Raw genomic sequence first — 115343 nt, 5'->3', positions numbered from 1 at the left:
GATGCCGTCAGAAATTTCAATGCTATTTTCTATGAGTTCCGGTACTTTATGGATAAAATAAAGATTGTCCTGTTCTACCGGACCACCATTGTATACCTGAAAAGGTAGATCTATTTCGGTAACCAGATCATTTATACTGTAGTCCAAAGGCTTGTTTAAAATAAAACCAACGGACCCCTCTTGGTTGTGTTCCGCTAACAGGACTATAGATCTGTTAAAGGAAACATCACCTGAAAGTGTAGGCTCAGCAATAAGGAGTTTGCCTTTTTTTGGCTTTTCAGCAACCATATTGTTTGTTCTAGTATCTCTAAAATATAACAATTCCGTTAATCTGAAAAGTCTTTTGTACAAAAAAAGCACTTCCTTTTAAAGAAGTGCTTTCAATGTATAATAATATTATGATTAGTTTACTGCACCGCTCAAATCAGCACCTGCCTTAAACTTCACTACATTTTTAGCTGCAATTTGGATAGTCTTTCCAGTTGATGGATTTCTACCTTCTCTTGCATTTCTTTTAGATACAGACCAAGATCCGAAACCTACTAGAGATACTCTACCACCTTTTTTTAGAGAACCTTCAACGTTTCCAAGGAAAGATTCCAATGCCTTTTTAGCTGCTGCTTTAGTAATGCCAGCATCAGCTGCCATTGCATCGATTAATTCTGTTTTGTTCATAATTTCGATAAATTAAGTGTTATTAATTATAATTAAATACTTCAACAAATTTATACGGATTTGCCATTAACACAAGTAAAACAGGGGGAAATCCGCATTTTTGTTAATAACTTGAAACGTTTGTTGATAAAGTAGGAGGTTTTTTACGTTTTGTCGTACCCCCAATGAACATGGGGGTTTACCGAACATAGACGTTTTCTGTTAATTTTAGTCCGTTCAACACCTCTTTGGTGCTCATTTTTCGTTTCCCGGGTAATTGAATTTCCAATAAATGGATAAAACCTCCCACTACGGCCACCTTTAGTTCACTTTTGGTAGCTACAACGCTTCCTACCTTTAAATGGTGCTCTTCCAAATCCATTTTGGCGGAGTATACCTTTAGGAAAAGTTTATCCTGCCCATTGTGCAGGGTAGTCCATGCAGTGGGATAGGGGCTTAATCCCCTAATAAAATTATAGATGCTTGCAATATCATGGTTCCAATTGATCTCACAGGTTTCTTTATGAAGTTTGTGGGCCTCTTTTAATGGTTTTTCTTCCTGTTGTTCACTAGGCTCAATTTCCCCCTTCTCCAATTTATTTATGGTTTCCAAGACCAGATCCGCCCCAAGATGCATTAACTTATCGTGTAAGGTACCGGCAGTATCCTCTTCCGTAATGCTCGTTTTCTTTTGAAGCAATATGGCGCCGGTATCAATTTTATCATCAATAAAGAAAGTGGTTGCCCCGGTTTCCTTTTCTCCGTTTATTATGGCCCAATTAATTGGAGCCGCTCCCCGGTATTGGGGCAGGAGGGAAGCATGAAGGTTAAAAGTGCCCAACTTGGGCATATCCCATACAGACTTGGGCAACATTCTAAAAGCCACTACTACCTGAAGCTCGGGTTGTAATCTTTTCAAATCCTCTATAAAATTGGGATCCTTTAAATTGGTGGGCTGCATAATCTGTAAGCCATGTTCCACGGCATACACCTTCACGGCAGATTCGTGTAATTTCCTTCCTCGGCCGGCAGGCTTGTCCGGTGCAGTAATGACCCCAACAATATTACAGTCATTTTTTACTAGCTTATCCAAAATGGCCACGGCGAAATCCGGGGTACCCATAAACACTATTCGTGGTTTGCTCATTTTTTGATTATTTCGTACTGGTTAATAGAATTTACCCTTATTCTTTGCTCTTCCAATAATCTCTGTAAAGCCAAAATAATGGAACTTTCCTTATAGCTCAATAATTTCATCAGGCTTCTGGAGCTTTCTTTTTTTACCATTAAAACTTGTAAGATATCCTGCTCTATTATTTTTAATACTTCATTGCCAATTGGATTTTTTTGAAGACACACATCACATTTTCCACAGTTGGCGTTGGCAGCTTCACCAAAGTAGTTTAGAATATACCTACTTCTGCAAAGATTGACATCCTTAATATAAGACAACATACTTTCTACATTGTCTTTTTTTACCTGCTGTATCTGTTTAATTTTTTTAGCAAAGATATTGATCGTGCGTTCATCCTCCCTAGGTACCAAAAATGTAATTTCAAGGTCGCTGTGTTGTGCATGGTATTCAATTATTTCATCTTTTTCCAGTTTTTCCAGAACGGTTATTACCTCCTTTTCACTCTTGTTGGCTTTTCGCGAAATCAATAGGGAATTTATTTTGGTGTCGAAATCGAAAACACCTCCGTAGGTTCTCAGAATGGTTTGTATGATAGGTGCCGATGCCTGGTTTTTATCCAAGTAATCGAAAATTTGATGCTTGGAAGCTAACATGCGGATCGTGGTTTTTTGAGAAAAAGCTTCCGTTAGGGATATTACAGAGTTCTGATCCAATAACCTTAAACCATTATATGTTAAGGTAGTATTCAGTTTATAGGTTTCGCAAAAGGCATTAAAGGGCAATTGATAGGTTTCACCACTACCTTCCCCAAAGGGGATTTGAAAATAGTTGGCCAATTTTCTATACAATAATTTAAGAAAGTCAACATTGGGCAAGACCCCTAAAAATTGCTTGCGCACCTGGGCCTCATCCGTGGGGTTGGTAATTAAAACCGCTCTTGCCGGCTTTCCGTCCCGTCCGGCCCTTCCCGCTTCCTGAAAGTAGTTTTCCATACTGTCCGGAATTTGGTAATGTACAACGAGTCCAACATCCGGCTTGTCTATACCCATCCCAAAAGCATTGGTGGCCACCATGATCTTTACTTTGTTTTCCAACCACTGGTTTAAGCGGGAGTCCTTGTCCTTTTTGGAAATACCCCCATGAAAAAATGTAGCCGTATGTCCTTGTCGTGTTAGGTAGTAAGACAATTCCATGGTCATTTTTCTGCTACGTACATATACTATGGTGCTCGTATTGGTCTGGGCACATAATTCCTTAAGGCGGTATTTTTTGTCCTCTTCCAAGCAAACACTGAAGGTAATATTGTTCCTTGAAAAGGAATCCTTGACTACCAAGGGTTGTTCCAAATGTAAATTTTCGCAGATATCCTTTACCACCGTTTCAGTTGCCGTAGCGGTCAATGCTATCATAGGAGCATTAGGTGCCAGTTCCTTCAAAATATGGCATTCCAGGTAGGCAGGTCTAAAATCGTTGCCCCATTGCGAAATGCAATGGGCTTCATCAATGGCAATAAGGTTTACGTTCATTTGCCTGATGCGCTCCTTTACCAATTCCTGTTGTAGTCTTTCCGGGGATAGGTATAGGAACTTATAGTTGCCATACAGGCAATTGTCCAATAGGTTGTTTACTTCTTCAAAGGAAATTCCCCCGGTAAGGGCAATTGCTTTTAGGCCTAATTTTTTAAGGGTGTCCACCTGGTTCCTTATCAGGGCTATCAGGGGCGATACCACAATACAAATTCCTTCACGGGCCAATGCAGGTACCTGATAGCACAAGGACTTACCACCTCCCGTAGGAAGCAGCGCCATAACATCCTGCCCTTCCAATACTGCGCCTATGATGTCTTCCTGGGAATTTTTAAAATCCGGAAATCCCCAAACTTTTTTCAATATATCCTTAGGGTGCTGATGCACTATAGCCTTTTTAATTTATTGAGTATAAAGGTAACCCTTCCTTCTACAGTTTCCTTGGGAACAGGTATAATTTTGTAGCCGTAGTTGGTGTAGGCTTTTTCCAAAAAGGTATGGATTCGTTCCGCTTCTTCGAAGTTTTCATAACGTTCATTGTCAGACTCGTGGATTTCTTTCCAAGGTGGCAATAAAAATATGTGGTCGTATTTATATTTTTTACAGCTTTCTATAAAATCATCACCATAGGGCTGCCCAAAACAATCCATATAGGCCACCACGTCCGGAATTCCACGATCAAAAAAAACCATGGGTCTGCCCATTTGGTTGGCTGCTTGGAATTGCCGGATCCTCCCTTCAATAATTCTTTCACTAAAAAGCAGGGGATCTGAAACGAATAATTGGGGAATGCCCTGCTCCCTAGCTTCCAATGTAATCTCACGGGATATTTCACTAAAACAAAAGAAGCCTTCCCTTTCAATTTTTTCTATGACCGATGTTTTTCCGGTACTGGGTCCACCTGTAATGACAATTCTTTCTAAATTCAAATAGCGGTGTTTAAATATGGTATTTATATATACAAATTATTGATGCAAAGTAATGAAATAGCCTTAAGATTAAAAAATTGACAGCGATACTTTATATATTTGCAAAAACATCGGCATGGATCAGGATAAATCAGAGGAATTTTATAGTAGATTAAAGGAACAATTGGCGGAAAGTAGTAAATGGCCTTCCAATTACCTATATAAGTTTATAGTCCCGACCGACACTGAAAAAATTAAACAGATTCAGGAAATTTTTGACAATACCGGTGCTGTGATCGAATCCAAGCAATCCAAAAATGCCAAATATACCAGTCTGAGTATTACGGTAAACCTAAAAAACCCTGATGAAGTAATACGTAAATACAAGGAAGTAGGGGAAGTAAAAGGGGTAATATCACTCTAAAATAGTATTTGTGGCATAATTTTGTTAATTTGCAGACGTTATAAGAGTACTTCCTTATCATAAATAAATAGCAATAAATATTTCAATTTGAATTTAGTAGAAAACTTAGAATACAATACTGAGCGACCAAAGCTCATTATACCCGAGTATGGACGCCATTTCCAAAAAATGGTGGACCATGCCATGTCTATAGAAGACGATGCGGAACGTAACCGTGTGGCCCAGGCCATTATAAGTGTTATGGGCAATATTCAACCACATTTGAGGGACGTTCCCGATTTTCAACATAAACTTTGGGATCAATTGTTTATCATGTCCGATTTTAAATTGAACGTGGAATCACCATTTCCCATAACCTCCAAAGAGACCCTACAAAAGCGTCCGGAGCCATTGGAATACCCACAGAATTTTCCAAAATATAGGTTTTATGGAAACAACATAAAGCGTATGATCGATGTAGCCGTAAAATGGGAAAAGGGTGATATGCGCGACGGATTGGAATATGCCATTGCCAACCACATGAAAAAGTGTTACTTAAATTGGAATAAGGATACTGTGGACGACAAGGCTATTTTTAAGCATCTTTACGAGTTGAGCGATGGACAGATAGACCTTGCCAAGGAAGGGGAAAACTTGACGGAAAGTGGACAATTCCTTAAGAATCGTGTGGCAAAAACACCAAGGACCAATTCTGGTAAAAAAACGCAAAGAAACCAAAACCGCGGCAAAAAGCGGTATTAATCTTCTCAAACCTTAATGGGAACATTTAAAATAGAAGGCGGTCATCAATTACATGGTGAGATTACACCGCAAGGGGCAAAGAATGAAGCATTACAAATACTCTGTGCCGTACTACTTACTTCAGAAAAAGTGTCGATTACCAATATCCCTGATATTGTAGACGTAAACAAACTAATATCCCTATTGGAGGATTTGGGGGTCAAGATCCAAAAGAAAGGTCAAGGGTCATATACTTTTATGGCAGATGACATTAATTTGGACTATCTGCAATCGGCCCAATTTAAAGAGGACGGTAGAGGACTTAGGGGATCCATTATGCTCGTAGGTCCATTATTGGCGCGTTTTGGCAAGGGATATATTCCCAAACCAGGGGGCGATAAAATAGGGCGAAGGCGTTTGGATACCCACTTTGAAGGTTTTATAAAATTGGGGGCCAAATTCCGATATAACAAGGAGGAGCACTTTTATGGTGTGGAAGCCAAAAAATTGAAGGGCACCTATATGCTGTTGGATGAGGCGTCGGTTACCGGAACGGCAAACATTGTTATGGCAGCTGTTTTGGCCGATGGCAAAACCACCATATACAATGCTGCCTGTGAACCTTATTTACAGCAATTGTGTAAAATGCTGAATAGGATGGGGGCCAAAATTACGGGAATCGGTTCCAATTTATTGGAAATAGAAGGAGTGGACAGCCTAGGTGGAACAGATCACAGAATGCTCCCGGACATGATAGAGATCGGTAGTTGGATCGGCTTGGCGGCTATGACCAGAAGCCATTTAACGATCAAGGATGTTAGTTGGGACGATCTAGGTCAAATTCCAACCGTTTTTAGAAAGTTGGGCATACAATTGGAGCGGAAAGGAGACGATATTGTTATTCCCGAACACAAAGAAGGGTATGAGATTCAAAACTATATAGACGGTTCTATTTTAACAGTGGCCGATGCACCATGGCCTGGACTTACGCCAGATTTGTTGAGCATAATCCTAGTGATGGCTACACAGGCCAAAGGCGAGGTTCTGATCCACCAAAAAATGTTTGAAAGCCGTTTGTTCTTTGTAGATAAATTAATTGATATGGGTGCCAAGATTATTCTTTGCGATCCACATAGGGCTACGGTTATAGGACATAACTTTCAATCCAGTCTAAAAGCCACTACCATGGTATCCCCGGATATTAGGGCCGGTGTTTCCTTGCTGATAGCCGCTTTGTCTGCCAAGGGCACATCAACCATACACAATATAGAACAGATAGACAGGGGTTACGAAAATATTGATACCCGATTACGGGCTATTGGTGCCAAGATTACAAGAGTTTAACAAAGGTTAAAACGTAATATTATAAAAAAAAGGACTATCCATTGAGCAGTCCTTTTTTAGTCTATATAGCCCATTGTTTCTATTGGTTGAAACGAATAGTTTATTAAAAATGAATTTTTCACCTGCCAATAACCCCACTTATTCTCTCTCCTATACTTAATAAGTCGCCCACTTCTTCCTTCGTAAAATCATAGGGAACGGGTTTGGCTATTCCCAAGGTTCCGTATAATTTTCCATTGAGCAACATTGGAACCGCAATGGAGCCTTCTACTTTTGTTTCCTTGGCTGCAGGACGTGCCACTCCCGAATCATCGGTTTGTAGATTGCACATTTCAACAGGTTCACGCCGCTCGGCCGCTATACCGGCCATACCTTTACCAATAGGAATCTCAGAAAGCTTGGGGATTAAAAACGGAGGAATACCTTGATGTGCCCGGACCTTTAACAATCCCGACTTTTCATCCAAAAAATGTATCGTACCAGTGGTACAATCGAAAGCCGAAATTACAGAGGAAAGGACTTCCTGCCAATTAGGGCTTTCATTTTTAAGGAGGCTATCTATTACGTTACTCCGTTGCAAATTGTCCTTATTCATATTCTTCAATGGATTTTTTCATTAATACCCAAATTTACTAATTCTAGTTAAACTATTGTTTAGATATATTCAATGATGTTTGGCATTATTTACTTCTATCCAATATCCTTCGGGGTCTCTGAGGTAAATTTGACGCACTCCATCCGAACGCAATGTAACGGCCCCTTTTATTCCCGGCCAATCCTCATAGACCACCTTATTGCTTTCCAAATGTTTAATAAAGGAATCCAAATGGGGGGTCGACAGACAGAGATGCATGGATTTATGCTTTTTCATCACAACGGTATCCTTGTAGATCAAATGTAGTTGTGAGTTACCTTGCACTAAAAACCAACGAAAACCCGGGGCCTTGTCCGGGTGTGGTATCTCTTTTAACTTCAAAATATTGGCATAGAAATCTGCCGTGGTATCCAGATCGTTAACAATCAAGGAAGAATGGTCTATCTGAAAATCAAAGTCCTGCGCATTCCCGTATAGTATAAAAAGGCAGAGAAAGGGAAGTAATGGCTTATACATGTGTATTTGATATTAAAATTAGTTGGAAAGAAAGGTAAATAAAAATGAATTATTTCATTGGGACTAATCGACTTTTGTGGTAATTTTTAGGAAATTGTTATTTATTCCATATTCAATTCAGTCTTTACTAAGCAAGAGACCTCTAACAATTAAATATTGAGCTGTGGCGTACGTGCCCATTACCAGAATATGTGATCCCGGTACTGTGATAAGAAACTTATTGATGGCCAGGATGCTATCGGACAAGATAAATAATACTGCTCCAATAAATACCAATTTGAAACTTGTTGGACCTACCAGGTCCTTTCTACTATAGGCCGTAATGGCCATTGCTAGAATACCCAGGATATAAATAATTACAGGGATTTTTAACGTGCCTAAGTTATCTTGTAGAATTATGAAAAGGGTAGTGCCGTATACCAGCAGCAATAAAGCGACCAAAGGCATTTTCCTCTTTAATATGCTTTTGCCCTGGATAAGAAATACCAAGGCATAAGTTATATGGGCAAGGAGAAAAGCTATTAGTCCAAGCATAAAATACATAGGTGAGAGATGATCATAGAGCAAGAATATGTCTCCCAATAATGAAAAGAAAAGAGCCAATAAGATATAGCGATAGGTCTTTTTGGCTAGTTGCCTTCCGTATATCCAAAAAAACAATATCAGCGAAAGCAATATAAGCGGCTTGGTCAATTGCCTCAAGCCTTGAAAGTGCAAGTATCCTGTTACCAGATCCAACAGCACCAAAAGAATAAATACGCCCATAAAGGCATTCTGCCTTGTTTTCATGCTAAAAAATTAATGTTCCAATGGCTAGGTTTCTTAAGTATATAGTTTTCTTTTTCGGACTACAATAAAGCAATGAGCCAATTGCAGGACTACGGCGATGGCGTTGGTAAGCCAAAGGGCCAAAGTATTAAAACGAATTCCGTAAAAACACCAAAACAGATATATAAATACCCATCCAAAAACAAAGCCGTTGGAGAGGCTACTGGGGCCTTTAAACCGGTATTCCTTATAAACCTGTAAGGCAATAACCAGGCAAGCACAAAGACCTGCTACAATTCCAGTACTCTCAAATATATTTTCAGGGATATTGTGAATGATATTCATGCAAGTAAGGCTTATTTTTAATGTATTGATTGTAAATGGGTATGTAACAATTCACTTCTGTACTTTAAGACTAACTTAAAGCAAATTAATACATGAATCCCCAAGGACTACAATTTTATTCCCCGTGTGGTAAAAGAGATTCCCTGTTGGCCGGTGGTGGAGATCATTACGGCCTCAAATATAGGCTCGTGATTATTGGATTGTACGGCCCAATCAAAAACAAAATTTGCACCTGTACCACCATATTCATCATCTTGGTCAATAACAATTTCTATGGTTTCCAAGGGTTTTAGGAATATAGGCTTGTTAAAATAGGTGCGGATAAGATCTCCTTGGGTATTGTAATAATCAGCTTTTAGAATATAAATGGAATCCGTATTGCTTACATTTCTCATACTGGCCGTAGCCGTTAAATGATGCAATGTTTTCTCCGTGCCATCGTATATGGATGAGTAAATAGACAGATAGGAACTCCCTTTAATAAGACTGTCGTTGGAAGGAAGTGCTGTGTATTTCTTTTCCCAGTTTATAGGGTCCAAGTGACTTATCTTTTTTTCCTCGGAACAACTTAGGATTATAACCAGCACCCACAAAGAAATACATATTTTACTTGCTATAATATGAAAACTGCGGTGAAATATATTAATCATTCTTGTTGGCTTCTTTTTTGCTTATTCCTTCATTAACATAGGGATCTAATCCTTTTTCATAATTGTATAGTCCCGCATAAAGATACTCTATATAGACGAATCGTGTATTGCAATATTGTCAATTCATATAACTTTTCAACGTTTTCCGTCCGGGTAAAATGACAAGGCACCTGACGGACATTTTAGGATTTGCGATTTCAATGCTTCCGTCGAAGCCTTTTCAGGGGTTATCCATGGTTTGGCTTTTGGGTTATAGACTTGGGGCAATGTTTTTACACAAATACCTGCATGAATACATTTTGATGGTTTCCAGACCACTGTAATTTCACCATTGTTGTATTCCTTAAAATTTACTTTTTGTTCCATATTTATGCAATATTAATTCCTTTTAAGACCAATTTTTTCCATTCGGGATGCCTTTTAATATAGGCAGCAACAAATGGACACATGGGCACTAGGGTCAATCCCTTTTTTTCCACATCTGCCAAAACTTCTTTAACCAATGAGGAGGCCACTCCTTTACCTTCCAATTCCTTGGGAACCTCGGTGTGGGTAAGGTAAATTTTATTCTTTGCCTTTATATATTCAATTTTCGCAATAACGCCATCAATATGATATTCATATTGCTTGGCCTCTGCATTATCTATCAAATTGTAGTCCATAGGTATCTTGATTAATCGTTTACTACTAGTTATATAATCTTACTTCCAATTTACACTTTATTCTTCCAAATAGCCAAATCTCCCCAAATTATAATCTTTAATGGCCTGAGCTATTTGTTCAGGTGTATTCATTACAAATGGTCCTTGGGCAGCTATGGGTTCGTTTAACGGTTCTCCACTTAGAATCAGTACAGTTGATTTTTTTGAGGCCTCAATACTAAATTCCTCCCCTTCATTTTCGAAGAGCACAAAATGATTTTCTGCTATGGTCTCTGAGCCATTCACATTAATCTCCCCAACTACCACCAACAATGCAGTATTGAAGTTAGCTGGAAAAGTAAATCCTGCTTTGGCACCTGCTTCAAGCCTTGCATTGAACACGTTTACTGGTGAAAAAGTAGACGCCGCACCTTTAATACCCTTATAACTCCCGGCAACCACCTCAATAATTCCTTTATTATCTGTCAATTGATATTTGTTAATCTGTGAATTGGTAATTCCCTGATATTTTGGGGTGGACATTTTGTACTTGGCGGGAAGGTTGACCCACAGTTGCGCCATTTGAAAATACCCCCCTTCCTTGCTAAATTTCTCTTCGTGATATTCTCTGTGAAGTATTCCCGAAGCAGCGGTCATCCACTGGACGTCGCCAACACCTATTACGCCGCTATTGCCCGAACTATCATGATGGGCCACTTTCCCCTGATAGGCTATGGTAACCGTTTCAAAACCCCTGTGAGGATGTACACTTACTCCTCTAGGCTTATCGGTAGGAGGGAAGTAGAAAGGGGAATTGTAATCAAGAAGGATAAAGGGATCCATTCTTTCCATATCCAATCTATATCCGCTCGGTATAAAATTATGCACTCTAAATCCATCACCAACATAGTGGGGTTCTCTTGGTGCAACCACTATTTCTATATTTTTTGTCTTCATTTATTACCCATCTTAAATTGTATTACAATATTATGGGAACTTTTACTCCTGTGCATTGATGTATGGTAAGATAGGATTAGTTTGGTCTAAAGTTTTTATGGGCCAATTCTTTGCGTACCCTACTTAGACTTTCAGGGGTAATGCCCAAATAGGAAGCTATCATCCATTGCGGGACCCTGAGGGTTAAATCGGGGTATAATTGTATAAAATTTAAATATCGCGCTTCGGCACTTGCACTCAACAAAAGATTAATTCGTTTTTGTTGGTGTCGAATGTGGTTCTGAAGGGCTATTTGATTATAGTTCCTAAAGGAAGAGCTTATTGCACTAGCTTCATTTATAAAGTCCGAATTTATTAAAACTACCTTGGTATCCTCTATGGCATCGATAAACAGGTCTGAAGGTTCATTAAAAAAAGCAGAACTCCGATCGGAGACGATCCAATTTTCGGAACCAAACTGAATAATATGCTCCTTGCCGCCGTCGTCAACCGTATAGGAGCGTAAGAGGCCGTTTTCAACAAAGAAGAAATGTCTACAAACTTCACCCGGACGCAAGAGCACCTCGCCTTTTTCAATATTTCTGAATTCTACTTTTTTGATAAGAAGCTGAAATTCAGGTTCCGCTATGTTCGCCTTGGTCTTTAAATACTTAGTGAAATTTTGCATGTAAATATTTATTGGGAATGTTTGTGTTTATAATAAAGGTAGGATGATTCTATCATTTTGGATAGTACATCCATATTAATATCTGATAATCGTTTTATATAAAGACAGGCTTTGCCCGTTTTGTGGGGACCCAATTGATCCAAAAGCTTCTGATTATTGGAAAATCCTGACATGATATAGATTGAAAAATTAGATTTTCTAGGGGAAAATCCTGTGATGCACATATCTCCTTCCCGACCAGAATCGTATTTATAATGGTAACTGCCAAAACCGATTATACTTTCACCCCACATTACTGCCGGTTCTAGGGTAATGCTTTTAAACAATTCCAATAATGCATGGGCATCCTTACGTTTTTCTATACCCACAACGGAGTTTAAAAAAGCCATAACAGATTTATTGTTCGGTTTAGTTTTGTTCTCCGTCATCCCTTGCAAATTGGTGTACTATAAATTTACTAAAAAAGGAGTAAAGCAGCATAGGGTATATTTCATTATCGCTTTGGAAGATATTATAATTAGTTGGGTATAATACGACTGACCCACTTCCAGATTAGGCTTTTAATATGTAATTTAGCATAAACATTCTAAACACTTATTAACATGAAAAAAATAACACTTTTAGTACTAATGATTGCTGTATCCTTTGGAGTACAGGCACAGATCAACACACCGCAACCGAGTCCGTCCTCGACACTTGTTCAGAAGGTTGGATTGACCGATGTAACGGTGGAATATTCAAGGCCATCCATGCGTGGAAGAACCATTTTTGGGGATTTGGTACCTTATGATAAATTATGGAGAACAGGGGCCAACGCGAGGACAAAGATAACCTTCAGTGAAAACGTAATGATAGGAAATCAAGAACTTAAAGCTGGTTCTTATGCCATTTATACTAAACCGGGAGCTGCAGCCTGGGAGGTAATCTTTTATACCGAAGCCGATGGCGGAGGAACACCGGCAACCTGGGACGAAAGCAAAGTTGCTGCTAAAACAACCGCTCAAGTACAAAATCTGCCATTTCAGGTTGAAACTTTTACGATTTCTATCGACGGGCTTTCTGATAACGCTGCCACTTTAGGCTTGCTTTGGTCTGATGTCTATGTTGGGGTTAAATTTGACGTTCCTACGGATAAGGCGGTTACGAGTGCCATAGATAAAGTGATGAAAGGTCCGGATGCCAATGATTATTATGCCGCTGCCGTATACTATATGAATTCCGGAAAGGATATCAACAAAGCCAAGGAATGGATGGATAAAGCTATGAGCTTAACGGAAAAACCTGCTTTTTGGCAGTTGAGACAACAATCTTTGATCTACGCCAAGGCCGGCGATAAAAAACAGGCTATTGAAACTGCAAAAAAATCGCTGGCTGCTGCCGAAGCTGCTGGTAATGCGGACTATGTTAAAATGAATAAAGACTCCTTGAAAGAGTGGGGGGCTAAGTAATATCTTTGTACCGAATATAAAAAGCTCACTTTTCAGTGAGCTTTTTTTTTGGAAGATTTGTATCTAAAAATCCCTTGACAAATGGTTCGTAATTCCAAGGATTATAGTACTGACCGTTAAACTATTATCTCTGTGGCAGGTGCAATCAATATTTGCTGGCCGCTTCCATTATCTTCAGCGACGGATGACTCAAAACGTTTTTGTTTCTTAATTCCTGCAGTGAGGCAGTATCATTATGGTACAATGCCAAAACCAACTTGCCCATTAAGCTGGAATCGATATTTGAAATTCTATTTATGGAAGATTCCAATTCCGAGTTCTTCGCCAATTTTTTAAGGGACAAAAGTTCAAACAGGTCATTGGGGGTTACCACTTTCTGTTTGTTCTTATTTTGAAAAGACAATATACCGTTCAACAACTGTGCACTTTTATTTGAATCTTGGAGCAATTCATAATTCACTGCAAGCAAATAATCCTGTAGCCTTTCATCTGCATGGAAAGGTTTTCCAACTCCCAGGTTTTCTGGCCATTCTTTTGACGATTCCAAAAGGGATATGGCTTTATTGTATTTCCCGGATTTCATATTGTTCAACGCCATTAAAATATGAGCCTCGGTATATATTTTTTTACTTTCTGAAGCATGTTCAAAAGGTAATATCAATATATCCTTTAGGACTTCAATGGTTTTTCCATACTGATCGTTCAATAGGGAGGATTTCGCATAAATCAACCCGATATTGGCATTTTTGGGATATTTGGCGTACGACTTTTTAGCCAATTTATATGCAGGTGCAATTTTATCATTATCTAAATAGAATTGAACTACTTCCTCCCTAAGTTTCCAATCAGAACTGTTTAGCTGCAATGCTTTTAAATAATCCTTTTCATTGGCTTCGTAATCTTTATTTTGGAACATTCTTGCCCTGAAACGATAAAAAATATCGGAATCAGGTTCATTTCCAGAATCCTGTAGAAGCTGTAACCCCAAATCCTTTTGTCCAACGGCGATATAGTTCTGCGCCAAGTAGTATTTAAATTTCCAATTTGCATTTTGGGAGATGGCCCACTGTAAAACATCAATGGTTTCAGGCCTGTAAGGGAAAACAAAATCAACCGGGGCTGCTATGGCCCTATCCAAGTATTCATTACTAGGCCCACCGGCCATATCCTGGGCCAAATAAGCTGTCCAAAGATGTATTTTGGCATTCGCTGTTTTGGACAATTTTAGAATCTCCATTGCTTCCTGTACCAATCCTATGCCCTTGTAATAAATGGCCAGTTCCAGTATGGATTCATCGGGAAATTCATTGCTGATCTCCTTCGGCATACTAATAGAGGCGCGCCCAGATTGAAATTGGGATTCTAACAGGGCAAAGTGATTCAATGGATCTATTCTAATTAGTTCGTCATATTCTTGATTAAATGCATTGGAGTTATTGTTTTTCCTATGCAACAATAATTTAATTTTTCGTGCATTTAGGTTGTAGGTATTGTAATCCAATGCCTTATTGGCATATAGATTCGCTTTTTCAAAATTTTGAACAAAGAAATAAATTTCGGCCATTTGGGCATAGGAGACAGATCTGTAGTTAATGCTTCTAGCCGCCCAGCCTAAAGATTCCAAAGCATTTATAGTGTCATTTAGGGAGCGATATATAATTCCGGCCAAGTAATTGGCTTCAGTATTATAGGTATCCAATTTTAAAACCCTATTAACATATTTCAGGGCTTTGTCATAATTCGTTTTCCGATATTCCAAACCCGCCATTTTCAAGAGTCCATCCTGATGTGAGGGGTCAATATCTACCAATTCATTTAATTTTTTGGCGGCAAGTTCATAGTCCCTAAACTTTAGGGCCTCCCAACCTTCATGGTACAATTGTTGGCTCATGGAAACCTTTACTGCTTCATCATCAATAAACGGACGCTTTATGAGGGTGCTTTCACCATTGGAGGTATAAAATAATTTTTTATCGCCTAATTGCACCACTATTTCCCCGGAGTCCTCCAATGGAAGCTCTTTGGAAAATACTCCCATAGGCTTTAGGCTAATTTCCTCAGAAAAAACTTCTTTCCCATTAATGGATACCCGCAAATTGTCTCTTAAACTTTGAAGGGCATTGATACCGATATAGAGGCCTTTATCCGATTCCTTAACGTTAAGGACGCCGAATTCCGTGGCATCTACCATGCCACCAATTTCCTTGAAAGGAAACCAGATTTCTCTCCAGCGGTCCATGACATAGGGTTCAAAATTGGCTTGGGAAATAGGATTGGTTTCTCCAGGAAAATATTGATTAAGAAGTCGACCCGCCTGGAATTCCATATACTGTCCATCGGTGTCCGTTAGTAAATCCTCCCAAATAGCTCCCGACCTTGCCATGGACCATAACCAGAGTTTCTGTCCCGGCATCTCTTCATAGGGTGCCCAATGGCCAAAACCAAATTTTCTATTGTGGTAGTATCCGCCAAAAAAGTCCTTATAATCGCCTACAACATGCTCGGAAATATCCTTGTCAAAATTATTGTTTTTATAGAGGGAAAGATCTCGGCCTTCTGCATCTATGGGCCATGGTTTGGCTGTTCCCCCGTGTTCCAAAAATTGATTCCCTGGATAGATGAACTCCAAATCGTCCGAAACCACTGCGGCAGCGGTCATCCAATTGTAATAGGATTGATCTATAAGGGAACCGTTGTACCAAGAGGCATTGGTCTCAAAGTAGGCCTTGTCTTTCTCGAGCCTAATTTCTACCCTCCAATCTGTACTTGATGGGAGGTCAGCACTGCCCACGACACAGCTTACACTGCCATCTTCATTAGTTTTTACCACATAATCTACCGGAGTAGCAGTAGAGGGATGATGCCCTATAATGCCAAAATTAAATTCAATACCTCCAGAGGTCCAAGGTCCGCGCATTGAAATATTCCGGAATTTGATTACTTCATTTTTATAAAGGTATTCCTCACCGGTACTTTTCTCTATAGCTCCCCAGACTTTACCACCTATTTCAGGCAGGACAAAGACTTTAATGAATTCATTTTCTAAGGTAACTACCTTCCAATTTTTCTTCTTTGCTATATTTTCATAACCTTCATACTTGAAATACGGAAAGATTTTGGCATTGTCCGTCAGGATAGGGACAGGGTTAGGTTTACTATAGTCATACGTTTCCAAGGACATCATTTCCTCCTTTATGGTCACAGATGGCGATTGTGCCATGGTTCCGAGACAGAATCCCAATGCAATTATTACGCTGATACTCTTTACTTTCACTTTGCTATTTTTTAGTTGATTCTATTTTATACATTGCTATAGCATCATTGTTTCTTACAAACAACACTACCTGAGTTTTATCGGCCAAGGTAATTTTGGTGATGTCCCTTATTTCGCCGTCAATATTTAAACCACTTTCCAGTACAGTTGAAGGCTTAAAATTGCCTTTTCCGTCACCAAATAGGACCAAGCCCTTATTGGCATCATACCTTCCAAATTTCACCCTGGTTCCAAAAAAATTACCACCAACAACCAAGTCTTCGTTGCCATCATTATTAAAATCACCCTTTAATATCCTATATATTGGCGAAAATTGTGTTTCTACTGGCAAGGGAACGAGTTTAAATTTTCCATCACCTAGGTTTTCCATATAACTGGTATTGAAATTTTCAGCTTTTAAGACCATGGCCCCTTTTAATTCATCTGGGCTAAAAACATCGGTAATTTTCGCTGAGGCATAATCTGAATAATTTAAATATTTTCCTTTGAGACCACTTAATTGCCCCACCAAATCATCTTTTGAAAAAACAGGAAATTCTTCTCCCAGATTATAAGAAGTCATTATGGGATCCAAGGAACCATTGTTATCAAAGTCTTTGGTATATAAACTAACCGGCTCAGCTATGGACGTTTTTAATTGAGAATTTCTACCGAAGTTTCCAATAATATAATCCATATCACCATCCTTGTCAAAATCCCCTTGTTCAATGCTGTTCCACCAGCCCTCGGAATCTTTCAGCCCATTGTTCTCATATACTTCCACAAGTTTACCACCTGCATTTTTGAATGTTCTGATTTTCATCCATTCACCTACTAAAATTAGATCATTAATAGTATCGTTATCAAAATCGGTCCATATAGCATCTGTAACCATTCCGGGGTATTCAAGATCTGGGTTTATAGTAAATGTGATATCCGTAAAAACGCCTTTACCATTGTTCTGCAAAATATAACTTCTTGGTGCTGTGGGATATTTGCCAGGAACCAATCTACCACCAACAAAAAGGTCCAAATCCCCATCCCCGTCAATATCATTGGCTTTTACACAGGAACCACTAGTAATCATTTTAGGCAATCCTGTGGTGCTTTTTGCAAAGTTGCCCCTGCCGTCGTTAATGTACAGTCTATCTTGTAGTTCACTGGAATCTTCCTCAAAATCGTTTCCTCCGCTTACCACATAGAGATCCATATCCCCATCGTTATCCGCATCGAAGAAAAGAGAGCCAATATCTTCCGATTCCTTATCAGTACGGAATGTTTTTTCATTTATGGCCAGGAACTTGCCTGAAGACATTTGCTTAAACATTCGGCCTTCACTTCCTTTGGCACCGCCTACATATATATCTTCCAAGCCATCATTATTTACGTCCGCTTTGGTAATTGTTGGTCCTTGGGTAGATAATTTATGGGGGAGTAACTGTTCCCGTTTAAAATCGTTATAATCATTCTCCAAATGCCGGTAGGGGATAAGACTGTCTAAAGTTATGTCCGTAAAAAAGGTTTTGCCAACTATTGCTTCGGAATTATTCTCCACTAAAGCTGCATCATTTTGATTTAGGGTAATTGTTTGATCGGCCTTTACATCGGTCATAACCTGAACCTTGCCATCTGGCCAAATAATTTTCACCTTATCAACTGTCTCAACGGCCCCTAATCCAAAAATTAAATTAAAATCAACGGAAGATTGAAATCCTCTAGTAGGCATCAATTCTTGCATAAGTATTTTATTTCCAATATTTAATACGACTTTTGATCCAATTCCAAATGTATTTTTTCCGTCTCCTTTAAAATTGAATTTTAGGTGGTGATTTGTGTTATGCAACTCACTATTGTTTCTATAAACAAAGGCATATGCATCTATATTGTTGACTACAAGGTCTAGATCACCGTCATTGTCCAGGTCCGCATATACTGCTCCATTGGAGAGCGATTTTTGATCTAGGCCCCATTCTTTATTGACCTTGGAGAAAGAAAGATCGCCGTTGTTATGATAGGTGTAATTTTCCACAATTGTAGGGGGCATTTTTTCTAACAAATCCGAAATAGCGGTTGCCACTCCGGTATTATTTTCCTTTAACTTTTCATGTACGGCATAATTCATAAAATCCATATTGGTATAATCCCTTTTATAGCCATTGGTAATAAACAAATCTTTAAAACCGTCATTGTCAAGGTCCGTAAAAAGGGATGCCCAGCTCCAATCGGTGTTAGACACGCCAGCGAATTGGCCAATTTCTGAAAATGATTGCCCTTGATTGTTCAAATGCATCATATTTCGCATGTTCTGATAGTAAAATCCAGATTTTTCCAAAAAACTATTTTTATCATAATTGTCTGGACCGGAAACCATCTTTATGCGGTAATTATCTTCTGGTAGCATGTCCAAGGTCATTATATCGGTAAACCCATCATTATTAATGTCTGCTATATCAGAACCCATGGAATAAAGTGAAGTATGGCCAATATAATTTTCCAAGCTTTCGGTAAAAGTACCGTCTTGATTATTGATATATAGATAATCCTGTTCATTATAATCATTTGAAATATAAATGTCCGGCCAGTTGTCATTATTAACGTCCGATACGGCTATTCCAAGTCCAAATCCAAGCACGTTGGAAATGAGACCTGTCTCCTCGCTTACGTTAACAAACTTTCCATTATCGTTCCTATAAAGCTTATCTGAATAGTCATCGTTTTTACGATTTTTCAAGGAAGATGTTATTTGCCCAAACCCGGCATAATCCTGAATCGAATGGTTAAGCACATACAGATCTAAATCCCCATCTTTATCATAATCAAAAAAAGAAGCTTGTGTGGAATACCCCGAATCATCTACACCATACTCTGCGCCTTTTTCTGTGAACGTAAGATCTCCATTGTTAATGAATAGTAGGTTTCTCCTTTTGTTAGGAGCTTGTGCTGTGGAGCGACAAACATAAATGTCCAATAAGCCATCGGCGTTAACATCTGCCATGGTGGTACCTGTGTTCCATAAACCCTCTGCGAACACACCGGCTTTTTCAGCAATTTCCTTAAATCTAAAATCTCCTTGATTAATATACAAACGACTCCCGACCATATTGCCGGTGAAGTACAAGTCAGCAAGACCGTCATTGTTGACATCTCCAACCGAAACCCCTCCGCCATTATAGAGATAACCGTACTCTAGGACATTAAATTCTTCTGTTTCCTTTAGTACGTTTTTGAATTTGATACCCGTTATGTTTGAAGGAAGAAGTGTAAACATTTTACTGGTGTCATCCCGTGTACAGGAAGTAGAAATTGCAATAACGACAAGTAGGGTATATTTTAGGATATGGCGCATATCTTCGTGTATAATTATGTAATTATGAATCTAATAAATTTAATGTTTCACAAAATAGGGAAACATGATCATATATATTAAAAAAAAGACCGCTGTTAGGGGCGGTCTTTTTAATTGAATATTAAAATAGTTTAATTCTTTGCATCCCACCACAATTTGGTAGTTCCATCATCCGGGCCACCTAATAAATTATTAATGGCATCCGTTACAGCTTCTTCATTTGTTGAATATTCACTTGATACGTAAGTCATTCTGCGCGGCAATTGGTCGACACTGATTTTAGCATTTAGCGAATTCAATCGATCGTATAGTTTAGGATATCCTGTTCTCCTTCTTTCGGCATATGCTTCTTCGCTATTTGGATATAATGCGATCCATTTTTGAGTGATGATCTGCTCTAATTGTTCCTCTGCTGTACCACCTGAATTATAGGCGACAGGAACAGTTGAGACAGCAGGTGTTGTACCATCAAAAGATGCTGGTAGATTGGTACTGCTGATATAGTCATTACCTGAAAGATCACTTCCGTCGAACCCAAGCTCAGTATGTGAGGCGACTATTCCTTGATTGTAAAGAGCCTCAGCCGTACCACCCATTGCCCATCCTTCCAATGCGCCTTCCGCTCTTAGAAAGTAAACTTCAGAAGCATCGATTATTGATATATTTGGACCAGGACTATCTGCTGTGGTGAAAGCCGCAGCCATATCTGACGCTAAATTATTGAAGGCAATAGCTTGTTTATCCGCCTTGAGTTGGCCATTGCGTATCCCTTCATAGTCAAACAAAAGGCCTGCAGGATCATCAGATGGGTCAGGATCAGCTGCCGGCGCAAAATAGCTTGCAATTCGTGGATCTTGGTATCCCTTTAGAATACTTTCCATATCAGCACTCATCCGAAATTCTCCCCATTGGGTAATCGTTGTATAGTGATTACGAAAATCGTTGTTTGTAGTGATTTTGGCATTATCTGCATTGTTATCAATAATACCGTCAGTCACCGCCTTTTCAGCTTCAGACTTAGACTTTGCCGCATCAACATATTTTATGCGAAGTGCCATTCGAAGACGTAAACTATTCGCGAATTTCAACCAAGAATCTATATCGCCTCCATATATAACATCGTTAGAACCCAAAAATGAGGTTTGGCCAGAATTTGCTTTAAGCACGGTTACTGCTTCATCCAATGTCGTAAAGAAATTATTATAAATGTCCTCCTGTGAATCATATAAAACTACATTTTCAAGATTTCCAAAATTAGAATAGGGAATTGGTCCCCATAGGTCGGTAATTCTTTGGTAAGCGTAAACCCTCCAGACCTTCATCATTGCGTTTTCAATAGTGAAACCTAATTCTTCGGCAGTATCCTCTGCTATTTTGATATTGGGTGCCGATTGATTATAAAACCAAGTATAGGCCCCATTAAGCCAACTACCAACAAGTATAAATTGATCACTATCGAAATTCGCAGCTGTTGTTGCAAAATAATTGGCGTATATATCTGGGAATAAGGAATGTCCTAATTGAAACGCGCCCCTTCCATCCGAAATACCTTGAAAAGGAGTGTAATTAGGAGTGTACAAGGCACTTTTTACAAATAATGGATATTCTGATTGTGTCACGGCCGCTTCGGTAAAATTCTTAGGGTCCGTATTTAGCTCCGTAAAATCGTCTGTACAGCTGCCAAAAAATAGCAATAGCACAATTGCTAATATATTTATTTCTTTCATTTTTTTCTTTTTTTATTTTAAGATTGAATCGGTTTTTAGAAGCCAAGATTAATCGAAACGCCAAATGTCCTTGTAGTAGGTGGCGCAAATGATTCTCTACCTTCAGATGAAATTTCCCCATTGTTGTTGCCAGATTCTCTAGAGTTCGTGGAAACACTATTTAGGGATTCGGGGTCAAAATTACCTGCTTTATTGGATATAAAGAACAGGTTCCTTCCTACTAGCGAAATTCGCGCTGATGTTAAAAAGGTCTTGGAAATAGCATCTTGGGGTACGGAATAGCCCAAAATTAGTTCACGGAGCCTTATGTTGGAGGCATCTTTTATAAATGCTTCCCCTACAGGGGCGTTTCTGCCGCCAAGACGGTTCCACAAGTCTTCAGAATTTATAGAAATATTATTGGCGGTTGTAGAGCCTTCTATAACGGCATTTTCATTTGCAAAAATGTTCTCTCCGAATATTAGACTGCCATCCCTACCTTGGGCAGTGTAATCCAAAAGACCATCTGCAGCCATAATTGCTTCAGTGAAACTTGTTGTTGTACCTCCTTGCCTGATATCAATAAGCGCACTAAAATTAAAATTCTTATATCTAAAGGAGTTCCTGATTCCCCCCATCCAATCAGGATTGAAGTTTGAAACTAAAACATCCTTACCAGGAGTAGTCACAGGAAGTCCATTGGCATCCACAATGACATTTCCGGAATCATCCCTTTGAAATCCTCTAGAATATACATCTCCAAAGGGTTCTCCTTTTACCAATCGGTATTGTCTTATAAAATCGTCGGCAATTATCAATTCATCCTGCCCATCTATAATGTCCAAAACCTTACTATCATTTTTTGCAAAATTAAAATCCAAATCCCATGAAAAATCTGAAGTTTTTATAATGCCGGCTCCCAGGGTAATCTCCACACCTGAGTTTTGGATGTCTCCACCGTTTTGGAACCTAGAACCAATACCTGACCCGGAAGGTGCTGGGGTACTGAATATTTGGTCAAAGGTATTTGTTTTGTAATATGTAAAACTGAAATCCAAAAGTCCATTGATGAATTGTGTATCGAAACCGAATTCCGTTGAACGTGTGGTCTCAGGCTTTAAATCTTCAACCGGTAGGGTAGGGTTAATTCTTAACCTACCATTGCTAATATCCGCTCTTCTGGATAAGCTAAACGCATCTGTATCATTTCCTACTTCAGCCCATGAACCTCTTATTTTTAAGTAATTAAATCCAGATCCAAACTCTACCAAATCACTTATAACTGCAGTTAAACCCACAGAAGGATAAAAATATGAACGATTGCTCGCCGGTAGGGTAGAACTCCAATCATTACGACCAGTTACGTTCAAGAAGATTGCATTTTTATAGGATAATTCTCCGAAACCATAAACCGACTGTACCTCAAAACGATCCAAGGATTCAGTGGCCGTTGGATCAGAGGTATTACTCAACGCAAAAAAGTTCTCAATGGTGAAAGTATTGCCTTGTCCCACAAGCTCATTAAATTTAAACACCCTTTGGTTGGCTCCCAAATTCACATCGATTTTAAAATCTTCTGAAATATTGGTATTATAATTCAAAAGTACATCCGTGTTCCAATCGTATTGATTATTGGCACTTTTTCTATACTGTCCATTTTGAGCTACCGTGTACGTATCATTGTACCATAATGTTTCAGCCGAGCTACTTGTCCTATCCATGGTAGATCTACCTAAAATTGACAAATTATCGGTTATATCATATTTTAGGGATAATAACGCCAATACCCTCTCATCAAGTCGTGGACTAATTACATTATTAACAGTCCAATATGGGTTTCCACCACCGTTGAATCTAGGTAAAAAATAGTGTTGTCTCAATTTACCTTCATCATTAAAAAATTGATAGTGCTCCAAATCTGATGTCCGAATATTTCTTGGCAATTTGTATAAATATCTTAGGGGGTTATCAAAGCCTTCTCCTACGGACAAAACATTGGAAAAATCGTCCCGTATATAATTAATTTTCGAATCCACATGCAGTTTATCCGAAATATCAGAAGTTATTCGGGCAGTAATACTATGCCTTTTTAAATCGTTGTTGGGCATAATTCCACTTGCGTCGGTGAAAGTGTAGCCAAGAAACACATTAGATTTTTCTCCCTTAATATTAACCGAAAGGTTTGTGGCAATATTGTGGCCAAGGTTAAAAAAGTCTTTAATATTATCAGGTTGTGCTTCGTAGGCATAAGTTTGACCATAAAGCGGATAATTGGTGTCATTGGACCAATGTGCCACTTGACTTCCATCAAATTTTGGACCCCAAGATGTGGTGGCGGCAGGTGCATAACTTCCTGCAGAACCTTGACCGTATTCATTTTGAAGCTTTAGTAAATATATTGGCGAGGCCAAATCTGTTGTGAACCCCAAACTGGTGGACACGCCTTCTTTAGCACCTCTACCAGATTTTGTAGTTACTATTATCGCACCGTTTTGAGCCCTACTACCATATAATGCAGCAGCATTCGCACCTTTTAGTACCGAAATTTCTTGGATGTCGTCTGGGCTAATATTGGAAATATCACCATTCAACAAAATTCCGTCTACAACATATAAGGGCTGACTACTACCACTAATTGAACGGTTACCTCTAAGAAGTACCTTGGATGCAGATCCGACGCCACTGGAACCTGTTGTTACAGAGAGACCCGCAACCTTACCGCTTAGACCATTTACCACGTTGAGTGATCTAGCTTGTGTCATCTCTTCTGAGTCTACTCCTTGCGTAGCATATGAAAGGGATTTCTTCTGGCGTGTAATACCCAATGCCGTTACAACCACTTCTCCCAATTGTTCGGCATCCTCTACCATTGTTACATTAATAGTGCTGGATGCACCTACAGTAGTGGATTGTGTTTTCATACCTATATAGGAAAATACAAGTACGTCTCCACTTGCAGCTTCAATGGAATAATTTCCATCAAAATCAGTCTGAGATCCAGTTGTTGTTCCTTGTACAAGTACGTTTACACCTGGTAAAGGGGAACCATCCGTAGCATCAGTGACCGTACCTGTCACCGTTTTGCTTTGCGCCAGTAACGGATAAGCTCCGAACACTAGTACAAAAAATAATAGCAATTTTTTGACCATAATAAAGTTGTTTGAGTTAAATAATTAGTTGTTTGTTAATATTAAGTTAAGAGTGAAATTAATCTTTTTTTTTTATAAAACAAATAGTAAAGGTGTTAATGTGTTCGAGCACATTAAATAAAACCTTATTTTTTCTAAGGCTAGTGCCGAATAATAATCGGTTTAAACAAGCTAATTAAATATAATAATGTGCGTTTTCTGTGGTAATAATATCTATAGGTAATAATTCCCGTGGGGGTAAGGGCTTTCCGAAAAGGAAATGTTCAGCTAAGTAATTAACACTCAGAAAAGCCTGTCTTTTTGGTTTCTGGTGAATTAAGAATTTTATGGCCCCTTGTTTAAGATACTTTATATTAGGCTTTAATAAATCATACCCTATAATTTTCCCATCCTTTTTTCCTAGACTTTCAAAAGCTTCTACCAACATATATGCTTTTGAATTGGTTACAAAAAAGGCACTTATATTGGGATTGCTTTTTATAAATTGGGATACCTCCAGATTAAAACTGGTTCTATCGGCAGAATTAAACGTTTTGGATACAATAACGTGATTGCTGCCCTGCTTTTCTGTAAAAAACTCTATAAACCCATTTTCCTTTGATTGCATATGGGGTTCTTTGTTTATATGAATGATAGCTATACCATCATTCTTTTCAATTATTTTCTCCATTAAACTTGCAGCAACCCTGCCACTTTGTTTAAGATCCTGACCTATAAAAATTTGCTCCTTAAAAGTGTTCATATGGTTGTTGAACAACACAACCGGAATCTTGGCTCCACAGCATTGTCCCAAAACCACTTGGGACTCATTTTCAAAAATGGGAGCCATTAAAAGAACATCGGGCTGGGATAGAATAGCTTCCCTTGATTGGTCCATAAAGGAGGTTCTATCTGTAGGGTCGTAAAAATATTTACTTATTAGTATTCCAAAAGGGGTAAATTGATCTGCGGCCTCTACAACTCCTTCATTGGCAGGAATCCAATAGGGATCCTTATGGGGGTCCGGAAGTAGTACATGTATACTATACGTTTTATTCTTTTTAAGATTTCGGGCAATGGGATTGGGCCTATAATCTATTTCCTTAAGAATTTTATCCACTTTCTCGAAGGCACTTTTGGAAACCTTCCCGCGTTTATGTAATACCCTATCTACTGTTCCCTTGGAAACACCTGCCATTTGAGCAATGTCCTTTATAGTATATTTATCCTTAATCATTATATTGTTGATTCTGGAACAGAATTTTAGGCATATGAAGAAGCTCTTAATGGATTTTCAACATTAAATATAGAAATATTCCTAAGATATTACCTAAAATTTTCGTTAGCTTCATCATTTTACGGTATATAACAATCATAAAACGCAAATCTATCCTGATAAAAAGCGAGGAAAAGAATTTTGGTTTTTTTCCATATACAATACCCATTCCACTAAAGGGAGAAGAAAAACTAAGCTTTAACCGGTGGGTTTTTCAGTAGGCGATCAAATCCTTCCAATATGGTAGCCAAAATAATGATCAAACAACAACCGAAGGCATTTAACCACAAATAGGACATCCAGTCATAACTAAAACCAATTATGACGATGCACTGTGTTATCAAGGCAGCTACAAAAACAGCATTTCCCTTAATGAATTTAAAAAAGAAGGCGATGAGAAAGATACCAAGAACGTTTCCGTAAAATATAGACCCTATAATATTTACTAATTGAATAAGATTATCGAACAAATTGGCCACACAAGCAATTGAAATGGCTATAGCTCCCCACATAAGGGTAAACAACTTTGAAACTTTTACATAATGCGCCTGAGTAAATTCACCCTTTTTATTACGCTTATACAAGTCCAAAGAGGTAACCGTTCCCAAGGCATTTAATTCTGAGGCGGTAGAGGACATAGCTGCCGATAATATCACCGCCAATAAAAGTCCAATAAGTCCTTTGGGGAGAAAATTTAAAATAAAATGTATAAATACATAATCCTTGTCATTGGTCTCTACACTGTCATCGGCCATGGCAATTAGGGCCTGGGCTGCCTTTCTATTTTCCTTATCTTTGTTGTTTATATTTACAATGTGCTGTTTGGCATCTTCAATAGCATCATACTCCTTAAGATCAAGGGCCCCGGAAAATTTATTTTGGGCCATTCTTTTTTCACCTTCCAACACCAACTGTTCCTCTTCCAATATCTTATAATCCTCCGAGTAAGGAGATTCCATTATGGCATTGGTAGCCGCGGGATTGAAATTTAAAGGAGAATGGTTGAACTGAAAAAAAATAAACACCATTACCCCCACCAATAAAATAAAGAACTGCATGGGTATTTTTAACAATCCATTGAAAATTAAGCCAAGTTGACTTTCCCTTACGGTTTTTCCGGAGAGATATCTTTGAACCTGGCTTTGGTCCGTACCAAAGTAGGCCAGGGCTAGGAAAAGTCCGCCCGTTATTCCACTCCAAAACGTATACCTACTGGTGGTATTGATGCTAAAATCCAAAATATTCAATTTATCACTGGCTCCAGCAATTTTCAGCGCCTTGCTAAAAGTGATGTCTGCTGGCAAATAACCTAGTATAAAAAAGAACGCGATGAACATCCCTGTCATTATAATGAACATTTGTTGTTTATGCGTAACACTTACCGCTCTGGTACCACCAGAAACGGTATAAATTATCACTAGAATGCCTATTAAAATATTTAGGGTCTTTAAATCCCAACCCAATACAGCGGAAAGAATAATTGAAGGGGCAAAAATCGTAATCCCGGCGGCAAGGCCACGCTGAATTAAAAATAATAATGCCGCCAAGGTCCTTGTTTTTAGATCGAAGCGGTTTTCCAAAAATTCATAAGCCGTATATACATTGAGCCGATGATAAATGGGAACAAATACAATACAAATGATAATCATGGCCAATGGCAGGCCAAAATAAAACTGAACGAACCCCATTCCATCATGAAAAGCCTGTCCGGGTGTGGACAAAAATGTTATGGCACTGGCCTGCGTAGCCATTACGGACAAACCTATGGTCCACCATTTGGCATCGTGACCACCAAGGACATAGTCCGTTACATTCTTACTGCCCTTTGTTTTCCAAACACCATATCCAACAATAAAAATAAGGGTTCCGACAAGTATGATCCAATCTATTGCAGCCATTTTATCGGTTTCCGGTCATTATTAAATAAAAAACAATTATATAGATAATATTGAGCGCTATTACCAGCGTATATTCTTTTTTCCAATCAAATTTTTCGAACATAATGATTCTTATTAGCTACAGCTTATTTTTGAGTCTCTTGTTTCAGGGAAAGCATGTTGGCAAACAGTCTATAAGCTCCTGTTACACCTGCCGGCAACTCCCTAAAAAAACTTAATCCCGTATAAATATAGTTCCCCTTGCCGTAAGGTGCAACTAATAAACTACCGGATAAGGCCGATTCCCCTTCATCGTTCATGGCTAGAATTGGCGTAAATTCATTGGACCATTGATTCGGGAAATAAAGTCCACGTTCCTGTACCCAGCCATTAAAATCGTCTTGGGTTATTTTATTGGGATAATTAACTAGGGGATGTGTTTTGGCCAGTATGCCAACACTGGATGATTCATCCGTAACCCTATCCCGGGAAATGGTCAGGGGGTAGGGGGCAAGGTTTTCCATGTCCAACCCATTTCTACCAGCTGTATTGTACTGAACAATAAGGTTGCCGCCATCCTTAACATAATCCAATAAATAGCGTTGTTTAAATTTTAATTCATCCACCACGTTGTATGCCCTTATACCTACAACAATGGCATCAAACTTGGTCAAGGATCCTGCTTGTATGCCTGAAGGGTCTATTTTTTGGACCTTATATCCTATTTGTGTTAGACTTTCAGGTATTTCATCGCCAGCCCCCTCTATATACCCAATATTTTCTCCATTCTTGTCGATGTCCAAACGCACCACTTTGGTTTCGCTAGGCATCAACACCGATTGTTTGGGAATGTGGTCATAGGATATTTCTATCAATTCTTTGGATATTTCCTTGCCATCCACTTTAATAATGGGGGAAATATAATTTTCATCTTCTACCAAAGGTGGGGTCAAGACAAATTTCAATATTCGCTGGTCGCCTTTTTTTGCTATTTCAAAAGGTTTTATTTCCTGATCAACTTTCCAACCTTTTCCAAAACACAGTTGCAATTCGCCCTTTACATTGTCTTTAAGTGCTTTTATAGTAACAGGAATTTCCTTGGGTTCGGAATTGGAAAAAATGATTACCTTATCCTTAAAGCTAGCTGTTGCCTCTGGCAATATCTCAAAGGGTTGATAAAGTTCACCTTTTTCCGGTTTGGAATATCTGTATACAATTGGTTTTTCAATATTTATGGTAAACCCATTGAAATCCAGTTCAAAATTTACTTTAAAGGCTTTGGGTGTTTCCGGTTTCCCTATTAGATTTTGATCCTCTACCGTATACATTCCCGTGCTGCCTTTGGCATTTAGCCAATATGGGCTAGTGTATCCTATATTTTCGGGAACATTTAGATCCATTTGGAATAACTCCTTCTGGTTTTCTTTTAGGGCGATTTTTTTAATTATGCGATTATCGGTGCTGGTGGAAACGGCTAAAAGATTAATCTTGGCATTGCTTCTATTCAGAGCCTCAATATTTATAACGATATTACTTCCAGGGTAGGTATTGGATTCTGCGGAAGTAGCCTCCAAATAGAGTCCACTGACTGCTTGTATGATTTCTTCCAATTCTTTTTTCTTGATTTCTTTCCAGTGCTCGTCCTTTATTTTTAAGATAGCCCTATAACCTTCTATGAGCTTTGGCAGGTGTCTTGACGGTTGGGCAAAATCGAAGTTATTTTCTATTTCATATAAAATCTTCCCAACGGCTGCCCCTCCTTCAACACGTGACCAAGTGGTATTAATCCCGTCGAAAATATCCGATCTATTCTTTGGGAGATCGCCTTTTAAAAGTTCTATATATTCCTTTTCACTACCGCGCGTTGCCAACCTTCCAAAACCTTGGCACAAATGCTGACTACTTGCAAGAGATGCTATTTCATTGTTGGATAAGCCCTTCAAAGGATAATAGACCCCAACCTCCAGATCGATCATCTTGGATTTGTCCGCTTTTTGGAACTTGTCCTCACTGCCATAAAACCACCAAGAGGTATTAAAAAAAAGCCTTTTTGGCTGCCAAATGTCCGTCTTCTTTAGTTGTTCAGGATATATATTGGGGTTGTTGGCCAAATCGAAGGCCTCATAGCTCAGCATGGCCGAAGAAGTATGATGACCGTGTGTAGAACCTGGCGATCTGTGGTCAAATCTATTGATAATAACATCTGGCTTAAAATTGCGTATAACCCAAATAACATCACTTAGCACAGCCTCTTTGTTCCAGATTTTAAGAGTTTCCTTTGGGTGCTTGGAGTACCCGAAATCATTAGCCCGCGTAAAAAATTGTTCCCCGCCGTCTATACGCCTGGCAGCCAATAGTTCCTGTGTACGCAAAACCCCCAACAGCTCTCTAAGTTCGGGACCGATTAAATTTTGCCCTCCATCACCGCGGGTTAGGGATAAGTAGGCCGTTTTAGCTTTTGTTTCATTGGAAAGATAGGAAATCAACCGTGTGTTTTCATCATCCGGATGAGCCGCGATATAAAGGGCCGAACCCAAAAAATTCAATTTTTGAATGGCATGAAAAATATCCGAAGAAGTATTCTTTTTAGGTGCTTGAGCATCAGCAAGTTGAAATGAGAATAGTATCCCAATAAAGAATACCCAAGGAAGGCGCATACGTATATGTTTTAGTTGGTTTCCAAATATAAAAATATAAAATCCGAAGCCGTAATTTTTACAACTACTTTAACACCTTATAAAACTTCACTGCTTTCCAATGAGTTTTCATAGGTTTGTGCCAAGGCTATGGCTTTCTGGAGCATCATGTTGTTAGGGTAGGTAAATAGTTCTCCATTACTTCTTCTAAGATGTATATGAAAGGCCCTTATATCCTCTATAAGATATACCTCGTTGGGCAATTCAATTTCCTTATCCATTATTTTAATTTTATCACCTATCTTAAATGGAAAGGAAAAAAACAGTATAACCCCGGCCGTAACATTGCTCAATATGGACCATTGTGCAAACAGGGCCACACCTATAACAGCAAAAACAGAGGAAAACACCAAGCCGATATCCTTCATTTCTACCCCCCAGATCAAAATCAAGGCAACTATTCCAAAAGTAGTGAGGCCAACAGTGGAATATTTAACGATCAAGCGCGTACGAACCTCATTTATATCACTTATTTTGCCAACTTTTTGTATTGCCTTGGTACCTAAATATTTTAAAATCAATAGCACCAATAAACATATGGCCGTGCCTAAAAGTTCATTTTTGTACTCCAAAAAAAATGTTTCCATAGAATTATAATCCTAAACTATCGCGCAAAAATACATCACTATTTTTGTTTTCCTGCCAATAAGCCCTTTTTAATGTTTTTATTTTCGTTGCCATGGTAGTGAGTATTTTTGCCTTGGATCCAAACCCACTGGTATAACTTTCGGACCAATTTTCAATGGTATATGGGAAGGATTTGGAAAAGCTGATCGCCAAGGTTCTATCCAATTCCGGGTAGGTGATTTTATAAGTATTTGGATCAGCATCCAGATTCAATTCTGCTTTGGCGCCATAGGCTTTCAGTTGTTTGTGTGCCAGACGTAAATATTCCATGGAAGGTACCATATGGATGTTGCCAACAGGAAGGTTGTTGGGATTGATCCTTATTTTATTCCATATTTCGTTTTCTAAATGCGTTTTGTCCAAAATGATGGTTTGATCCCCTTCGCTCTCAAAATAGGAAAAGGAATTTACTTCAAATTTATCCCTATTGTTCAACTGCGTATATACCTGGCCACACCATTCCTGCACGGATGCGGAAAGCTTAATGGCATGTTGTTTATCCGATACGGGATAAAAACTACTGTTCATTATGGAATAGGGGTAAATACCGGTTAGGAACTTTTTTGTGCTATTGAGTTTCAACACAGAAACGTTATTGGGATTTGATTGATCGGCCTTCACCTGTTTGTCCGCTAAAAATGGTTCGGTAACATATATTAAAACCGCATTACCTTCCCTTAATTCACCATAACGGGCCTGCTCCAATTTATAGGAAGTTATCTCTGCCTTTCCTGCATACCAGTAATTCTTGAATTCCTCGGATAAGACGGGTTTAACCGGTTTGGCAACGGACATTTTTATATCACCTCCTACAAGGGAAACGTTCTCGGCTTCTCTTGGTTTTTCCTTGCAAGCACTTAAAAGTACAAATATAATTAAGATGTGCACAAAAATGAAAGTAAGCAGACGTTGCATAGCATTAAAATTTTCCTAAAATTATTCAAAATAAACTAACCAGCCATGGCCATTAACGTTTTGTAAACCAATTGGGTGGGCAAGCCAACCACATTGGTATAGGAACCCTGTATTTCTTCAATTCCAATGAGCCCTATCCAATCCTGAATACCATACCCACCGGCTTTGTCAAACGGGTTATAGTGTTGGATATAGTATTCTATTTCCGCGTAGTCCAATTTTTTGAATTTTACCTTCGTGCATTGATTCACCAGCTGTTGTTGATCCTTGGTGGTAAGGCAGACAGAGGTAATTACTTCGTGCCAATCGTTGGAAAGAGTTCTTAGCATGGAAAAGGCTTCGTCGTGATCGGCAGGCTTTGCCAACGATATATTGTTATGCCAAACTACCGTATCCGACGTTATGAGGATATCCCTTGTATCCAGCTTTTTTTCATATCCAGCAGCCTTTAATTTTGCCAGATAATCCGAAATTTCCGCCCCCTTTAAATGCTCGGGATATATTTCGTCTACATGTATCGGATGTACTTTAAATTCGATTTCCATTTCCCTAAAAAACTGCTGTCGTCTAGGGGATGCCGAGGCAAGTATAATCCGATATTCCTTTAGTTTGTTGTTGGGCATAATGTTAATCGTTCTTGGCACTGAAATTTTCGGCCCAATGCCCCCTTACCTTCAGTACTTGTTCTATAACATCCCTTACACAGCCATCGCCTCCGTGTTTATGGGAAATGTATTTGGACATAGCCTTTACCTCAGGTACAGCATTTTGTGGACAACAAGGAATACCCGCCAACCTCATTGGCGGAATATCAGGAATGTCATCGCCCATATAGAGAACATGTTGTGGATTTATATTGTAAATATCCAGATATTCGTCAAAAGGGTCTATTTTATGATGGGCACCCATGTGGATATCGGTAACTCCCAATCCCTTTAATCGCAATCTAACCCCTTCGTTGGTGCCTCCGGAAATGATACAGATATTATACCCTTGTTGAATGGCTACCTTTACGGCATAGCCATCTTGAACGTTCATAGTCCTTAACATTTCGCCGCTAGTGGTGATAATGATTTTGCCATCTGTAAAAACGCCATCCACATCAAATACAAAAGTGGTTATATCCTGAAGCAGTTCCTTATAACTTTTGTCCATATCTTTCTCCTATCAATTTGCTTAACAAGCTGTAAATATCCTGATAATTTTTATTTTTAAGCAGATTTAAATGGGTTTCCATCGTCTTAACATCCTTTCTTTTGGCCGGTCCGGTTTGGGAATCGCAGGGAGGGAGATAGTCCAATTTATTCACAGTTTCCTTGATCAAAGGGTTTAACATGGAAAATGGCAAATCATGTTCCGTACAAATATCTTGGCCTATAGTAAAAAGATAATTGGTGAAATTATTCACAAAAACGGCTGCCAAATGAAGTGATTTCCTTTGGTCACTCGTAATCTCGTGCACTTCCATAGAGATGAGTCCAGACAATTTTTTCAAAAGTTCCATGTTGGCATTGTGTTCTGCCTCAATACAGATCGGCACCTTTTTAAAATCGATTGCCTTGCCCTTACTAAATGTTTGCAGTGGATAAAAAACCCCTCTATTATCTATATTTCCGAGGGATTTTAACCCTACACTTCCAGAGGTATGGGCCACCAAACCTTTTTTATCCTTAAGGAAAGGAGCCACCAAAGCTATGGCATCATCACTTACGGCGATTATATACATATCGGCATCGGCAATTTTGGTGAAATCCGTACCCGTTTCCACCTTATCCCTAAAAGAGTGGAGGTGATCTTCGTTCCGACCAATTACCTGTAGCACATTTATTTCATCGACCCCCAAAAAGGCATGGAACAAATGTTTTGCAACATTACCAGTACCCAATAAAACAATAGATATCATATTCAAAAGTAAATATTAAATCAAACTTATAGGGTTATGGTCATTAAGTTTTTTGAATGTTGTTATTCACACAAGTTCTTAGGGGTGGGTCCACCAGGTGTTATAGAAGGTACGTTCCTATGAAATACGTGGCAGCCAAATTAAATCATCCTTATTAGGCATCAATTCTTCCCTATCTATGACAAGTCTCTACTTCGCATTTATATAAAATATTATGTAACCTAAACCCCTACAAGTGTATCCAAAGGCATATTGATTTAGCTCTTGGAAGATTTGTACCCCGAAACATAAGGGAACCTAGATATACATTGAAAAGCATGGGCCCTTTTATAAAACCACAGTAGTAAGGGACTGCTTATCTGTTTTTATCTATCAAATATTTGAACATGTTTTAAAAAAAGTAAATACTCAATTAACAAAAGATTTAATAATTAAACTCTTATAAAAATGTATTTTTGCATTTTTAAAACAAACCTTCTTGCCAAAATGATCGAATTCCTTAAAAAAACGTTCTTTTCCACCCGTTTAATGGCGGTTTTATTTATTGTTTTTGCTACAGCCATGGCCTTTGGAACATTTATAGAAAGCTGGTACAGTACGGAAACCGCTAGAATTTGGATATACAACACTACTTGGTTCGAGGCCATTATGGTATTGTTTGTCATCAATTTTGTGGGGAATATTGCCCGTTATAATCTTTTAAGGAAGGAAAAATGGGCCGTACTTTTATTACATCTCTCTTGGATCTTAATTATTCTTGGAGCCTTTGTTACCCGCTACATAAGTTTTGAAGGGATGATGCCCATCAGGGAAGGAAACACGGAAAATGTTTTTTATTCGGACAAAACTTACCTCACGGTTTATGTGGATGGCGAAATAGACAACGAGCCCAAACGGAAGATTTTGGAAGACGATATCTTAGTTACCTCTGAAGCTATCAAATCCAATTTGCCATGGAATTCCGATTTCAACGGACAGCCCTTTACCATATCCTATGTGGGCTTTATGGATGGGGCAAAAGAGGGATTGGTAGAAGATCCCAATGGGAAGGAATACCTGAAAATTGTGGAAGCGGGCGACGGTCAACGTCATGAACATTATTTGGAAAGTGGTGAGGTAAGCAGTATACACAACGTTTTGTTTTCCTTGAACAAAATGACGGACGGAGCCATCAACATTATTGAATCTAACGGTAATTATCAAATAAAATCGCCCTTCGAAGGACAGTTTATGAGAATGGCCGATCAATTACAGGGAGAATTATTAAAGGATAGCCTTCAAACACTGCAGTTAAGGTCTTTATATACTACTGCAGGCATGCAATTCGTTATTCCCGAGCCAATTATCAAGGGAGCTTATGACATAATTTCCATTCCTGAGAACGAAAAAACAGAAAATGATCTTGATGCCCTGATCGTGGATATCAGCAGTAATGGGGAAACGGTACGCAAAAAACTACTGGGAGCAAAGGGCGTGTCCAATTTTTCAGGCGAATTTGAAGTTGGAGGCTTGGATTTTAACCTTTCATACGGGTCCAAGGTGTATACCCTGCCTTTTGGAATTAAATTAAACGACTTTATTGCCGAAAAACATCCGGGAACAGAGAATAGCTATGCTTCATTTATGAGCAAGGTTACCATAGAGGACGAGCGTCCTTTTGATTATGATATATATATGAACCATATTTTGGACCACAAAGGATATCGTTTTTTTCAAGCTAGTTTTAACCAAGATGAAAAAGGAACAATATTGTCCGTAAATTACGATTTTTGGGGTACTTGGATAACTTATATCGGATATTTTTTATTGTATGCCGGGCTTATGGGGATCATGTTCTATGGCAAGACCAGGTTTAAAAGTCTGGGAGATTCCTTGGAAAAATTGAAAAATAAAAGATCCAAGTTGGCAGTGCTTTTTATTCTTGGCAGCTGTCTTAATTTGATGGCGCAGGAAAGTGTGGAGGCAGATTCACATGCACATGAAAATACACCTACCGCAGCCCAGGTAGATTCCTTGTTGCACGCTATGATCCCATCCAAGGAACATGCTGCATCGTTTGGTAAGTTGGTAATTCAGGATGCCGGAGGGCGTATGAAACCCATAAATACATTTTCTTCCGAACTGTTGAGAAAACTAAGCCTAACGGACAAATATACCGACTTTAATTCCGACCAGGTTTTTCTATCCATGATGCTGAATCCAAGGGTTTGGTACTATGCGGAATTTATTGCTTTGGACAAAAAGGGGCAAAATGACAGTATTCGCAAGATCATTGGATTGGAGCATGGTAAAGAGTTCGCAAAGGCTACGGATTTCTTTGATGAAAAAGGACAGTACAAATTAAGTACTTATCTTAAGGAAGCTTACGCAACCAACACTCCCAACCAATTCCAAAAGGATTTCAAGAGTTTGGACGAACGTTTGGTACTTTTAAACAGAGCATTGGGAGGGGAAATCGTCAAGATATTTCCATTGTTGAACGACGACAATAACAAATGGATCTCGGCTGTGGAATATAGGGGAGGTCAATATCAGGTATCGGATTCCCTCTATGCCAATTTCATAAAAAATGCCGTACCCTTCTACCTGATGAGCCTGGAGAAAGCAGTAAAAACGGGCGACTATTCCGAGGCCGATAAATTGTTGGCCGCCTTTAAAAAGAACCAAGAAAACCACGGTAGCGAAGTATTGCCTTCGGAAAGCAAAATTAATGCGGAGGTATTTTACAACAAGGCCGATATTTACAATAAGCTATATAGGTATTATGCCCTGGTTGGTCTGTTAATGTTTATTTTACTGGTATTCCAGATTATCAAGGACAGAAAGGCGCTCCGGTATAGCATTGCCGGAATCAAAATCCTGATTTATGTGTTTTTTGTTTTGCATACCTTAGGATTGGGTATGCGTTGGTACATCTCCGGACACGCACCTTGGAGCGATGCCTATGAGAGTATCCTATACGTTTCCTGGGCAACTTTGGGTATGGGACTACTCTTCAGTAAAAAGAGTGATATGACGGTAGCTGCGGCCACTTTTGTAACTTCTATGTTGTTGTGGATCGCCCACCAGAGTTGGGTAGACCCCTCAATAGCCAATCTCGTGCCCGTATTGGACAGTTATTGGTTAATGATCCACGTGGCGGTTATTGTTGGTAGTTATGGTCCCCTCACCGTGGGTATGATCCTAGGGGTGGTGAGCTTGTTGTTGATCATCATGACAAACGACAAGAACAAGGAGAAAATGGCCCTGAACATCAAGGAACTTACCATTATAAATGAACTGTCACTAACGGTAGGTTTGGTTATGTTGACCATTGGTAATTTCTTGGGCGGACAATGGGCCAATGAAAGTTGGGGTCGATATTGGGGGTGGGATCCCAAAGAAACTTGGGCCCTGATTTCAATAATGATCTATGCCTTTGTAATCCATACAAGATTGATTCCCGGTCTTCGTGGTAAATGGATGTTTAATTTTCTAAGTGTAGTGGCCTTTGGCAGTATTATGATGACTTATTTTGGAGTAAATTTCTATTTGGTAGGGCTACATAGTTATGCCAGTGGGGCACAGGTTATAACCCCCACTTTTATTTATTACACCATATTTGGGGTATTGTTATTGGGTGCCGTAAGTTATTGGAAAAATAAAAGATTCTATACCAAGTAATTTTGTAATGTTCTAATTTTAATGCAATTTTGCTTTACTATGAAGTAAAGGAATTATGTTTTTTATAGATGTCAAAGCAAGAATTTTGAGGGTTCATTTAGTGAACTTCCAATTATTCATGATGTCCATTTTCTTCTTTTAACATAATTCCAAACATATGGCAGGTACAAAAAAACTTACTGCAAGTAATTTATACAAATATTTTATTTTAGCCTTATCGGGCAAGGACTTCGATTTTACTACAGGGAGCATCAGAAAAGCCATTTTTATGCTTTCCATTCCTATGGTACTGGAAATGTTGATGGAATCTATTTTTGCCCTGGTGGATATTGCCTATGTTTCCAGGGTCAGTGTCAATGCCGTAGCTACAATAGGGCTTACGGAGTCGGTGATTACATTGATTTATGCCGTGGCTATCGGCCTCAGCATGGCAGCCACGGCCATTGTGGCCAGAAGGGTTGGTGAAAAAAAATTAAAAGAAGCCAGGGAATCGGCAGTACAGGCAATCCTTTTGGGGATAACTGTGGCCATTGTCACCGGAATATTCGGGGCTCTGTACTCTAAGGAAATCCTAGGTTTAATGGGGGGAAGTCCCCAACTTATCCAAGAAGGCCAAGGATATACCCAGTTGATGCTCGGAGGTAATATTACCATTTTACTTCTGTTTCTTATAAATGCCATTTTCAGGGGAGCTGGGGATGCCTCGGTTGCAATGTGGATACTGGTGTTGTCCAATGGTCTTAATATAATCCTTGACCCAATATTTATTTTTGGATGGGGACCAATTCCTGAATATGGAGTTATGGGTGCTGCAATTGCTACCAACATTGGTAGGGGTACCGCTGTCCTGTTTCAACTGATAATTCTGTTCTATGGATGGAGCAAGATTAAAATTTGTATTTCCGATATCGTAATCCGTTTAAAAGTGATGGCAAACATCCTCAAAGTTTCTGCTGGCGGTATTGCACAATTCTTGATTGGAACGTCCAGTTGGATCTTTTTAATGAGAATTATGTCCGAATTTGGAAGTGAGGTCCTTGCCGGGTATACCATTGCCATTAGGGTAATGATGTTTACTTTAATGCCTTCTTGGGGAATGAGCAATGCTGCGGCTACCCTGGTGGGACAGAATTTAGGTGCCGATCAACCGGATAGGGCAGAAGAATCCGTATGGAAAACCGGGAAGTACAATGCCATCTTTATGTTTACGATTTCCTTGATATATTTATGCTTTGCTGAAAAAATAATTTTGTTCTTTAATACCACTCCGGAAGTGGTGGAATATGGTACCTTATGCTTACAGATCATCGCGGCAGGATATGTATTTTACGCCTATGGCATGGTGCTGACACAGGCATTTAATGGAGCTGGGGATACAGGGACACCTACCAAGATTAACTTTTTAATATTTTGGGCATTTCAGCTTCCCTTTGCATATGTTTTGGCCATCACCTTTAATTATGGAGCGGTTGGGGTGTTTTTGGCCATTTCGATTGCCGAGGTTCTCCTTACCCTTATAAGCTACTTACTTTTTAAAAAGGGGAAATGGAAAAAAATTAAGGTATAGGCTATTTTTGTAACTTTATGCCCCACTATTCTTAATCAATTTAAATTCTTAAAATGAAAAACCAAATAAAGGGCCTTAATACTATCTGTACCCATTTTGGGCAACTGGAGGACAAGGAATTTAAAGGGGCCGTTTCCCCATTGTACATGGGAACAGCCTATGCCTTTGAAGATATTGATGTTAAGCGATACCCGAGATATTTCAATACCCCCAACCAAGTGGCACTGGCCAAGAAGATAGCGGCCTTGGAACATGCCGAGGCAGCATTGATATTTGGTAGCGGTATGGCCGCCATCAGCACTTCTTTACTTGCGTTTTTAAGGGCTGGGGACCATGTTGTTATACAAAAGATAATTTATGGAGGCACTTATAATTTGGTGGTGGAAGAATTCGAAAAGTTTGGGATATCGTATTCTTTTACAGATGGTTTTAGTGCAGATGATTTTGAGGCAAAAATTCAAAAAAACACCAAAGCCATCTACATTGAAACCCCATCCAATCCATTATTGAACATTACCGATTTGGAAGCTATTGCAAGTATTTCAAAAAAATATGGCCTTGTCTCCATGATCGACAATACTTTTGCCAGTCCTGTGAATCAAAATCCAATTGATTTTGGAATTGATGTGGTAATCCATAGTGCCACCAAGTATATGGGCGGACATTCGGATATTTGTGCAGGTGCAGTAGCTTCAACGGAAGCATATATAAAAAGGATATTAGGCTTGGCCAAAAATTTTGGAGGTAGTCTTAGCGATTACACCGTTTGGTTATTGGAAAGGAGTATTAAGACCATGGGAATTAGGGTTAGGGCACAAAATGCAAATGCCCAACACATGGCCGAATACCTTTATGCACATAAAGATATATCTGCAGTATATTATCCTGGCCTGCCTTCACATCCGAACCACGACGTTGCCGAAAAACAGATGAAGGGCTTCGGAGGCATGCTATCATTTGAGTTAAATGCCGACTTAGATGCTTCCTACTTTCAAAAATCCTTAAAATTGATAAAACCGGCTATGAGTTTGGCAGGAGTGGAAAGTACCGTTCTTTCCCCTACCTTAACCTCTCATTCCCTATTGAGTGCCGAAGAAAGAAAACGACAAGGAATTGCCGATGGCTTAATACGCTTTTCCGTGGGAATAGAGGAGACAGAGGATTTAATTGCAGATATTGAACAAGCTTTGGAAAAGGTAAGAAAGGAAAAGGAAGTGGCTATCTAGATTCTCTTTTGTCCTAAAATTCGGAGATTACATATTTTTAATAAATGTGGAATTTTAGGAGGGGTAATTTGAAAGCTTTCAAGAACAAAGTAGACAAAGATTAAATGAAATTAGACATATTAGTATTTGGTGCGCATCCAGATGATGCCGAATTGGGGGCAGGGGCAACTATAGCAAAAGAAGTGGCCAGTGGCAAAAAAGTAGGTATAGTAGATTTGACCCGTGGGGAATTAGGTACCCGTGGCTCTGCCGAAATCCGGGATAAGGAAGCTGCAGCAGCAGCTGCAATTTTAGGAATTGCTGTCCGTGAAAATCTGGGATTTGCCGATGGTTTCTTCACTAACGACAGGCAGCATCAATTGGAAGTAATAAAAATGATCCGTAAATATAGGCCTGAAACCGTTTTGTGCAATGCTATAGACGACAGGCATATAGATCATGCAAAAGGTAGCAAACTGGTAAGCGATGCCTGCTTTCTAAGTGGACTTATTAAGATAGACACTAAAATAGATGGGGAAGAAAAGTGGCAGGAAGCGTGGAGACCCAGTTTGGTGCACCATTATATTCAATGGAAAAACCTTGAACCGGATTTTGTGGTGGATGTATCGGATTTTATAGACGTAAAGGTGAATGCCATAATGGCCTATAGTTCCCAATTTTACGATCCCAAAAGTAAGGAGCCGGAAACGCCAATCAGTAGCAAAAACTTTATAGATAGTGTTGTTTATAGGTCAAGGGATCTGGGTAGAATGGTGGGCATATCCTATGGGGAAGGTTTTACCACTGAAAGGTTTGTTGCCGTTAAAAACCTCTCCAGCCTAATTTAGGCCGATTTTTGGAATTGTTTATTGCCCTTGGGTACGGTAAAATAGAAGGTAGACCCTTCATTTATTTCACTCTTGACCCATAAGGAACCACCATTTTTAATAACCATTTCACTGCAAAGGGAAAGGCCTAGTCCGGTTCCCTTTTCATTATTGGTCCCATAGGTGGTAATATTGGTGTTTTTTGCAAGGATTTGTTCCTGAACATACTCGTCCATACCAATCCCATTATCCTTTACAAATACTTCCAAATGATCTGGCCTATCAATATATCCAATGGTAATATGCCCATTGTTGGGAGTAAATTTTAGGGCATTGCTCAAAAGGTTCCTGATCACAATATCCATTTGATTTTCATCGGACCAGATTATGGTCTTATTGACTATCAAATTATCCATTGTAATCATTTTGGTAAACGCCAATTCGCTTAGTAAATTAATATTGTTCTCTACCAGGGCCTTTAAATCCACATTGGCAGGGTCGGTGGTAGCTTCCCGCATTTGGGATTGCCCCCAGGAAAGAAGGTTGTTCAAGGTAAAGGAAATACTATTGACATCGTTTTTTAGTTTGGGAATAAACTCCTTGAATTCAGACTCTTTAATATCACCGCTGTTCAGTAACTTCAATAGTCCCTCCAAAGCGCCAATAGGGCCACGAAGATCATGTGCAATAATGGAAAAGAGTTTATTTTTGGTGTTATTGATCTCCCATAATTCGGACTCTCTCAGTTCTAGATCCTGTTTTTGGATTTCGAGTTCCTTGTTCAGCTTTTTTAGGAATTTTTGTCCCCTAACTACCAAAAATGCTATGGCGGCCAAAACTATAACAAATAATATCGCTATATAAATATAGAGGCGCTGCTTTGCCAAGGCTTTTTCATTTTGCAGCACCAATGCCTCTTGCTGATTCTTATGACTGATTTCGGTTTTCAACATCGTCATACTCATTTTGTTCTCATCCCTGGATAAGGTATCCGACATTTGCCTGAAAATTTCATGATATTTTAGGGCCGCTGCGAAATTGCCCTGATTTTTATACAATTTGTATAGGGTATTGGAACATTTTTTAATACCCTCCATAGATTTAATAGTAGAGGATATTTCATAGGCCATCATGGCGTAATTATGTGAAATACTGTCTTTTTTAAGCCCAAAATTGGCTTCCGCCATTCCGTTGTACAAATCTATAATCCCACGATCGTCCTGAAGATTGTCATGTAATTCCGCTCCTTTGTCGTACCAATATAAGGCTCTGGTATATTGCTTTTGTTTCAAGTATACTTTACCCTTCACTTCATAGGCATAGGCCAACCAATCCCATTCCTTACCCTCTTCGAAAATTTTGATACTCCGGTTTATTTTAAACAGGGCGTTTTGGAAGTCCCCGGTTTCGGCATATATGGAAGCTACATTGCTCATGGTCTGGGCAGAGCTTATATCGTTCCCTATTTTTGTGTTTATTTTTTCAACCTTGTTATAAAAATAAAGGGCCTGGTCATAATCCCTTTGTGCCCCGTATAGATCAGCTACATTTTCATAGAGGATGGATTCCATTTTTTTGTTGCCACTGGACTGTGCCAATTTAATATTCTCCAAATAACCTAGCAAGGCCGTTGAATAATTGCCACTATAGACATTTTCATTGGCCAATTCATTGCCGATTCGCAAAGATAAATCTTCATTGTCCTCTTTTTTGGCATTGGCCAATGCCATTTCATAGTTATCTATGGCAATGCTGTGCTCTCCTATATCCGAATAATAAGTCCCTATGTGGTACAAAGCCTCTCCAACACCTTTTTTATAATCCATGTTGCTACTTAATTTTTGCGCTTCACTTGAGAGCAACAAAAGACTATCGGGGTTCAAAAATCTAAGCTTTTCACCAAGGTCCAATAATAATCCAATATAAAGGGTGTCTTTATTGACCTGTTTCTTCTGACTTCGTAAAGTGTTTATTTTTTGCCTCAATTCTCCAATCGAGGTTTCTTGGGCAGAACTCACCCCGGTAATGAAAAGTACAATCCAGAACACGGTTAATTTTAATTTCATTTCCCGGGACCTAATATGTAATACTCTTAAAGACATTTATCCTAATTTATCTGTTGATAAAAATATCTTTACTCTAAAAAATAGGCTAATTTATGTTGTGAAAGTGCGGTTTTTTGTGTGTTTCGTCCAATATTATTAGTATTTGGTCGATAATTGTACAGTTAAAATATCATATAATTCGCTGTATGAGCTTTTTACGAGATGGCCTAAAATAAGCTGAAAATTATTTTGTGTGATAGAACTAAAGATTTATCTTTGCCACCGCTTACAAATGGTGGTTGTAGCTCAGCTGGTTAGAGCGCTGGATTGTGGTTCCAGAGGTCGCCGGTTCGAACCCGGTCTTCCACCCAGAAATACAACCCTGTCAGAAATGACAGGGTTTTTTTGTGGTACAAAATTTCATTTATATGGAAACACCTAATAAAAATAGGAGATTTACTATATTTACTTCCTTATTAAACAGTATCGGTCCTTATAGTATTTGGTCTGCGGACAATTGTAATCAGTAATATGGCATTTAGATTATCACTACTTCTTTTTATTCTTGTTAATGGTCTGTTTTCCCAGGAAAACAAGATAGATTGGGCTCCTTATCACAAATTTGAAATTGAAGATTTCAAGGGTTCAAAAACCAAAATTAGCGCAGAAATAGACAAGGTTTTTGTTCAGTCAGGGGTTATGCTTGATTTTTCGTTTCAAATGTCCAATGTTGAATTTATGTTTACCAGGAACTTCAATTCCAAAGTGAGTTGTACATTTCAGAGGGATGCAGCCGTGATAATGGCTCCGGATAGTTTGGCGGCGGAAAGGTTGATAGCTCTTGTGCAGTTCGATTTTGATCTTTCGGAACTATATGCCAGAAAGATAAGAAAGGAACTATTCGAAAATAAAAAAACCTTTTCCGATGCTAGTTTTTTTCAGCCATATTTTGATAAAATGATTGCGGAACGAAATAAGATCAGTTCAAGGGTCTATCTAGAAACGGATTTTGGCAACAAGGCAGAAACATTGGAAAAAGAACATGAAATTGTTAAAAATGAACTTGTACTATTATCAGATTTCTGTAAGGAGTGCAAACCTCCAAAAAAGCGCAACAAAACCAACTGACCAATTCCTTTACAATCTCAACTAATATAATTCCAAATATTTTTATACTTCACCAATTCCGTATAGGCATGAAGTATACTGGGATACTTTTGTAAGGTAATATCTTCCTTTAATACTTTTAATGCATGGTATCTTGCCGTTTTTAAAATATCGTTGTCCTTGATAATATCGGCTATCTTAAGGTTTAGCACACCACTTTGTTGTGTTCCCATTAAATCCCCGGGGCCACGTAGCTTTAAATCCACTTCGGCAATTTGAAATCCGTCATTGGTACTGACCATGGTCTCCAATCTAATTTTTGAATCGGAAGATAGTTTGTGTCCTGTCATTAAAATACAAAAACTTTGGTCGGCTCCTCGACCAACCCGTCCCCGTAATTGGTGTAGTTGCGACAAACCGAAGCGCTCCGCGCTTTCAATGATCATTACCGAAGCGTTGGGAACATTAACACCTACCTCTATGACCGTTGTGGCGACCATAATCTGTGTTTCCCCCTTTACAAATCGTTCCATTTCATAATCCTTGTCAGCCGGTTTCATTTTGCCATGTACAATGGAAATTTGAAAATCGGGCATTGGAAAATCCCTTGCAATACTCTCGTAACCATCCATAAGATCTTTATAGTCCAAGGCCTCGGATTCCTGAATTAAGGGATAGACCACATATACTTGACGCCCCTTTTTAATTTCATCCCTTATAAATTGAAATACTTTTAAGCGGTTGGAATCGTACCTATGTACCGTTTTTATAGGTTTACGGCCAGGAGGTAGTTCGTCTATGGTAGAAATATCCAAATCGCCATATAAACTCATTGCCAAGGTCCTGGGAATAGGAGTGGCTGTCATTACCAAAATATGGGGAGGAATATCGTTCTTGTGCCATAGCTTGGCGCGTTGGGCAACACCAAATCTATGCTGCTCATCCACAATTGCCAGACCTAAATTTTTATAGGCAACCTTATCCTCCAACAAGGCATGGGTGCCGATTAGAATATGGAGCTCCCCATTTTCCAATTGTTCATGAATTACCCTACGTGCCGATTTTTTAACCGACCCGGTTAGAAGGGCAATATTCACGCCAATATCTCCTAAAAGGTCCTTTATGCCCATAAAGTGCTGGTTGGCCAAAATTTCCGTAGGGGCCATTAGACAGGCTTGGTAGCCATTATCTATAGCGAGTAACATGGTCATAAGGGCCACAATAGTTTTGCCCGACCCTACATCTCCCTGTAGTAATCTATTCATTTGGGCGTTACTGCCCAAATCTGCCCTAATCTCCTTAATTACCCTCTTCTGCGCATTGGTAAGTTCAAATGGCAAATGACGCTCATAAAAAGTTTTGAATAGGGTTCCGACCTTGTCAAAATTAAATCCTTTTATTTTCTGTTTATGCAATAAGTTTTTAGAAATCAGTTGTAATTGTATATAAAATAATTCCTCAAACTTCAAACGAAATTGTGCCTTGGCCAATAATTCCTGACTCTTTGGAAAGTGAATATTAAAAAGTGCCTCCCCTTTGGAAATAAGGCTTAATTCATTGATTAGGCCAGGGGATAGGGTTTCCTTAAACCGTCCCTTGGTCTCCAAAAATAATTGTTGAATAAGCTTATTGGTCACCCTATTGGTTACCCCCTTGTTGGTCAGTTTTTCGGTGGAAGGATAAACGGGTTGCATATAGACTTTCAAACCCTTCTCATGGTCTTCCAACAATTCCATTTCCGGATGGGGCATGGAGAAGGTGCCATTGAACCAATTTACCTTTCCGAATATAACATATGGGATGTTTAACTTGAGGTTTTCCCTGATCCATTTTTGGCCCCGGAACCAAACGAGTTCCATTTCCCCCGTTTCATCCATAAATTTGGCCACCAATCGTTTTCCTTTTTTCTGTTCAACCGTTTTAATGTTGACTATCTTCCCAATAATTTGAACATCCGAACTGGTTCGCTGTAATTGGCCAATTTTATAGTATTGTGTTTTATCAATATAGCGATTTGGAAAAAGATTGATTAAATCCTGATAAGTTTGTATTCCAAGTTCCGATCGTAAAGTCTCAGCGCGGTTGGGACCAACGCCTTTTAGATAGACAATGGGCGTTTGTAGTACATTGGAATTCATTGGAATAAACCTGATTATTGGAAGCCCTACAGACAATGGTTAATAAACAAGTAGGGACGACCGGATTTTTTGATGCTATTTTTGACCAGACTAAAATAGCAGTTCCGTTAAACAACTGCAAGTAAGGGTTTATTATTATAGGCCCACCATAGCAAAAGTAATCCATCCTTGGTCCAATCGTGTTTTTTCATCCAAACAAATACCAATTTCTGTAAATGATACCCATACATTTTTCCACACGATGTTCGATATCGGCCAGATGTTATATTTTTATTTCTTGGGAAGTGTAAACAATTTGTTTAAAAAAAAGAATCCATAGTTTTTATATTTTAGGCAAAATTTTCGATTCATGCCAAGATCCTATACCCATCCAGATCTGAAGTTCATAACGAGCTTACTGACCAATAGTGCATTGGTAATTAGAAACATCTATAGCCCTTCTATACCAAAGGCAGTAGGGCATATCAAAAAAAGAATTGTGGCAACGGGGGTGCTCCCCATTATATTATCCAAGAGGTTTTGGTTGTTATTTATATCCAAACCATACACAAAAGACTGCAATCGACTTTTGGGTTCAACAACTATTTTTTCCTATTTTGTAAACATCGATGGTTGAAGGAGTTTAATTGAAAATACCCGTAACAAGAACCTATATTTACAGTATGAAATATTCCTTTTTTGCTCTTCTTTTTCTGATATCCCTTATTATCTCTGCCCAGCATCAGGAGAAAGTAGATTTTATACAAGGAAAAGTAGATATAAAAGTAGACCCCATTAACGAAAACATAACGGGATCTGTAACCTACCTATTGAACGTCCTACAAAAAGTGGATACTGTTTTTCTTGATGCCCAAAATCTAAATATAATAGAGGTCAAACTCAATAATAAAAAAGTTAAGTCCACCAATAATGGCAAAAAAATAGTAATCCATAAACGTCTTAAAGCTAATAAAACCTATAGTCTAAGCATTATATATTCTGCACATCCCAGGCAAACGGTCTATTTTTTGGGATGGAAGGACCACTTGCCGGGCAACGAACAGGTTTGGACGCAAGGCCAAGGTAAATATACCAGTCACTGGCTTCCCAGTTTTGATGATATGACCGAAAAGGTGGAATATGATCTGGATATCAGCTTTGATAAGAAATACGAAGTAATAGCCAATGGTACCTTGATTGCAACCAAAGAACTTGACGGATTGAAAAAATGGAGTTTTAATATGGAAAATCCGATGAGCAGCTATTTATTGGCTTTTGCCATAGGGGATTACCATAAGAAAGAAGTTGAATCCAATTCCGGGATACCCATAAACCTATATTTCTATCCAGGTGATAGTGCAAAAGTGGAACCTACCTATAGGCATACTACGGACATATTTAACTTTTTGGAAAAGGAGATAGGAGTGCCATATCCTTGGCAGAATTATAAGCAGGTTCCTGTCAGGGATTTTTTATACGCGGGTATGGAAAATACCGGAACCACCATTTTTTCGGATAGCTATATTATTGATTCCACTGCATTTAAGGACAGGAACTATGTAAATGTAAATGCCCATGAAATGGCACATCAGTGGTTCGGAAATTTGGTTACTGAAGTGGATGGCAGTAGTCACTGGTTACATGAAGGTTTTGCAACTTATTATGCCTTATTGGCCGAGAAAGAGCTCTTCGGTGAAGAATATTACTATTGGAAATTGTACGATACCGCGATCCAATTAAAGGATCTAACCAATAAAAATATGGGAGAGGCCCTCGTTGATCCCAAAGCGGGCAGTTTAACATTTTATGAAAAAGGAGCATGGGCCTTGCATGTTCTAAGGGAGCAAATAGGGGAAAAAAGGTTTAGGCAAGGAATTCAACGGTATTTAAAAAAGTACGGGTTTAAGAATGTAACAATAGATAACCTTATCGAGGAAATGGAGGGGGAAACCCACAATGACTTGGCCGTATTCAGAAAAAGATGGTTGGTTGATAAGGGTTTTCCTTTTAATGAGGCCAAAAAAATCCTTATTAGTGAATCGGAGGATGTAAAGACTTTTCTTGAAATTCAAAAAGATATGACCATTAGTCGTACGGACAACCAAACCATTATTACTCGGTATTGGGAAAATACAGATTCCGATGCATTAAAGGCTAGAATAATCAAGACCTATTATAAATCCTTATCCCAAGAATTTGTAAGGAAGGTATTGCGGAGTGAAAGTGTGATGGTTCGGCAAGCACTGGCAGTCTCAGTAGGGCAGTTGCCCCTGGAACTAAAATCGGAATATGAATCCCTTTTGGAGGATGAAAGCTATATTACCAAAGAGGCGATGCTTTACAAGCTATGGATAAATTATTCTAACGATAGGGCCAATTATTTGAACAGGACCAAAGACATTGTAGGCTTTTCCAATAGGAACGTTCGCTTATTATGGCTTACCTTAGCCTTGCTTACCAAGGATTATGAGCCCAACGACACCAATGAGTATTATATGGAATTAAGTGGATATACGTCCCCTGTGTACTCCAACGAAGTTAGGCAAGGGGCATTTCAATTTTTGGAACAATTGATCGGTTTTTCGGACAACAATTTGCTGGACCTTGTGGATGCAACCCAGCATCATTCTTGGCAGTTTAAAAAATATGCCCGTACATTATTGGATCAACTTTTGGAAAAAAAGGATTATAGGGATAGGCTCGATAAGTTGAAGGTAAAATTTAATAAGGAAGAATTGCGTTATATTAGCAACAAACTGATTTCGGAATGAGAGCAATGGTTATTTCTGGTGGTGGTAGTAAGGGTGCATTCGCCGGTGGCGTGGCCCAATACCTGATGCAGGAATTGAACCATAATTACGATTTGTTTTTGGGCACATCTACAGGTAGTCTCTTGATCTCCCATCTAGCCTTAAAAAAAATTGAAAAAATTAGGCAGGTCTATACTTCCGTAAGCCAACAGAATATTTTTAGCAATTGTCCCTTTGTGATAAAAAAGAAATATGGCATTGAGACTATCGGAATCCATCATATTAATGTGATGAAAAATTTTTTCAGGGGGAGCAAGACATTTGGCGAAAGCCACAATTTACTTCAATTGATAAAGAATACAATTTCTATTGAGGAATTTGAGAGTTTAAAGCATGGTCCATTGGATATCGTGGTAACAGTCTCCAATTTATCACTGAACCAGGTAGAGTATAAATCCATCAATGATTGTACTTATGAGGAATTTTGTGAATGGATATGGGTTTCCTGTAATTACACCCCATTTATGTCCTTGGCGAAAAAGAATGGATGTGAATATGCCGATGGCGGATTGGGGAGTATGGTTCCTATTGAAGAAGCCATTAGAAGGGGTGCCAAGGTGGTAGACGCCATAATTTTGCAAACAGAGGTAACCCAATTAAATAGAATGCCCTCCAAGAATGTCTTTTCCTTGCTTACCAGTATGTTTGCCTTTATGCTGGATAGGATAGAACAACAGAACATTAGGATAGGCAAATTTGTAGCCAACCATAATGATGCAATTATCAACTTCTATTATACGCCCACAGTACTCACTACCAACTCGCTGATATTTGAAAAGGAAAAAATGACAGTGTGGTGGGAAAGTGGATTTAATTTTGCCAAACATAAAAACGCTGAGACCAACCTAATTGAGACTGGAATTGTATGAAAGCACTTGTAATTAGTGGGGGAGGGAGTAAAGGTGCTTTTGCAGGGGGAGTGGCCCAATACCTGATGGAAGTAGAAAAAAGGGAATATGATATTTTGGTTGGAACCTCTACAGGTAGTCTTCTAATTCCGCAATTGGCCTTAAACCAGATTGGAAAGTTATACGATATTTATACCAATGTTAGCCAGCATTCCATTTTTAGCCTTAATCCCTTTGTAGTAAGAAAAAAGGATAATAGGGAATATGTCTCCATAAATTTTTTAACCACCATTCTCCAATTTCTTAAGAGCAAACGTACTTTTGGGGAGAGCAAGGCCTTAAGAAGGACCATTAAAAGAAATTTTAGTGAAGGGGAATTCCTGAAGATAAAAAATGGTGACAAAGATGTGGTCGTGACGGTTTCCAACCTTTCCAAAAGCAGGATCGAGTATAAGTCCATTAAGGATTTTTCCTATGATGAATTCTGTGATTGGATTTGGATTTCCTGCAACTACATTCCTTTCATGTCCTTGGTTAAAAAAGATGGCTTTGAATACGGCGATGGCGGATTGGGATGTGTGGTTCCCATAAGGGAAGCCATAAGACGGGGGGCCACAGAGATTGATGCCATTATCTTGGAGTCCGAGAATATGGAGCACAACAAGGTTTTGGGAAAAAACCCATTCTCTCTAATGTTGAGCATTTATGGTTTTGTATTGGACCAAATAGAATACCACGACATTTCTGAAGGGGTACTAGCTGCAAAACATAATGGAGTGCAACTAAATTTATATTACACCCCCACTAAATTAACAGAAAATTCCTTGGTCTTTAATAAGAAACTTATGTCGCTATGGTGGCAACAAGGGTATAAGTACGCCGAGGAAAAGTTTTCCAGTCTTGGTGAGGGTAATTCCTGATTACCACAACTCCCCAATTTCCTTCTTCACATAGGCCAATGCTGTTGCCGAAGGAGAATTTTTTTCCATGGTTTCATTAAGAATGTCTTCACGGAGTTTGTCTGCAGAATCGGATTCGCTCATACCTGCCTTCCTGATCATTTGGATGGTGGCACTCTTTGCCGCTTTAATGATATTCCAACATTCATCCGTCATATAGATTTGCTGGGATAGATTATGCTCAAATTCATTTTCTATACTTTTGATAAGCAAATTTTCATAATCGTTTTTATTGCTGTTTTTGGGTCCAACCCTAACTACCAAACTGGGAATCGCAATTCGCTCCAGAAACAGGGCCATTCTTTCATAGGCTTGTAATCTAATGGGTAGGGTGTTTTTTTGAGTGTCCTTATGCAGAAGATACCGTCGTCTTCCTTCTTCGTTTCTAGTATGCAGTCTAAAAAAATAAAATGCTACTACTCCGGTTACTACCGCGGGCAACAAATAGGCAAATAGTTGAAAAATTTCCTCTCCACTCATTTTGTATTGGTGTTTTTTGGTTTGTTGATTAATTAACGGCTTATTCCCTTAAAAATTATGATGGGTTTCAATTTTTACCTGTCAAAACTATATTTCGGCCATTCCGGCGAGGTCAAAAAAAAAAGCGCCTAGTAGCGCTTTTAAATTTGTTTGTATTTATAATGACTTATTTCATGCTCTCCTTTACCAATTTAAAGAATTCATAAAATCTTGGTTGTACAATGATTTCAGTAGCAGTTTCAATACTGTATAGTCCCAATTCCGATTTCCCCGTAGCAATAATTCGCTTGGGCTCTATTTGATATTTGTTTTCCAAGAGCCTGGCTACAGCAGCAGCTTGTTGAGTTCCTATTTCCCAGTTGTTCAATTTATTATCCTTTGATTCCACCAAGTTGCTATTGCTTACAATCTGAATATCCATTGTAGGGTTGGCTTTTAAAATATTACCTATTTTGGCTATAATGGACTCTGCCTTCTCCTGTACTTTGAAATTCTTGGAGTTCTCTCCAAAAATATAACTGTTGTCCATTACCACCGCTACGGCACCATTGCTAACGGTTATCTTGGGGTCATTGCCCAATGTCTGCTTAAATTGGGTAAAAACGGCTAGTGTTATGGAATCGTGGCTGCTTATTGCATCATTGATGATCCTTAATTGCGCTTCCTTTTGGACAAGACTTTCCAAGGTACTATTTATGTGATCGGATCTCTTATTGGAGGCTTCAGTAAAACTATTTAGATTTTTTAATAGATTGGCATTGGTTTCCTTGAGTTCGTTCACTTGTGCTTCGTACGACTCTACTTTGGCCGATGCAATTCTTTCCTCACGTTTGGATTCTGCCAGAGCAGTTTCGGTCTCCCTTAGCTTGGATCTAAGGCCATCTACTTCCAGGATAAGGTCCTTTTTGCTTTGTGCTTGTGAAACGGATATGTACATTAATAAAACTAGAATGGTAAAAATTCTTTTCATAGATAATATTTAATTATTTGAATGTTTGGGTAATTCCTATTAGTTGATTTCCTTCAAGGATATACAATTTGATTTTACTTGCAAAATTAAGATTATATTTAAATAAGGGCCAATCTTATTTTTGCATATACTCTTTACCTCCTAAATAAGGACAATTATAAAGATCTTGTAGACCAGAAAAAGGCACTACAACTTTATTATATCCATAAGTTGAGGAGAAAGACCTGTTAAGCTCATTGTCATCCACATTTATCTGAATATCATCCATGGTATACTGACAGGGGTGTTCATAGCCGGAGGCATGGGTTATTTCCAGAAATTCCTTTCTAAAGGTTTTAAAATATTGGGATAATCTGTCCGATTTCAACGGCACATTTATTCCGCCCTGCAACCATTTACTTTGGGTAGCTATCCCTGTTGGACATCGATTCGTATGACAAATTTGCGCCTGAATACAACCAATACTCATCATGGCTTCCCTTGCTACATTTATGCAATCTACACCCATGGCAAATGCCATTGCTGCTTTTGCAGGGAAACCCAATTTCCCACTACCAATGAACACTATTCTTTCGGTAAGATCGTATTTTTTAAATAGTTTATACAGACTGGCAAATCCGTATACCCATGGTAGGGATACATGGTCCGCAAAGCTTGGCGGGGCAGCGCCCGTACCACCTTCACCACCATCAACAGTGATAAAATCCGGGCCTTTTCCTGTTTGGCTCATAAGCTTGGCCAGTTCCTCCCATTGATCCAATTTGCCAATGGCACCCTTTATACCAACAGGAAGGCCTGTTTGTTCCGCAATATCTTCTATTAACTGCATTAGTTCCGATACGGAATTAAAAGCGGAATGGGTAGCTGGTGACAATACATCCTTGCCCATGACAACGCCTCTAATTTCACTTATTTCATGGGTGATTTTAGCAGCCGGCAGTACACCGCCCTTACCTGGTTTTGCTCCCTGGGAGATTTTAATTTCAATAGCCTTGATGCAGGGGTTATCCAAAACCAATTGCTTCATTTTATCCATGGAGAAATTTCCATCTTCACTTCGTACCCCAAAATAACCGGTTCCAAAATGGAAAATAACATCCCCGCCATGTTTATGATATGGAGAGAGTCCTCCTTCCCCGGTATTCTGATAGGCCCCCGCCTTTCGTACACCAATGTTCATAGCATTGACCGCTGCGGCGGATAAGGATCCAAAACTCATGGCAGAGACATTTATTACAGAAGCCGGTCTATATGGTTTTTTACGCTTATTGTAAGCTCCAATGATTTTGGCACAGGGCAAAAAGCAGGGATCGGTAATATTAGGATGGTTCCCCGGAAGCTTATAGGCCATCATTTGGTTCTTAACAAAAATATGTTGATGAGCATAAATGTCACGGTCCGTACCAAAGCCTTCGTAATTATTTTCCTTCTTCGCCGAGGCATATATCCATCCTCTTTCTATACGATTAAATGGAAGTTCTTCCCTGTTATTGGCAACGAAATATTGTCTCATTTCGGGTCCAATACTCTCCAACCAATACCTTAAATGTCCTACAATAGGGAAATTATGCGAAATAGTGTGCCCTTTCTGCACAAAGATATCCCTGATCGCCACTAAAAGTAAAAACACGATTACCCATGCCCACCAAGGTAGGTTAGCAAAGGTATCCAACATTGAATCCATATTTTAAATAAATTTTCTTAATGATTTTTTTGAATTATTTTAGGGTCATTGCAATGACAAATAAACTTTTCGTGCCCACTACAAGTGCCACTATAATTAATTGGGTATACTTATTGGTTCCATAAAAATCTTATTGGTTCAGGAAGTCCAGACTCATTTCCGTTAGTGCCTTTACTCCAAGGATCATTCCATTTTCATCTATGCTGAAGTCGGGGGTATGATGTGGAAAGGACGCTGTATTTCCTGGAGTCATACCACCCAGGAAGAAAAAGAATCCAGGGACCTCATTTTGAAAATAAGAGAAATCCTCACCACCGGTAACGGCTTTTTGTATTTGCACATTATCCTGGCCCGCAACCCTTTTTAGGGTAGGCAACATTTTATCTACAAGCTCCGGATTGTTAAAAGTGATGTCCGTATTACTTTTTATCTCAATGCTGGCCGAACCCCCGTACGCCTTGGCAATGTCGGGTACCATTTCTTTCATCCTCTGGGTAATCTGTTTTTGCATGTCATAGTCCAAGGTCCTAATGGTGCCGATCATTTCGGCACTTTCAGGGATTATATTGAAACGGACACCACTTGTAATTTTGCCCACACTAATTACTGCAGCTTCATTGGTAAGGTTTACTTCCCTACTTATAATGGTTTGTAGACCGTCTATAATCTTAGCACTGATAAGAATGGGATCTACACCCTTCCAAGGTTGTGAGCCATGGGTCTGTTTTCCCTCTACCTGAATAACGAATCGTTGTACGGCCGCCATTAGGCCTTCAGATTTGTATCTTATAACCCCAACTGGGGTAGCGGAGTTGATATGCAGTCCAAAAATAGCATCCACATCCGGATTTTTAAGAACCCCTTCCTTCACCATTAACAGCGCCCCGCCTTCCTCTCCGGGAGGAGGACCTTCTTCGGCAGGTTGAAAAATAAATTTAATGGTGCCTTTAATTTTGTCCCTGTTGTTGGACAGTATTTCCGCAACCCCCATGAGAATGGCAGTGTGGGTGTCATGTCCACAGGCGTGCATAACTCCGACCTTTTGCCCAAGAAATTCCGACGTCACCGTAGATTTAAACGGTAGGTCGTTTCTTTCTGTAACCGGTAAGGCATCAATATCGGCCCTCAAAGCTATAACTTTTCCATTTTTTTTACCTTTTAATATCCCTACAACCCCAGTTTTGGCAATACCTGTTTGTACCTCTATCCCTAAGGATTTCAAATGGGATGCTATTTTCTCAGCAGTATTGAACTCCCTGTTGGACAATTCCGGATTTTGGTGAAAATCCCGTCTCCAATCAATTACCTTTGGTTCAATACTCTTATATTCCTTTTCGAAATTGTATTTCTGCGCCAAGGAATTTAAACAACAAAAAAGCATCGGGACAATAAAATATAACTTCATACAATTAAATGGGATTTAAAATTTTGGATGCCTAAGGCCATAATGTATTAAATACTGAATTAAATTTTTAATAGTTTTACTACTGGCAACATCATAAAAAATACTGTTTTTCGTAAAATTGGAATTATAGGCTAAATATATTGAAATTAGAACTATTAACTCAATTGGATTATCACAAATATTAAAGTTGATTTTTTGATAAGGCTATTTATGGTTAAATTCACCGATTGTAACGAGCTTAATATCTACATACGTTTTGGAGAACTATATTAATGAATTAAATGAAGCCCAAAAGGCTCCTGTACTGCATAAGGACGGGCCCTTAATGGTGATTGCAGGGGCCGGTTCCGGTAAGACAAGGGTATTGACCTACCGCATTGCTTATTTGATGAGCCAGGGAGTGGATTCCTTTAATATTTTGGCTTTGACCTTTACCAATAAAGCCGCTCGGGAAATGAAGAAGCGTATTGCCGATATTGTTGGTACCTCGGAGGCCAAAAACTTATGGATGGGTACTTTTCATTCCGTTTTCGCGAAGCTCTTGCGCTTCGATGGGGATAAATTGGGGTATCCTTCCAATTTCACCATATATGATACCCAAGATTCGCAGCGTCTCCTTTCCGCTATCATAAAGGAAATGGGCTTGGATAAGGATATTTATAAATATAAGCAGGTACAAAATAGGATATCTTCCTATAAGAACAGCCTCATAACGGTAAAGGCATATTATAACAATCCGGATTTGGTAGAGGCCGATGCCATGGCCAAGCGTCCCAGAATGGGAGAGATATATCAGAATTATGTGGATCGGTGCTTTAAGGCTGGTGCCATGGATTTTGATGATCTTCTGTTGCGGACCAACGAGTTGTTGACAAGATTTCCAGAAGTTTTGGCCAAGTATCAGGATAGGTTTAGATATATTCTGGTAGACGAGTACCAGGATACCAACCATTCACAATATTTGATCGTCAAGGCCCTGTCCGATAGGTTTCAGAATATTTGTGTAGTAGGGGATGATGCACAGAGTATATATTCCTTTAGGGGTGCAAACATTAGCAATATTCTAAATTTTCAAAAGGATTATGACAATGTGGGCATGTACCGTTTGGAACAAAACTATAGGTCCACTAAAAATATCGTGAACGCCGCCAACTCCATTATTTCCAAAAACACCAATCAATTGGAGAAAGTCGTATGGACTTCCAATGATGAAGGTCCATTGATAAAGGTTCACCGCAGCCCCACGGATGCAGAGGAAGGAAGATTTGTGGCTGGCTCCATTTTTGAAAATAAAATGCAAAGTCAATTGCCCAATGGTAATTTTGCCGTTTTATACAGAACCAACTCACAATCAAGAGCCATTGAGGATGCCCTTAGAAAAAGGGATATACCATATAGGATTTATGGCGGACTTTCCTTTTATCAACGAAAGGAGATCAAAGACGTGCTTTCCTATTTAAGATTGGTGATCAATCCCAAGGACGAAGAAGCACTTAAACGTGTTATCAATTTTCCGGCCCGTGGCATTGGACAAAGTACCTTGGATAAACTTACCGTTGCCGCAAATCACTACAATCGCTCAATTTTTGAGGTTATGGACAATCTTGAAAGAATAGATTTAAAGATAAATGCCGGTACCAAAAGAAAATTGGGAGACTTTGTCGCCATGATAAAGAGCTTCCAGATCATGAACGAGAGTGCAGATGCCTTTACCCTTGCGGAACATGTCGCCAAAAAATCCGGTGTATTATTGGAATTTAAAAAGGACGGTACTCCCGAAGGCATAGGCAAGATGGAGAACATAGAGGAATTGTTGAACGGTATTAAGGACTTTGTTGAAGGGCAAAAGGAATTGGCAGATGCTAAAGGGGATATAGGCGAGTTTTTAGAGGATGTGGCGCTGGCCACAGATCTCGATAAGGATACCGGAGATGATGACCGAGTGGCTCTAATGACCATTCACTTGGCAAAGGGACTGGAATTCCCACATGTTTATATTGTAGGGATGGAGGAAGATCTTTTCCCATCGGCAATGAGTATGAATACCAGAAGTGAACTGGAAGAGGAAAGACGCTTGTTTTATGTAGCACTGACAAGGGCAGAAAAGCAGGCCTATTTAACCTATACCCAGAATAGATATCGCTGGGGCAAATTGGTAGACGCGGAACCTAGTAGATTTATTGAGGAGATAGATGAAAAATATATAGAAAACCTCACCCCAGTAGTGAGATCCAGATACACCCCTTTAATAGATGTTGATATTTTTGGCGATGTTGATAAAAGCAAATTAAGGCAGAACAAGCCTTTACAGGGAACACCGCCCAGAGGTGTGAAGCCCAATGAAAATCAGTTGCGCAAACTTCGGAAACTAAAGCCCGAACTTGGAACTCCAGTAGGAAACACCAATGCGGTAGACCCCAATCTATCAGAAGGCTCCCTAGTAAACCATACCAGATTTGGTAGGGGAAAAGTACTAAAAATTGAGGGGGTGGGAAATGACAGGAAAGCCGAAATTAAATTTGATAAGGGAGATATTAAAAAGCTATTGCTAAGGTTTGCCAAGTTGGAAGTAATCGGTTCCTAATTTTTTTCTTTGTAATGATAGCTCATAAATGTGCTCGTATAAATGCCTTTAATTTAATTGAAGTGTCCACAAGATCAAGTCCTTCCCAACCATGGCCTCCAGTTGGATAAAGGGTAAATTCGTGTTCCACCTTTAAAACCTTCAATCGGTCCCTTAGTGCAATCCCCTGGGAGTTGGGGATCAATGGGTCCTGAGCTCCATAAAACAATATGGTTGCTGGAGAAGTGGAGGTAACCTGATACAAGGGACTTACTTTTTCCAAAACTTCGGGATTGTTCCCAAATTGATCCAAGATTGTCCTTAAGTCCTGATTTGGAGTATTTAGATATGCCTCGTCCAACAGATTGGTAGGACCAACAATACTACAGACCATCCTAACCTGTTTTTTGAAGTCCTGGGAATAGCTCCATAATAAGGAAAGGTGGGCGCCGGCACTAGCACCAATAAACCCTATTTCCGAAGATATCTGAAACTCTTGGGCCCTGTTACGTAACTGGCTTACCACCAAATTTATATCATCTATTTGCATGGGGTATGGGGGATTGTTGACATCTGCCAACCTATAATTCATGTTTACCACAGCAATCTCCGGTAATTGATTTCTGATAAGATCCTTAAAGGGATCCATTTCCGATTTATCCCCTGCTGCCCATCCTCCCCCATGTACCAAAATAAGTACTTTAGTATCCTTGGTCCTGTTTTGTGGAAGATAAATATCATACTTTTGATGCAAATTGGAACCGTATTCCAAATTGATCATACTTTTGGCCTCCAAGGAGGAAAGATCCGGGGCTACAGAATCTTTTGAACATGAGCTAGTGACCAAAAAAAGGTAATTTAATAGTATGATGAAGACGAACCTATACATAATAATATTATTTATTAAATTGATAACGTCTTTTTTTAACCAATAATATGGCAGAATTAATAAAAATATATCCAGAAAACCCAAATCCCAAGGAGATAAAGAGGGTAGTGGAGGTACTTAGAAAAGGGGGACTGATTATTTATCCAACCGATACCGTGTATGGCTTGGGATGTGATATTACCAACACCAAGGCCTTGGAAAAAATAGCACGGATCAAAGGAGTAAAATTGGCCAAGGCCAATTGGTCCTTTATATGCGCGGATCTCAGTAATCTTTCGGATTACGTAAGACAAATAAATACCTCTACTTTTAAAATTCTCAAGCGGGCCCTACCCGGACCTTATACTTTTATTCTTCCGGGCAATAACAACCTGCCCAAAGAATTTAAAAAGAAAAAAACGGTGGGTATTCGTATACCCGACAATTCCATTGCCAGGACTTTGGTCGAAACCTTGGGAAATCCTATAGTTTCAACCTCCATTCACGATGAAGATGAGCTGTTGGAATACACTACCGATCCGGAACTTATTTTTGAAAAATGGGAGAACCTTGTAGATGTGGTAATAGATGGTGGATACGGGGACAATGTTGCCTCTACGGTGATCGATCTTTCGGAAGATGAGCCCATTATTGTAAGGGAAGGCAAAGGCAGTTTGGATATATTTTAAAAACAAAGAAGGTTTTCCACACCGTAAAGAACAAAAAAAAAGCGACCCATAAGGTCGCTTTTTAAGTTATTCAAACTATTGCTCTTAGTTGATCTTAGGATCTTTCATTCCCTCTTCGATCATGCTATAGAATTGATCAATTTTTGGAAGTACAACAATACGTGTTCTTCTATTCTTAGCCTTGTCTGTTGGGGAAACAGGAATATATTCTCCTCTTCCTGCAGCAGTCATACGCTTAGGATCAACACCGTAATCTTTTTGCAAAATACGTACTACTGAAGTTGCGCGCTTTACACTCAAATCCCAGTTGTCATATAAAACTCCACTGTTGTATGGATCGGTATCGGTATGACCTTCCACCATAAATTCGAAATCTGGTTTATTGTTAACCACTTGGGCAACTTTACCTAAAATTTCCTTAGCTCTCTGGGTTACGTTAAAGCTACCGCTTCTAAATAAAAGTTTGTCAGAAATAGAAACAAATACCACTCCTTTTTCTACACTGATTTCAATGTCCTCATCATCCAAGTTTCCAAGAACACCTTTTAAACTTTGTACCAAAGCCAAGTTAACGGAATCCCTTCTTGTAATGGCATCGTTAAGCTTTCTTATAGTCAGATCCTTTTCCTTTAAACTTTCCAAGGATTTCTCCAAGTTATCGGCACCTTTACTAGTAAGCGTAGTAAGGTTGCCCATATTGTTTATCAAATCTTGGTTATTGGCTTTAAGGAAGGCATTCTGATCTTCCAAAGTCTGCATTTTTGAAGTTGCAGCAGCCTTATCTTCTAAACAGGTGTTTAATTTAACTGTCGCGGAATTTAATAAATCCTGTGCTTCTTTCGCCTTGGCCTCCATATCCGCATATTTCTTCTGCGATACACATGAAGACAATAAAAGGGTAATACCTAAACAGCCTAAAATGATTTTTCTCATAGTTATGATAATAGAATTAATAATTTATAATTTAATAGGTTCGTTTTAATGTTGGCAAAATTATATAAAACGCAATATTATGCGAGACCAATTTAGTTAATCTTTTACTAAATTGTTAAATATTTTTACATGATTTATATAATAAGCCCAAACAATAGATTTTACAACATAGTAATTAGCTGTAAAATAGGACTTTTCACGCTTCTTGTAAATGGCCCAAAAATTTTTGTAAAAACTAAAATGGGCCATTAAAATAGCCCAAAAATGCTTAAATCTACCCTGAAGGATAAAATTGAGGCCGGCCAGACCATCCAAAATCATTCTTGTGAGTACTATTGGGAATACCTTTCGCAAAGGTAGGTTCTTAACAAGGGAATAGAGGGAATTTCTGAAGTTTAAAAAAGTCTTTTTAGGATCCATACTACCCAAGGTTGAACCACCTAAATGATATACCTCCGAACCTCCCACATAAAAAACCTTATATCCCTTATTTTTAGCCCTCCAACATAGGTCTACTTCTTCCTGATGGGCAAAATAATCCTCGTCAAATCCATTTAGCTCCTTGAATACCTCTTTCTTAAGAAACAAACACGCTCCAGTGGCCCAAAATATTTCCTTTACATCATTATATTGGCCATTGTCCGCTTCCAATTCATTAAAGATGCGTCCGCGGCAAAAGGGATAACCAAACTTATCAATAAAACCGCCCGCGGCTCCCGCGTACTCAAAATGTCCCTTTTTTTTAAAATCCAATATTTTTGGTTGCACAATAGCCGCCATCGGGTTGTTCTCAAATTCCCCAATTATTGGGATAAGCCAATCCTTGGTTACTTCCACATCAGAATTCAAAAGGCAATATATATCGGCATCAATATTGGGCAAAGCATCATTGTACCCCTTGGCATAGCCGCCATTGCCCGAATTTCTAATGATACCTACCTGTGGATATCTATTTTTTAAAAAGGCTATGGAGCCATCTGTGGATGCATTGTCAGCGACATAAATATCGGCCTCCTTGGAGAATTCCGTTACGGAAGGAAGAAACTTTTCCAAAAGTGCCTCTCCGTTCCAATTAAGTATAACTACTGCGATTTTCAACATATTCCACCATGCCCAAAGAATAGGCATCTATTCAAATTAATAAGTTCTGATTAAGATGGCAATGTAAAGAAATATTTTATAAATGACTATGGATATTTTGATAACCCATGGTCGAAGCCCATAAACTATAGTGGGATAGTTACTTGTCCCTTACCTAGGTCTATAATCGGGAATATCCGTAAGGAAACTATATTGTTCCCTATCGAAATCCATGCTACAAAAAAAATGATCCAGACCATTGGTGACCATTAGATATTTGGCTTTGAGCAAAAGGTTATAACGGGCAATTTGGTCAAAGACCACTTGGTCAATTTTAGTGTCGGGCGATTTACATTCTACCAGAATTTCGATACTCCCGTCCGGATTGAAGACCACTACATCGTATCTTTTTTTTAAATTATTAATTAGCAATTGCTTTTCAACGTTGATATGGGCCTTGGGGTAATTTTTGTCGGAAATTAGATTGTGCACTACATGCTGCCTTACCCATTCTTCGGGTTGGAGCACCACAAATTTTTTACGTATGACATCAAAAATATAGATTTTATTTTCCCTATTTTTGAATCGAAAGGGATAGGACGGATAGTTTAATGGTTGCATTGTGCAAAGTTGATGATTTTTTTTAGATGGACGAGGTAAAACAAATTGTAGGCAATATAAAAAAAGGAAATATAGCACCCATATATTTTCTAACGGGCGAAGAACCATATTATATAGATAAGATATCGGAGTATATTGAAAAAAATGTCCTGACAGAGGAAGAACGTGGTTTTAATCAGGTGGTGCTATACGGTAAGGAAATTACGATAGAGGATATAGTGGGCAACGCCAAGAGATATCCCATGATGTCCGAACGCCAAGTGGTCATTGTGAAAGAGGCACAACATTTATCCCGTACCATAGAAAACCTTGTTCCCTATGCCGACCAACCCCAACCCTCCACAGTACTTGTATTATGTTACAAATACAACAAGCTGGATAAACGCAAGAAATTGTATAAATCCATAAAGAAATCGGGGGTAATATTTGAAGGTAAAAAATTATATGAAAATCAGGTCGGGGATTGGATTAAAAAGTCCCTACATTCAAGAGGTTATGGTATTACTTTCAAGGCGGCCAATTTATTGGTCGAGTTTCTTGGCACCGATTTAGGCAAGATAGATAAGGAGCTTGAAAAATTGTGTTTGGTGGTACCAAAAGGAGTTGAAGTTAACCCCGAAGCCATAGAATCAAATATTGGAATAAGTAAGGATTACAACAATTTTGAACTAAAAAAAGCCATTGGGGAAAGGGACGTTGAAAAGGCCACGAGAATTGTCAATTATTTTGCCCAAAATCCAAAGGACAATCCCTTTGTGCTAACAATAACGCTTTTATATTCGTTTTTTATACAGCTACTTTCTTATCACGGCTTAAAGGACCACTCACCAAAAAATGTCTCCACGGCCTTGGGTATACGGCCGTTTTTTGTTTCGGAAATTCAGACGGCCGCAAGAAATTATCCCATGAGGCGTGTCAGTGAGATTATTTCCGGCCTAAGGGAATTGGATGTCAAGGGAAAAGGAGTGGGGTCCAACATTTCGCAGGCCGACTTACTAAAAGAGTTGTTGATCAAAGTATTCTAAAACCTTTAATGTTTGAATCTCCCTAAAACTACCTTCATGAAATGTTAGGAAAAAATCTTGGAAATAAAAATTACGGGAACCAGAAGGTCTTGGACAATAGATCTATCGATCAGATTTACTTCTTGTCCAGGCTATATTTTCCAGGCCCCAATAAAAGTATTGAAATAAAGGCAATCAAAAATAAAATGGCCTTTTCCTTAACATTATAGGGGTCCGCACTATGTACTATCAAGACAGCCACCAACATGGTGATAATTGTAGGTACTGTTGCCCAACGTGTTTTAAAACCGACAATAATTAAAATAGGACAGACAAACTCTCCTATAACCGCAAGAAATAGGGAAGGGGCGGCACCAATTCCAATGGGATCTCCAAATTCAAAATTACCACCAATTAGTTTTTGAAATTTAGGTAGTCCGTGGGTTAGCATTAAAATAGCGGAAGCAATACGAAGAAATAGTAGGCCTAGGTCTCTCATTGGGGGAATAGCTTTTAGAATAAATTAATAATGTTATTGCGCCTAAAAGTAATTATTTGTTTTTTAAAAACAAAAGGAATTATAGCTGATCAATTTTTTCAGAAATATCGATATGGATTCCACGGTTATCGCAACTCGGGGAAATCCATAGGATTTGATTCATGCATTATGTCATAAACCTTTTCAAAGATATCCTCGGCGTTAGGCTTGGAGAAATAGTCGCCATCCGTGGCGTAGGCGGGCCTATGGGGCTTTGCCGTAAGGGTTTGGGGGGCACTGTCCAAATACTTATACGCTCCCTGTTTCTCAATAATTTCATGAGTTAAATAGGCTGAGCAACCTCCAGGCACATCTTCGTCTATAACCAACAACCTGCTGGTTTTTTTAACACTCTTAAGTACGTCTTGTCGCAAATCGAACGGCAATAAACTTTGTGCATCCACAACTTCGGCATCTATCCCCACATCTTTAAGTTCTTCAGCTGCTTGCAGCACTATTCTTAGGGTAGATCCATAGGAAAGTAAAGTAATATCCGTTCCGGTTCTAACTACTTCAACAATTCCGATAGGTGTACATAAATCCCCAAGGTTATTGGGTTTGGGCTCCTTCAATCGATAACCGTTTAAACTCTCGATCAACAAGGCCGGCTCATTTCCCTTCATAAGGGTGTTATAAAAACCTGCCGCCTTGGTCATATTTCTCGGCACTAAAATATACATGCCCCGCAATAAGTGTATTAAACCACCCATTTGCGAACCAGAATGCCATATCCCTTCCAATCGGTGTCCACGGGTCCTAACTATTAATGGTGCCCTTTGTTTACCAACCGTCCTATAGAGTAGAGTGGCCAAATCATCGGTCAAGGTAAAAAGTGCATAGAAAATGTAATCCAAATATTGAATTTCGGCAATTGGGCGTATACCTCTCATTGCCATCCCTATACCTTGCCCAATTATACTAGCCTCCCTAATACCAACATCGGCGACCCGAAGTTCTCCATATTTCTTTTGTAATCCTTCCAATCCTTGATTAACATCCCCTATGGTTCCACTATCTTCCCCAAATATCAATGCTTGGGAGTATCTTTCAAAAAGAGAATCAAAATTGTCCCTAAGAATTATTCTCCCATCCACTTCCTCCGGGTCCGCATCATACGTAGGGGGTACCTCAGGAACACTCAAGGCGTTGTTGCTTTGTTCGTTATACAAATAGGAACTGAACTTGGTTTGGGATTCCTCTAAAAAATTCCTGGTCCAAGCGGCCAAAAGGTCTTTTTCCTTACTGTTTTCACCCAATAAATATCGCATTGCCTTTCTAGCCTTGGAAGCCATATCCTTTTTTATGGGCTCTTCAATAGCTATTAAATCGTTCTTTAGTTTGGTGATAAAAATTTTGTTTTCACTGGAATTGGCTGCATTCTCCAATAAGTTCACCAATATTTTTTTCTGTTCCTTATGGGGGGCCAAAAACTCTTCCCAAGCTTCTTTACGAGCGCTTCTAACCTGTCTCTTGATATTCTTTTCTAGGGTTTTTAAATCTTCTTCAGTGGAAATACCATTTTCCAATATCCATTCCCTATATCGCTTGTTGCAATCATTGTCCCTTTCCCATTGTAAACGTTCCTCACTCTTATAACGCTCATGTGAACCCGAGGTAGAATGTCCCTGTGGTTGTGTTAGTTCGGTTATATGGATAATTACCGGAACGTGTTCGTCCCTCGCTATATCCGAGGCGTTTTCATAGGCATGGATCAGGGCCGTATAATCCCAACCCTTAACTTTTAAGATCTCGTAACCCGCATTGTCCTTGTCCCGTTGAAAACCGACTAAAATCTTTGATATATCCTCCTTGGTGGTCTGGTGTTTGGCATGGACGGAAATACCGTAATTGTCATCCCAAATACTGATTACCATTGGCACTTGTAATACCCCGGCCGCATTTATGGTTTCGAAAAAAACACCTTCACTGGTACTGGCATTACCAATAGTTCCCCAAGCCACTTCATTTCCATTATCTGAAAATTTAGAACTGTGCCTAACCTTAACGTTCCTATATATTTTGGATGCCTGGGCCAGGCCTAGCAATCTTGGCATTTGCCCTGCAGTACAAGAAATATCGGCACTACTGTTCTTTTGTTTGGTGAGGTCCCTCCAGCTGCCGTCCTCATTTAGACTATAGGTGGTGAAGTGACCTCCCATTTGTCTTCCTGCACTCATGGTTTCTTTGGTTATATCGGTAGTGGCATATAACCCATGGAAAAATTCCTTTGGGGTAAGCAGCCCCAAGGCCATCATAAAAGTTTGATCCCTATAATATCCACTTCTAAAATCCCCATCCCTAAAAGATCTGGCCATGGCCAATTGTGGAAGCTCCTTACCATCTCCGAAAATTCCAAATTTAGCCTTCCCGGTGAGAACTTCCCTTCTTCCCAAAAGACTACATTCCCTACTAGTAACGGCAATTTCATAGTCTTTCAAAATTTGTAATTGAAAATCGTCAAATGAAATATCGTTGCTTGCTTCGGAATCTATATTCATTACGTTATTGATGGTTTCTCGCAAAAATATCAAATCAATATGGTTTTTGCAACCAATAGCAGCGGATAATAATTAATAATTCTTTAAAGAAAATCGAAGAGTATTTTTAAATATTGATAATATCGTAAAAATAGTGTCAATATTTAAGAATATATTAATATTTTAAAACCATTTTCTCGTAAATAATCCGGTTAAAGTCCTTGGACTAAAGGTTATAACAAATCTGATTTTTTGATCGTATTGTGGTTGTGAAATCTCCCAGCCATTGTTGGAGTACAACGGAAAATAAAGTTCAAAATAATCTGTCAACAAGTTTAAACGAATACCGGAATCGTAGACAAAGCGTTCTTTTAAACCTTTATTTTTCACAAAACCAAGATCACCGTAGACTTCTATCCATCGCCATATATTTACACTGGTATTTATGGTTGCCATCCAATCATTGGCAAACGGGTTTTGCAATTTGGATTTAAACCCGCCCTCGGCAACTATAATCTGTTGACTATAGATTCCCGAGCCTTCCGATCTACCCAAATATTCATAATCAAACAGGTAATCTGTTGGCCTATCGAGGGCAAAACTGAAAAAGTCCGTACTTCCCGCCGTTTCGTTTCTGAGAAACTTCCCGGCAAAAAAGCGTAAATTAAACTGCCTATTGTTCTCGAAAAGTTTTCGGTATTCCAATTCATACGCAAGCTTGGTAAATTTATTGGAATACTGCGCATCAACCGACCAGGATAGATAGTTGATTATATTATTGGTGGTATTATAGTATTTTGCGTTGAACACATTATAGTCCGGATCCGTTTCCAACCCCAAGGACTGTAAACTTGGATCTATATCCCTAAAAACACTAACGGACCTAATTATCAAAGCTTCCCTCTGGTTCAATAAAAGATTGTTGGGCCTCCAGCCAAAACCTATAGAAGGGCTCACAGTACTGTAACGGGAATTCTCCCGAAAGTGTGAGGTGGAGCCCCTAAGGGAATAGTTGGTAACGTACAGACCACTTTTCCCGTGGTATTGACGGAAATTAAACTTGCCGTAACCTACAAAAGTCTTTTCATTGGGAGCATAGGAAGGGGCCAGATCAAAAACAAACGGCCTTTCCAACAACGTTTTGTTGTGTAATCTCATCCCTGGGGAAAGTCCGTCATACTTGTTGAATCCAAGGACCGGGACATAAAAAACCTGATTGTAATACGGATCCTCGGCATCTTTGAAAAATTGAAATTTCAGTTTTTTATTACTGGAAAAGAATCCGTTCAAAGATTTCCAATTATCCCTTTGATTAAATTCCGGAATGGTCTGGTCATAATTCAAAACTAAACGATCTTCCCCGTTCCTGGGAATTGTAAAGGCCTGTTGATCGCTAATATTTGTAAACCAATAATTTGAAACAACGGTATCATTTTTTATTCCAAAAAGGGAAATGGGTACATTGGTGCCTTCCTTGTTCTTTAGGATGACCACGAGCGAGTCCTCCATTTTTTGTACTTTTTTAATTTTAAAGTCGATTTTTTGGGTGGTGGATACATATTCATCAAAAAACCAATTGATATCCTTATCCGAGTTTTCAACAACTATAAATTTAAAATCTGCGGCGGTACATGGTTTTAATCTATAATTTATATAGAATTCCTTTACACTGCGATCTACATGCTCCTTACCCGTATAATCGGCCAAATATGCCAACCCCAATCCTGCCTTGTATCTGTTGGCTATTTTTTGATTGAACTTTACGAGCGAATCGTTGGGAGTAGTAAGGGATTGATCAATGTTTCTTCTGGCCGACAACATATGGAGCAGGGGATACTGTTCGTTAAAATCCATTTTGGCCAGATGAAAATTTCGTATCCCCCAAATACTGGATAATTTGCCCAACAGTTTTTGATCAGGATAGAATTCCTCCACAAAACCGATCATCAAATAGTTGAGAATAGCATCGGTAACCCATTTTTCCTTTCTTGGATCCAGGAACATGGTTTCCCTAATAAAGCTGTTAAGGGCGGTTTTGAGAAATTTCATTTCAAATTGAAACTGTTCCTCATAGGGCCGAATAAAGCTCGGTAATTGGTTGATGCCATACAAGGGGTCCTTATTATAATCCAATTCAGAGACCAACAATTGTTTATGTGGGAAATCGCCCAAATTTTCATAGATATATTTGGATATCCGATTGATGGAGATTCCCGAAGATATTTCGTCATATTTCGGAGACCGGAGATTGGTCAAAATAGTTATATCCGGGGTTACATGCTTTACAAATTGATTGGAAGGCCTTATAATGATCTCCCCACTTTTTTGATTAATACCTTGAAAATAAACATGTTGCACATCACCTTCTTCCTTTTTGCCCAATTCATGAAAATTGGAGACCGCAAATAAATTATGGGGTATAATAAGTTCTATGGATGTATTGGCCATATCCGTATAAAGATCTTCCAAATTCTTGTTGGAATATAAATGCCATTCCCCGTCATAAACGGCAGGGGTAAGGTACCAATCCTTTAAATAATAGCCTCCCTTATTATCGTAGCCGTAGGTAGTGAATTTATCCGAAGGCAATTTCACCCTATAGGTAATAAATATTTTGGTAGATGTGTTAGGGGGTAGGGGATGGTTTAGATTAATCTTAATAATATCCCTGCCAGGGGCATACTCCCAATCCAAACCTTGGTAATTATCATCAACGGTACTAGTAATTTTTGTATTCCCCCTTTCAACCTCCTTGGCAAGATGTAGTCCCTTCTTAAATTCTTCGGAAAATCTCTTGGCCAAGGCCGTATTTTTATTGGCATAGGCATTGGCCCAATCATTAAAGTAAATAAACTGTAAAGTATCCTTGGAATTGTTTAGATAGACAATTTCTTGTTGAATATTGAAAGTCTTACTTTCGACATCCAAGGTGGCTGAAAGTTTATTGGAATGTTGGGCAACGGACAGTCCATTGATACAAAGGATTATCAACAATAAAATAGGTTTCCGAATGTATACCAATTTCCTCAAGAATCTTGCATTTAGAAATTAGGGCTCAATATATTTCCTTTGTAAAAGGAATCTATTATATCCACCACTTCTTCCTCCGAATCAACTATTTGAATTAAATCCAGATCATTTGGGCTAATATTTCCAATATTTAGCATAGAATCCTTAATCCAATCCATTAATCCATTCCAAAACTCCGAGCCTACCAAAATAATAGGGAATTTTTCTATTTTGTTGGTCTGTATCAGTGTAATTGCTTCAAAAAGTTCGTCCAATGTACCAAAACCACCGGGCATAACCACAAAGCCCTGTGAGTATTTTACAAACATAACCTTGCGGACAAAGAAATAGTCGAAATCCAAACTTTTATCCCCGTCAATATAGGGATTGTCATGTTGTTCAAAAGGTAAATCAATGTTCAGGCCAACGGAGGTGCCACCTGCCAAATGTGCGCCCCTGTTTCCGGCCTCCATTATTCCCGGACCGCCTCCTGTAATAATTCCATAACCGGCTTCGGCAATACTCTTGGCCACACTCACCGCCAGTTCATAGTATTTGTCACCTGGTTTGGTACGTGCGGATCCAAAGACGGAAACACATGGGCCTATAGCGCTCATTTTTTCAAATCCGTTCACAAACTCGCCCATAATCTTGAATAGGGCCCAGGAATCGTTGGTTTTTATCTCATTCCATCCTTTGTGATGCTGCTCTTTTCTCATGTTAAATTTTATCCTTAATCAATTTAGACTATTATTTTCATAACCTTATAATCCTGTTTTCATGAAAATAGTATCTTTTGTTGACAGTTAATTTCACAAACCTAATTCTTTTCTTAGAAATTTTGAGGTGTAACTCTTTTTATCCTTGGCCACCTCCTCTGGAGTTCCTTCTGCAACTACCATACCACCATTGCGACCACCTTCGTATCCAATATCGATAATATGGTCTACCATTTTTATAACGTCCATATTATGTTCAATTACCAAGACGGTATTTCCCTTGTTTACAAGCTTATTAAGTACGTGCATCAATACCCTAATATCTTCAAAATGTAGACCGGTTGTTGGTTCGTCCAGAATATAAAAGGTATTTCCAGTATCTCTTTTGGATAGTTCCGTAGCCAACTTTATACGCTGCGCTTCACCACCGGATAGGGTGGTAGATTGCTGTCCAAGGGATATATATCCCAGCCCTACATCTTGAATAGTCTTTAATTTGCGATAGATCTTGGGGATATTCTCAAAAAAATCAACAGATTCGTTTATGGTCATTTCCAGAACATCGGCTATAGATTTACCCTTATACCGTATCTCCAAGGTTTCCCTGTTGAACCGCTTTCCATGACAGGTCTCGCATTCAACATATACATCTGGCAAAAAATTCATTTCAATTACCCTGAGACCTCCACCTTGGCATGTTTCACAACGTCCGCCCGTAACATTAAAACTAAAACGACCAGGTTTATATCCCCTAATGGAGGCTTCTTGGGTCTTGGCAAAAAGGGACCTTATTTCGCTAAAGACACCGGTATAGGTAGCAGGATTGGATCTTGGGGTTCTTCCTATGGGAGACTGGTTAATGTCTATAACCTTGTCTATATGATCCAAACCTTTAATTTTTTTGTAAGGCATCGGGATTTTTACCCCATTAAAATAATACGCATTTAAAATGGGATATAAGGTTTCGTTGATCAGGGTAGATTTACCACTGCCGGAAACACCGGTAACCCCGATCATTTTTCCCAAAGGAAAACGCACCGAAACGTTTTTAAGATTATTTCCGGAACAACCGGATAATTCCAGACTGTTTCCATTCCCTTCCCTGCGTTTTTTAGGAACTTCTATTTTTAATTTTCCGGTAATATAATCGGCCGTTAGGGTATGGTGGTCTTTAAGGGCCTCCGGACTTCCTTCCGAAATTATTTCCCCACCGTGCTTTCCTGCCTTGGGGCCAATATCTATAACATGGTCTGCCCGTTCTATCATATCGCGGTCATGCTCAACCACAATTACTGAATTGCCTAGGTCTCTGAGCGATTCCAAAGACTTTATTAAACGCTCATTATCCCTTTGGTGCAATCCAATACTGGGCTCGTCCAAGATATAAAGAACGCCAACCAATTGCGACCCAATTTGGGTGGCCAATCTAATACGCTGTGCTTCCCCACCGGACAGGGATTTACTACTTCTGTTCAAAGAGAGGTAATCCAGGCCAACATCCAATAGAAATTGAACCCTTGTTTTGATCTCCTTTATAATTTCCTCGGCAATTTTTAATTGGTTGCCTTCCATTTTTTTTTCCAGTCCGCTAAAGAAATCCGCCAATTCCGAAATGTCCAAATTGGAGAGATCGGCAATATTTCTGTTGTCTATCTTAAAATATAAGGACTCTTGCTTCAATCTAGTGCCTTCACAGCTGGGACACTTAATTTTATCCATATATTCCTTGGCCCAACGTTTAATGGAAGTAGAGTTGGCCTCATGGAATTGACTCTTGATAAAATTCGATATCCCTTCGTAATCTATTTTGTAAACGCGTTTTACACCCAAGGTTTTTGAGTCCACCTCAAAACTCTCCTTACCACCGTAGAGCAATATTTGAAGAGCTTCGGACGGTATTTTCGATATCGGGTCCGTAAGTTCAAAATTATACCTTTGGGCTATAGTCTCAATCTGCTTAAAGGCCCATGAATTTTTATATTCCCCCAAAGGGGCAATACCACCAGCCTTAATGGACAATTTTTTACTAGGAAAAATTTTATTTTCATTAACCTCATAAACGTGACCCAGTCCATTGCAATCAGGACACATACCTTTTGGTGAATTAAAGGAAAAAGTATTGGGTTCCGGGGAAGGGTATGATATTCCAGTGGTTGGGCACATTAAATCCCTACTAAAATAACGCGGTACTTCGGTTCCTTCCTCTAAAATCATCAATACATTTTCACCACTGTACATGGCCGTATTAATAGTTTCTGAAATACGCTTATCCAATTCTGTACTCTCCTCTATTTTGAGTCGGTCTATAACAATCTCGATATCGTGGGTCTTATAACGATCCACTTTCATACCCTTTGCGATATCCTTGATTTCCCCATCTACCCTTACCTTGACAAAGCCTTGTTTCGCAATCTGTTCGAATAGTTCCCTGTAGTGCCCCTTTCTGGACTTGATGATCGGGGCCAATATATTTATTTTCTTGCCTTTGTAAGAGGATATGATCAAATCCTTAATTTGTTCATCATCATAGCTAACCATCTTCTCCCCGGTATTGTAGCTATAGGCATCACTGGCCCTGGCAAATAAAAGTCTAAGAAAATCATATATTTCGGTAATAGTACCTACAGTAGACCTTGGGGATTTTGAAGTCGTCTTTTGCTCAATGGCAATTACCGGTGATAGACCATCTATCTTGTCCACATCCGGGCGCTCCAATCCCCCCAAAAACTGTCGGGCATAGGCCGAAAAAGTTTCAATATAACGTCTCTGTCCTTCAGCATATATGGTGTCAAAGGCCAAGGAGGATTTGCCGCTTCCGGACAGTCCGGTTATAACAACAAGCTTTTCCCTGGGTATGGTAACATCTATATTTTTAAGGTTGTGCACTCGAGCGCCCTTAACCTCAATATTCTCTTCGTAATTGATCATTTTCATAGCAATGTGCGAAGTTACGACTTTGATACCTAAAAATGAAGAAGGGGCTATTTAGTTTTTTGTAGATTAAAAGCTTAACTATAAATTAGCATTTTTAACCTTAAAATATTTTTTAATGCAACTTTTAGGAATAGGTTCCCGGATTAATCACAGTGAATACGGTAAAGGAGTAGTTACCAATGTAACGTCTAAGCATTATTGGGTTACTTTTATAGACAAAGGATTGGAAACCATAGATTTGGATTCGAATTTTGAAGTTGTGGAGGCAGTGGAGGACGAAGTGGATACCATTAGCTTTTCCGAAGTGGAACAATCGTTGATTTCTATATTAAGACGTTGGAGCGATGCCAGTTCCATTACCCCGATTGCCGATAAATGGAAAGGGGGGAGTCTGGTTTTAAAACCCGGCGATTCCAACTTGTCTGAAAAAGAAATTCCAATGGATACCTTTTTTCACAAAATAGTCATGGTCAGGGACCGAATTAGGGTAATGGAGCAAAAAATAAACAGCAGTAAAAATTTGGATGACCAGGAAAAGGTGGACCTGCAACAATATATAACAAGGATTTATGGCAGCTTAACTACGTTTAACGTACTTTTTAAAAATCAGAGCGATAATTTTGTAGGGGAAAGAACCAAGTAAGCTTACCTAGAAATTAAAACTTTAATTCAATTCCAATGTACTGCATATAAACAGGATTTATACTTTAAATAGTATTGGCTATTCCATAATGAAAAAAAGGGACGAATGACTCAAATAATGATTACACCGCCGCCTTTTCTCCTTCAGCTTCCAACTGAACTCTTTTGGAATAAGGCGAATGTGGGTGCAACTTATTGTTTATAAATTGTTTTATATGGGTTTGGCTTAGCTTCCTGGGATAATCATGAACTGATAATTCCATGGAAATAATTTCAACAGTATATAGATTGTAAAAAATGGCATATTTTCTCTTTTGATCATATATTATAAACTCCTGTCCCTGAAACTTTGATCTGAAGTATTTGGATATGAGCGGTAGCACATCAAATGCTGGTGAAACTATGGAAAAGAAAACCTGATCTTGTGATATTTCAAAATTTGCAATAGCCTCTATCCTGTGCTTTTCCCGCGCCACCATTCTTGAATGTTGCTGTATTCTTAATATTATATCGGAAATACCCTCTATGGGATGATCATCGGGGTTGGCATACATGGAGCGGATGTATTGGTATAGGAGAAGTTCAATACCTTTGGTTTCACTTAAAAAGGCAAAGTAAATGGATTTAATGGCGGCATTACTTTTATTTTGTATGCTGTTCCAAACACGTCTTGCCTTGTCCATCTGGGTAAAAACTGTTATCGCTTCGGAAAACAGCCCCTTTTGAAGCTCTCTATTTTTCTGGATATCGGTCACTGGGATCTTCTCCTCAAATATTTTGTAAACCGTGGTTAGAAAACCATTAAAACTGCCGTCGTAAATTAAAACCTTGGGATTTTCCATAATTAATCAAATAAACTGAGTTGAACACTTAATTCTTTTTTTGGACGCCTTCTTTGGATTTTTTCCAAATGCCCCATGGACACAGTTCGATTCTTCCCGGAAGTATTGGCGGTATAATGATTATCCTCCATTCCGGAACAGGCCAGAACACTTAATTTTTGATGTAGATCGTCCAAAGTCATTTTATTCAAAAGTTGTAATTATTCCAAATATATGGATTATTTCCCAATTATGGAAATAGTCCATAAAATATTTTGGATATAATCCAAATTGCGTATATTTGAAGCAAATAGATACGGACCATTTTACCCCACGGGGACATGTCCGTGTGAACCGTATCAATATAAAACCTGTACTATGAACGAGGATATGGAAATTGTAACAAAGCGATTTACAGATTTACGCCGCGAATTGGGATATACCCAATCCGATTTTGCCAACTTGCTCGGTATTTCAAATACCACTGCTGACATAGAAAGGGGCCGTACCAAATTATCTGGAAAAGTAGTGGTGGAATTACTCAAACAATTTAAAATTAATCCACTTTGGTTATTTGGGGAAAGTTCCCAAAAGCATTTAGCGATTACTAATATCAGTGTTATTCCAAAGGTGGTTACGGTAAATTCTGCCGAAAATGAGAATATGGTATTGGTAAACGCAAAAGCAGCAGCAGGATACCCCCAAAATATCCAGGACACCAGTTGGTACAAACAGCTACCTGCCTTTGATATTCCCTTACCGGAATTCAGAAATGCCACTTATAGGGGGTTCCAAATTGAAGGGGATAGTATGCTGCCCAACCTAAAGCCGGGGGAATGGGTATTGGCCAGGGCGGTGGAAGGTCTAAAAGATATAAGTTCCAACAAAATTTATGTGGTGGTATTACAGGATGCCGTACTGGTTAAAAAAATTGAAAAATCGCCCAATCCGGCCGTAATATCCCTAATATCCTTAAATGAAAACTATCCTCCCTACAGCGTTAATACGGAAGACATACAGGAACTTTGGCAAGTTAGCAGCAAAATAACCTTTGGAGTGGATGCCACCTCAGAGAAGGGCTTGCTGAGACAGCTGCAGGAATCTATGGATGAGCTTAAAAATCAACTCAAAAAAGTGAATAATTAATATAGCACCATTGTAGGCTGGAAATGGCCAATATTTTTAGGGCAGCTATTTTCCGTATTAAAAATACCTAAAGTAGGTAATGGAGACCAGCCGGAAGCATAGGCGATTTTTCGTGAAGAATATTCAGGTTGAAGCCATGTGGCATCATAAAGAAAATACCATTAACATTTAGTTGCCCTTCCGACCGTAACGGGCAGGCCACCTTACCCGAGCAACCCAATGACACCTAGTGTGCCAATAACAATATGGCTCCTTACTAGTGTTGGTTGCCCATAGTCTTTTTACTCGATGACATGCACAATAAATCCGATGAATTACAAGACTATCTTTAATTCATAGGTTTCACAACAAGATATTGGCGTTACACAACAAAATTCTAAATTTCACAATACTACTGCATATTTTTGAACTGATAAAGAGTCCCAAATCTTATCATAACATAAATAAAAAGGCTGTGCAATTAACTTGTATTGCCTTTTTTATTTTAAACCCTATGACCGGCATTAGAAGTTGAAGGACAAAATAATGGTTAAATTGCCAACAAATCACTTTATTTGGCTGGTGATGTCACCAAACGATCAATGATGGTGGTAATTGAGAAGATGCGAGGTACAACATTAACCGTGCTTTGGCGTTTGTACTATTGAATCCAATATACCAAAGGCCCATTAAATTATTAAAAAAACCAAGAAGTAATTAGAATATTAAGACAACAATTGAACAATGGTGAAGTCTTTTCATAAAACATTTTTTTCATTAATGATTTGTTCATTGTGTTTTTGGTATTCACCTGCCCAAGACTCTTCAAACAAACCGGATTATTTTCAGGACTTCCAAAATAAGAAAGGAGCACAGGAAAGGTTCGATTATTTCTTCGGCACTCCCAATCGCTATCTCGAAGATTCTGCCTATGACTGGCAAGCAGCGGTAAATGTCTATCACAACAATGCCCAAAAATTGAAGGATTCAATAAGCATCACCAAATATGAGCTTATGCAATCCCAGCTTTATTATGATATTGGCGACTTTAGCAAAAGTGTGGCCATAGCAAATCAACTGTATAAGAAAATTGAAAATTTGGATTTGCCATCCAAAAAAATCCTTTTGGATCTCATAGACAATAACTACGCGAAATTAGGGCTATACGATCGGCAATTTGAAATAAGAAATGAAAAAAAGAATTTGGGCCTTACGGACAAGGTGATTTTCTATGATATTTATTCCAACCTGGGACTCCACAGAAAGGCAATGGACGACTATATCAAGGACAAACTTAAAACCATACGGGAGGACGATTACTACGGACAGGCACAATACCAGAGCAATGTAGGGAACTATCTTCTTTTGGACATGTCCTTTCCTACAGCTTTAACCTATTATAAAAAGGCAAAGGGATTTATAGATGTCTACCTAAACGATATCAGCAGGGAAAAAACAGAGCAGGAAATTAGTAAAGGTAATTTATTGAAGGCCATTATAGAAGGTAATATCGGGAAATGCCATGCCTTACTAAAGGAATACGATATTGCCATTCCCTTTTTGGAAAACTCCATCGATCTGTTCAACGAGTACAATAAGGGAAAATTCTCTTCGGAAATGGTTGAAAACACCTTGGAACTGGCAGATTGCCATTTGCAAAATGAAGACTACGAGAAGGCGAAGGAATACCTCCTTAATGGGCAAGATCCAGTAAAAACAGAGAATATCCTTAGAAAGAATAGACTGCTAGCGGCATATTATGACCGGATAGGGGATTATAAAAATTCGGTCGACTATTTAAAAAGAAATGTACGCATTAGGGATTCCCTGAATAGAAATGAATCCTCCATGAAAAAGCAACAATTGGCCGCCGTGGCCGGACAAGAGATAGAGTACTCCAAAAAAATGATGGAGCAGCAGAAACAGGATTTAGAACAATTTCGAAGCGACTTACAGGCGAAAGAGGATAGGATCCATGTTGTTTTTATTTCTTTGATTTTTACACTTTTAGGATTTGCAGGCCTGGTTTTTGCCTATTTGAAAAGTATTAAGAACCAACGGCTCATTGCCGATCAAAAGCGTATAATCGAGGCATCACTGGTAGAGAAGGATTCGCTTTTAAAGGAAATTCACCATAGGGTAAAAAACAACCTCCAGATGGTTTCCAGCCTGCTTAGCCTACAAACGAAGAACACCCGCAGTAAGGCGGCCATAGAGGCATTGGAAGAAGGTAAGAGTAGGGTAAAGGCGATGGCACTAATCCATCAAAAATTATATCAGAACGATGATCTCTCCGTGATAGAAATGCAGGGGTACATAGAGAGTCTGATCAACAGTGTACAATCGGTCTATAAAAAAGGAGGACATAATATCAATATTACCATCGATGCCGAAGACGTGGAGCTGGATATAGATAGGGCAATCCCCTTTGGTCTTATTTTAAATGAATTGGTATCCAACTCATTTAAATACGCCTTCCCTGACGATGACGAAAATGGGAAAATTTATATCCATTTGAGGAAAAATGGGGGGCAGGGCTATTTTGAATACACGGATAATGGTGTTGGACTGCCGGAGGATACGGATGACAGGGCCAATTCTTCCATGGGGATCAGGTTAATGAATCGTCTGGTAAATCAGCTTCAATCCACTTTAAATATCGATAAAACATCGGAAGGAGTTCGTTTTTGGTTCAATTTTAAATAAATTTGAACAAAAACAGTTCAACCTATGCAAATTACTTTTCTTGGCCATTCCTCTTTATTGATTGAAACAGGTGGAAAAAGCTTACTGGTAGATCCTTTCATTACAGGAAATGATAAAGTGAAAGGCAAAATCAACATTGAAGATTTAAAACCCGATTATATCTTGGTCACCCATGCCCATCAAGACCATATATTGGATGTCGAGGAAATTGGGAAAAAGAACAAAGCAACGGTGGTAAGTAATTTTGAGATTGCCACTTACTATGAAAACAAAGGTCTAAAGTCCCACCCTATGAATCACGGTGGAAGCTGGAAATTCGATTTCGGCACTCTTAAATATGTCAATGCCATTCATACCTCTTCCTTTCCGGACGGGACTTATGGCGGACAACCCGGCGGATTTATTTTATCTTCAGAAGGGAAGCATATGTATATTGCAGGGGACACGGCATTAACGATGGATATGAAGCTTATTCCAATGTCGTTCCATTTGGATCTTGCTGTATTGCCCATTGGCGATAATTTTACGATGGGGGTCGATGATGCACTTATAGCTTCCGATTTTGTTCAATGTCCTAGGATACTAGGTTATCATTACGATACTTTCGGGTATATTATAATTGATCATAAAGAGTCCGTTCAAAAATTTTCCAAGCATGGCAAAGAGTTAATTTTGCTGGAAATCGGTGAATCTTTAAAGGTATAATTACCTTACCTTATTTCGTAAAACCATTTTGTGGAGTAGTTTAGGAAAAAATCTTTTCAAATAGATGCCCAATACTTCTTTACGGCCTATGTAAACTTCAAATTTTTCCTTTTCTATGGCCTTGACCATTTTTATGGCAAAAAGTTGTGGTGATAATCCATTTTTAGTGGCCACATCATTATTAACCTGGGGCGTGCCATCCGCTGTGAGGGCATTTATGGCCACATTGGTATTTACAAATCCGGGGCAAACCAGGGTAACCTTTATATGGTCATTTTCATGTTCCATACGCAAGACATCAAAAAAACCATGAAGAGCGTGTTTGGCACCACAGTATCCAGAGCGGTAAGGCGATCCGAATTTTCCCATTAGGCTGGTTACCGTAACAAAATGGCCTTTTTTATGGGACACAAAATAGGGTAGGATTGCTTTGCTAAGGGCTATGGTACCCACATAATTTACCTCCATTAATTTCTTATATACTTTCATATCTGTTTCCAGGATCAAGGAGCGTTGGCTTATACCCGCGTTATTTATCAATATGTCTATTGATCCATAGAAAGACAAGGCTTCGGTTACTTTTCCGGACATACTATCGATATCCAATAGATCTAGGGTGAGCAGGGAAATAAAATCCCCCTTTGGACAACGGGCTTTAACATTTTGAATATCTATTAATTTTCTGGAAGAAATAATCAGTTTATAGCCTTTGCTATTAAATTCATAGGTCAGTGCTTCCCCTATACCGGATGAAGCTCCGGTTATCCAAACCACCTTACCGACTTTTGTATTCATTTTTTTCATATTTAGAAAAAAAGATAGTTAAATTTGATGTTATATTTCATGAAAGCGACCTACAAAAAATACATTTTAGATTTTAAACGTCCCAGTGGAACTTCCAGGGGTGTAATGACCCAGAAGGAAACCTTCTTCATTATCTTGGAAAAGGATAAGAAATTTGGAATTGGGGAATGTGGTATTCTTAGAGGTTTAAGTGCTGATGATGTGCCTGATTATGAGGATAGGCTAAAATGGACCTGCGATAACATCAATTTGGGCGAAGATAGGCTTTGGGAAACTTTGATGGATTATCCAAGTATTCAGTTTGGAGTGGAACAGGCCTTTTTATCCCTAAATTCCAGAACCCCTTTTTTACTTTATCCATCAGAATTTACGGACTCCAACATACCAATTATCATAAATGGATTGATCTGGATGGGCGATGAACATTTTATGCACCAACAAATCCAACAAAAGTTGGAGGAAGGTTTCAAATGCATAAAATTAAAAATTGGGGCCATCGATTTTGAAAAGGAAATAACACTTTTAAAATCTATTCGAAATAAATACAGTGAAAAGGAAATTGAACTAAGGGTCGATGCCAATGGTGCTTTTCTTCCTTCGGAGGCCATGCATAAACTGGAATGTCTATCCCCGTTTAACCTACACTCCATAGAGCAGCCCATAAAGGCAGGCAACGCCAATGAAATGAAGAAATTGTGCTTAAATCCTCCCATCCCCATAGCCTTGGACGAAGAATTAATCGGAATTGCAAATGTAACGGAAAAGGAGAAACTTCTACAAACTATAAGACCGCAGTACATAATCCTAAAGCCAAGTTTGATTGGAGGGTTTAGGGGAAGTATGGAATGGATCAGGGTTGCGGAGAAGTTAAATATAAAATGGTGGGTTACGAGTGCGCTGGAAAGCAACATTGGCCTTAACGCCATTGCCCAGTGGACTTACACCTTGGATAACCCTTTACCACAGGGATTGGGTACGGGTGGCTTATATACCAATAATTTTAAATGCCCGTTAAAAGTAAATAATGGAACAATATCCTATGAAAAAACCGGGAGTTGGGAAAATAATTTAATAGAGAATATATGTACATAGAGCAGGGATATAAAGGAAATTATGAATCTTGGCGATACCTTATTGGGATCTTGATCATTTTTATTGGCTGGCAACTTTTGGGATCCATTCCACTACTTGGGGTAATAACCGTTAAGGCTATCGGAGGGGCAACCTTTCCCTCGGATATTGCAGGGATGTCCAAAATAGTAGGTAGCAATTTATTTCTGTTCTTAATGTTAATTTCTTTTGTATTTGGTCTTTTGGCCACATTTCTTACCGTTAAATATGTACATCGACAAACCATAATCTCCCTTACCACTAGCCGAGAACGTATAGATTGGAAAAGAGTGTTTTTTGCTTTTGCTCTTTGGGGAACAATAACCGTATTGATTACCGGGGTGGACATCTATTTATCGCCAGAGGATTATGTTTTTAATTTTAAATTAATGCCCTTTGCTATATTGTGCCTCATTTCCATATTCTTGATCCCGCTCCAAACCAGTTTTGAGGAGTATTTTATGCGAGGTTACCTAATGCAGGGAATTGGATTGATGTCGGGTAAAAGATGGGTGCCATTGGTAACCACTTCAATGATTTTTGGTTTATTGCATTTTTTTAATCCTGAGGTTGAAAAATTGGGCTATGGAATAATGGTTTATTATATCGGTACCGGATTTTTTTTAGGGATACTGACTTTAATGGATGAAGGCTTGGAATTGGCCATCGGTTTTCATGCTGCCAACAATTTATTTACCGCCCTTTTGGTGACGGCTGATTGGACTGCCTTTCAAACCGAATCGCTCTATAGGGATATATCGGAACCAGAATTGGGTTGGGATGTTTTTATCCCTGTTTTGGTAATATATCCAATTCTATTATATCTATTCTCCAAAAAATATGGCTGGACTAATTGGAAGGAGCGTCTTGCAGGTGATGTGCAAAGTATTGAAACAGTACAACTAGCTGAAGAAGGTGAGTCCAAGCTATAAACATATCCATCCTAAATTCAAATTCAACGGAATCCACTACGATTTAGAGGCTTTAAAAGAGTTGGCCTACAGTCTTGTAAAAGAAGGTCAGGAGTATGAAGTGGTCATTGGTAAATTTCTTATGGACTGGCTGGATGAGGCCGATTCCATCCAAGTTAAAACTTCCGGCTCTACTGGTGCCCCCAAAACAATTGCCCTGAAAAAGGAACATATGGTCAACTCTGCGCTGGCCACTGGATCGTTCTTTAAAATGGGCGTAGGGACCAAAGCCCTTCAATGTTTATCCACCAACTTTATTGCAGGCAAAATGATGTTGGTCCGGGCCATAGTTCTCGGATGGGAGATAGACTTTGTTGAACCTACATCGCATCCGTTGGACCAGAATTCCAAGCCCTACGATTTTTGTGCCATGGTACCTATGCAGGTCCAGGGTTCCCTATCCTCCTTAAACCAAATTGGAACTATAATTATTGGGGGAGCCCCCATTTCAACAGAACTTAAATTGAGGTTGAGCTGCGTAAACACCAAGATTTTCGAAACCTATGGAATGACCGAGACCATCACCCATATTGCAATAAAGGAGTTTGCGAAAGGTTTAGAAGACTTCAATTTCAAATCCCTTCCAGACGTTGCTCTATCCACGGACCACAGGGGCTGTCTTGTGATTGAAGCACCTAAGGTTTCGGACGAAATAATAGTGACCAATGATTTGGTAAACCTTATATCGTCAACCGAATTCCAATGGTTGGGCAGGTATGACAACGTAATTAATTCGGGCGGTGTAAAATTGATTCCCGAGCAACTGGAATCCAAATTTTCCACATTGATCAGTTCCAATTTTTTTGTGGCAGGCATCCCTGATCCGGATTTGGGTCAAAAATTGATATTGGTGGTAGAGGGTAATATGGATGGTAATCAATTGTCCCAAAAAATCAAATCCTTAAAATCAATTTCTAAATTTGAAATTCCCAAAGAAATATTTGTCGTGCCACAATTTGTGGAGACAGGGAACGGAAAGGTAAATAGAACCAAAACCATAGCGCTTCTCCATTTGGAATAGTTTATTTGAAGGGTGGATTTAAGAATTTCCAAATCCCGAATCAACCAAGAGTTTCATTTTCAAATTCAAAAATCTTCAAATTAACAAATTGGTACATTGTTACATTGGTACATTCCCAAATTTTTTCATTTCCAAATCTTCAAATCCCCAAATAAACACATCGTTACATTAGTACATTTGCTCATTGGTACATTTCCACATCATCAAATCCTAAACCTGCACCACCCCCATATTAAAAGGCTTTTCAATAGGCGCGTGGTTTGCCGCCTCAATACCCATGGATATCCATTTTCTAGTATCCAAAGGGTCTATCACCGCGTCCGTCCATAAACGTGATGCTGCGTAATAGGGCGAAATTTGATTGTCATATCGCTCTTTTATTCTATTAAAAAGTTCGTTTTCTTGGGCCTCCGTAATTTTCTCGCCCTTCTTTTTTAGGGAGGCGGTTTCTATCTGAAGAAGCACTTTGGCTGCCGAATTACCACTCATCACCGCCAATTCGGCGCTGGGCCAAGCCACAATCAATCTTGGATCGTACGCCTTTCCGCACATGGCGTAATTTCCCGCTCCGTAACTATTGCCTATAATAATGGTAAATTTAGGCACCACGGAATTACTTACGGCATTCACCATTTTTGCCCCATCCTTTATAATTCCCCCATGCTCACTTTTACTACCCACCATAAATCCGGTAACATCCTGTAAAAATACCAAGGGAATTTTCTTTTGGTTGCAATTGGCTATAAAACGGGTAGCCTTGTCGGCAGAATCGGAGTAGATGACCCCTCCAAACTGCATTTCCCCATTTTTGGTCTTTACCACCTTGCGCTGGTTGGCAACGATACCCACTGCCCATCCATCTATGCGGGCATAACCCGTAAGTATCGTTTTTCCATAACCTTCCTTGTATTGTTCAAATTCGGAATTATCTACCAGTCGATTTATAATTTCCAACATATCGTATTGCTCGGCCCTCGATTTTGGAATTAAACCATAAATATCATCTTCTTTTACCTTGGGTTTTATAGGTGATATTCTATTGTATCCTGCCTTATCGTAATCACCAATCTTACCTATTATGTTCTTTATGGTATCCAAAGCGTCCTTGTCGTCCTTGGCCTTATAATCCGTAACTCCGCTAATTTCACAATGTGTAGTTGCCCCTCCCAAGGTTTCATTGTCTAGGACCTCTCCAATAGCGGCTTTTACCAAATAGCTTCCTGCCAAAAAAATACTACCGGTTTTGTCCACTATCAAAGCTTCATCGCTCATAATAGGAAGATAGGCCCCACCTGCAACGCAACTACCCATAACTGCAGAAATTTGGGTAATTCCCATACTGCTCATTACAGCATTGTTCCTAAAAATTCTACCAAAATGTTCCTTGTCCGGAAATATTTCGTCCTGCATGGGAAGGTATACCCCGGCGCTATCTACCAGGTAAATTATGGGCAAGCGATTTTCAATGGAAATTTCCTGGGCCCTTAAGTTCTTTTTTGCAGTGATAGGAAACCACGCACCTGCCTTTACCGTAGCGTCATTGGCCACCACAATGCATTGCTTGCCCTGTACATAGCCTATTTTTACTACAACACCTCCTGACGGACACCCACCATGTGCCTCGTACATACCATCGCCTACAAAGGCTCCAATTTCAATAACATCCTTATCCTTATCCAATAGGTAGTCAATGCGTTCACGGGCACTTAACTTACCTTGGGAATGCTGTTTTTCCAATTTACTTTTGCCCCCTCCAAGTTTCACCTTGGCCAGTTTGTTCTTTAAGGCAGATAGTAGCAATTTATTGTGATCTTCGTTTTTATTGAAGTTGATATCCATGTTCAAACGCCTTTCTTTTGCGCAATAAAGATAAGGAGTTATATTTATTAACTTTAACTAAATAATATTCTAAATGGCTAAAAAAGTAAAATGGGGAATTATTGGATTGGGCAACATTGCCCGAAATTTTGTTAAGGACCTTGCCCTAGTGAACGACGCTCAAATTTATGCTGCAGCTTCTAGAAATTTGGACAAGGCCAAGGGGTTTGCCGAGGAATATAAAATTCCGAATGCATACGGGAGCTACAAGGAGCTTTTGGAATGCAAGGAAGTTGATGTGGTTTATATTGCCACACCCCACACTTCACATTGCGAATTATCAATTATGGCTATGGAACATGGTAAACATGTTCTATGTGAAAAGCCAATGGGCATCAATAGGGCAGAAGTCGAAAAAATGCTAGCGGCAGCCAAACAAAACAAGGTATTTTTAATGGAAGCCCTATGGAGTAGATTTAACCCTTCCATTAAGAAGGTTAAACAATTGATAGACAATGGTGAAATAGGTCCATTGGCCTATATACATGCGGATTTTGCCTTTTATGCCTTGGATAGGGACCTCAAGGGAAGGGTATTAAATCCTGAACTAGCAGGCGGATCCTTACTGGATATCGGCATTTACCCCATCTTCCTTGCCTATTTGCTTCTTGGTAAACCGGACCAAATATTGTCATCCTCCAACTTTCATGACAATGGTACCGAGATACAGACTTCCATGATCTTTAAGTACCCCAAGGCACAGGCCATTTTATATTCAGGGTTCACAAGCCACTCCGAAATGAAAGCGGAAATATCGGGAGAGAGGGGTACCATATATATTCCAACAAGATGGCACGAAGCACAGGGATATACGGTTGAAAGAAATGGAGAAAAGGAGGATTTTAGCATACCGACTACCGGTAGGGGATATTATTACGAAATAAAGGAGGTACATGACTGTCTTGAACAGGGCAAGCTGGAAAGTAGTCAGTGGAGCCATAGTAACAGTCTGGATTTGATAACCTTAATGGATACAGTGAGAAAACAAAATGGAATTGCATTTCCGTTTGAGGAATAAAGTTTTTATAAGATGATAAATTCTTGTAAAATTTACGATATTTGAGGCACTACAAACCAAACCAGTTAAAAAATGGGAATGAATAAGAATACAGTGCTTGCTTGGGCAACCTTTATAATGATTATTGTAGGTCTTTCGCTTATTGCGTTGGGTGCTTTTAGATACGATGATGTTGCCGGATGGGGATTTGCCTCGGTTGGAATAGGTTTCTTCGCAATTGCATGGGTATTTAATGCACTAAAGGGTAGGGTATAGGCGGTCACCGCGGATTTAGTATTTCAAGATTTGGGGGCTATCTTAGCTTCGTGTGGAAAAACTGCTATCCAAAGATTGCAAGTTACCGGTGCCAATTATAATTCAATTAGTCACACTTAATAATACATTTATAATATGTCGGACGATAAGAAAGTCATTTTCTCCATGTCTGGGGTTACTAAAACGTACAAAACAGCCAATACCCCAGTATTAAAGAATATTTATTTAAGTTTCTTTTACGGAGCCAAGATCGGGATTTTGGGTCTTAATGGTTCCGGTAAATCTACCCTACTCAAAATAATTGCAGGAGTGGACAAGAACTTCCAGGGAGATGTAGTTTTTTCCCCTGGTTATAAGGTAGGTTATTTGGAACAGGAACCACAATTGGACGAGAACAAGACCGTTTTGGAGGTGGTCAAGGAAGGCGTGGCTGAGACTGTGGCCATCCTGGATGAATACAATAAGATCAATGATATGTTTGGTCTTCCCGAAGTTTATGAGGATGCAGATAAAATGCAAAAACTCATGGATAAGCAGGCGGAACTACAGGATAGGATAGATGCCACCAATGCATGGGAACTGGACAACAAATTGGAAGTGGCCATGGACGCCTTGCGCACCCCGGATTCCGACAAGAAGATTGGTATACTTTCAGGAGGTGAAAGAAGACGTGTAGCGCTGTGCCGATTGTTGTTGCAAGAACCGGAAATTCTATTGCTGGATGAGCCTACAAACCATTTGGATGCGGAATCCGTTCATTGGTTGGAGCACCATTTGGCAGAGTACAAAGGAACCGTTATTGCAGTTACCCACGATAGGTATTTCTTGGATAATGTAGCCGGATGGATCTTGGAATTGGATAGGGGGGAAGGTATTCCATGGAAAGGAAACTACTCTAGCTGGCTGGACCAAAAATCCAAGCGAATGGCCCAAGAAAGTAAAACAGCTTCCAAAAGACAGAAAATACTGGAAAGGGAGTTGGATTGGGTAAGACAAGGGGCCAAAGGTAGACAGACTAAACAAAAGGCGCGTTTACAGAACTATGACAAATTGATGAGCCAGGACCAAAAACAATTGGATGAAAAACTGGAGATCTATATCCCGAACGGACCTCGCTTGGGGACCAATGTAATAGAAGCCAAGGGTGTAAGTAAGGCCTACGGGGATAAATTGCTTTATGAGGACCTTAATTTTAAATTACCACAGGCGGGCATTGTAGGTATTATTGGTCCCAACGGGGCTGGTAAAACCACTATTTTCCGCATGATAATGGGGGAAGAACAACCTGACAAAGGGGAGTTTGTAGTGGGGGAAACGGCAAAAATTGCCTACGTGGACCAGAGTCATTCCAATATAGATCCCAATAAGACCATTTGGCAAAATTTTAGTGATGAGCAGGAATTGATCATGATGGGCGGTAGACAGGTAAATTCCAGGGCCTATTTAAGTCGATTCAATTTTTCGGGAAGTGAGCAGAACAAAAAGGTGGAAATGCTTTCGGGTGGGGAGCGTAACCGACTACATTTGGCCATGACCCTTAAAGAAGAGGGCAACGTACTTCTCTTGGATGAGCCTACCAACGATTTGGATGTGAACACCCTAAGAGCCTTGGAGGAAGGTTTGGAAAATTTTGCCGGTTGTGCCGTGGTCATTTCCCACGACAGGTGGTTCTTGGATAGGATTTGTACCCATATCCTATCTTTTGAAGGGGATTCCCAGGTGTATTTCTTTGAAGGATCGTTCTCTGAATACGAAGAAAATAAGAAGAAACGTCTGGGAGGAGATTTAATACCTAAGCGACTGAAATATAAAAAGTTGGTACGCTAATCCAACTGACTTATTTAATAATACGCTGTTGCCACAAGAAATTGTGACAACAGCGTATTATTTTTAACAAATATAGACACCTAGTATTGTAAGACCCTTAATAATCTTCCTTGGGATACCAATCCAATTGTACTACCTCAATATTGGGATTCTTATCATTTACCAAGGCTTTAAATTTGGCCACATCCCCAACATCGGGCTTTCCTCTATAATGATAGGGATAGACCTGCTTAGGTTTAAATTCCAACACGGCATCCGCAGCACTTTCCACAGTCATGGTATAGGGTAGGTTCATGCAGACAAAGGCCTTATCTATATTTTGAAGAGCACGCATTTCGGGAATATCCTCGGTATCCCCAGAAAAATATATGCGTTCATTATTTTTACTGAGCACATACCCATTACCTCTTCCTTTAGTGTGAAAATCCTTAGCTTCTTCACGTAGGTTGTACATAGGTATCGCTTCAATGTTAATACCATAACGTTCTTTAGTTTCCCCATTATTTAAAATATCCAGTTGTGGTGTAAATTCTGCTGGAATTTTGTCGGCCACCGCCTGGGGAACAATTATTTTAGCCTTTTGGGTATGCAGGGCCTTTAATGTTTCCATGCTAAAGTGATCGCCATGGATATCGGTAATCAATATAAGGTCGGGTTCCCGAACATTGGCGAAGGCCTCCTTGCCTCCAACTGGATCTATATATATAATGGTTCCATCCCAATCCAAAACTGCCGTGGCATGTTCTATTGGCACAATGTCAATGTTGGAAGTACTTTGCTCTGTTTTTAGGTTTACTGCCTCCGCTTTTTCCTGATTGGAAGTGGATTTTTCCTTACATCCTATAGTCAATAGACCAACAAACAAAACTGTTGCTAAAAAGTATTTTGAACAGTGCATAGTTATAGTGATTTAAATTATTATTAATTCCATTTTAATATCACCCCTGGCATAGGGGAGATTTTCTTCCATTTCAATTTCTTTGAAACCGTACTTCCTATAAATATATAGGGCGTTTTCCAATTTGGTACTGGAATATAAAATTATTTTATTCCACATATTTTGTTTGGAAAATTCAATAGCGAAGGCCAAAAGAGCCTGGCCTATTTTTAAACCTTGGTATTCTGGGTCTACGGCCATTTTACCCAATTCAAAAACCCCGTCCCCCAATTTTATTAATGCAAAGCAACCTACTATTTCATCATTGTATTGGGCAAAAAAAATAAATCCGCCCTTATCTATTATGTTGGCTTCACAGTTTTCCAAAAGAACTTTGTCCTTTGGCTCCACATAAAAATATTTTTCCAACCACGCTACATTCAGGTCCTTAAACCTTGTGGCAAAGCACACTTTAAAAGGTATAATACTTAGGGACATCTTGGTACAATCACTATTTTCCTAAAGTTAAGTTAATCATTTAGTATTCTTATCGAGAAAATTTATTTATCTTAACTAAAAAAATCTAAAATCCAAACCAGATCGTATATAGAGTGTTACAAACAAATAAATTTTAAGGTAAAAAAGAATTAAATAATTAATAATTACAATTATGACTGAAACAAAAAGTAATAATGGATTGAAGGTTATTGCAGGTTTATTAGGTGTAATTTTACTTGGGGTAATCATTTACACTGTAAGTTTATATCAGGATAAACAAAAGAATACTGCATTACTTACAAAAGAAAAAGAATTGGTTGTTGAAGATTTGACCAGTTTAAAATCCGAGTATGACAAAGCTATCTTGGAAAGCAATGCAACCAATGAAGAATTGGTTTCTGCCAGGGACAATATTGCAAAATACATTGATTCCGTTAAGACTATGAAAGCGGATATTGCTAGTCTTTACCGTTACAGAAAACAAGTTGGTATTTTGACCAAAGAAAGGGAACAATTGATCAGAAAAGTTGATTCTTTGACCAGGTCCAATACTTTCTTGGCCATGCAAAGAGACAGTACCTATGTAGAATTGGAGAAACAAACAGTTTTCAACGATTCCTTGGTAGTACAAAATACCCAATTGGCCGATGTAGTTTCAAAAGGGTCTGCCTTAAATCTATCCAAATTCTCTGTGGACGCAGTTAAAGAGAGGTCCAGTGGTAAATTGGTATCTACTTCTAGAGCTAAGGCCACCGATAAATTAAAAGTTTGTTTCACTGTAGCCGATAACGTAATTGCCCAGGCCGGGGACAGACAATTCTTTATTGAGGTCTTGGATCCACAAGGCAATGTCTTGGGAGAAAGCTTCTCTAAAACAAATGACTCAGGAGCTAGCGTTACTTACAGCAAAGGCACGGAATTCTATTATGAGAACCGCTCTTTGGACGTATGTGATTTCATTAACAAGCCAGCAAGTGATTTCCAGAAAGGGAACTACATGGTAAATGTTTATGATAATAGTCTAAAATTATTGGGAACTTCCAAGTTTCAATTAAAATAAAGGAACACTATCCATTTAACTTAAAAGGCCAATCTTCAGGGATTGGCCTTTTTTTTTTAGTGAGACCCGTATTTCAAAAGCCGCAGGCGTATTGGAATGCGATAGTCGAACTAACCCCGCCATATCGGCGGGGTTTCTTATTTAATTACCCCGATCTTTGGATCGGGACCTTAAAGTGAGGGGCAGAGCTTGGCTTGGGATTTAATACCCTTTATTAGTTTAACTAATCTCGCTGCAATAGCGGAATATATATATATATATATATATATAGATCATTCCCAAAAGTAGTGTGTGTGCACTAAATGAAAAGCCAGAACAATCCGTTTTACATTTGGTGTCTTGTTCATTTTTTGCATCGCCCAAAAAACGCTAGACTGATTTTTCTTTTCTTGAAATCTACGAACTTTTCACTGCCGCAGCGTCCAGGCCGCTTTCACTAATGTAAAATGCTCTATGGACGCCTTCCTTCACCCAATGTGGAAACCCCTTGATTTGCTATGAAAATAAAAATAGGCCGAAAACCAAAACGAGAAGCTTGTCGTTGGTCCTCCTGATCCGCAGAATAGGGTTCAAAAGCTCCGAGATCCAGCTTTTTTGTTTTTGAAAAAAGCGCGGAGTTTTGAAACCGGTTTTTAGACAAGGTCTAAAAGATTCCTCGGAGAAGGTGTCTTTTCTTTTGTTTCGTTTTCTTTGGACAAGCAAAGAAAATGAAAGAAGATACAATTTATGAACCTCCTTCATCGGTTTCTATAAACATAAGCGGGTTCAACGGTTTTTAAAGGAATTCATGAAATCTGCTTTTAGCCTAATGATAATCCTGAATCTATTTAGTTGCCAAGACTTTAGATGTGCAAAAAAAATGGTTATGGACCAAAGCCTACAATAAACAATAAGTGATAATGGCAATAACTAACATAAACACAACAATTAGTCTTGATCCATTATCACTTCAGCCTAAAGTGGGTCCTACATCTAGCAGCTTGCTTCAATACTAAGTATAACCTTATAATTCATTGCTTGCGCGCTTGGTGGTTTTTAACTTATGGACTTCAAGTATTATTCCAAGGTACCAACCATATCCTCTGGTTTTACCCACTCATCATACTCTGCAGCGGTAACGTAACCCAAATTAATGGCCTCCTCCTTTAATGTGGTACCATTTTTATGCGCCGTATTGGCAATTTCAGCAGCCTTGTAATAACCAATTTTAGTGTTTAGGGCCGTAACCAACATTAAGGAGTTGTTTAAAAGCTGCTTAATAACATCGTGATTGGGCATTATACCTACGGCACAGTTCTCGTCGAAACTAACACAGGCATCCCCAAGCAATTGGGCTGATTGTAATATGTTCGCGGCCATCATAGGTTTAAAAACATTGAGCTCGTAATGCCCTTGGGTTCCACCTACGCCAATAGCAACATCGTTCCCCATCACCTGGGCACATACCATGGTTAAAGCCTCACATTGTGTAGGGTTCACTTTACCAGGCATAATGGAGCTCCCCGGTTCATTTGCGGGAATAATAATTTCACCTATCCCGGATCTTGGCCCTGAGGCCATCATTCTAATATCATTGGCTATCTTATTTAGGCTAACCGCCAATTGTTTTAAGGCACCATGGGTTTCCACTATGGCATCATGCGCGGCCAAGGCCTCAAACTTGTTTTCTGCAGTTCTAAATGGCAATCCAGTAAATTTGGCAATATATTGTGAAACCAAAATATCATACCCTTTGGGAGTATTTAAACCTGTTCCCACGGCAGTGCCGCCAAGGGCCAATTCACTCAAATGATCCAAGGTATTGTTCAATGCTTTTAATCCGTGGTCCAATTGGGAAACATACCCAGAGATTTCCTGGCCCAGGGTCAGGGGAGTGGCATCCATTAAATGCGTTCGTCCTATTTTTACCACCTTGGCAAATTCTTTGGATTTTTTGTCCAATGTATTCCTTAGTTGCGTAATACCCGGTATGGTGACTTCAACAATCTTTTTATAGGCTGCAATGTGCATTCCGGTAGGAAAAGTATCGTTGGAAGACTGGGATTTATTTACATCGTCATTGGGTTGTATGGTTTTTTCTCCTTCCCCTATTGTTTTTCCGGCCAATTCATGGGCCCTATTGGCAATAACCTCGTTAACGTTCATGTTACTTTGGGTTCCTGAGCCAGTTTGCCATATCACCAATGGAAATTGATCATCGTGCCTACCCTCTAAAATTTCATCACATACTTGGGCAATACGATCTCTCTTTTCTTCGGAAAGTACACCTAGTTCAAAATTGGCATAGGCCGCTGCCTTTTTTAGATAGGCAAATCCATAAACTATATCCAAAGGCATTGATGCTGCTGGACCAATTTTAAAATTATTTCTCGAGCGTTCGGTTTGGGCTCCCCAATATTTGTTGGACGGCACTTTAACCTCGCCCATGGTGTCCTTTTCTATACGGTATTCCATAATCTAAAATGAGTTTATTGATAATTACAAATTTACATTTATCTCGTTAGTAATAAAATTTACGAATAGGGGTGGAAGGTACTTTCCTTCTCATAAAAATTTTTCCTTAAGTTCGGGACTTGGAATCATACAGGCCTCCTTTTTACCGTACCATTTATAGCGGTTTTTAGCAATGAAGTCGTACACCCAATTCCTGATTTTTTCGGGTATCCATTCGAATACGCTGGCCAACTGCCACACACCTCCAAAAGATTGGGCAATCTTAAGGGCCGCGGTAGACTTGGTATAATAGGCCACTCCTGGTTCTATAAGGATTATGGAATCTACTAGGGAAGCATCTATTCCCCGCTCTGCGACCAACTTCTTTCCAATTTCACTTTGTAGTGCTGCAAACCTATAGGCATCGCCCTTATCGTGTTCTATAACATATTGCACAGAATTATTACAGAGGTTGCATACCCCGTCAAAGAGAATTATTTTCTTGTTCTGATTCATTTCCATAATGGTCCAACCACTTTTTACATTTTTCTTTCTACCAATTCCAATTGGTCAACCGCAACATTAGTGGTAAAAATACCATAGTTTACAATGGCCTTGTTCTTTTCCAAACTGTCTATGCTCCCCACCGCCTTTCCATCTATTAAACGCACACGGTCGCCTACTTTAAATACCGGTCGTGGCTTATTTTTTTCCTTTACTTCTGCTTTCTTTTTCTCAACTTTTTTCTTTTCACGAATAACCTCTACCTTTTTTATCACCTCCTGTTCTACCTTGGCCTTCCTTTCTTTTATTGCCTTTACTTCCTTTACCGTTTGTTTTTTGCGTTTACTATTCTCGGTTTCCACTATACGAATTAATTCTGAAACCAAATTGCGCTTCTTTTTATCCTGAAAATATTTTTCCGCGGCCGTATTTACCTTATTCCCCAAATAGATCATCCTTTGGTTATGATCGTACAATTCCTGATAGTTCTCCAATTTGGATTTGATCTTGGAGTTAAGATCTTCCAATTTTTGGGCTTCCGTTCTGGCCTTGGATTCTTCTTCTTGAAGTCTGGAGCCCGTTTTCTCCATTTTACTACGCTCTTTTTGAAGTTTGGCAATGGTTGCATCAAATCGGACCTTACCGCGCTCTATTTTCTTTTTGGCCTTGTTTATTAGGCTATAGGGAATGCCATTCTTTTGTGCTACTTCAAACGTAAAGGAGCTACCGGCCTGTCCCAATACCAATTGATAAGTGGGTTCCAACGATTTTCCATCAAAAAGCATATTGGCATTGGTAACATGGGGCAATTCATTGGCCAGTAATTTCAGATTGGCATAATGGGTAGTGATAACACCATAGGCACCTCTGTCATAAAACACTTCCAAGAAGGTCTCGGCCAGTGCACCTCCCAGTTCGGGGTCACTTCCGGTTCCAAATTCATCAATTAGAAATAGGGTTTTATCATTGCATTTGCGCAAGAAGTAATTCATGTTCTTCAGACGATAGCTATAGGTGCTAAGATGGTTCTCAATGGACTGGTTGTCCCCTATATCGGTCAGTACATTGTCGAATAAACAAACTTTGGATCGCTCATGTACAGGAATCAATAAACCACTCTGCAGCATTATCTGTAAAAGACCAATAGTCTTTAGCGTAATACTTTTACCTCCGGCATTTGGCCCAGAAATGACTATAATTCTGTTTTCGGGATGTAGGGCAATGGTTTGAGGGTATGTTTTTTCCTTTTTGTACTTGTTGCTCAAAAACAACAAGGGATGGTAGGCATCCCTTAGATAAAGCTCCCTGCTCTCACTAATTTCTGGCAATAGGGCATCCATTTCCAAAGCGTACTTTGCCTTGGACGCCGTAATGTCCAAATGAACCAGAAAATCCTGATAAGCATATAATTCAGGGGCAAAGGGACGTATGCGGTTGGTTAGGTCGTTCAAAATTTTTTGTATCTCTTCCCGTTCTTCGAATTCTAGATTACCGAGTTCCCTACTGTACCTAAGGGTAGCTTCCGGTTCAATGTAGACAATACTTCCCGTTTTGGAGGTCCCCATAACGGCTCCCCTAACTTTTTTTCGATACATGCTCTTAACGGCAAGTACCCGTCTATTATCTACAACAGATTCCCTTATTTCGTCCAAAAGTTCAGAGGCCTGATAGGTATTGAGCGCCGAAGCAAAGCTCTGATTTATTTTGCCCTTTACCACAACCATTTGGGACCGGATATTTTGAAGGTCGTTGGAAGCATTGTCCTTTATTTCCCCAAATTTATCAATGACAGCTTCAATATTGCGAGGAATTTCTGTGTTTAGTGTTATACCATCCGACACCACATAAAGAAGAGGATAGTACTCCTTAAATTTTATAAAGAACTTAATATGGGTAGCTACTGTTGTGCAAATGGAACCAATTTTCTTGAACCCGCCTACTTCCAAGGTAGTATTCTCAATTTTCAGGAGTTTCAATTCCGGGTCAATGGCATCAAAATTATGACCGGGAATCCTATTGTCATTGGAATAGGAGGCCAAGTACTCGGAGGTTTGGCCCAAAACGTTCAAAAGATCGGTTTTGTCTGATAATGGCTGTAAACCAACTACCTGTTCCTTGCCAAGTTCTGTGGTGCATCGAGCAGCCAATTGCAGTAGGACGGTATTAAATTCGAGGTCTTGAAGCGTCTTTGGACTTATTTTATTCATTTATTCAATTTTCCTTTCCATAAGGATTTATAGCCTTCAAAGGTAAGGAATAGGTGCAATATGGAAAGACAGTAAGTGCATGTATTTCATACCCTGTCCCACCTTTTTTTTAGTCCAACGCTCCCTGATAACTCTTAAAAAGAGGAAGAAAGTGGGTTCACAGAACAATATTTTTGGCATAGTATATGTTTTATTGCTAGGCTATTACAACAGTATTATTTAATAACCAATTATAACCACCACATGAAAAACCATAGATTAATACTCGGATATATAGGTATGGTCATTTTATTAATGTCCTGTAGTGCCACCAATAATTTAACCATGGGTGCCACGGAACCGGCCATAGTACACCTACCCAAAGAGATACAAAGAATAGGTATCATTAATAGAAGTTTGCCTTCCGAAGGCAATAAGCAAATTGACAAAATAGACCAAATATTGTCGGCAGAAGGACTAAATCTCGATAGAAAAGGGGCCGAAGTTGCCATTACCTCCTTATCGGATGCATTGGCCCGTACAGGAAGGTTTGAAGAAATAGTAATTTTGGATGGCGTAACGGAAATTAGAAAAGGACTGGATGTATTTCCGGCCAGCTTATCCTGGGATATAATAGAAAATATTTGTGAGGCCAATGGTGTGGACGCTATTTTTTCCTTGGCATTTTACGACACGGACACACAGGTTTCCTATAAACCATCCATGATGGAGCTTCCGAACAGTTTGGGGGTCAAAGTGTCCGTACCGGCACATGAAGTAACTCTTAATACGCTTATAAAAAATGGATGGCGCATCTATAACCCCCGAACCAAACAAATTGTGGACGAATTCGGCTATACAGATCACTTGGTGTCCTCTGGGAAGGGTATTAACCCGGTCAAGGCAATCGAAGCCGTGGCCCGCAGGAACGAGGCTGTTGAAGAGTTAAGTAGAAATATTGGCTATGCCTATGGAACTAGGCTATCTCCTTACAAACATAGGATCAGCAGGGACTACTATGTACGTGGAACGGACAATTTCGTGGTGGCCAAAAGAAGGGCGCAAACCGGGGATTGGCAAGGTGCTGCCCAACTTTGGGAAAAGGAATTGGACAATTCCAAATCGAAAATTGCCGGAAGGGCCTGTTACAATATGGCAATCATAAATGAGATCAACGGGGATTTGAATGCCGCCATGGATTGGGCTTCAAAATCGTATTCGGATTATGATAATAAGGATGCCTTGAGATATTTGAATATTCTTAAATATCGTTTATCACAAAATGAAGTCTTGGAACAGCAAGCATCCCGCTAAACTTTCATGCCTTTAACAAGGTTTACTTCAATGGAGTACAGCAACAAAAAAGTCCGTTATCCCTAAAATGGGAAACGGACTTTTCTGAATGTTAGGCGTAACCAAAGTTTCCGCTAAATCCTTATTAATGATTAAAAGGCAGTCTTAAAATGGCATTTTTTATGCGTCAATGGCAATCTAACCCAAATACCCATCGGATTTTGGGTTAAAAGGACAATATTTCCACTATAAAATGAGTTTTATAATGGTTATGATTTTACGATTAATTTCTATTTTCCTACTATTAAATTCACGAAGCATGAACAAGTTCTGTACACAGTTATTCTTGTTGGGCCTAATCGTTTTAATTGTGGGCTGTGGCTCCACTAAGGAAATTGTAATTCATACTATGGAACCTTCACCTGTTCATATTTCGCAAAAAATTAGAAGGATAGGTATAGTCAACAGGAGTGAACTGCAAAAGGCAGAAGAGGATAAAACGGGTCTTAACAGAATGGTGGCCGCCGAAGAGCAATGGCTTTTGGAGCAGGGTAGGAATGCTGCCCTAACGGGATTGTTCAATGAGTTGTTAAAGGACAACCGTTTTGAGACTATAAAAATCCTGGATTCGGTACCCCAAGAAAATTTACGTTTTGAGATGGGAAACGATTCCATTTCTTGGACCTCTATTGAAAATATTTGTAATACCTACGATGTGGATGCTATTTTTTCAATGGCCTTTTTTGATACGGAAACCACAGTATCCTTAAAGAAAACATCGATGATGCAACCCAACCTCATGCGGGTGAAGGTAAAAGTACCGGCCCAAGAACTCACCTTGGAAACCCTTATTGCAAATGGATGGAAAATATACCATCCAAAATCCAAGGAAATAATCGATGAGATCGTTTTTAACGATCAGATCATATCCAAAGGCAAAGGCACCAATCCTATGGAAGCCTATAAAGCAATGGAGGGAAGAAAGGATACCCTTATGGAACAGAGCAAGATTACAGGTAGCAACTATGGTCAACGACTGCTACCGTATAAAAACAGTGTTGAGAGATCATACTATGTACGCGGTACCATCAATTTTGAACAGGCTTCCGAATTGGTGGAAAGTGGAGACTGGCAGGGAGCAACACAACTTTGGGAAAAGGAGTTAAATAATTCCAATTCAAAAATTGCCGGCCGTGCCTGTTACAATTTGGCGGTTATGAACGAAATTAAGGGCGACTTGACTTCGGCTATGGACTGGGCAACAAAATCCTTTAAAGACCACAACAACAAGGAGGCTATGGAATATTTGGATACACTTAATTATAGGTCTTTCCAAAATCAAATTTTGGAGCAACAGGTCTCAACAAGATAGTGGCACTGATCCATGAGTGCCACACCACAATCCTCTAGTGTAATTCCTTATTGTACAAAGCCATAAAAAGGCTTAGAAAGACTGCATGGTAACCAACTTTTTATAGACCCCGTCCTTTTCCATTAGTTGTGTGTGGGAACCTTGTTCCACAATCTCACCCTTTTGTAAAACCACTATGGTATTGGCATTTTGTATCGTGGAAAGTCTATGCGCTATCACGATGGAGGTTCTATTCTGCATCATTTTTTCCAGGGCATCCTGTACCAATCTTTCGCTTTCGGTATCCAGGGCAGAGGTAGCTTCGTCCAGTATCATAATGGGTGGATTTTTAAGAACGGCCCTGGCAATGGATAGCCTTTGCTTTTGTCCTCCACTTAATTTATTTCCACTATCCCCAATATTGGTATCATACCCATGGGGGAGTTCGCTAATAAAATCGTGGGCATTGGCTATTTTGGCAGCCTCGATTATTTCATCATCCGTGGCATTTTCTTTACCAAGTCCGATATTGTTTTTAACGGTGTCGTTGAACAAAATGGAATCTTGGGTAACGAGTCCCATTAAATTGCGAAGTGATTTTTTGCTAAAATCCCGAATATCGATACCGTCAATTTTTATCTCCCCATCATTCACATCATAAAAGCGGGTCATTAGGTTGGCAATAGTACTTTTTCCGCTTCCGGATTGGCCTACCAATGCCACGGTCTGACCTTTGGGAACCTTTAGGTTAAAATTCTTCAACACATACTCATCCTCGTACTTAAAGGAAACATCTTTAATATCTATTCCCTTATCGAATGTAGGTTTTACCACAGCCTCCTTCCTTTCAACAATTGGATTTTCCGTTTCCAAAATTTCCAATACCCGTTCCGCAGCAGCATTTCCTTTTTTTACACCGTAGGAAGCTTTACTAATAGCTTTTGCAGGGGTAAGAATTTGATATGCTAATCCCATATAAGTGATAAAAACACTTGCTTCCAATGATTTTTCAACCAATACCATACGTCCGCCATACCATAACAAAATCCCAATTACAGTTATGCCCAAAAATTCACTTGATGGTGAGGCTAAATTTTGTCTATTTAAAAGACTGTTGGAAAATCTATAAAATCTTGAAGTAGATTTCTGAAAAACAGAATTAAATCGCCCTTCAGCGTTAAACGCTTTTATAACTCTTAAACCACCTAGAGTTTCTTCAAGAATGGATAAAAAATAACCTTGCTCTTTTTGTACCTTATCGGACTTTCGTTTTAACGATTTCCCAATTAAAGAAATAAGAAATCCCGATAGAGGAAGAAAAATAAATACAAATAAAGTCAATTTGGGACTAAGGGCTACCATAGCGAGTATGGTAAAAATAATGGTAAGAGGCTCTCTTACAATTAGTTCTAAAACAGAAAGAAATGAATGCTGAATCTCTAATACATCGGAGGTAATTCTAGCAATAGTATCCCCTTTTCTTTTTTCAGAATAGAAACCAATTGGCAAGTCAATTGTTTTTGCGTAAAGAGCATTTCGCAAATCTTTTAAAACACCATTTCTAAGAAAAGTGATAAAATACATGGCTAGATAACCAAAAAAGTTTTTTAAGAAAAACATACCAATGACTAGACCGACCATTATCATAAGTAACTGCCCTTGGTCATCACCAAGCTTCTGCGTAACGTAATAGTTAAGATATGACTCCAAGTATTTCTGAGTATCCACAATACTAGTCCAATTGGGCTTTACCGTAACCGCCTTTGTTTGTTTAAACAGTACGGTTAACATTGGAAACAAGGAGAGCATTGCTAGAGTACTAAATAACGCATATAAAATGTTGGCAATTATATTTGAAAAAGCAAATTTTTTATAGGGTTTCGCAAAGCGAAGAATCTTTTTAAAATATTCCATTAACCTAAATTCAGTTCTTTAAGGATTCTTTCAATTTTAGCATCCAACTCGGCATCTACTTTCTTAAAATCGGCTGCATTCTTCAAAGCTGTATTGATGCTAAAATAAAACTTGATCTTAGGCTCGGTCCCGCTAGGTCTGGCCGCCATTTTTGTACCGTCTTCGGTAATATAGATCAATACGTTCGATTTTGGAATATCTATGGGGGTTACCTTGCCAGTCAGTACATTTTTAGAGGTGGCCGTATTGTAATCCTCCACGGTCACCACTTTGGAACCATCGATGGCTTCAACGGGATTATCCTTAAAATCGATCATCATCCGGTTTATTTCTTCCGCTCCCGACATGCCTTTTTTGGTCAAGGAAATCAATTTTTCCTTAAAGAACCCATAGTCCACATAGCAATCTATTAAATCCTTATAGAAGGAACTTCCATTGGCTTTGGCGTTCGCTCCAATTTCACATGCCAATAGGGTAGAGGTAACGGCATCCTTATCGCGTACAAAATCTCCTACCATAAAACCAAAACTTTCCTCACCACCGCCAATGAAAGGCTGGTCCGGGAAATCCTTGATCATTTTGGCTATCCATTTAAAACCTGTAAGGGCGGTCTTGCATTCCACTCCATAGCCCTTGGCAAGGGAATCCATCATAGGTGTAGAAACAATGGTGGACGCAATAAATTCCTTTCCTGTAATTCCTTTTTTCTTTCTTTGGTCCAACAAAAACTTGGTCATCATGATCATTGTCTGGTTGCCGTTCAATATCACCATTTCTCCTTCGAGGTTACGAACTGCCACTCCCAGACGGTCACTATCCGGATCGGTACCAATCACCATATCCGCACTTATTTCCTCCGCCCTTTTAATAGCCATGGACAGGGCCTCAGGTTCCTCGGGGTTGGGCGATACTACCGTGGGGAAATTACCATCCGGTTTTGCCTGTTCCTCAATAACGGTCACGTTCTTATACCCAGCCCTTTCAAGTACCTCGGGAATCACTGTAATGGAGGTGCCATGAAGGGAGGTAAACACTATTTTAAAATTGTCCTTGTCCTTGGCATTGAAGTTGCCATTTTTAACCGAAGCCTCAATAAAGGCTTCATCCACCTTTTTATCTATTAATTCTATTAAACTTTCGTCCGCATTGAATTTGATATCTTCAAAATCAAGGCTATTTATTTCGCTAACTATGGCGCCGTCCTGAGGCGGAACTATTTGTCCCCCATCGGTCCAGTAAACTTTGTATCCATTGTATTCCGGTGGGTTGTGCGAAGCGGTTAAAACAATTCCTGCATGGCAATTAAGGTATTTCACGGCAAACGATAATTCCGGGGTAGTCCTCAATTCCGAAAAAAGGAACACTTTAATTCCATTGGCAGCAAATACTTGGGCAACGGTCCTGGCCAAAGTGTCACTATTATGCCTACAGTCATAGGCTATGACCACTTTTACCTGTTCGTTATTGTATACTTGATTTAAGTAGTTGCTGAGGCCTTGCGTACTTTTCCCCAAGGTATATTTATTGATCCTATTGGTACCGGCACCCATTATTCCGCGCATGCCTCCAGTGCCAAATTCCAAATTCTTGTAAAAGCGGTCTTTTAATTCTTCTGTATTATTATCTATTAAATTTTGAATCTCGTTCTTAGTCTTGTCGTCAAAAAAATCGGTCAACCAATTTTTCGCATTTTTCAATATGGCATCCATAGTCATTTGGTATTATATGTTCTTAAAAATACAAAGAATTATCATTTATTTTTCGGTGAGATTTATTTCTTCGGTGATATTGTAACGGGTTTCATTCTTACGTGATCTCACCATTATTTCCCCTAAAAATCCTGCAAGGAAAAGTTGTGTTCCTATAATCATGGCTACCAGTGCTATATAGAATTGGGGGCGTTCTGTTATAAGCCGTCCCAAGGGGTTTATGAATAACTTATCCATTCCCAAATAAAGGGCAAAACCAAAACCTATGGTAAACATTAATACCCCTAAGGCTCCAAAAAGGTGCATGGGACGTTTCCCAAACTTGGAAACAAACCAGATCGTGATCAGATCCAAAAATCCATTGATAAACCGGTCCATTCCAAATTTGGTCTTCCCGTATTTTCTGGCCTGATGTTGTACTACCTTTTCATCAATTTTGTTAAATCCGGCACTTTTGGCCAAAACAGGGATATAACGGTGCATCTCCCCAGAGACTTCAATGGTTTTTACAACCTCCTTTCTATACGCCTTAAGGCCACAATTAAAATCGTGCAACCTAACTCCCGAAGTTTTGCGGGCAGCCCAGTTAAATAACTTGGAGGGAAGGTTTTTGCTTATGATGGAGTCGAATCTTTTTTTCTTCCATCCGGAAATAAGATCAAATCCCCCTTCAACGATCATTTGATATAATTCTGGGATTTCCTCCGGGTTATCCTGTAGGTCTGCATCCATAGTGATCACCACATCGCCTTGGGCAGCCTTAAATCCGGCATGAAGGGCCTGCGATTTCCCAAAATTCCTCAGGAAACGTATTCCCTTAACGTTGGGATTGGACCGTCCCAATTGGGTTATGATGTCCCAAGAAGTGTCCGTACTTCCATCATCGATAAAAAGTATTTCATATAAAAAATGATTGGATTGCATTACGCGTACAATCCAATCATGCAGTTCTGTTAACGATTCTTCTTCGTTGAGTAAGGGAATTATTATAGATATATTCATTCGGTACTAATGGAAAATCTTTTCAAAAGTACAAATTACTGAATAGTTTCTTTCTTTTTTAAAATTAATGCTGGAATAAGTGATAATAAAAAACTTACGACGACACTATAAACCAACCCAAATACGATCTGCATTGAAGGTGTACTAAATTTTTTAATCGTTTCCATTTGGGCCTCAATTTGATCAGGGGTCATTTTGCTACTTTCCGCAAGTAGCCCTTTTTGATACTCCATGGCCTTGTTCATCATTTCCGGATCAATAAGCCCGGCCAAAATCTGATTGAAGAGAATACCTATGATCCCGGCTACCAGACCAATACCTACCCCTATCTTTAATCCTTCCCCAAAGGACATAAATCCGTTGTTGTCCTTTTTAAATTGCATCAATCCAATTACGATCATTGCTATGGTGATCAAGATACTGATACCCATAACCATAGACCCTCCCTGATAGTGCATATCCAACGAATATAACATAAGTATAAATACTACACTTACGGCACCTAGGATGAGTCCGTACGTTAAAGCGTATTTCCCTGTTTTTGGTTTGGTTTTTTCCATGTTGATTAAATTTTTAATGGTTTTTATAGTTAGTATTAAAGAGGGTAAATTTGTTACATTTAAAGATAGGTTATTTTTATTTTTCTTTTTTGAAGTTTTAAGTTGTTCTTTTCAGAAAAATATTTAAATTTGCACCTCGAAATTAAGCAGGAACAAACGTTTTTACAATGAAAAAAGATATACATCCAGGGAATTATAGATTGGTAGCCTTTAAGGACATGTCCAATGAAGAGGTTTTCATCACTAAATCCACAGCCGATACCAAAGAAACTTTAGATGTTGATGGAGTTGAATACCCATTGGTTAAATTGGAAATTTCAAGAACATCCCACCCATTCTATACCGGTAAGGCCAAATTTTTGGATACTGCAGGACGTATCGATAAATTTAAGAGCAAATACGATAAGTTCAAAAAATAATATTTTCTTTACAAAAGAGTTATTAAGTCACGCATATGCGTGACTTTTTTTGTTTTAATTTAGATGTATGAATTATATTCTTTTTGATGGTACGGTAAGAAGGGCCCTTTTACCCTTTACTTTTACCAGACCGGTTGCCGATATTAGAATCGGGATTTTGACCATACGGGAAAAATGGGAAAAATATCTCGGCTATACCATCACAACAATAACCGAGGATTATCTTTCAGAAAGATTTCCTATGGTGGAAATGGAGGAGAACGTACTTATCAATGCCTCCTTCCTGCCCAATGCAGACCTAGTAAACCTGGTGATGAACTTAAAGGAAAAGGAAGCCGTGTTTTATGGGGAGGAAGTTATAGCCTTTTATACAACGGAGACTCAGGAAGAGGTAGATTTCTCGACCTATAAACATTTGGAATTTGAAGGTTCCATAATTAGAATTGAAAATACTTGGGATATCTTTTCTAAAAATGGAGAGGCCATGCAGGCAGATTTTGATCTGTTGACCAAAGGCAGAAAAAGTGCCCCTATTTCCAAAACCAATAGTTTGGTAAACCCCGGGAATATTTTTTTGGAGGAAGGCGCCAGTGTTGAATACAGTATATTAAACGCTTCCGAAGGACCTATTTACCTTGGCAAGAATTCCGAAGTATGGGAAGGTAATCTAATTAGGGGTGGTTTCGCTCTTTGCGAAAAGGCCGTAGTAAAAATGGGTGCCAGAATTTACGGCCCAACCACGGTTGGTCCTTATAGCAAGGTATGTGGTGAAATTAGCAATACCGTTATTTTGGGATACTCCAGTAAAGGACACGAAGGCTACCTAGGCAATTCGGTACTTGGGGAATGGTGCAACATAGGTGCCGATTCCAACAATTCCAATTTAAAAAATAATTACGCCAAGGTACGTCTATGGAATTACGATACCGAGAAGTTTCAACAGACCGGATTACAATTTTGCGGACTAATGATGGGCGATCATAGCAAAACGGCCATAAATACAATGTTCAATACCGGAACGGTGATAGGTGTCAACTGTAATATTTATGTTCCTGGATTCCCCAGGAATTTTGTACCTAGTTTTAGCTGGGGAGGTGCCTCAGGATTTTCTACATACCAACCCCAAAAGGCTTATGAGGCCGCAAAGGTAATGATGGCGCGTAGGGGAGTGGAATTTAATGAAATGGATGCCAAGATTTTAAACCACGTTTTTGAGGAAACCAAGCGGTGGCGCAAGGATTAACTTCTCCAGAATAAAATTACCAAAGCCTTGGCCATATTCTATGGGTTCCCAAATATTGGTATATTTGCAAACGTTTTGGGTTAACATAATAGAATCCGAATTGGATTCCATCAAAGAGAAACAAGGATGAAAAAAAAAGTCGCTTTCTATACTTTGGGCTGCAAGCTCAATTTCTCAGAAACTTCAACCATAGCTAGGGATTTGGTAGAAGAAGGCTTTGAACGTGTCGATTTTTCCGAAAATGCGGATATGTATGTCATCAATACCTGTTCCGTTACGGAAAATGCTGACAAGCGATTTAAATCCATCGTTAAACAAGCACAGAAAAGCAACCCTAATGCCTTTGTTGCCGCCATAGGATGTTATGCACAGCTTAAACCAGAAGAGCTGGCAGCCGTAGACGGTGTTGATCTTGTTTTGGGGGCCACCGAAAAATTTAAAATTGCAGACTATGTCAACGATCTTTCCAAGAACGACTTTGGTGAAGTACATTCCTGTGAAATAGAAGAGGCCGACTTTTATGTAGGCAGTTATGCCATAGGTGATCGTACTAGGGCATTTTTAAAGGTGCAGGACGGCTGTGATTATAAATGTACTTATTGTACTATTCCATTGGCAAGGGGCATTTCACGGAGTGATACCCTTCAGAATGTGCTAAAAAATGCCGCTGAAATCTCATCAAAGGGCATTAAGGAAATTGTGCTTACCGGAGTTAATATCGGCGATTATGGAAAAGGGGAATTTGGCAACAAAAAACATGAGCATACTTTTTTGGATCTAGTAAAGGCACTGGATAGGGTAGAGGGTATCCATCGCTTACGAATCTCCTCCATTGAACCCAATTTGTTAAAAAATGAAACCATAGATTTTGTGGCGCAAAGCAATTCCTTTGTGCCCCACTTCCATATCCCATTGCAAAGTGGCAGCGATGCCATTCTAAAATTGATGAGCAGAAGGTATTTGACCCATTTGTATGTAGACCGGGTTAAAAGAATAAGGGAAGTTATGCCACACGCCTGTATCGGGGTGGATGTGATAGTAGGTTTTCCTGGGGAAACCGAAGAACATTTTTTGGAAACCTATAATTTTCTCAATGCGCTGGATATTTCCTATTTACACGTTTTTACCTATTCTGAAAGGGATAACACCAAGGCTGTTGAATTACAGGGAATAGTGCCTAAGAAAGTCAGAAATAAAAGGAGTAAAATATTAAGGGGACTTTCCGTTAAAAAACGAAGGGCCTTCTATGAGGGACAGCTGGGCAGTACCAGAACAGTTTTGTACGAAGCCGATAACAAGGAAGGCTATATACATGGTTTTACCGAAAATTACGTAAAGGTAAAAACAACATGGAATCCCAATCTAGTGAATACCCTACACGAAATAAGACTTACGGAAATTGATGATGATGGTATGGTAAGAGGCGTTGAAGTTGGCAGTATGATATCTGTCTAAGAATTCAAGTAAATGCCTTCTGCATCATAGCACACTATCTTCACAAGAACGAACAAAGCAGTACAAATAAAAAAACCTCCCGATTATGAGAGGTTTTTTGTTTTTCACTATATTCTTATCCCTACGGGTAACATTTCTTTGTATTGCCTGTTCTTTCTCAAGAAACCGGCAATTTGAGGGCTGGTAGGCACCACTCTTAATTTTTGTTCCTGAATATGGCTCAAGACACTTTTAATGAATTCTTCTTTAAAACCCTCCTTTGTTATTTCTTCAGGAATAACAAGTTTTGTTAAAAAAACTTTGCGCTCTTGGGAAGAATACTCAATTTTGGCCAAGTGGCCGTCAACCCTGGCTTCAAATTGTCTCAAGAAACCATTGTCCTTAATTTCTACTTCATTCATATAGTTTGATTTTAAATAATGACTAATTTTGGATCATAACGTTCTCAAATTACAATCTAGGCTCATAAACTAAATAAACACATAAGTAGGGACGAAAAAGCCAAGAAAACAAAGTTAGTGAAAAAATAGTTATTATCCTATTTATATAGTATGCAGGAAAACCAAACGTTCCAAAATAAAAAACATGTTTATTTCATGCCGGGCATGGCGGCCAATCCATCCATTTTTGACAAAATAGACTTGCCTGGCGAGACTTTCGAAAAACATTTTTTGGATTGGACGGTTCCTGATAAGAATATTAGTCTGGAGGACTATGCCTTAAAAATGTCCCGCCTTGTTAAACATGATGATGCCGTTCTTATTGGCGTCTCATTTGGCGGCATTCTGGTACAGGAGATGGCAAAGCACATTAAAGTGGCAAAGGTCATTATTATTTCAAGTGTAAAAAGTAATTTGGAACTGCCCAAAAGAATGATTTTTGCCAAGTATACCAAAGTGCACAAACTCTTGCCAACCGGCTTGGTAAACAACATGGAATTATTGGCAAAATATGCATTTGGGGAAACCGTCCCAAAACGCTTGGCACTTTATGAGCAGTATTTGTCCGTCCGCGATAAATATTACCTTGATTGGTCTATAGATGCTATAGTTAATTGGAAACAAACCAAACACACGGAAAATATAGTTCATATACATGGTGAAAATGACCCAGTTTTCCCTATAGGTAAAATAAAAAACTGCATTAGGGTCAAAAATGGGACCCATACGATGATAATTCACCGATCAAAATGGTTTAATGAACACTTACCCACAATTATTTTGCAATAAGGCAGTTGTATTTAATATCTTTGAGGTAGAAATAGGTAAAACGGCTTGGACCACCAAGGAATTGAACCTATCTACCCAATGTAGCAAGGAGTATTGGAAAGTTTAGAAATTTAAAATTAGAACATATGAAGGTTATAAAGAATATTTTAATGATTTTGGGCGTTTTTTTTGTAGGCAGCACCTTGATATTTGCAGTGCAAAACCAGTACAAGGAAACGGCCATGCTGGTCGAGGAGTCCCAGCCAAAAAAAAATGATGGGGAGGAAACGGGCTATCGGATAACGGCCATTGAGATACCGGATGATTTAAACTTTTCAGGAGAACCGGTCCCTTTTGACGATCCAGAAATAATGGAGCGGGTAGACCGTGAGTTTTTGGTGAATACCTATTGGCAATCCAACGCCCTCTTATTAATGAAAAGGGCCAACAAATTTTTCCCTATCATTGAGCCTATCTTGGCGAAAAATGGAATTCCTGACGATTTTAAATATTTGGCCTTGGCAGAAAGTGGGCTTCAAAACGTGGTTTCACCTGCAGGAGCCACAGGCTTTTGGCAGATAATGAGTGCCACAGGTAGGGAATACGGCCTGGAAATCAACAGCAATGTTGACGAAAGGTACCACATTGAAAAATCTACCGAAGTTGCCTGTAAATACCTTAAAAAGTCCAAGGAAAAATTTGGCAGTTGGACCTTGGCCGCTGCTGCATACAACGCCGGGGCGGGTGGAATCCAAAAATATATGGGGATACAGAAGGCCGACGGCTATTACGATCTCCTTTTGGGTGAAGAAACAGGTCGCTATGTATTTAGGATATTGGCCATTAAAGAAATACTATCCAATCCTGAGAAATACGGATTTCATCTTGAAAAAGAGGATATGTATACCGCTGTTCCAACCTTCAATGTTGAAATTGATGAACCAGTGCGCAATTTTGCCGATTTTGCAAAACAGTACGAGATCAACTACAAAATTTTAAAAAGACACAATCCCTGGTTGCGGGAGCCACATTTAAATAATTCTTCCAAGAAGAAATATACCATAGAAATCCCCATTAAAGGATACTACAAGATTTCCAAGTAATGGTTACTTTCCTAAAGGATAATATTTGGCCAGTACTTTTAGGAATTAATTATTTATTGGTCATTATTTTTTCGGTCTTGATCGTTCTTAAAAACAGGAATCCGGTCAAGACCTTGTCTTATATATTTGTTTTGGCAACATTACCCTTTATTGGGCTGCTGGTCTATTATTTTTTTGGGCAGGACTATAGAAAGGACAAGATTTTTGAAAAAAAATATGTCGAGGACAATGGCCGATTAAAAAAATGGCGCAACAGCTTTAGTCTCAATAATTCGGAACGGGAAGATTTAAAGGATTTTTTAGGTGAAGGTATTTATAAGATATACCGATTAATGAGGAATAACGAAAGGGCCGTTCTTACCTTTGACAATGAGGTTGATATCCTTATAAATGGAGAGGAAAAGTTTAAATATCTGAGACAAGATCTAGAAGAGGCAAAACACCACATCCATCTGGAATACTTTGTGCTATTCGACAAAGGTTTGGGAAGTGAAATTATTGAAATACTGTGTAAGAAGGCACAAGAAGGAATCATCGTAAGACTTATTTATGATGATGTTGGAAGTAGTATTTCGAAAGTATACAAAAAACAGCTTACGGATAGTGGCGTGAAGCATTTTCCATTTATGCCTGTTCTGTTCTCCAACTCTACCAGTAAACTCAATTATAGGGACCATAGAAAAATAGTGGTCATAGATGGTAATATTGGATATGTTGGAGGCATTAATTTGGATCAGAAATACAACAACACCTTTGATAATGAACGGTATTGGAGGGATACGCATTTACGCATTAGGGGAGGAGCCGTTGGTTCCCTACAGTCCTCATTTGTCCTTAGTTGGAATTTTGCGGCCAAGGATACCATGGAAATAGAGAAAATACTACTCCCTAAACAAAAATCCGAACCCCAAAAACCCGTAGCAATACAAATTGCGGCAAGTGGCCCTGACAGCGATTGGGCCAATATAATGGAAGCCATGTTTTGCGCCATCAACACTGCTCATGAAAGTATATTGATCACCACGCCTTATTTTATGCCCAATTCAGCTATTTTAACAGCATTGACCACGGCGGCGAGAAGTGGGGTGGAAGTAAAAATTATAGTGCCTTACGAATCGGATTCAGCGGTGGCCCAATATGCCACGGACTCCTATATTGAGGAATGTCTGCTTTCCGGCATCTCCATATATCGCTATAAGAAAGGGTTTATACATGCCAAGACCTTAGTTATAGATGATATGTTTTCCAGTGTAGGAACGGCCAATATGGATTACCGAAGCTTCTCCATGAATTTTGAAATAAACGCCCTATTATATAATACGGAGATTAATCAACAAATGCGAAAACAATTCCACTTAGACCTTCAGGACTGTGAAGAAGTTACCTTGGATCGCTGGGAAAACAGAAACATAATTAGAAGGTTAAAGGAATCCTTTAGCCGACTTTTTGCTCCACTACTGTAGAGGTCACTAACAGGGATAGAATGCCAAACCGGGTAACCGGAACCTAAGTTAGATTTTCTTCAATTGTTGCTGCATCATCTTGATCTGTTCCGCGAGCATATTCTGTTTGTCCAGTTTCTTGGCTTCATTCAATAGCATGGTTGCTTCCCTTTTTCTACGTTTTTGCATGGCAATACCAGCAAGGCTCAATTTGGCCATTGCCACATCGTAATCCATGTTTAAGCCAAATTTTAATGCTTTTTTAAAGAATTTTTCGGCCTGGGTAAGATTCGTCTGTGAGAAAATGATACCATTTAAATAATTATAGTAGCCATTTTGCTTTTTGGTAAGGGCAGTATCCGGATTTTTAATTTTATCGAGCCATTTTTTGGTACCCGCCAAATCTTGCTTGCGCATTTTAAGAAACGCCAACAGAATTATCTCATTTCTATAATAAAGGAATATAAAAATGGAGGAAAGTAGTAATAGGGAAATTCCATTACCAATGTTACCTTCTACAAATTGATATACCGCATAAGCTATTATTAATGCAGCTATAACTAGTTTTAAATTTTTATTGAACATATTACTTATTAATTAATTCGTACGTAATTTTAGATTTAATAGTGGTCGGAATTTCTTGTCCGCCCATTTGTGTCATTGTGGATGTTCCCTTAGATAGACCTTCCACCAGCATATGAATGATAAAACCGGTATTGACATCTACCGTCACCGCTGTGGTCTGCGTGCCACTGAGTTTCATTATGGTATTGGCATCCGTTACATCCATCAACACCGTAGCCTTACCACTAATCGTAGCTTTATTGTCTACAATACTTTTAAGTGTCCACATATTGGTTGTCTTTAATTTACCATTATAGACATTCTCCCATTTATCGTTTACCTTAACCTTCTTGTCTGGATAAATAAAGGTCATCTGCTTATAACTGTTGGACAAGGCTTCAGACCCGAACTCATTTTCCAGGGATTTTTTCATCATATTGATAGAGAATTCATCTTCCAGGCCAGAAGCCCTTGCCATTTTGGAAACCAGACTATCACCACCTTGAACCTTCAATATATTTCCGGTCTTTGCCAAGACCATTTTCACCGGATTGTTCAATATGGTATTGAACACTTTGGATTGCATGTCCTCATCATTAACCTCTTTAGCCCGTACATTCATTAATTCCCCTTGTATGCTAGAGGTCATTTTTAAGTTCAAATCCTTAAATGTCAAGGCAACATCATAACCATTATCAACCTCTCCCAGCACCTTAAATTCCAATATACCATCAATGTGATTCGTGATTTCATGGGTTGCACCGTCCAATTCCTGGGTAATAATCTGCACGGCATCTTGCCTGACCTTAAAAACATCTCCCTTTTTTAAATGATATTGCAATGTGGTCTGTCCATAAACACCCATATTGCATAGGATGCAAACCATTAAAAAAATAAAGCGCTTCATGTTTAATTGTCATACTGGTTAAGCCGTTGCAAAAGTAGTAAAATCCAGTGGGCCTCATAGTGGGCAATCCTAAAAAAAATATTTTTTTAATTAGATTTGTCAATGCAAAAACTCTTTGTATATTTGCAGCCGGATTTTGCTGTCGATGAAGCAAAATTAAATATTGTCCAAAAGAAATTTAAGCATACTATAAAAAATACGCTACGATGAGCAAAAGAACATTTCAACCATCAAAAAGGAAGAGAAAAAACAAACATGGTTTTAGGGAACGTATGGCTTCTGCCAATGGTAGAAAAGTTCTAGCTAGAAGAAGAGCTAAAGGAAGAAAAAAACTATCTGTATCCTCGGAGCTGAAGCACAAAAAATAATGATAAAATTGTTTTTTTAAAATAACAAGGTGTTACTTTTTCCGAAGTAGCACCTTTTTTTTGTCCAATTCCCTTTTTTCATATATTTAAATAACTAGTATAATGCCCAAAAGAAAAGATTTAAACTCAATTTTAATTATTGGTTCTGGACCCATCGTTATTGGTCAAGCGTGTGAATTTGATTATTCAGGTACACAGGCCTTGAGATCTTTAAGAGAAGATGGCATAGAAACGATCCTCATTAACAGTAACCCGGCAACAATCATGACCGATCCTACTATGGCCGATCATGTTTACTTAAAACCATTGACTACAAAATCAATTAGGGAGATTTTGGAAAAACACCCCAACATTGATGCAGTCTTACCTACTATGGGGGGGCAAACAGCATTAAATCTTTGTATTGAGGCAGATACCAAAGGAATTTGGGAAGATTACGGAGTAAAGATCATAGGTGTGGACATTGACGCCATAAATATAACGGAGGACAGGGAAAAATTTCGCGAATTAATGCTTAAAATTGGTGTTGGTATGGCACCACAAGCAACCGCCACTTCCTTTTTAAAAGGTAAGGAAATTGCTCAAGAATTTGGATTTCCCCTGGTTATCAGGGCCTCCTATACCCTTGGTGGTGCCGGAGCTGCCATAGTATACAAACCAGAGGATTTTGACGAACTTCTTAGTCATGGATTGGAAGTTTCGCCAATTCATGAGGTTATGATCGATAAGGCCCTAATGGGATGGAAGGAATATGAACTGGAGCTGCTTAGGGATAAAAATGATAACGTTGTCATTATTTGTACCATTGAAAACATGGACCCCATGGGAATCCATACAGGAGACTCCATTACCGTAGCACCTGCGATGACGCTGTCCGACAGAACCTTCCAGAGAATGAGGGATATGGCCATTAAAATGATGCGCAGTATAGGGGATTTTGCGGGAGGATGCAACGTTCAGTTTGCGGTTAGTCCAGATGAAAAAGAAGACATTATTGCCATAGAGATCAATCCCAGGGTTTCCAGATCATCGGCATTGGCATCAAAGGCCACTGGATATCCCATTGCGAAGATTGCCGCTAAATTGGCCATAGGGTATAATTTAAATGAGTTGAGCAATCAGATTACAAAATCTACCTCTGCCTTATTTGAACCTACTCTGGATTATGTAATTGTAAAAATACCTCGTTGGAACTTTGATAAGTTTGAAGGTTCGGATAGAACTTTGGGACTCCAGATGAAATCGGTTGGAGAAGTAATGGGCATTGGACGATCCTTTCAAGAGGCCCTGCACAAAGCCACCCAGTCTTTGGAGATCAAGAGGAACGGACTAGGAGCGGATGGTAAGGGGTACACCAATTACGACGAGATTATCAGCAAACTCACCATCCCAAGTTGGGACCGTGTCTTTGTAATTTATGATGCCATACAATTGGGAATTCCGTTGAGCAGGATCCATGAGATCACTAAAATAGATATGTGGTTCTTAAAGCAGTACGAAGAACTTTATCAGTTGGAAAAGGAAATTTCCAATTTCAACATTGAAACACTTTCCAAAGACCTGCTCTTGGAAGCCAAGCAAAAAGGGTTTGCCGACCGACAGATTGCCCATATGCTGGATTGCTATGAGAGTGAGGTATATAACAAACGGGTTGCCCTCAATATAAACAGGGTTTACAAATTGGTTGATACCTGTGCCGCCGAGTTCAAGGCCATGACCCCTTATTATTACTCTACTTTTGAGGCTGAAATAGAAACCCCGGAAGGGAAGAAATATGTAGAGAACGACAGTATTGTAACGGACAAGAAAAAAATAGTGGTCTTGGGCTCTGGACCCAACCGGATAGGACAGGGTATAGAATTTGACTACTGCTGTGTACATGGAGTATTGGCCGCTTCGGAATGCGGGTATGAGACCATCATGATCAATTGTAATCCCGAAACCGTTTCCACAGATTTCGATATTTCGGACAAGTTGTATTTTGAGCCGGTATTCTGGGAGCACATCTATGATATTATCAGACATGAAAAACCGGAGGGAGTTATTGTACAACTTGGTGGGCAAACAGCCCTTAAGTTGGCAGAAAAACTTGATAAATACGGTATTAAAATAATAGGCACCAGTTTCAAAGCCTTGGATTTGGCTGAGGATAGGGGAAGTTTTTCCAATTTATTGGCCGAAAACAATATTCCCTTCCCCCAGTTTGGTGTAGCCGAAACTGCCGATGAGGCTTTGGCGCTTTCAGATGAATTGGACTTTCCATTATTAGTAAGGCCATCATATGTTTTGGGCGGACAAGGAATGAAAATCGTAATCAACAAGGAAGAATTGGAGGAACATGTTGTAGACCTTCTGAGGAAAATACCTAATAACAAATTGTTGTTGGATCATTATTTGGATGGTGCCATAGAGGCCGAAGCTGATGCCATTTGTGATGGTGAAGATGTTTATATCATCGGGATTATGGAACATATAGAACCATGTGGGATACACTCCGGGGATTCCAACGCCACCCTGCCCCCTTTTAATTTGGGCGAATTTGTAATGCAACAAATAAAGGACCATACCAAAAAAATTGCCTTGGCCCTTAATACGGTAGGACTGATCAATATACAGTTCGCCATCAAGGATGATATTGTATACATCATAGAGGCTAACCCTAGGGCATCCAGAACGGTTCCATTTATTGCCAAGGCTTACAAAGAGCCTTATGTAAATTATGCCACCAAGGTGATGTTGGGGGAGAAAAAAGTAAAGGACTTTACTTTTAATCCGCAATTGGATGGCTATGCCATAAAGCAACCTGTATTTTCCTTTAATAAATTCCCTAACGTAAATAAGAATTTAGGCCCTGAAATGAAGAGTACGGGGGAAAGCATCTTGTTTATAGACAGTCTAAAAGACGATGAATTCTACAACCTGTATTCCAGGCGTAAGATGTACTTGAGCAAATAGTTGCAAGATTTATGGATACTGGAAGTGAATCCTTTCCAGATAAAAAAACTCCTTTTTCCCATAGTTTGGAAAAAGGAGTTTTTTTTGTTTAAATAGATAAAGGTTCCCGTTAAGCCATTTAGTTAGGCACCTCTAAAGCGGATCATGCCTAATTTCTGGGTATTTGGATATTTATGCAAATAGTTGAGTTAACCTAAACAGGAAGAATTCTGTATTTCTAACGCCTCTGAACTGTGCCCTGAATGCCTTTATTTTAGCATTG

95 protein-coding genes and 1 tRNA gene (1 of these 96 running past the window's edge) are annotated in these 115343 nt (G+C 39.1%); 38 read left to right on the top strand and 58 right to left on the bottom strand.

Annotation, left to right across the window (positions count from 1 at the left end):
• The 5 genes from QSE00_RS09060 to QSE00_RS09040 all read right to left on the bottom strand — a co-directional run.
• Window positions 1-288: the 5' portion of a YqgE/AlgH family protein gene (locus QSE00_RS09060; protein ID WP_110357153.1), read on the bottom strand. Its footprint begins 273 nt before the window's first position; the window shows 288 of its 561 coding nt (coding positions 1-288); the start codon lies at window positions 286-288; its stop codon lies off the left edge, out of view.
• Between the two features lie 114 nt (window positions 289-402).
• Window positions 403-675, bottom strand: coding sequence for an HU family DNA-binding protein (locus tag QSE00_RS09055; protein WP_031443811.1), 273 nt, complete (start codon window positions 673-675; stop codon window positions 403-405).
• A gap of 178 nt (window positions 676-853) precedes the next feature.
• Complete coding sequence (gene fmt, locus QSE00_RS09050) at window positions 854-1801, bottom strand: methionyl-tRNA formyltransferase (protein ID WP_110357152.1); 948 nt, start codon at window positions 1799-1801, stop codon at window positions 854-856.
• Complete coding sequence (locus QSE00_RS09045) at window positions 1798-3702, bottom strand: RecQ family ATP-dependent DNA helicase (protein ID WP_286105684.1); 1905 nt, start codon at window positions 3700-3702, stop codon at window positions 1798-1800. Before QSE00_RS09045 ends, fmt begins: the two co-directional genes overlap by 4 nt.
• Window positions 3702-4244, bottom strand: a complete 543-nt coding sequence (locus QSE00_RS09040; RefSeq protein ID WP_286105683.1) for an AAA family ATPase — start codon at window positions 4242-4244, stop codon at window positions 3702-3704. The genes QSE00_RS09045 and QSE00_RS09040 overlap by 1 nt, the downstream gene beginning before the upstream one ends.
• A 115-nt stretch (window positions 4245-4359) precedes the next feature.
• Here QSE00_RS09040 and QSE00_RS09035 point away from each other — a divergent pair, with 115 nt between their 5' ends.
• The 3 genes from QSE00_RS09035 (at window position 4360) to murA (ending at window position 6711) form a co-directional block, all read left to right on the top strand.
• Window positions 4360-4647 carry a DUF493 family protein gene (locus tag QSE00_RS09035; protein ID WP_110357149.1) on the top strand — a complete coding sequence of 96 codons (288 nt, stop codon included), beginning with the start codon at window positions 4360-4362 and terminating at the stop codon, window positions 4645-4647.
• A gap of 87 nt (window positions 4648-4734) precedes the next feature.
• Window positions 4735-5388, top strand: a complete 654-nt coding sequence (locus QSE00_RS09030; protein ID WP_110357148.1) for a DUF4290 domain-containing protein — start codon at window positions 4735-4737, stop codon at window positions 5386-5388.
• Window positions 5389-5403: 15 nt separating this feature from the next.
• A complete protein-coding gene (gene murA, locus QSE00_RS09025; RefSeq protein WP_110357147.1) occupies window positions 5404-6711 on the top strand; it encodes a UDP-N-acetylglucosamine 1-carboxyvinyltransferase in 1308 nt (435 codons plus the stop codon).
• A 118-nt stretch (window positions 6712-6829) separates the two neighbouring features.
• Here the strand turns inward: murA and QSE00_RS09020 are convergent, their stop codons facing one another.
• From QSE00_RS09020 to QSE00_RS08975, 10 genes are all read right to left on the bottom strand, one after another.
• Complete coding sequence (locus QSE00_RS09020; RefSeq protein WP_110357146.1) at window positions 6830-7306, bottom strand: GAF domain-containing protein; 477 nt, start codon at window positions 7304-7306, stop codon at window positions 6830-6832.
• A 69-nt stretch (window positions 7307-7375) separates the two neighbouring features.
• Complete coding sequence (locus QSE00_RS09015) at window positions 7376-7822, bottom strand: VOC family protein (RefSeq protein ID WP_286105682.1); 447 nt, start codon at window positions 7820-7822, stop codon at window positions 7376-7378.
• Window positions 7823-7939: 117 nt separating this feature from the next.
• Window positions 7940-8611, bottom strand: a complete 672-nt coding sequence (locus tag QSE00_RS09010) for a lysoplasmalogenase (RefSeq protein WP_286105681.1) — start codon at window positions 8609-8611, stop codon at window positions 7940-7942.
• 33 nt (window positions 8612-8644) lie between these two features.
• Window positions 8645-8935: a hypothetical protein gene (locus QSE00_RS09005; RefSeq protein WP_286105680.1), complete on the bottom strand. Its 291-nt coding sequence runs from the start codon at window positions 8933-8935 to the stop codon at window positions 8645-8647.
• A 107-nt stretch (window positions 8936-9042) separates the two neighbouring features.
• Window positions 9043-9585: a DUF3124 domain-containing protein gene (locus QSE00_RS09000; RefSeq protein ID WP_110357142.1), complete on the bottom strand. Its 543-nt coding sequence runs from the start codon at window positions 9583-9585 to the stop codon at window positions 9043-9045.
• A 135-nt stretch (window positions 9586-9720) separates the two neighbouring features.
• Window positions 9721-9951 (bottom strand): (4Fe-4S)-binding protein, encoded by a 231-nt coding sequence (locus tag QSE00_RS08995; protein WP_286105679.1) that lies wholly within the window; start codon window positions 9949-9951, stop codon window positions 9721-9723.
• A 2-nt stretch (window positions 9952-9953) separates the two neighbouring features.
• A complete protein-coding gene (locus tag QSE00_RS08990) occupies window positions 9954-10247 on the bottom strand; it encodes a GNAT family N-acetyltransferase (RefSeq protein ID WP_110357140.1) in 294 nt (97 codons plus the stop codon).
• A 57-nt stretch (window positions 10248-10304) separates the two neighbouring features.
• Window positions 10305-11183 carry a pirin family protein gene (locus tag QSE00_RS08985; RefSeq protein WP_286105678.1) on the bottom strand — a complete coding sequence of 293 codons (879 nt, stop codon included), beginning with the start codon at window positions 11181-11183 and terminating at the stop codon, window positions 10305-10307.
• Window positions 11184-11259: 76 nt separating this feature from the next.
• The gene (locus QSE00_RS08980; protein WP_286105677.1) at window positions 11260-11850 is read right to left on the bottom strand and encodes a Crp/Fnr family transcriptional regulator; all 591 of its coding nucleotides are present in this window, start codon (window positions 11848-11850) and stop codon (window positions 11260-11262) included.
• An 8-nt stretch (window positions 11851-11858) separates the two neighbouring features.
• Window positions 11859-12278, bottom strand: coding sequence for a DUF1801 domain-containing protein (locus QSE00_RS08975; RefSeq protein WP_286105676.1), 420 nt, complete (start codon window positions 12276-12278; stop codon window positions 11859-11861).
• A 174-nt stretch (window positions 12279-12452) separates the two neighbouring features.
• Here QSE00_RS08975 and QSE00_RS08970 point away from each other — a divergent pair, with 174 nt between their 5' ends.
• Window positions 12453-13298 carry a DUF2911 domain-containing protein gene (locus QSE00_RS08970; protein ID WP_286105675.1) on the top strand — a complete coding sequence of 282 codons (846 nt, stop codon included), beginning with the start codon at window positions 12453-12455 and terminating at the stop codon, window positions 13296-13298.
• Between the two features lie 145 nt (window positions 13299-13443).
• Here the strand turns inward: QSE00_RS08970 and QSE00_RS08965 are convergent, their stop codons facing one another.
• The 12 genes from QSE00_RS08965 to QSE00_RS08910 all read right to left on the bottom strand — a co-directional run bounded on the left by QSE00_RS08965 (window position 13444) and on the right by QSE00_RS08910 (window position 34025).
• Window positions 13444-16572: a DUF5107 domain-containing protein gene (locus QSE00_RS08965; RefSeq protein WP_286105674.1), complete on the bottom strand. Its 3129-nt coding sequence runs from the start codon at window positions 16570-16572 to the stop codon at window positions 13444-13446.
• Window positions 16573-16576: 4 nt separating this feature from the next.
• Window positions 16577-19897, bottom strand: a complete 3321-nt coding sequence (locus QSE00_RS08960) for a VCBS repeat-containing protein (RefSeq protein ID WP_286105673.1) — start codon at window positions 19895-19897, stop codon at window positions 16577-16579.
• Between the two features lie 131 nt (window positions 19898-20028).
• Complete coding sequence (locus QSE00_RS08955; protein WP_286105672.1) at window positions 20029-21624, bottom strand: SusD/RagB family nutrient-binding outer membrane lipoprotein; 1596 nt, start codon at window positions 21622-21624, stop codon at window positions 20029-20031.
• Window positions 21625-21659: 35 nt separating this feature from the next.
• Window positions 21660-24752, bottom strand: coding sequence for a SusC/RagA family TonB-linked outer membrane protein (locus QSE00_RS08950; RefSeq protein ID WP_286105671.1), 3093 nt, complete (start codon window positions 24750-24752; stop codon window positions 21660-21662).
• A gap of 175 nt (window positions 24753-24927) precedes the next feature.
• Window positions 24928-25968, bottom strand: a complete 1041-nt coding sequence (locus QSE00_RS08945; protein ID WP_286105670.1) for a LacI family DNA-binding transcriptional regulator — start codon at window positions 25966-25968, stop codon at window positions 24928-24930.
• Between the two features lie 230 nt (window positions 25969-26198).
• Window positions 26199-27905 (bottom strand): sodium:solute symporter family protein, encoded by a 1707-nt coding sequence (locus QSE00_RS08940; RefSeq protein ID WP_286105669.1) that lies wholly within the window; start codon window positions 27903-27905, stop codon window positions 26199-26201.
• 125 nt (window positions 27906-28030) lie between these two features.
• Window positions 28031-30541, bottom strand: coding sequence for a PIG-L family deacetylase (locus QSE00_RS08935; RefSeq protein WP_286105668.1), 2511 nt, complete (start codon window positions 30539-30541; stop codon window positions 28031-28033).
• Window positions 30542-30618: 77 nt separating this feature from the next.
• On the bottom strand, window positions 30619-31167 hold the full coding sequence (locus tag QSE00_RS08930; protein ID WP_110357129.1) for a mechanosensitive ion channel domain-containing protein: 549 nt from the start codon (window positions 31165-31167) through the stop codon (window positions 30619-30621).
• A 4-nt stretch (window positions 31168-31171) separates the two neighbouring features.
• The gene (locus tag QSE00_RS08925; RefSeq protein WP_286105667.1) at window positions 31172-32122 is read right to left on the bottom strand and encodes a septum formation inhibitor Maf; all 951 of its coding nucleotides are present in this window, start codon (window positions 32120-32122) and stop codon (window positions 31172-31174) included.
• Window positions 32123-32157: 35 nt separating this feature from the next.
• Complete coding sequence (locus QSE00_RS08920) at window positions 32158-32745, bottom strand: Maf family nucleotide pyrophosphatase (RefSeq protein ID WP_110357127.1); 588 nt, start codon at window positions 32743-32745, stop codon at window positions 32158-32160.
• A gap of 4 nt (window positions 32746-32749) precedes the next feature.
• Complete coding sequence (locus QSE00_RS08915) at window positions 32750-33277, bottom strand: KdsC family phosphatase (RefSeq protein WP_110357126.1); 528 nt, start codon at window positions 33275-33277, stop codon at window positions 32750-32752.
• Window positions 33261-34025 (bottom strand): Rossmann-like and DUF2520 domain-containing protein, encoded by a 765-nt coding sequence (locus tag QSE00_RS08910; RefSeq protein ID WP_286105663.1) that lies wholly within the window; start codon window positions 34023-34025, stop codon window positions 33261-33263. The genes QSE00_RS08915 and QSE00_RS08910 overlap by 17 nt, the downstream gene beginning before the upstream one ends.
• 486 nt (window positions 34026-34511) lie before the next feature.
• Between QSE00_RS08910 and QSE00_RS08905 the strand changes: the two genes are divergently transcribed.
• From QSE00_RS08905 to bshB1, 4 genes are all read left to right on the top strand, one after another.
• Window positions 34512-37688 carry a cytochrome c biogenesis protein gene (locus QSE00_RS08905; RefSeq protein WP_286105727.1) on the top strand — a complete coding sequence of 1059 codons (3177 nt, stop codon included), beginning with the start codon at window positions 34512-34514 and terminating at the stop codon, window positions 37686-37688.
• A gap of 157 nt (window positions 37689-37845) precedes the next feature.
• Window positions 37846-39255 (top strand): MATE family efflux transporter, encoded by a 1410-nt coding sequence (locus QSE00_RS08900; RefSeq protein ID WP_110357124.1) that lies wholly within the window; start codon window positions 37846-37848, stop codon window positions 39253-39255.
• 53 nt (window positions 39256-39308) lie between these two features.
• Complete coding sequence (locus tag QSE00_RS08895) at window positions 39309-40481, top strand: trans-sulfuration enzyme family protein (RefSeq protein ID WP_286105661.1); 1173 nt, start codon at window positions 39309-39311, stop codon at window positions 40479-40481.
• Between the two features lie 104 nt (window positions 40482-40585).
• Window positions 40586-41308: a bacillithiol biosynthesis deacetylase BshB1 gene (gene bshB1 / locus QSE00_RS08890; RefSeq protein ID WP_110357122.1), complete on the top strand. Its 723-nt coding sequence runs from the start codon at window positions 40586-40588 to the stop codon at window positions 41306-41308.
• Here bshB1 and QSE00_RS08885 read toward each other — a convergent pair.
• Window positions 41305-43353 carry a tetratricopeptide repeat-containing sensor histidine kinase gene (locus tag QSE00_RS08885; protein WP_286105660.1) on the bottom strand — a complete coding sequence of 683 codons (2049 nt, stop codon included), beginning with the start codon at window positions 43351-43353 and terminating at the stop codon, window positions 41305-41307. The two genes, bshB1 and QSE00_RS08885, sit on opposite strands and share 4 nt — an antisense overlap.
• Window positions 43354-43626: 273 nt before the next feature.
• On the opposite strand from QSE00_RS08885, the gene QSE00_RS08880 reads away from it, so the two are divergent.
• Both QSE00_RS08880 and QSE00_RS08875 read left to right on the top strand, forming a co-directional pair.
• Window positions 43627-43702: transfer RNA gene (locus tag QSE00_RS08880), tRNA-His, on the top strand.
• A 161-nt stretch (window positions 43703-43863) separates the two neighbouring features.
• Window positions 43864-44460 carry a hypothetical protein gene (locus tag QSE00_RS08875; protein WP_286105657.1) on the top strand — a complete coding sequence of 199 codons (597 nt, stop codon included), beginning with the start codon at window positions 43864-43866 and terminating at the stop codon, window positions 44458-44460.
• A 17-nt stretch (window positions 44461-44477) separates the two neighbouring features.
• Here the strand turns inward: QSE00_RS08875 and recG are convergent, their stop codons facing one another.
• The gene (gene recG, locus QSE00_RS08870) at window positions 44478-46577 is read right to left on the bottom strand and encodes an ATP-dependent DNA helicase RecG (RefSeq protein ID WP_286105655.1); all 2100 of its coding nucleotides are present in this window, start codon (window positions 46575-46577) and stop codon (window positions 44478-44480) included.
• Between the two features lie 349 nt (window positions 46578-46926).
• Between recG and QSE00_RS08865 the strand changes: the two genes are divergently transcribed.
• From QSE00_RS08865 to QSE00_RS08850, 4 genes are read left to right on the top strand one after another with little or no spacing between them, the layout of a single operon-like run.
• Complete coding sequence (locus QSE00_RS08865; protein ID WP_286105653.1) at window positions 46927-47193, top strand: hypothetical protein; 267 nt, start codon at window positions 46927-46929, stop codon at window positions 47191-47193.
• 46 nt (window positions 47194-47239) lie between these two features.
• Complete coding sequence (locus tag QSE00_RS08860) at window positions 47240-49327, top strand: M1 family metallopeptidase (protein ID WP_286105652.1); 2088 nt, start codon at window positions 47240-47242, stop codon at window positions 49325-49327.
• Complete coding sequence (locus QSE00_RS08855) at window positions 49324-50235, top strand: patatin-like phospholipase family protein (RefSeq protein ID WP_110357116.1); 912 nt, start codon at window positions 49324-49326, stop codon at window positions 50233-50235. Before QSE00_RS08860 ends, QSE00_RS08855 begins: the two co-directional genes overlap by 4 nt.
• Window positions 50232-51134, top strand: a complete 903-nt coding sequence (locus QSE00_RS08850; protein ID WP_110357115.1) for a patatin-like phospholipase family protein — start codon at window positions 50232-50234, stop codon at window positions 51132-51134. Before QSE00_RS08855 ends, QSE00_RS08850 begins: the two co-directional genes overlap by 4 nt.
• On the opposite strand, the gene QSE00_RS08845 is transcribed toward QSE00_RS08850, so the two are convergent.
• The 4 genes from QSE00_RS08845 to QSE00_RS08830 all read right to left on the bottom strand — a co-directional run bounded on the left by QSE00_RS08845 (window position 51135) and on the right by QSE00_RS08830 (window position 55688).
• Window positions 51135-51653 carry a DUF7935 family protein gene (locus QSE00_RS08845; protein ID WP_110357114.1) on the bottom strand — a complete coding sequence of 173 codons (519 nt, stop codon included), beginning with the start codon at window positions 51651-51653 and terminating at the stop codon, window positions 51135-51137.
• A gap of 166 nt (window positions 51654-51819) precedes the next feature.
• On the bottom strand, window positions 51820-52623 hold the full coding sequence (locus tag QSE00_RS08840; RefSeq protein ID WP_110357113.1) for an OmpA family protein: 804 nt from the start codon (window positions 52621-52623) through the stop codon (window positions 51820-51822).
• 115 nt (window positions 52624-52738) lie between these two features.
• Window positions 52739-54307: an FMN-binding glutamate synthase family protein gene (locus tag QSE00_RS08835; protein ID WP_110357112.1), complete on the bottom strand. Its 1569-nt coding sequence runs from the start codon at window positions 54305-54307 to the stop codon at window positions 52739-52741.
• 130 nt (window positions 54308-54437) lie between these two features.
• Window positions 54438-55688 carry an amidohydrolase gene (locus QSE00_RS08830; RefSeq protein ID WP_286105726.1) on the bottom strand — a complete coding sequence of 417 codons (1251 nt, stop codon included), beginning with the start codon at window positions 55686-55688 and terminating at the stop codon, window positions 54438-54440.
• Window positions 55689-55968: 280 nt separating this feature from the next.
• Between QSE00_RS08830 and QSE00_RS08825 the strand changes: the two genes are divergently transcribed.
• Window positions 55969-58296: an ATP-dependent helicase gene (locus QSE00_RS08825; protein WP_286105649.1), complete on the top strand. Its 2328-nt coding sequence runs from the start codon at window positions 55969-55971 to the stop codon at window positions 58294-58296.
• Window positions 58297-58318: 22 nt separating this feature from the next.
• Here the strand turns inward: QSE00_RS08825 and QSE00_RS08820 are convergent, their stop codons facing one another.
• On the bottom strand, window positions 58319-59164 hold the full coding sequence (locus QSE00_RS08820; RefSeq protein WP_110357109.1) for an alpha/beta hydrolase: 846 nt from the start codon (window positions 59162-59164) through the stop codon (window positions 58319-58321).
• A gap of 47 nt (window positions 59165-59211) precedes the next feature.
• On the opposite strand from QSE00_RS08820, the gene QSE00_RS08815 reads away from it, so the two are divergent.
• Complete coding sequence (locus QSE00_RS08815; RefSeq protein WP_110357108.1) at window positions 59212-59832, top strand: L-threonylcarbamoyladenylate synthase; 621 nt, start codon at window positions 59212-59214, stop codon at window positions 59830-59832.
• Window positions 59833-59916: 84 nt separating this feature from the next.
• Here the strand turns inward: QSE00_RS08815 and QSE00_RS08810 are convergent, their stop codons facing one another.
• From QSE00_RS08810 to QSE00_RS08800, 3 genes are all read right to left on the bottom strand, one after another.
• The gene (locus QSE00_RS08810) at window positions 59917-60765 is read right to left on the bottom strand and encodes an OmpA/MotB family protein (RefSeq protein ID WP_031443860.1); all 849 of its coding nucleotides are present in this window, start codon (window positions 60763-60765) and stop codon (window positions 59917-59919) included.
• Between the two features lie 96 nt (window positions 60766-60861).
• The gene (locus QSE00_RS08805) at window positions 60862-61893 is read right to left on the bottom strand and encodes a glycosyltransferase family 2 protein (RefSeq protein ID WP_286105647.1); all 1032 of its coding nucleotides are present in this window, start codon (window positions 61891-61893) and stop codon (window positions 60862-60864) included.
• A gap of 123 nt (window positions 61894-62016) precedes the next feature.
• A complete protein-coding gene (locus tag QSE00_RS08800; RefSeq protein ID WP_110357107.1) occupies window positions 62017-62466 on the bottom strand; it encodes a type I restriction enzyme HsdR N-terminal domain-containing protein in 450 nt (149 codons plus the stop codon).
• 26 nt (window positions 62467-62492) lie between these two features.
• Between QSE00_RS08800 and holA the strand changes: the two genes are divergently transcribed.
• On the top strand, window positions 62493-63491 hold the full coding sequence (gene holA, locus QSE00_RS08795) for a DNA polymerase III subunit delta (protein WP_286105646.1): 999 nt from the start codon (window positions 62493-62495) through the stop codon (window positions 63489-63491).
• A gap of 115 nt (window positions 63492-63606) precedes the next feature.
• Here the strand turns inward: holA and QSE00_RS08790 are convergent, their stop codons facing one another.
• The 5 genes from QSE00_RS08790 to uvrA all read right to left on the bottom strand — a co-directional run bounded on the left by QSE00_RS08790 (window position 63607) and on the right by uvrA (window position 73141).
• Window positions 63607-63969: a DoxX family protein gene (locus QSE00_RS08790; RefSeq protein WP_110357105.1), complete on the bottom strand. Its 363-nt coding sequence runs from the start codon at window positions 63967-63969 to the stop codon at window positions 63607-63609.
• A 125-nt stretch (window positions 63970-64094) separates the two neighbouring features.
• A complete protein-coding gene (locus QSE00_RS08785) occupies window positions 64095-66506 on the bottom strand; it encodes an alpha-ketoacid dehydrogenase subunit alpha/beta (protein WP_286105725.1) in 2412 nt (803 codons plus the stop codon).
• 162 nt (window positions 66507-66668) lie between these two features.
• Complete coding sequence (locus tag QSE00_RS08780) at window positions 66669-69515, bottom strand: gluzincin family metallopeptidase (RefSeq protein WP_286105645.1); 2847 nt, start codon at window positions 69513-69515, stop codon at window positions 66669-66671.
• An 11-nt stretch (window positions 69516-69526) separates the two neighbouring features.
• Entirely contained in the window at window positions 69527-70213 is a 687-nt protein-coding gene (locus QSE00_RS08775; protein ID WP_110357103.1) for an LOG family protein, read from the bottom strand.
• A gap of 93 nt (window positions 70214-70306) precedes the next feature.
• Window positions 70307-73141: an excinuclease ABC subunit UvrA gene (uvrA, locus tag QSE00_RS08770; RefSeq protein ID WP_286105724.1), complete on the bottom strand. Its 2835-nt coding sequence runs from the start codon at window positions 73139-73141 to the stop codon at window positions 70307-70309.
• A gap of 121 nt (window positions 73142-73262) precedes the next feature.
• Here uvrA and QSE00_RS08765 point away from each other — a divergent pair, with 121 nt between their 5' ends.
• A complete protein-coding gene (locus tag QSE00_RS08765; protein WP_110357102.1) occupies window positions 73263-73790 on the top strand; it encodes a hypothetical protein in 528 nt (175 codons plus the stop codon).
• A gap of 121 nt (window positions 73791-73911) precedes the next feature.
• Here QSE00_RS08765 and QSE00_RS08760 read toward each other — a convergent pair whose 3' ends face one another.
• On the bottom strand, window positions 73912-74631 hold the full coding sequence (locus QSE00_RS08760) for a TIGR03915 family putative DNA repair protein (protein WP_110357101.1): 720 nt from the start codon (window positions 74629-74631) through the stop codon (window positions 73912-73914).
• Window positions 74632-74633: 2 nt separating this feature from the next.
• Window positions 74634-74822 carry a hypothetical protein gene (locus QSE00_RS08755; RefSeq protein ID WP_286105642.1) on the bottom strand — a complete coding sequence of 63 codons (189 nt, stop codon included), beginning with the start codon at window positions 74820-74822 and terminating at the stop codon, window positions 74634-74636.
• Window positions 74823-74988: 166 nt separating this feature from the next.
• On the opposite strand from QSE00_RS08755, the gene QSE00_RS08750 reads away from it, so the two are divergent.
• The 3 genes from QSE00_RS08750 (at window position 74989) to QSE00_RS08740 (ending at window position 79146) form a co-directional block, all read left to right on the top strand.
• On the top strand, window positions 74989-75756 hold the full coding sequence (locus tag QSE00_RS08750) for an XRE family transcriptional regulator (RefSeq protein ID WP_286105641.1): 768 nt from the start codon (window positions 74989-74991) through the stop codon (window positions 75754-75756).
• Window positions 75757-76515: 759 nt separating this feature from the next.
• On the top strand, window positions 76516-78441 hold the full coding sequence (locus QSE00_RS08745; RefSeq protein WP_110357098.1) for a sensor histidine kinase: 1926 nt from the start codon (window positions 76516-76518) through the stop codon (window positions 78439-78441).
• A gap of 24 nt (window positions 78442-78465) precedes the next feature.
• Window positions 78466-79146 (top strand): metal-dependent hydrolase, encoded by a 681-nt coding sequence (locus QSE00_RS08740; protein WP_286105640.1) that lies wholly within the window; start codon window positions 78466-78468, stop codon window positions 79144-79146.
• Here QSE00_RS08740 and QSE00_RS08735 read toward each other — a convergent pair whose 3' ends face one another.
• Window positions 79147-79941 (bottom strand): SDR family oxidoreductase, encoded by a 795-nt coding sequence (locus QSE00_RS08735; protein WP_286105639.1) that lies wholly within the window; start codon window positions 79939-79941, stop codon window positions 79147-79149.
• A 48-nt stretch (window positions 79942-79989) separates the two neighbouring features.
• Here QSE00_RS08735 and QSE00_RS08730 point away from each other — a divergent pair, with 48 nt between their 5' ends.
• The 3 genes from QSE00_RS08730 to QSE00_RS08720 are packed head-to-tail and all read left to right on the top strand — an operon-like array spanning window position 79990 to window position 83052.
• Entirely contained in the window at window positions 79990-81042 is a 1053-nt protein-coding gene (locus QSE00_RS08730) for an o-succinylbenzoate synthase (protein WP_286105638.1), read from the top strand.
• Window positions 81033-81992 carry a CPBP family intramembrane glutamic endopeptidase gene (locus QSE00_RS08725; RefSeq protein ID WP_110357095.1) on the top strand — a complete coding sequence of 320 codons (960 nt, stop codon included), beginning with the start codon at window positions 81033-81035 and terminating at the stop codon, window positions 81990-81992. The genes QSE00_RS08730 and QSE00_RS08725 overlap by 10 nt, the downstream gene beginning before the upstream one ends.
• Window positions 81976-83052 carry an AMP-binding protein gene (locus tag QSE00_RS08720; protein ID WP_286105637.1) on the top strand — a complete coding sequence of 359 codons (1077 nt, stop codon included), beginning with the start codon at window positions 81976-81978 and terminating at the stop codon, window positions 83050-83052. The genes QSE00_RS08725 and QSE00_RS08720 overlap by 17 nt, the downstream gene beginning before the upstream one ends.
• A gap of 210 nt (window positions 83053-83262) precedes the next feature.
• Here the strand turns inward: QSE00_RS08720 and QSE00_RS08715 are convergent, their stop codons facing one another.
• Entirely contained in the window at window positions 83263-84891 is a 1629-nt protein-coding gene (locus QSE00_RS08715; protein WP_286105723.1) for an acyl-CoA carboxylase subunit beta, read from the bottom strand.
• Window positions 84892-84964: 73 nt separating this feature from the next.
• Between QSE00_RS08715 and QSE00_RS08710 the strand changes: the two genes are divergently transcribed.
• The 3 genes from QSE00_RS08710 to ettA all read left to right on the top strand — a co-directional run bounded on the left by QSE00_RS08710 (window position 84965) and on the right by ettA (window position 88030).
• Window positions 84965-85948, top strand: a complete 984-nt coding sequence (locus tag QSE00_RS08710) for a Gfo/Idh/MocA family protein (protein WP_286105635.1) — start codon at window positions 84965-84967, stop codon at window positions 85946-85948.
• Window positions 85949-86020: 72 nt separating this feature from the next.
• On the top strand, window positions 86021-86203 hold the full coding sequence (locus QSE00_RS08705) for a CAL67264 family membrane protein (RefSeq protein WP_031443882.1): 183 nt from the start codon (window positions 86021-86023) through the stop codon (window positions 86201-86203).
• 135 nt (window positions 86204-86338) lie between these two features.
• Window positions 86339-88030: an energy-dependent translational throttle protein EttA gene (gene ettA, locus QSE00_RS08700; protein ID WP_110357091.1), complete on the top strand. Its 1692-nt coding sequence runs from the start codon at window positions 86339-86341 to the stop codon at window positions 88028-88030.
• A gap of 97 nt (window positions 88031-88127) precedes the next feature.
• Here the strand turns inward: ettA and QSE00_RS08695 are convergent, their stop codons facing one another.
• Both QSE00_RS08695 and QSE00_RS08690 read right to left on the bottom strand, forming a co-directional pair.
• The gene (locus QSE00_RS08695) at window positions 88128-88928 is read right to left on the bottom strand and encodes an MBL fold metallo-hydrolase (RefSeq protein ID WP_286105634.1); all 801 of its coding nucleotides are present in this window, start codon (window positions 88926-88928) and stop codon (window positions 88128-88130) included.
• A 12-nt stretch (window positions 88929-88940) separates the two neighbouring features.
• On the bottom strand, window positions 88941-89405 hold the full coding sequence (locus QSE00_RS08690) for a GNAT family N-acetyltransferase (protein WP_286105633.1): 465 nt from the start codon (window positions 89403-89405) through the stop codon (window positions 88941-88943).
• Window positions 89406-89577: 172 nt separating this feature from the next.
• On the opposite strand from QSE00_RS08690, the gene QSE00_RS08685 reads away from it, so the two are divergent.
• Window positions 89578-90465, top strand: coding sequence for a hypothetical protein (locus QSE00_RS08685; RefSeq protein ID WP_110357088.1), 888 nt, complete (start codon window positions 89578-89580; stop codon window positions 90463-90465).
• Window positions 90466-91521: 1056 nt separating this feature from the next.
• Here the strand turns inward: QSE00_RS08685 and fumC are convergent.
• The 3 genes from fumC to QSE00_RS08670 all read right to left on the bottom strand — a co-directional run bounded on the left by fumC (window position 91522) and on the right by QSE00_RS08670 (window position 95609).
• Window positions 91522-92919, bottom strand: coding sequence for a class II fumarate hydratase (gene fumC, locus QSE00_RS08680; protein WP_110358469.1), 1398 nt, complete (start codon window positions 92917-92919; stop codon window positions 91522-91524).
• Window positions 92920-93009: 90 nt separating this feature from the next.
• Window positions 93010-93420, bottom strand: coding sequence for a thiol-disulfide oxidoreductase DCC family protein (locus tag QSE00_RS08675; RefSeq protein ID WP_110358468.1), 411 nt, complete (start codon window positions 93418-93420; stop codon window positions 93010-93012).
• A gap of 17 nt (window positions 93421-93437) precedes the next feature.
• Window positions 93438-95609: an endonuclease MutS2 gene (locus tag QSE00_RS08670; protein WP_110358467.1), complete on the bottom strand. Its 2172-nt coding sequence runs from the start codon at window positions 95607-95609 to the stop codon at window positions 93438-93440.
• Between the two features lie 243 nt (window positions 95610-95852).
• Between QSE00_RS08670 and QSE00_RS08665 the strand changes: the two genes are divergently transcribed.
• Complete coding sequence (locus tag QSE00_RS08665; RefSeq protein ID WP_286105632.1) at window positions 95853-96902, top strand: DUF6340 family protein; 1050 nt, start codon at window positions 95853-95855, stop codon at window positions 96900-96902.
• A 298-nt stretch (window positions 96903-97200) separates the two neighbouring features.
• Window positions 97201-98253 carry a DUF6340 family protein gene (locus QSE00_RS08660; RefSeq protein ID WP_286105631.1) on the top strand — a complete coding sequence of 351 codons (1053 nt, stop codon included), beginning with the start codon at window positions 97201-97203 and terminating at the stop codon, window positions 98251-98253.
• A gap of 72 nt (window positions 98254-98325) precedes the next feature.
• Here the strand turns inward: QSE00_RS08660 and QSE00_RS08655 are convergent, their stop codons facing one another.
• Genes QSE00_RS08655 through QSE00_RS08640 form a run of 4 tightly spaced genes read right to left on the bottom strand, consistent with a single transcriptional unit; the run spans window position 98326 to window position 103417 of the window.
• Window positions 98326-100146: an ABC transporter ATP-binding protein gene (locus QSE00_RS08655; protein ID WP_286105630.1), complete on the bottom strand. Its 1821-nt coding sequence runs from the start codon at window positions 100144-100146 to the stop codon at window positions 98326-98328.
• Entirely contained in the window at window positions 100146-101855 is a 1710-nt protein-coding gene (locus QSE00_RS08650) for a phospho-sugar mutase (protein WP_110358463.1), read from the bottom strand. The genes QSE00_RS08655 and QSE00_RS08650 overlap by 1 nt, the downstream gene beginning before the upstream one ends.
• Window positions 101856-101900: 45 nt before the next feature.
• Window positions 101901-102857: a glycosyltransferase family 2 protein gene (locus QSE00_RS08645; protein ID WP_110358462.1), complete on the bottom strand. Its 957-nt coding sequence runs from the start codon at window positions 102855-102857 to the stop codon at window positions 101901-101903.
• Window positions 102858-102892: 35 nt separating this feature from the next.
• A complete protein-coding gene (locus QSE00_RS08640; protein WP_286105629.1) occupies window positions 102893-103417 on the bottom strand; it encodes a DUF4199 domain-containing protein in 525 nt (174 codons plus the stop codon).
• 167 nt (window positions 103418-103584) lie between these two features.
• On the opposite strand from QSE00_RS08640, the gene QSE00_RS08635 reads away from it, so the two are divergent.
• The 3 genes from QSE00_RS08635 (at window position 103585) to mtaB (ending at window position 106534) form a co-directional block, all read left to right on the top strand.
• Window positions 103585-103836: a type B 50S ribosomal protein L31 gene (locus QSE00_RS08635; protein ID WP_110358460.1), complete on the top strand. Its 252-nt coding sequence runs from the start codon at window positions 103585-103587 to the stop codon at window positions 103834-103836.
• Window positions 103837-103903: 67 nt separating this feature from the next.
• Complete coding sequence (locus QSE00_RS08630; protein ID WP_286105628.1) at window positions 103904-105079, top strand: GlmU family protein; 1176 nt, start codon at window positions 103904-103906, stop codon at window positions 105077-105079.
• Window positions 105080-105205: 126 nt separating this feature from the next.
• On the top strand, window positions 105206-106534 hold the full coding sequence (gene mtaB, locus QSE00_RS08625) for a tRNA (N(6)-L-threonylcarbamoyladenosine(37)-C(2))-methylthiotransferase MtaB (RefSeq protein ID WP_286105627.1): 1329 nt from the start codon (window positions 105206-105208) through the stop codon (window positions 106532-106534).
• A gap of 107 nt (window positions 106535-106641) precedes the next feature.
• Here mtaB and QSE00_RS08620 read toward each other — a convergent pair whose 3' ends face one another.
• The gene (locus tag QSE00_RS08620; RefSeq protein ID WP_110358457.1) at window positions 106642-106935 is read right to left on the bottom strand and encodes a GNAT family N-acetyltransferase; all 294 of its coding nucleotides are present in this window, start codon (window positions 106933-106935) and stop codon (window positions 106642-106644) included.
• A gap of 150 nt (window positions 106936-107085) precedes the next feature.
• Between QSE00_RS08620 and QSE00_RS08615 the strand changes: the two genes are divergently transcribed.
• The 3 genes from QSE00_RS08615 (at window position 107086) to cls (ending at window position 110308) form a co-directional block, all read left to right on the top strand.
• Window positions 107086-107763 (top strand): alpha/beta fold hydrolase, encoded by a 678-nt coding sequence (locus tag QSE00_RS08615; RefSeq protein ID WP_110358456.1) that lies wholly within the window; start codon window positions 107086-107088, stop codon window positions 107761-107763.
• A gap of 125 nt (window positions 107764-107888) precedes the next feature.
• Window positions 107889-108845 carry a lytic transglycosylase domain-containing protein gene (locus tag QSE00_RS08610; RefSeq protein ID WP_286105626.1) on the top strand — a complete coding sequence of 319 codons (957 nt, stop codon included), beginning with the start codon at window positions 107889-107891 and terminating at the stop codon, window positions 108843-108845.
• Window positions 108845-110308: a cardiolipin synthase gene (gene cls, locus QSE00_RS08605; protein ID WP_286105625.1), complete on the top strand. Its 1464-nt coding sequence runs from the start codon at window positions 108845-108847 to the stop codon at window positions 110306-110308. Before QSE00_RS08610 ends, cls begins: the two co-directional genes overlap by 1 nt.
• Window positions 110309-110356: 48 nt before the next feature.
• Here cls and QSE00_RS08600 read toward each other — a convergent pair whose 3' ends face one another.
• Both QSE00_RS08600 and QSE00_RS08595 read right to left on the bottom strand, forming a co-directional pair.
• Entirely contained in the window at window positions 110357-110872 is a 516-nt protein-coding gene (locus QSE00_RS08600) for a DUF2892 domain-containing protein (protein WP_286105624.1), read from the bottom strand.
• 1 nt (window position 110873) lies between these two features.
• Window positions 110874-111758 carry a DUF6263 family protein gene (locus QSE00_RS08595; RefSeq protein ID WP_286105623.1) on the bottom strand — a complete coding sequence of 295 codons (885 nt, stop codon included), beginning with the start codon at window positions 111756-111758 and terminating at the stop codon, window positions 110874-110876.
• A 206-nt stretch (window positions 111759-111964) separates the two neighbouring features.
• Between QSE00_RS08595 and rpmH the strand changes: the two genes are divergently transcribed.
• Complete coding sequence (rpmH, locus tag QSE00_RS08590) at window positions 111965-112126, top strand: 50S ribosomal protein L34 (protein ID WP_103474923.1); 162 nt, start codon at window positions 111965-111967, stop codon at window positions 112124-112126.
• A 102-nt stretch (window positions 112127-112228) separates the two neighbouring features.
• The gene (gene carB / locus QSE00_RS08585) at window positions 112229-115081 is read left to right on the top strand and encodes a carbamoyl-phosphate synthase large subunit (protein WP_110358451.1); all 2853 of its coding nucleotides are present in this window, start codon (window positions 112229-112231) and stop codon (window positions 115079-115081) included.
• Window positions 115082-115343 lie beyond the last annotated feature (262 nt).

This window comes from Arenibacter flavimaris (assembly GCF_030291335.1).
Classification (GTDB): Bacteria; Bacteroidota; Bacteroidia; order Flavobacteriales; family Flavobacteriaceae; genus Arenibacter.
This window is presented reverse-complemented; position numbering and strand designations above follow the sequence as displayed.

Bases quoted from the DNA above. Each gene is read 5' to 3' on its own strand.
- QSE00_RS09055 (WP_031443811.1), bottom strand. From the start codon at position 675: ATGAACAAAACAGAATTAATCGATGCAATGGCAGCTGATGCTGGCATT.
- fmt (WP_110357152.1), bottom strand. From the start codon at position 1,801: ATGAGCAAACCACGAATAGTGTTTATGGGTACCCCGGATTTCGCCGTG.
- QSE00_RS09035 (WP_110357149.1), top strand. From the start codon at position 4,360: ATGGATCAGGATAAATCAGAGGAATTTTATAGTAGATTAAAGGAACAA.
- murA (WP_110357147.1), top strand. From the start codon at position 5,404: ATGGGAACATTTAAAATAGAAGGCGGTCATCAATTACATGGTGAGATT.
- QSE00_RS09020 (WP_110357146.1), bottom strand. From the start codon at position 7,306: ATGAATAAGGACAATTTGCAACGGAGTAACGTAATAGATAGCCTCCTT.
- QSE00_RS09015 (WP_286105682.1), bottom strand. From the start codon at position 7,822: ATGTATAAGCCATTACTTCCCTTTCTCTGCCTTTTTATACTATACGGG.
- QSE00_RS09010 (WP_286105681.1), bottom strand. From the start codon at position 8,611: ATGAAAACAAGGCAGAATGCCTTTATGGGCGTATTTATTCTTTTGGTG.
- QSE00_RS09005 (WP_286105680.1), bottom strand. From the start codon at position 8,935: ATGAATATCATTCACAATATCCCTGAAAATATATTTGAGAGTACTGGA.
- QSE00_RS09000 (WP_110357142.1), bottom strand. From the start codon at position 9,585: ATGATTAATATATTTCACCGCAGTTTTCATATTATAGCAAGTAAAATA.
- QSE00_RS08995 (WP_286105679.1), bottom strand. From the start codon at position 9,951: ATGGAACAAAAAGTAAATTTTAAGGAATACAACAATGGTGAAATTACA.
- QSE00_RS08990 (WP_110357140.1), bottom strand. From the start codon at position 10,247: ATGGACTACAATTTGATAGATAATGCAGAGGCCAAGCAATATGAATAT.
- QSE00_RS08985 (WP_286105678.1), bottom strand. From the start codon at position 11,183: ATGAAGACAAAAAATATAGAAATAGTGGTTGCACCAAGAGAACCCCAC.
- QSE00_RS08980 (WP_286105677.1), bottom strand. From the start codon at position 11,850: ATGCAAAATTTCACTAAGTATTTAAAGACCAAGGCGAACATAGCGGAA.
- QSE00_RS08975 (WP_286105676.1), bottom strand. From the start codon at position 12,278: ATGACGGAGAACAAAACTAAACCGAACAATAAATCTGTTATGGCTTTT.
- QSE00_RS08970 (WP_286105675.1), top strand. From the start codon at position 12,453: ATGAAAAAAATAACACTTTTAGTACTAATGATTGCTGTATCCTTTGGA.
- QSE00_RS08960 (WP_286105673.1), bottom strand. From the start codon at position 19,897: ATGCGCCATATCCTAAAATATACCCTACTTGTCGTTATTGCAATTTCT.
- QSE00_RS08955 (WP_286105672.1), bottom strand. From the start codon at position 21,624: ATGAAAGAAATAAATATATTAGCAATTGTGCTATTGCTATTTTTTGGC.
- QSE00_RS08950 (WP_286105671.1), bottom strand. From the start codon at position 24,752: ATGGTCAAAAAATTGCTATTATTTTTTGTACTAGTGTTCGGAGCTTAT.
- QSE00_RS08945 (WP_286105670.1), bottom strand. From the start codon at position 25,968: ATGATTAAGGATAAATATACTATAAAGGACATTGCTCAAATGGCAGGT.
- QSE00_RS08940 (WP_286105669.1), bottom strand. From the start codon at position 27,905: ATGGCTGCAATAGATTGGATCATACTTGTCGGAACCCTTATTTTTATT.
- QSE00_RS08935 (WP_286105668.1), bottom strand. From the start codon at position 30,541: ATGCGCCTTCCTTGGGTATTCTTTATTGGGATACTATTCTCATTTCAA.
- QSE00_RS08930 (WP_110357129.1), bottom strand. From the start codon at position 31,167: ATGGAAACATTTTTTTTGGAGTACAAAAATGAACTTTTAGGCACGGCC.
- QSE00_RS08925 (WP_286105667.1), bottom strand. From the start codon at position 32,122: ATGCAACGTCTGCTTACTTTCATTTTTGTGCACATCTTAATTATATTT.
- QSE00_RS08920 (WP_110357127.1), bottom strand. From the start codon at position 32,745: ATGCCCAACAACAAACTAAAGGAATATCGGATTATACTTGCCTCGGCA.
- QSE00_RS08915 (WP_110357126.1), bottom strand. From the start codon at position 33,277: ATGGACAAAAGTTATAAGGAACTGCTTCAGGATATAACCACTTTTGTA.
- QSE00_RS08910 (WP_286105663.1), bottom strand. From the start codon at position 34,025: ATGATATCTATTGTTTTATTGGGTACTGGTAATGTTGCAAAACATTTG.
- QSE00_RS08905 (WP_286105727.1), top strand. From the start codon at position 34,512: ATGATCGAATTCCTTAAAAAAACGTTCTTTTCCACCCGTTTAATGGCG.
- QSE00_RS08900 (WP_110357124.1), top strand. From the start codon at position 37,846: ATGGCAGGTACAAAAAAACTTACTGCAAGTAATTTATACAAATATTTT.
- QSE00_RS08895 (WP_286105661.1), top strand. From the start codon at position 39,309: ATGAAAAACCAAATAAAGGGCCTTAATACTATCTGTACCCATTTTGGG.
- bshB1 (WP_110357122.1), top strand. From the start codon at position 40,586: ATGAAATTAGACATATTAGTATTTGGTGCGCATCCAGATGATGCCGAA.
- QSE00_RS08885 (WP_286105660.1), bottom strand. From the start codon at position 43,353: ATGAAATTAAAATTAACCGTGTTCTGGATTGTACTTTTCATTACCGGG.
- QSE00_RS08875 (WP_286105657.1), top strand. From the start codon at position 43,864: ATGGCATTTAGATTATCACTACTTCTTTTTATTCTTGTTAATGGTCTG.
- recG (WP_286105655.1), bottom strand. From the start codon at position 46,577: ATGAATTCCAATGTACTACAAACGCCCATTGTCTATCTAAAAGGCGTT.
- QSE00_RS08865 (WP_286105653.1), top strand. From the start codon at position 46,927: ATGCCAAGATCCTATACCCATCCAGATCTGAAGTTCATAACGAGCTTA.
- QSE00_RS08860 (WP_286105652.1), top strand. From the start codon at position 47,240: ATGAAATATTCCTTTTTTGCTCTTCTTTTTCTGATATCCCTTATTATC.
- QSE00_RS08855 (WP_110357116.1), top strand. From the start codon at position 49,324: ATGAGAGCAATGGTTATTTCTGGTGGTGGTAGTAAGGGTGCATTCGCC.
- QSE00_RS08850 (WP_110357115.1), top strand. From the start codon at position 50,232: ATGAAAGCACTTGTAATTAGTGGGGGAGGGAGTAAAGGTGCTTTTGCA.
- QSE00_RS08845 (WP_110357114.1), bottom strand. From the start codon at position 51,653: ATGAGTGGAGAGGAAATTTTTCAACTATTTGCCTATTTGTTGCCCGCG.
- QSE00_RS08840 (WP_110357113.1), bottom strand. From the start codon at position 52,623: ATGAAAAGAATTTTTACCATTCTAGTTTTATTAATGTACATATCCGTT.
- QSE00_RS08835 (WP_110357112.1), bottom strand. From the start codon at position 54,307: ATGGATTCAATGTTGGATACCTTTGCTAACCTACCTTGGTGGGCATGG.
- QSE00_RS08830 (WP_286105726.1), bottom strand. From the start codon at position 55,688: ATGCTTTTTTGTTGTTTAAATTCCTTGGCGCAGAAATACAATTTCGAA.
- QSE00_RS08820 (WP_110357109.1), bottom strand. From the start codon at position 59,164: ATGTATAGGTTCGTCTTCATCATACTATTAAATTACCTTTTTTTGGTC.
- QSE00_RS08815 (WP_110357108.1), top strand. From the start codon at position 59,212: ATGGCAGAATTAATAAAAATATATCCAGAAAACCCAAATCCCAAGGAG.
- QSE00_RS08810 (WP_031443860.1), bottom strand. From the start codon at position 60,765: ATGAGAAAAATCATTTTAGGCTGTTTAGGTATTACCCTTTTATTGTCT.
- QSE00_RS08805 (WP_286105647.1), bottom strand. From the start codon at position 61,893: ATGCCTATTCTTTGGGCATGGTGGAATATGTTGAAAATCGCAGTAGTT.
- QSE00_RS08800 (WP_110357107.1), bottom strand. From the start codon at position 62,466: ATGCAACCATTAAACTATCCGTCCTATCCCTTTCGATTCAAAAATAGG.
- holA (WP_286105646.1), top strand. From the start codon at position 62,493: ATGGACGAGGTAAAACAAATTGTAGGCAATATAAAAAAAGGAAATATA.
- QSE00_RS08790 (WP_110357105.1), bottom strand. From the start codon at position 63,969: ATGAGAGACCTAGGCCTACTATTTCTTCGTATTGCTTCCGCTATTTTA.
- QSE00_RS08785 (WP_286105725.1), bottom strand. From the start codon at position 66,506: ATGAATATAGATTCCGAAGCAAGCAACGATATTTCATTTGACGATTTT.
- QSE00_RS08775 (WP_110357103.1), bottom strand. From the start codon at position 70,213: ATGAGAAAAGAGCAGCATCACAAAGGATGGAATGAGATAAAAACCAAC.
- uvrA (WP_286105724.1), bottom strand. From the start codon at position 73,141: ATGATCAATTACGAAGAGAATATTGAGGTTAAGGGCGCTCGAGTGCAC.
- QSE00_RS08765 (WP_110357102.1), top strand. From the start codon at position 73,263: ATGCAACTTTTAGGAATAGGTTCCCGGATTAATCACAGTGAATACGGT.
- QSE00_RS08760 (WP_110357101.1), bottom strand. From the start codon at position 74,631: ATGGAAAATCCCAAGGTTTTAATTTACGACGGCAGTTTTAATGGTTTT.
- QSE00_RS08750 (WP_286105641.1), top strand. From the start codon at position 74,989: ATGAACGAGGATATGGAAATTGTAACAAAGCGATTTACAGATTTACGC.
- QSE00_RS08745 (WP_110357098.1), top strand. From the start codon at position 76,516: ATGATTTGTTCATTGTGTTTTTGGTATTCACCTGCCCAAGACTCTTCA.
- QSE00_RS08740 (WP_286105640.1), top strand. From the start codon at position 78,466: ATGCAAATTACTTTTCTTGGCCATTCCTCTTTATTGATTGAAACAGGT.
- QSE00_RS08735 (WP_286105639.1), bottom strand. From the start codon at position 79,941: ATGAATACAAAAGTCGGTAAGGTGGTTTGGATAACCGGAGCTTCATCC.
- QSE00_RS08730 (WP_286105638.1), top strand. From the start codon at position 79,990: ATGAAAGCGACCTACAAAAAATACATTTTAGATTTTAAACGTCCCAGT.
- QSE00_RS08725 (WP_110357095.1), top strand. From the start codon at position 81,033: ATGTACATAGAGCAGGGATATAAAGGAAATTATGAATCTTGGCGATAC.
- QSE00_RS08715 (WP_286105723.1), bottom strand. From the start codon at position 84,891: ATGGATATCAACTTCAATAAAAACGAAGATCACAATAAATTGCTACTA.
- QSE00_RS08710 (WP_286105635.1), top strand. From the start codon at position 84,965: ATGGCTAAAAAAGTAAAATGGGGAATTATTGGATTGGGCAACATTGCC.
- QSE00_RS08705 (WP_031443882.1), top strand. From the start codon at position 86,021: ATGGGAATGAATAAGAATACAGTGCTTGCTTGGGCAACCTTTATAATG.
- ettA (WP_110357091.1), top strand. From the start codon at position 86,339: ATGTCGGACGATAAGAAAGTCATTTTCTCCATGTCTGGGGTTACTAAA.
- QSE00_RS08695 (WP_286105634.1), bottom strand. From the start codon at position 88,928: ATGCACTGTTCAAAATACTTTTTAGCAACAGTTTTGTTTGTTGGTCTA.
- QSE00_RS08690 (WP_286105633.1), bottom strand. From the start codon at position 89,405: ATGTCCCTAAGTATTATACCTTTTAAAGTGTGCTTTGCCACAAGGTTT.
- QSE00_RS08685 (WP_110357088.1), top strand. From the start codon at position 89,578: ATGACTGAAACAAAAAGTAATAATGGATTGAAGGTTATTGCAGGTTTA.
- fumC (WP_110358469.1), bottom strand. From the start codon at position 92,919: ATGGAATACCGTATAGAAAAGGACACCATGGGCGAGGTTAAAGTGCCG.
- QSE00_RS08675 (WP_110358468.1), bottom strand. From the start codon at position 93,420: ATGGAAATGAATCAGAACAAGAAAATAATTCTCTTTGACGGGGTATGC.
- QSE00_RS08670 (WP_110358467.1), bottom strand. From the start codon at position 95,609: ATGAATAAAATAAGTCCAAAGACGCTTCAAGACCTCGAATTTAATACC.
- QSE00_RS08665 (WP_286105632.1), top strand. From the start codon at position 95,853: ATGAAAAACCATAGATTAATACTCGGATATATAGGTATGGTCATTTTA.
- QSE00_RS08660 (WP_286105631.1), top strand. From the start codon at position 97,201: ATGAACAAGTTCTGTACACAGTTATTCTTGTTGGGCCTAATCGTTTTA.
- QSE00_RS08655 (WP_286105630.1), bottom strand. From the start codon at position 100,146: ATGGAATATTTTAAAAAGATTCTTCGCTTTGCGAAACCCTATAAAAAA.
- QSE00_RS08650 (WP_110358463.1), bottom strand. From the start codon at position 101,855: ATGGATGCCATATTGAAAAATGCGAAAAATTGGTTGACCGATTTTTTT.
- QSE00_RS08645 (WP_110358462.1), bottom strand. From the start codon at position 102,857: ATGAATATATCTATAATAATTCCCTTACTCAACGAAGAAGAATCGTTA.
- QSE00_RS08640 (WP_286105629.1), bottom strand. From the start codon at position 103,417: ATGGAAAAAACCAAACCAAAAACAGGGAAATACGCTTTAACGTACGGA.
- QSE00_RS08635 (WP_110358460.1), top strand. From the start codon at position 103,585: ATGAAAAAAGATATACATCCAGGGAATTATAGATTGGTAGCCTTTAAG.
- QSE00_RS08630 (WP_286105628.1), top strand. From the start codon at position 103,904: ATGAATTATATTCTTTTTGATGGTACGGTAAGAAGGGCCCTTTTACCC.
- mtaB (WP_286105627.1), top strand. From the start codon at position 105,206: ATGAAAAAAAAAGTCGCTTTCTATACTTTGGGCTGCAAGCTCAATTTC.
- QSE00_RS08620 (WP_110358457.1), bottom strand. From the start codon at position 106,935: ATGAATGAAGTAGAAATTAAGGACAATGGTTTCTTGAGACAATTTGAA.
- QSE00_RS08615 (WP_110358456.1), top strand. From the start codon at position 107,086: ATGCAGGAAAACCAAACGTTCCAAAATAAAAAACATGTTTATTTCATG.
- QSE00_RS08610 (WP_286105626.1), top strand. From the start codon at position 107,889: ATGAAGGTTATAAAGAATATTTTAATGATTTTGGGCGTTTTTTTTGTA.
- cls (WP_286105625.1), top strand. From the start codon at position 108,845: ATGGTTACTTTCCTAAAGGATAATATTTGGCCAGTACTTTTAGGAATT.
- QSE00_RS08600 (WP_286105624.1), bottom strand. From the start codon at position 110,872: ATGTTCAATAAAAATTTAAAACTAGTTATAGCTGCATTAATAATAGCT.
- QSE00_RS08595 (WP_286105623.1), bottom strand. From the start codon at position 111,758: ATGAAGCGCTTTATTTTTTTAATGGTTTGCATCCTATGCAATATGGGT.
- rpmH (WP_103474923.1), top strand. From the start codon at position 111,965: ATGAGCAAAAGAACATTTCAACCATCAAAAAGGAAGAGAAAAAACAAA.
- carB (WP_110358451.1), top strand. From the start codon at position 112,229: ATGCCCAAAAGAAAAGATTTAAACTCAATTTTAATTATTGGTTCTGGA.